The following is a 113259-nucleotide window of genomic DNA, read 5'->3' on the forward strand; positions in this document are numbered from 1 at the left end:
GCCGAGGGTTCTCACCCTCCCTCTTCGAGATGAGCTGATAATTCTTCCCCAAAGCAAAAAACCGACCATCAGGTCGGTTTTTTAAAATTTGGCGGTGAGGGAGGGATGATTCACCACTGCGTGGCTCACCCCTTCGGGGCGGCCTGCGGCCGTTCATCGCAGCAAGCTGCTCTGCTCGAACCCGGCGAGGGTTCTCACCCTCCCTCTTCGAGATGAGCTGATAATTCTTCCCCAAAGCAAAAAACCGACCATCAGGTCGGTTCTTTAAATTTGGCGGTGAGGGAGGGATTCGAACCCTCGATACGTTGCCGTATACACACTTTCCAGGCGTGCTCCTTCAGCCACTCGGACACCTCACCAAATTTTGGTCTGTTGTTTAACGTGCTCAGCCAGCACGTCGTTCGTTGCGCCGTTGCGCTGGAACGGGGCGTAATTTAGGGGAAAGGGCTGCCGGGGTCAACCACTTTTCCCCTTATTTTTCATAATCTTTATCGAATGCCTATCCCTTGAACAGAATGCCGGTTTTTTAATCCTGTTCAGGGCTTGTCGAGGATGATCAGGCTGTCCGGCAGCTCGTTCTGGTCCCGGGTGGCGGGGAAGGCGTCGGTCAGAATGGCGCTGGTCCGCTCGATGCACTCGAGGAAACCCTGTTCCACCTCCTTGTTGCGCACCCGGCGGGTGAAGTCATCGATGATCTCCTGCCACTGGGCGTTATCGATGTGCTGGGCGATGCCGTCATCCACCAGGATCTCCACGTAGTGCTCGGCCACCGAGACGAAGATCAGCACCCCGAGCCGATCCCGGGTGCGGTGCAGCCCTTGCTCGACAAACTGCAGGCGTGCCATCAGGGCTGCCCTGTGCTGGCGCACCTGTTTCGGGATCAGGTACATCTTGATAGGGGTCCAGTGGAACAGGATGCTCAACACCAGCCAGACCGACCACTGCACCAGCAGGATCTCGTACCAGCCGAGCCAGAAGCCGAGCTCGAACACCAGCAGGGGTGTCAGCATGGCCAGCAGGGCCGCCCACAGGGTGGGGATGTAGCGATAGCCGTCGCTGGCGGGGGCCAGCACGGTCACCAGCTCGGCATCGGTTGCCTGTTCCGCCTGTTTGACCCTGGCCTGCAACGTGTGAAAGAACTGTTTCGAAATCATGTGTCGTCTCTTAATCCCTGTTACCAACCACCGGAAGCGCCGCCGCCACCAAAACTGCCGCCCCCTCCGCTGAAACCACCGCCACCACCAAAGCCGCCGCCGGAGCGACCGGCACCGAAGCCACCGGCGAGGTAAGCTGCACGACGCCGGCCACCTCGACCACCGCCGCCGCCACCGCCACGCAGGTTGTGCAGCACGATCATCACAATCACCATCAGGATGAACAGCCAGGGGCCGCCCAGCTTGTCCTTGCTGGCGTTGTCTACCGGTTTGTACTCGCCCGCCAGCGCCTGCATGATCGCCTGGCTGCCAGCCACCACCCCGGCCACCATGTCGCCGCGCTTGAACGCGGGCAGGATCCGGGTCTGGATGATGTTGGCGGCGATGGCGTCGGGCAGGGCCCCTTCCAGTCCGTAGCCCACTTCGATGCGCACCTTGCGCTCATCCTGGGCGATCAAGAGCAGTACGCCGTTGTCTTTGCCTTTCTGACCGATCCCCCAGTGGCGGCCGAGCTGATAGCCGTACTCTTCGATGGTATCACCCGCCAGCGTGTCGATGGAGACCACCACCAGCTGGATACCGCTGCGCTTCTCGAACGCCGCCAGCTGCTGGGTGAGCTGGTGGGCCTGCTTGCGGGACATCAGGTTGGCCTCGTCCACCACCCGTCCGCTCAGGGCGGGGAAGGTGGGGGCGGCGGACACCACCGCCGTCCACAACAGCAGGCAGGGCAGCAGGGCACGGATCACGTGGTTCATTGGAAGCTGACCTTGGGCGCCTCATCGGCACCGGGCTTGGCGCTGAACGTGGGTTTGGCCTCCAGATCCGAGTAGAGCAGCTTGGACCAGATGACACCCGGGAAGGTGCGGATCTCGGTATTGAATTGGCGTACCGCCTCTATGTAATCGCGCCGGGCCACCGAGATGCGGTTCTCGGTGCCTTCCAGCTGGGCCTGCAGGGTGAGGAACTGCTGATCGGCCTTGAGCTCGGGATAGCGTTCGACCACCACCATCAAGCGGGAGAGGGCGCCGGAGAGCTGGTTCTGGGCCGCTTCAAACTCCTTGAGCTGGGCAGGATCGCTCACCTGCAGGCTGCCGACCCGGGCTCTGGCATCGGTCACCGCCTTGAGGGTCTCCTGCTCGTGGCTGGCGTAGCCCTTGACGGTGGCCACCAGATTGGGGACCAGATCGGCGCGGCGCTGATACTGGTTCTCGACCTGGCCCCAGCTCGCCTTGACCTGCTCATCCAGGGTGGGAATGTTGTTCATGCCGCAACCGGTCAGGCCCAGCAGCAGCGTCAGGGTCAACAGGGCGCGGGTTGCCCGTTGCCAGAGTGAAGTGCCCATCTTGTTGTTCTCCATTGATATTTTTTACAGATAACGGTTCACCATACCAGCTTGTGGTCAACCGCCACAACGGGCGGGCAGCCTGGGTTTGTGATAAGCCATCGAAACCTTGGGCAACTGCGGCTTGTCCTTGAGCCAGGAGGCCAGCTCGGCACCGCAGCCGTTGCCGGGCGGGATCGGGGCCTGGGGTTGGCAATCCGGGCTGTCGGCCGGGCAGCGCAGGCGCACATGAAAGTGGCTGAAGTGGCCGACCCAGGGACGCAGCTTGCCGACCCAGGGCTCATCGGCCGCCCGTTTGCATACCTCGGCCTTGAGCACAGGGTTGATGAAGATGCGGGCCACCTCGGGCTTGCTGGCCGCCAGGCGCAGCAGATTGAGCTGCTGAGGGCCGAAGCGTCCGGGCAGTACCCGGTAGCTGGGTTCGTCGATCAGCGCCCACTCCTTGGGGGCATCCTGCTCCCAGCGAGAGATGGGCTGGTTGGCCATGCGAAACCAGATGTCGGCATCGAGGCCGGTCTGATGGCTGCGATGGCCGGAGGTGAACGGGCCGCCGCGGGCCATGGCGAGATCGGCAATGTAGAGATCCGGCATGCCGGCCATGCGGGTCTGGTTAGCCAGGGTGGTGAGGTAGGCGATGAGTTCGGGGTGGCCGTAGTAGCGCAGTCGTTTGGTGCGGATCACCTGATAGCCGGGGCCGCTCAGCGGCAGCGCCACTCCATTTTTGAGGCAGCCGGCGGCGTAGCCGCCAATGGCCTCGGCCTGGCGGGGGTGAGGTTCGGCAAGAAAGGCACTGGCCATGAAGAGCAGGGTGGTGGCAAGCATGAGACTCCCGACAAGCGTGCAAATGGACTCAGATGGAGGGAATCATATCAAGAGTGCGGCGAAGCCGTCATCCAGCTGGCGGCACGGGTTGCATCCTGCGGGGCGGCTCGCGCACAATGCGCGACAAAAATGGCGCGCCCAAGCGTCTATGGACAAGGAGAGATGAATGAAGGTCAGTGAGCTGGTGAACAAAACGGGGCTGGTCTGGCTGATGCCCCCCGCCCGCCGTTTCTATCCGGTGATGGCGGTTTTGCTGCTGGCGAGCCTGCTCACCGTGCTGGCCGCCATCGGTCTGGGTTACCCACAGATGGGGCTGCTGCCCTGGGTCGGGCTGGTGTTCGGCGGTATCGTGCTGCTGATGATGGTGCTGCCTCGCAGTTGGCAGCGCTGGCGGCTGGCGGAGCTGGCCTGGGACGAGACCCACCTCTATCTGCTCAATGGCAGCAACGATCAGGCGCTGGCGCTGCCCAGGGCAGCATTGGTCGGGGTCGAGCGGGATCGCAAGGTGGGCCACGATGGTCAGTGGCTGGCCTTCAGCCTGGATCTGGCGCTCGATGAAGAGCAACTGGCCGCCGCCATCGCGCTGATGGGGCTCGGCCGCGAGGGAACCCACGCCGTGGCACCCGGTATCTATCGTTTCGGCTTTAAGCGGGCCTGGCATGGCCGGCGTACGCTGCAGGGGCTGCTGGACGCCCTGCTCCCCATATGAGCTGACTATTTTCTCGACAATCCTTGCCAAAGCTCAGATACTGCCAGTGACTCGAATTGATCTTGTCCGCTCTGTTCGCCCAACAGATCAATGAGTTGAGTAAACGGAGCGGGGAAGTGCCCGGACACGACGTCCCGGCAGGTCCGGCATGGGGGGTGTGCCCTTACCTTTGTGTTGGTGATTGGATAGAGAAGGCACCTTGAATCGAGAGTGGATGGCATGAAGATTTACGTAGGTAATCTGTCGTACCGGATGACGGCCGACGAACTGAAAAGCGTGTTCAGCCAATTTGGGCAGGTAGACAAGGTCGATATCATCATCGATCGCGATACCGGTCAGTCCAAGGGGTTTGGCTTCATTGAAATGCCTGTCAATGGCGAGGCCGAAAAAGCCATCGCCGGTTTGCATGGCACCGAGATTGGTGGCCGTACCATTACGGTCAACCAGGCCAAACCGAAGACAGATGCACCACGTGGTCGCCCCCAGCGTCATCGCTGAGCTGCCTCGATAACGCAAAACGGCATGGGTTTCCCCATGCCGTTTTTGTTTGCGCCTCTGGCCGGTTCGTCAGGGCACGTCGTAGCCGAGCGCCGCCTTGCGGATGCGGAACCACTGCTGACGGCTGAGGACTATGGACTGGGAGGCCACGGCGGCGGCGATCCGCTCCCGCTTGCCGGAGCCTATCAGCGGCAGTGGCTGGCTTGGCAGCATCATGACCCAGGCATAGACCACCTGCTCGATCTGCTCGGCGCCCACCTCATGGCGGATCTGCTCGAGCTCGGCGCGCAGCGGGGCATATTCGGGGGCCTGGAACAGGCGTCCCCCCCCGAGGCAGGACCAGGCCATCGGCTTGATGCGCAGCTGCTGGCACTGATCCAGGGTGCCGTCCAGGGTGGTGCTCTGATTGAGCGGCGAGATCTCCAGCTGGTTGGTCACCAGCGGGAAGGGCAGGCGTGACTGCAGCAGCTCGAACTGACGGGCAGTGAAGTTGGAGACGCCGGCATGCTTGATCTTGCCCGCCTGCTTGAGGGTGATGAAGGCGTCGGCCACCTCGTCGGCATCCATCAGGGGATCCGGGCGGTGGATCAGCAGCAGATCCAGGTGATCGGTGCCGAGCTTTTGCAGAGAGGCCTCGGCGCTGGCGATGATGTGCGCCTTGCCGGTGTTGTAGTGATTCAGCGCGTGCTCCGGCTTGGCGGTGAGGGCGATGCCGCACTTGCTGACGATCTCCATCCGGTTGCGCAGGGAGGGGTCAAGGCGCAGCGCCTCGCCGAAGGCCTGCTCGCACTGGTAGCCGCCATAGATGTCGGCGTGATCGATGGTGGTGACCCCCAGATCCAGGTGGTACTTCATCAGATCCAGCAGGGCGCTCGGGGAGAGCTGCCACTCCATCAGGCGCCAGTAGCCCATGATGAGACGGGAGAAGGTCGGGCCTTCGGGGTGGAGGGGGAGGCGAGATACGGACATGGAGGCTCCTTGGCTCATAAGGGTAAAAAGATGCTGCCCGCATCTTGGTCTCTTCTGGTTGGCAAGGCAATAATGCGGCTTTTGTTAATTCGAACTTTGGTTCTGAGGGAGAGGAAATGGACGGTTTTGCCGAACGCTTGCAGAGCTTGATCGGAACGGGCAGCGTCAGCGCCTTTGCCCGCAAGGTGGGGTTGAGCGAGGCTCTGATCCGTAAATATCTGAAGGGTGCTGAACCCGGGCTTGGCAAGGCGAACCAGATAGCCATGGCCGCCAACTGCTCGCTGGAGTGGCTCGCCACCGGCTGTGGCTACCTCTATCGGCAGGCGGAGGTGGTGGATCGGGAAGCGCTGGAGGCGGCCGGCAGCCTGTTGCAAGAACAGAAACCCGGATTGTCGCTGCCGGAAGCAGACGCACAGGTGATCCTGCTCGCCTATTACCAGTTCTTGCGCAGCCACAAGCAGGCTGACGGGTTTCTCGATCTGGCGCGGGCCCGCGAATTTGGCAGGCACCTGCATGAGGCATAAGCCCGGATGGGGATGGCCCGGCTACGGACAGGGATTATTCTGATACCCTCTAAACAGATGAGGGCAGCGGGGAGAGGGCGATGGGCTATCTGATCTTAGGCAGCGGCGGCTTGGGCACGGCACTGGCACATGAGTTGTCCGCTCGCGGCGAGGAGCTGGTGCTGGCTGGCCGGCAACTGCCAAAAGGGGTGGATCCCGCCTGTTATTTTCCGTTGCAGGAGGTGGACGCACTCTCCTTCGATGCCCTGTTCACCCTCTATGACACGACTGCGTTGCCGAGCGTGGTGATCAATACCATAGGTCTGCTGCACGACATCAACTTCATGCCGGAGCGGCGAGTGGAGGAGGTCAACCCCAGGTGGCTGTGCGACAGCCTGCTGGCCAATGCCTGGCCGCATCTGGCTCTGGCCGCCTGCCTGAGCCGGCGCATGACGCCGGACACCCAGCTCTGGCTCTGCACTCTCTCCGATCTGGCCGGCAGCCTCGGCGCCAACGAGACGGGCAGCCGTTACAGCTACCGGATGAGCAAGGCGGCGCTCAACATGGGGGCGAAAACGCTGGCCCACGAGTGGCGCGAACGTTTTCCCACCGCCGGGGTGATCACCGTCCATCCCGGGCTGATGGATACCCCCATGAATCAACCCTTCCTGCATGAGCTGGCGACCGAGACCCTGCAGGATCCGGCGCTGGTGGCGCCGCGTCTGCTTGATCTTCTCAACCAGCTGTCGCCGGCCCAGTCCGGCAGCTTCCTCGACCTGCAGGGCCAGCCGCTGCCCTGGTAAGCCGTCACCGGCTTCACATTCCGGAAACGGCCCGCTTGCCAAGCCAGCCATGGCTGGCTAACGTCATGCTCCAGCTTCAGGAGGGATGTCATGCGCTATATCGATTTACGAAGTGATACGGTCACCCAGCCCACGGATGCCATGCGCCAGAGCATGCTGCATGCCGAGGTGGGGGATGATGTCTACGGGGAAGATCCCGGCGTCAATGCACTGGAGGCCCGCGGGGCCGAGCTGCTGGGCAAGGAGGCCGCGCTGTTTGTTCCCTCCGGCACCATGTCCAACCTGCTGGCGGTGATGAGCCATTGTCAGCGCGGGGAGGGGGCCATCGTGGGTCAAGGGGCCCACATCTATCGTTATGAAGCCCAGGGGAGCGCCGTGCTGGGCTCGGTCGCACTGCAGGCGGTGCCCATGCAGGCTGACGGTTCGCTGGCGGTGGCCGATGTGGCCGCGGCTATCGCCCCTGACGATGCCCATTTTGTGCAGACCCGGCTGGTCTGCCTCGAAAACACCCACAATGGCAAGGTGCTGCCACTTCACTACCTGCAGGCGATGCGCGAGTTCGTTGACGAACGTGGGCTACAGCTGCATCTGGACGGGGCGCGTCTGTTCAACGCCGCCGTGGCGAGCGGTCACGGGGTACACGAACTGGCCGCTCCCTTTGACAGCATCTCCATCTGCCTCTCCAAGGGGCTGGGGGCACCGGTGGGGTCGCTGCTGGTGGGCTCTCGCGCCTTGATCGCCCGCGCCAGACGGCTGCGCAAGATGCTGGGGGGCGGCATGCGACAGGCGGGGATCCTGGCCCAGGCTGGTCTGTTTGCCCTCGAACAGCACGTCACCCGCCTGGCGGACGATCACCGCCGGGCCAGACGTCTGGCCGAGGGGTTGGCTGCCTTGCCCGGCATCACCCTGGACCTGGCCCAGGTGCAGACCAACATGGTCTTCCTGCAGCTGGCAAAAGAGCAGAGCGGCCCCCTGCTTGCCTTCATGAAGGAGCGGGGGATCCTCTTCTCCGGTTACGGCGAGATGCGGCTGGTGACCCATCTGCAGATCACCGATGACGACATCGACGAGGTGATCGACGCCTTCACCGAGTACCTCGGGGCCCGCTGAGCGCCTCACCACAAAACAGGGCGCCAAGGCGCCCTGTTTTCATTGTGCTGCAAAGTGTCTTCATGCCTGGCGCTGGCCGCTCATCAGCATGGCCTCGTCGGTGGCGTCGTAGATCATCACGGCGATGTGGGTTACCTGACCGCCGAAGTCGGCCAGCGGCACCAGGGTCAGGTTCTGGAACATGTGGGGCGCTGAGCCCGTGATGGGGCGGTAGTTGGAGAAGCGCAGCAGATAGGGTTTCTGCTCCCAGGTGCTGAAGGCGCGGTTGTTGAGCTTGAACACCATGTTGGCTTTGCGTTCGAACCAGGCGCGATCCACGTCGGGGAAGAGGTCGAACAGCACGCCATCGCGCACCTCACCGGCCAGCCGGCCGCTGTGGCTCTCCATGAAGCCGTTCCACACCTGCACCCTGTACTCCTTGTCGAGCACGACCAGCCCCACGTCCAGGTTCTGGACTATGTTCATCAGCCAATGAAATTCACGGATTTCCATGGTCACTCCTAGAGCATGTGCATGATTTTGTTGTTCATGGTGGCGATGGAATCTTCGGTAAACAGCAGCAGCAGATCGCACTGCACCGCATGATCCTGGACCCGGTAGTTGATCTCGATGGCCAGCGTGCGGCGCCAGCGACTCTTGTTAGTGTTGATGAGCTCGTTGATGGGTCTGTGCTGGCCGAGCACCACGGGGTGACCCTGACTGAAGGGGGTATCGAGCTGGCTGGCGTAGCCGCGCAGGAAGGCGCCGATCAGCACGTTGGCGGTGTCCATCAAGAGCTCCAGCTCGGCGTTGCGATCGAGTGTGCCCTGATGGTTCATCAGCCGGGCCAGATCCTTGAAGCTGGAGTCGTGAAACAGGAGCAGCGCCTCGCCGGCGATGCCCGCGCCGATGAAGCCCTGGCAGACGGCGGAGAGGGTGTCCGAGTCGGCGGCGGCCGAGAGGGCCATGTGCAGTTCGGATACCTCCAGCACGTTGACGTTGGGGATGGGCAGCACCACGAAGGCGTTGAGCAGGCGGGCCAGCAGGTCGGCGGCCTGACCCATGGAGACATTGGCGAGCTCCTGATAGGCATCGCGTACTTCGGGGCTGATCTTGATGCCGGTATCGACGCTGCCGGCATCGACCATCGCCTGAGCTGCGGGGCTGGCGGCTTCCGGTACGGCGCTACCCTTGGCCTGCCACAGATCATGCTGCTTCAACAGGGCGCTGAGAGTCTCCGGGGCGGCCGGTTTCTTGATGAAGTCGAGCGCCCCCAGTCCCATCACCCGCTGATAGGCTTCCGGCTGGATGTCGCCGGAGACCACGATCACCTTGTTGCGCAGCCCTTCGCGCTTGAGAGTCTCCAGTACGCCGTAGCCGTCCATCTCCGGCATGGTCAGATCCAGAAAGATCAGATCCCCATGCCCCATCAGGACCTGCTCTATCCCTTCCAGCCCGTTGGCGGCGTAGTGGAGCGTCACGTCCCAGTCTGCGGGGAGGGCGCGGGCCAGCTGTTTACGGGCGAATCCTGAGTCATCACATATCAATACATTCATAGTGTTAGGCCGGCCTGGTCAACGAGGATTGCTATAAGTGTGGCCCGCCAACGGTCAGATGCAATGAGACAGGCTGTTCGCCGGTGAAAATTGGTTGTCCCACTGCAGGCTCCGGTAGCGCGCTGAGTATTTTTCAACAAAATCAGCGAACATCTTAACACGCAACGGGGCAAACTGAGGTTGGCAACGCAACATGTAGAAGGGGCGGTTGCCGGTTTTCCAGTCGGGCAGCACCGCGACCAGCTGCTCATCCTGCAGGAAGGGGTGCACGTAGTGGAGCGGGGCGTTGACGATCCCCAGGTGCCGTCTGGCCGCGCGAACGGCGGCCTGGGTCTGGTTGACGGTGAGCCTGGCGGCCCGCTTGATCTGCACCGTTTGCTCCTCCCGGTCGGTCAGTTGCCAGTGCTGATGGGGCCAGCAGTAGATGAGCGCATGCTCCTCCAGCTGGCCCGGATGGGAGGGGGTGCCCATCTTCTCCAGATAGAGGGGGGAGGCAAACAGGCCGTATTCGATGTGACCTAGGCAGAGCGCATTGGGCAGGGACTGGGGGAGCTCACCGTTGAAAAACACCAGATCCCGGTCGTTGTCGAACAGGTGTTGATGATCGTTGGTCTGGGTTATGTCGAACTGCACCTCGGGGTAGCGCAGGCCAAAGTCCGCCAGCATGTCGACCAGGATGGTGTTGGAGAGGGCGATGGGGGCCGCCAGGCGGATCACGCCGTTGAGGTCGGCCTCTTTGCCCTGGATCTCGCCAGTGGCCTGCTCGATTTCACCGAGCGGGGTGCACAGGCGCTCGTAGTAGCGCAGTCCTTCATCGGTCAGGCGGAGTTTGCGGGTGGATCTGTGTAGCAAGGAGCAGCCGAGCTGCTCTTCCAGCTGAGAAATACGTCGACTGATGGTGCCGGTGGGCATGCCCAGTGCGGCGGCCGCGTGGGAGAAGCCTCCCTCTTGTACCACCTTGACGAACAGATAGAACTCTTCGATGTACTTCATAAGCGGTGTTCTGGGTGTAACAAGGCAGTGACCTTAAGAAGTGCGGCCAGCCTTGGCAAGCTCAATTCGGCGTTTAATTGATCTGGATTAGATTCGACTCCCGCTGATACTGGTGCAAAAGTCGGACAAATTCGGCCGGATCCCGGTCCAGGCTGTTGTCCGGCACCAGCAGATCGTAGCCGAGCAGATCACGCAGCCGGGTCATGCGGTTGGCCAGCATGGCGATCACCCCCTCATAGCGTTGACCGGAGGGGGAGCGAAAGTGACTCTCTTCCAGCAAGCCTTCCCCCTGAAAGGGGTCGCCGCAGCCCCCGCCGATGCATTCGGGTTGCTCACTGCGCAGTGCCTGCAACAGGACGCCGCGCTGCTCGGTCAGCAGGCGCACTGCCAATCTGGGTGTGATCAATGTCAAAAAATCGTCGTAATCTTTGATCTTCAAACCTATGTAGGGCAGGGGGACCAGATCCCAGCCCAGATGAATGCGTGGCTGGTCGATTCGCTGAATATTTCTCCATTTCAGGATCCAACCGCCGTATTTGTGGTGATATTGCAGACAATCGTGACAGAGCGACAGGCTGAAATGGGGCTCGACCAGCTTCAATGAGCCGATAAAGATCATCATCAGACCCGCCAACAGGCCGGAGACCGGGGGGATTAGTGGTTGTTCACCGAGTAAAAAAAGTATAAAAATCATAGCAATGCTTACTATGATGCCCAACAATACCAACGTGAGTCCGTTTTTCCTGACCATGGGTTTCACATGTAGCGTTTTCATATGAAGTCAGCCCCTTGCGCATGCTTGTTTCCATTATGGGCTGGATCCGATTTTGTACCAGCATCGGTTGCCCGGGAGGGCTCTCCGCCGCTGGGTTTCCCAGTGATCACATACCATGAATCACCATATTAGATGAATACGCTAGACGAACGGTTATTGAACGGGATGGATGTGTTGCATACCCCAATCTGGGTGTATGACATCCGGCATCACCATATCTATTGGGCCAATCGCGCCGCTTTGAATGTGTGGGAGGCCAGCTCGCTGGACGAACTGCAGTCGCGCGATTTCTCGGCCGACATGGCACAGGCCATCGATCTGCTGTTGCAGCGCTACCTCGGGGACTTTCAGCAGGGGCGCAGCTACAGCGAGTGGTGGACCCTCTCCCCAAAGGGGGTAAAGAAACAGGTTTATTTGCGCCTCTCCGGTATCCAGCTGGCGGGGCGGCTGATGATGATGACCGAGGCGGTCATCGATGCCGACACCCTCTATCAGGAGTCCTCCCTCGCCACCGGCGATACCCTGGCCTGCCTGTTTGACAACCTGGGCCGGCTCGAGAGCGGCAATCACCACTTCGAGATGTGCTTCGGCGATGAGGTACATCACCTCTCCCAGCTCTTCTCCGGCAATGACGACGCCTTCTATCAGAAGCTCTCCCGGCTCGATGAAGTGGTGGCCGAGGGGGAGTGCCGCACCCTCAAGGGGATGCGCTGGTTTCAGTACCAGTTTCGTCACATCCAGCAGGGGGCCCAGATCCTGCTCACCATGCGCGACATCACCGACCGCAAGCTGGAGGAGCTGGAGCATCGCCACCTGGCCTGGCACGACTCGCTGACCGGCCTGCTCAATCGCTATGGCTTGATGAAGTCGCTGGAAGCCTATTGCGGGCTGGGCGGGCGCTTCGCCCTGGTGTTCATGGACCTGGACAACTTCAAGCTGGTCAACGACAACTACGGCCACAAGGCCGGTGACCGGCTGCTGGAGCGGGTCGCCGGCCGGCTCAAGCAGATCTGTCCGCGCGATGTGGAGCTGGCCCGGCTCGGTGGCGACGAATTTACCGCGCTGGTGCCGCTCAGCCACTCCAGCGATCGGGCGCAGGAGGTGGCCGACCTCATGCTTTCCCAGATGACCAAGCCGTTGCAGCTGAGCGGGGTGCCCGAGGTGACCATAGGTGGCAGCATCGGCATCGCCATCTATCCGGATGATGCGGACGATGGCGACAACCTCATCACCCGCGCCGACATGGCCATGTATCAGGCCAAGCAGATGGGGCGGCTGCGCTGGCAGCGTTTCACCCCCAGCATGCAGCAGACCCTGCATCGCAAGCTGACCCTGAAGCAGTTCCTGGCCAAGGCCATCGGGCGGGGGGAGCTCAGCCTCTGCTACCAGCCCCAGGTGGATGTGGCAAAAGGCAGGTTGCTCGGGTATGAGGCGCTGCTGCGCTGGCACAATCCCGTATTGGGCCATGTCTCGCCGGTGGAATTCATCCCGCTGGCGGAAGAGATGGGGCTCATCCGCGAGATAGGCGGCTGGGTGTTGTCGACGGCGCTGGCCCAGATGGCCCACTGGCAGAAGGAGTGGCGGGTGAGCGTGCCGGTGTCGGTCAATCTATCCGGCTTTCAGCTCTCGTCCTCCCTGCCGGAGCTGGTGGCCCAGCAGCTCAAGGAGTTTGGCGTCGATGCCGGCCTGCTCACGCTGGAGTTGACCGAGACGGTATTGATGCTGGACATGAAGGGGTGCATCGAGATCCTCGATGGCCTGAGCGAGCAAGGGATCAAGATTGCCATCGACGATTTCGGTACCGGCTACTCGTCGCTGGCCTATCTCAACCGGCTTCCCATCGACACCATCAAGCTGGATCGCTCCTTCGTGGTGGGGCTCAACCTGCCGGTGATCCGGGCCACCGTCGCCATGGCCACCAGCCTGGGCCTTGGCATCATGGCCGAAGGGGTGGAAGACGAACACGAACTTGCCGCCCTGCGCACCCAGGGCTGCCACGTGTTTCAGGGATTCTTGTTCAGCAAGCCGATGTCGGTGGCGCAGGTGGAAGAGAGCGGCTTCGTGGTCAGCTGCAAGGCGGGCAACTATCCGCTGGCAGGTTAGCCGGTATGCGTGCTGTGACGCGAGCGCGGGGGGCCTTGGGCCCCCCGCTGTTTTTGGGTAGAGTGTGGGCTTCTTCATATGGAGGCAACATGAACCCGACTCTCGACCTTATTCTTGCCCATCGCTCCATTCGTCAATTTACTGCCGAGCCCATCAGCGAGGCCCAGCTTGACCAGATCCTGAGTGCGGCTCAGGCCGCCTCCAGCTCCAGCTTTCTGCAGGCCAACAGCATCATCCGGGTGACCGACAAGGCCCTGCGCAGCCAGCTTGCCGAACTGGCGGGGCATCAAGCCTATGTAGCCCAGGCGGCCGAGTTCCTGCTCTTTTGCGCCGATTATCATCGCCACTGCGAGGTGGTACCGGATGCCCAGACCGGCTTTGTCGAGCAGTTGCTGATCGGCGCCATCGACGGCGCTCTGATGGCCCAGAATGCCCTGCTGGCAGCCCAATCCATGGGGCTTGGCGGTGTCTACATCGGCGGGATCCGCAACAACCCGGCTGCGGTGAGCGAGGCGGTGGGTCTGCCGCATCAGGTGATCCCGCTGTTCGGCCTCTGTCTCGGCCATCCGGCTCAGGCGCCTGAGCAAAAACCCCGCTTGCCCCGCGCTCTGGTGGTGCATGAAAATCGTTATCAGGCCGAACTGGATCGGGAGCTGCTTGCCAGCTATGACCGGCAGATCGAGGCTTATTACCAGTCTCGCAGCAGCAACAACAAGCAGCAGAGCTGGAGCGGCCAGATCCGGGGCATTCTTGGCAAGGAGGCGCGGCCCTTCATGCAGGATTTCCTGCGATCCCGGGGCTTCAGCCTCAAGTAATGAGCCCGATGGGCGATACTAAGGGGTAATGGCGGTGTCGCCAGCGCCGCGTGATCCCGGTTTTCCCCCGTTTTTACGGCCACCTTGCGGCACAAATCGGGGGCAAGCCTTGCGGTGCGGACTACCTTAACTAGGTAAGCTGTTGTAGGATCACGCAATTGAATTGGGACAGGAGTTTGGACTTCCTATGATTTTAACCTTGGTATTGCTGTCTATTGGCGCACTCCTGTTTCTGGTCATCGCCTATAACGTGATGCAGCAATATAAGCAGAAGGCTGAGGCCGACAAGCGTCACGCCATCGCCCGCTACAAGTCGGTGGTGGATGAAACCGAAGAGATGCTGCTCAACGTCAACCTGGTGCCCTTCTCCAAGAACATAGTGCTGCTGTTGCAGCACCGGATCCTCGATGCCTATCGCGCCATCGCCCTGGTGATGCCCAATGCCCAGATCAAGCAGCGCATTGTCGACGTGCAGACCCAGATCAAGAACGTGCAGGAGAACTACAGCAGCCAGGATGAGGGGCATTTCAAGACCCCCGAATCGGATCGTCAGGCCATCCAGATGTTGCAGCTGGTCAAGAAGATGCGGGCCGTGCTGCGGGTCGAACACAACAAGGGCAAGATAGATCCGCAGGGCTTTGCCCAGGAGGATCGCCGCCTCGAGCTGATGCAGCTCAAGGTCAACATCGCCAACCTGGTGAAGCGAGCCATGGATGCCCAGATCCAGGGGCAATACGGCACCTGTCGCCAGCTCTACACCAAGGGGCTCTCTGCCCTTGCCAGCGTCGCGGATAAAGATCCCTACCTGATGGCGCGGGAAGAGGACATGCGCCAGGGGCTGGCCGGACTCGACGCCCATCTCCAAGAGCACAGCGAAAAAGAGCTGCAAAACATCAAGGACAAAGAGGCGGACGAACTGGACGTCTTGTTCCAACCCAAGAAGAAATGGTGATCATGCCACATCCACTCGATACCACACTGGGGCCGATGGCCCCATTTGTTTGCCAGCTGTTGACCGAGCTGGACGCACTTGCCATTCATCCCGCCGCCATCGAGGTCGACCACCTCTGCTATCGGGCCGCCACCCTGGTGGAGTACCAGACCCTGAAGGGGCTGCTGGCAACCCATGGCGACCTGCTGGTGGAGGGGATGATCGGCGGACGGCCCATCGCCACCTACCGCCTGCATCAACCTGTGCCCCATGCCCACGGCAGCGTGCCCTGCATCGAGCTGGCGGCGCCCAAACCCGGTCGCAGCCATCAGGCCGGGCTGGAACATATCGAGCTGGTGGTGCCTTCGCTGGACGCCTTGCTGACGGCCCATCCCGAGGTGGCCTTCAAGACCGGCAACCTGAATGATGAACGCAATCCCGACGTGGCGGTGATGCTGGCCTCTGGGCAGATCAAATTCCATCTGCGCACCTTGGCCGAGGTGATTGAAGAAGAGCTGGTGAGCGGCGCCGTGGTGCCGGTGCCTGCCGGCTACTACGACCAGGCTTGATGAGACGGGGCCGCTTGACTGGCCCCGTCTGGTATCAGGAATGGTGTCAGGGATGACAGATGCGGGGGCGGGCGGGGCGTCCCTTCAAATGGCCGAGCCAGAGGCTCAATCCCGCCGTGATGACCAGTACCAGCTCGATGCCGAGCACCAATCCCCCGAGTCCTCCCTGCTCCCAGAAGGGGTGAAGATAAAGCCCCCCCAGACTGGCCCCCAGATAGTAACCCACCAGATAGAGCGATGAGGCGAGCGCCCGGTTGTGCTCCACGTGCTGGCCGACCCAGGCGCTGGCACAGGCGTGGGCCAGAAAAAAGCCGAAACTCGAGATGAGCAGACCGGACAGGATGGCCCCGAGCGAGCCGCACAGCAGCAGGGCACTGCCGAGTGCCATCAGCGTTATGCCGACCAGCAGCAGACGCTGTGCCCCCCAGCGATGGGCGCAGCGCCCGCTGAGGGAGGAGGCCACCGTCCCCGACAGATAGGTCAGAAACAACATGCCGAGCCACTGGGTCGGCAAGGAGAAGGGGGGGCTGGCCAGCAGGAAGGTGAGGTAGCTGTATTGGTTCAGAAACACCATGAAGTTGAGGCCGCCGATGAGGTAGGCCCCCACCAGCAGCGGATTGCCGAGGTGGCTGGTGATGGCCTGGCGAAACTGGCCCGGCTTGGCGATGACGGGCACGAAGCGGGTCTGGGCCGGCAGCAGCCAGATGACGAGGGGCAGCAGCGCCAGGCTGATGAGGCCGATACCGAGAAAGGTGTGCTGCCAGTCGCCAAACCAGCCGGCCAGCAGACCGCCGACCACCCGGCCGGCGATGCCCCCCAGCGAGTTGGCGGCGATGTAGACCCCGACGGCGGAGAGCAGGGCCCGCTTGCTGAACTCTTCCCCCATGTAGGCGATGGCGGTGGCGGGCAGCCCCGCCAGCAGCACACCCTGCAGGATACGCAGCAGCAGCAGCTGTTCAAACTGGCTGACCAGGCTGATGAGCAAGGAGAGCAGGATGGCACCGGCCAGGCTCCACAACATGATCCGGCGCCGACCGAAGCGATCCGCCAGCCGGGCGCAGACGAGCAGAGAAACGGCGAGCCCTGCGGTGCAGCCGGCCAGAGCCCAGCTGGCCGACAGCGAGCTGACGGAAAACACCTCGGCCAGCAGCGGCAGCAGGGGGTGGGTTTGATAGAGATTGAGAAACACCAGGAAGGAGCCCAGGCTGAGGGCCAGGGTGGCGCGGATCCATTCACGACTACCGACTTCGATCATATGCAATTGTCCTGACAGCTTTGTTGCAGGTTAGTGCGCGCCAGAACATAAATATAATATATTTAAGTTATCCATCTAATAAACCAAATTGATATGGACCTCAAACAGCTCACCTATCTGCTGGCGGTGCGGGATGCCGGCTCCTTTACCAAGGCTGCCAACGGGTTGCACGTGGCACAGCCCGCCATCAGCATGGCCATCGCCAAGCTGGAGCAGCAGCTCGAGCTGCGCCTGTTCGACCGTCAGGATCGCAACGTGCGGCTCACCCCGGAAGGGGAGGTGCTCTGCCGCCATGCCGAGCGCCTGCTGCGCCAGATGCACCAGGCCGAGGCCGAGATGGCCGAGCTCAAGGGGCTGGAGCGCGGAGAGGTGCGCATCGGCATCCCCTACATGATGGGCTCCTATTACTTCCCACCGATCCTGATGGCCTTCAAGCACCGCTACCCCGGCCTCAAGATCCGGGTGGAGGAGGCGGGTACCCGCGAGCTGTTGAGCCGGATGGTGGACGGTTCGCTGGATCTCGCCATCCTCATCACCAGCGATCTGCCGCCGGCGCTGGAAGGGGCCCAGCTGCTGCGTGAAGAGATGTTGATGGTGGTGGGGGAGGAGCATCCGCTGCGTCAGGCCCGGAGTGTGTCGTTGAGCGAGTTCTTCAGCCAGGAGCTGGCGATGTTTCGCCGTGGCTTCTATCACCGCGAGCACATGGAAGCGCTGGCTCAGGGGCTGGGCTGCGAGCCCGACATCGCCTTTGAGAGCAACCTCATCCCGCTGCTCAAGGCGGTGGTGAAGCAGGGCTTTGCGGTGACCACCTTCTTGCGGATGGCGCTGGACGAAGAGCCGGCCCTGACCGGGATCCCGTTCGCGCCCCCGATCTTTCTCGATCTCTGTGTGGCGTGGCGGCGGGGGGATCCGCTCTCCATGGCCAACCGGGCCTTGCGGGATTTTCTGCTGGCGCAGGCACAGCCATAAATGGCCAAGAAGGAAAGGCTATCAGTCAAAAGTTTGTTAGTATTAGTTCAAGTCGCCTTTAGAGCCTAACATCATGAAACTCCAACAATTGCGTTATATCGTTGAGGTTGCCAACCACAGACTGAACGTGTCGGCAACGGCAGAGAGTCTCTACACCTCTCAGCCAGGGATCAGCAAGCAGGTGCGCATGCTGGAAGATGAGCTGGGGATCCAGATTTTCGAGCGCAGCGGCAAACACCTGACCCAGATCACCCCGGCTGGACGGGACGTGATCAAGATTGCCAACGAGATCCTGGGCAAGGTGGAGAGCATCAAGTCGGTGGCGAGTCAGCACACTCACCCCGAACAGGGCACGCTCCATATCGCGACGACCCACACCCAGGCCCGTTATGCACTGCCTGACGTGATAAAAGGCTTCATCAAGCGCTTTCCCAAGGTCTCCCTGCACATGCATCAGGGCACGCCGACCCAGATCAGCGAAGCCGTGGTCAAGGGACAGGCGGACTTTGCCATCGCCACCGAGGCGCTGCACCTGTACGAAGATCTGATCATGCTGCCCTGCTATCACTGGAATCGCAGCGTGATCGTCCCCAAGGGCCACCCGCTGACCCAGGTCGGCAAGTTGTCGATTGCCGACATCGCCCGCTTCCCGCTGGTGACCTATGTGTTCGGCTTTACCGGCCGCTCCGAGCTCGACACAGCCTTCAACCGGGCCGGTTTCGAGCCCAACATCGTCTTCACCGCCACCGATGCCGACGTGATCAAGACCTATGTCCGGTTGGGGGTGGGGATCGGCGTGATGGCGACCATGGCGCTGGATCCCCAGGTCGATACCGATCTGGTGGCCCTCGATGCCAGCCACCTGTTTGCCCACAGCACCACCAAGATCGGCTTTCGCAAGGGCTCCTTCCTGCGCACCTACATGTATGACTTCATGACCCGCTTTGCCCCCCATCTGACCCGGGACGTGGTGGAGCGGGCCATCGCGCTGCGCTCCAGCGACGACGTGGATGCCATGTTTGCCGATATTGAGCTGCCCATCCGCTAGCGCTGCGGCGATACGAGAGCAACAAAAAACGCCTCCCGATGGGAGGCGTTTTTCATGGCAACAAGCGGCGAGGAGGGATTACTTCTTGAACATGTGATCCAGCTTGCTGGCCTTGGTCGAGAGGTAGAACTCGTTGTGGGGATTGCGCCCTTCCTGCAGGGGTACCCGCTCCGCCACCGGAATGCCGAAGGATTCCATCGCCTTCATCTTGCGCGGGTTGTTGGTCATCAGCTTGAGGGATTTCACCTCCAGCTGCTTGAGCATGTCGGCGCAGATGGTGTAGTCGCGCATGTCGGCGGCAAAGCCGAGCGCCACGTTGGCTTCAACGGTGTCAGCGCCCTGATCCTGCAAATGATAGGCCCGGATCTTGTTGAGCAGGCCGATGCCGCGTCCTTCCTGACGCACGTACAGCAAGACGCCACGGCCCGCCTTGGCGATGTTTTCCAGTGCGGCTTGCAGCTGGAAGCCGCAGTCGCAACGCAGACTGAACAGGGCATCGCCGGTCAGGCATTCGGAGTGAATTCGGCCCAGCACCGGCTCATCACCCGTGATATCGCCCATCACCAGCGCGGCGTGATCCTTGCCGGTGCCGGTTTCCTGAAAGCCGACCAGCGTGAAGGTGCCCCAGGGGGTTGGCAACTTGGATTTGGCCACGAGGGTAACGCTGCTCATAGGTTGCTCCTTACTACAGCTGCTTAAAAAAGGGCGGCCAGTTTAGCGCGCCTTGTCCGGAACAACCATAAGAACAAAACCTTGCACTGTTTAATGGCTTGCCCCGTTGTACACAAAGAGGACAGTTGCGACCGGTTTTGCGCAATTGTGTGTGCTGGCGACTGCCAGGCTCGGCACATTTGGGTATAATCGGCGCCCATTACCCCATCCCTTCCGGGATGTGTGCAACAAGTGTGCAGGAGAGACGTTATGCCGCAGATGGCCCCCGTGATGACAATTGATGGCCCAAGTGGTGCCGGCAAGGGCACCCTGTGCCAGTTGCTGGCTGAAAAACTGGGTTGGCACCTGCTCGACTCCGGCGCCATCTACCGGGTGCTGGCCCTGGCGGCCTTGCATCACGATGTCGAGCTCGATTCAGAAGCCGCGCTGGTTCCCCTGGCAGCCAATCTGGACGTGCAGTTCCAAGTCGATGCCGAGCAGGTGAAGGTCGTGCTGGAAGGGGAGGATGTTTCCCGTACCATTCGTACCGAGGAAGTGGGCAATGCCGCGAGCAAGATTGCCGCCTTCCCGCGGGTGCGCGAAGCTTTGCTGCGCCGTCAGCGCGCTTTTCGCCAGGCCCCCGGCCTCATCGCCGACGGTCGCGACATGGGCACAGTGGTTTTCCCCGAGGCGGAAGTGAAGATTTTCCTCGACGCCAGCGCCGAAGAACGGGCGGCTCGCCGCTATAAGCAGTTGCAAGATAAGGGCTTTGATGTTAACTTTGAGCGTCTTTTAACCGAGATTCGGGAGCGTGACGATCGCGACAGAAATCGCGCCGTTGCTCCCCTGAAACCGGCAGAAGATGCTCTCGTGGTGGATTCAACCGCCATGTCCATAGACGAAGTGCTGGCAACGGTGCTCGCCTATGCGGAGCAACAACTCGGCGATGCCAGCGCAAGCTGACATCCGGTCGTCTGCACCATGGATGGCGCAGATTATTTAAAACAACCCCGCTTGTGCTGGATGACAAGTGGATGTTTCATTTGTGACATAAACAATGATCGAATCTTTTGCTCAACTCTTTGAAGAGTCCCTGAATGCCGTTGAAACCCGTCAAGGTTCCATCGTCAAGGGTACTGTCGTTGCTATCGAAAATGGTTTCGTACTGGTTGACGCCGGTCTGAAATCCGAGTCCGCTATCCCGGCTGAAGAATTCAAGAACGCCATGGGCGAGCTGGAAATCAACGTAGGCGACTCCGTTGACGTGGCTCTGGACTCTATCGAAGATGGTTTCGGCGAAACCAAGCTGTCCCGCGAAAAAGCCAAGCGCCACGAAGCCTGGCTGCAGCTTGAAAAAGCTTACGAAGAGCAAGCTACCGTTATCGGTATCATCAACGGCAAGGTCAAGGGTGGTTTCACCGTTGAACTGAACGGCATCCGTGCCTTCCTGCCGGGTTCTCTGGTTGACGTGCGTCCGATCCGTGACACCGCTCACCTGGAAAACAAAGAACTCGAGTTCAAAGTCATCAAGCTGGACCAGAAGCGCAACAACGTTGTTGTTTCCCGTCGTGCCGTGATCGAGACCGAGAACACCTCCGAGCGCGAAAGCCTGCTGGCTAACCTGCAAGAAGGTCAAGAAGTTAAGGGTATCGTCAAGAACCTGACCGACTACGGTGCATTCGTAGATCTGGGCGGTGTTGACGGCCTGCTGCACATCACCGACATGGCGTGGAAGCGCGTTAAGCATCCTTCCGAAATTGTCAACGTTGGCGACGAGATCGCAGTCAAGGTTCTGAAGTTCGACCGCGAGCGTACCCGTGTATCCCTGGGTCTGAAGCAGCTGGGCGAAGATCCCTGGGTTGCTATCGCCAAGCGTTACCCGGAGACCACCCGTCTGTCTGGCCGCGTGACCAACCTGACCGACTACGGCTGCTTCGTTGAAATCGAAGAAGGCGTTGAAGGCCTGGTACACGTATCCGAGATGGATTGGACCAACAAGAACATCCACCCGTCCAAGGTTGTTAACGTTGGCGACGTGGTTGACGTGATGGTTCTGGACATCGACGAAGAGCGTCGTCGTATCTCCCTGGGTCTGAAGCAGTGCAAATCCAACCCGTGGCAGCTGTTTGCCGAAACTCACGCCAAGGGCGACCGTGTTTCCGGTAAGATCAAGTCCATCACTGACTTCGGTATCTTCATCGGTCTGGACGGCGGTATCGACGGCCTGGTTCACCTGTCTGACATCTCCTGGAACAACCAGGGTGAAGAAGCAGTTCGTGAATTCAAGAAAGGCGACGAAATCGAAGCCGTTGTTCTGCAAGTTGACCCGGAGCGTGAGCGCATCTCCCTGGGCGTCAAGCAGATCGAAGAAGACCCGTTCAATAAGTACCTGTCTGACAACAAGAAAGGTGCTATTGTGAAGGGTAAGGTCACCGAGGTTGATGCCAAGGGTGCCGTGATCGAACTGGCTGACGGCGTAGAAGGCTACCTGCGTGCCTCCGACGCTGCTCGTGACCGCGTAGAAGACGCCACTCTGGTGCTGTCTGTTGGTGACGAAGTTGAAGCTAAATTCATGGGCGTTGATCGCAAGAACCGCACCGTGAGCCTGTCTGTCCGCGCCAAGGACGAGGCTGACGAGCGTGTTGCCATCGACAACCTGAACCAACAAGAAGAAGTTGTGTTCAGCAATGCCATGGCTGAAGCGTTCAAAGCCGCCAAGGGTGAATAATCCTTGATGCAAGAAAAGGGCGGCGTGTCACGCCGCCCTTTTTTATCTTGGCGTAATGAATATTGCATGTGATCGGGGAAGGAGATTTAACGTTATGACCAAATCAGATCTCATCGAACAATTGGCTACCAGCCGCATGCATATGCCGGCCAAAGATGTCGAAGCCGCCATCAAGGAGATCCTTGAGCAAATGGCGTCGACTTTGCAAAACGGCGACCGGATTGAAATCCGCGGATTTGGAAGTTTTTCACTGCACTATCGTGCACCCCGTGTGGGGCGCAACCCCAAGACCGGGGACAAGGTTGAATTGACCGGGAAATATGTTCCGCATTTCAAGCCCGGCAAAGAGTTACGCGAGCGCGTGAACATCATCGAATAATGCAGAAAATGGCATACCTGGGTATGCCTTTTTTGTTTTTACGGTTTCTATTGTGGCAATTGTCCGGTTTTGCCAAGTCTTTTCCCATTCGCTCTAGAGTCTGCCGGTGATTTTAAGGATAATCAGCCTCTCATTAGCTACTGACAGGGAGCTCCTATGAAGCGTATCTTGGCCCTCATTCCACTGGTGCTGGTGTTTATCCTGACGCTGGCCATCGGTTCGCAAAATGGCCAGCTGGTGCAGTTCAATTATCTGATTGCCCAAGGAGAGTTCTCGCTCTCCATGTTGCTGGGATTCTTCTTTGGTGGTGGCTTCCTGCTGGGCTGGCTGGTTTTCGGTCTGCTGTTCTTGCGCCTCAAGATGCAAAACCGCACCCTCAATCGCACCATGCGCCGTCAATCCCGTGAATTGGAGCTGGCCCGAACGGCTGCCAAGGAATAATGTCCCTCGATGCTTGAACTGCTTTTCCTGCTGTTGCCCATTGCCGCCGGCTACGGCTGGTATATGGGGCGCAGGAGTGTTCGCCAGGACACCCAGAAACAGAGTAACCAGTTTTCCCGCCAGTACGTGGCGGGTCTCAATTATTTGCTGTCCGACGAATCCGACAAGGCGGTGGATCTCTTTATCCAGCTGCTGGAAGTGGACAGCGAGACCATCGAAACCCACCTCTCCCTCGGCAACCTGTTCCGTCAACGGGGTGAGGTAGACCGGGCCATCAAGATCCACCAGAACCTCATCACCCGCCAGCTTACCATGGAGCAGCGTCAGCTCGCCCTGCAGGAGCTGGCACGGGACTTCCTGGCCGCCGGCCTGCTCGATCGGGCCGAGAAGCTGTGGCTCGAGCTCACCGAGGACGGGGAGTATGAGGAGACGGCGCTGGCCCAGTTGCAGCTCATCTACCAGCAGTTGCGTGATTGGGACAAGGCGATCGCGGTGAGCGAGCGGTTGCAAAAATTCCAGGGCAAGAAGCTGGCTCCCACCATCGCCCATTACCAGTGCGAGCTGGCCGACATGGCCCTGCGCGAAGAGAATCGCAAGCAGGCCCAGCTGCGTTTTCGCAAGGCCCTGACCGCTGATGGCAACTGTGTGCGTGCCTCGCTCGGCCTCGGCTGGCTGGCCAAGGGGGAGGGCGATCCGCGCCAGGCGGCTCGCGAGTTTGAGCGGGTGCTGACCCAGGACATCGATTTCGCGAGCGAAGTGCTTGAACCCCTGTGCGAGAGCCTGGAGCTGTGCGGCGAGGAGGCGCGTATCCCCGAGCTGCTCGGCCAAGCCCAGGAGGCGCGGGCTGGCTTCCCGGTCACCTTGCGGCTGGCCGATTATGTGGAGCGCCACAACGGGCGTGAGGCAGCTTCCGAGCTGGTGCTGCGCCAGCTGCGGCGCACGCCGTCGCTACGCGGCTTCCAGCACCTGATGGCGCTGCAGTTGCGTGGTGCTGAAGAGGGGCAGGCCAAGGAGAGCCTGACCATGCTCAAGGCGCTGGTCGACGAGCAGATCAAGATCAAATCCACCCACAAGTGCCGGCAGTGCGGGTTTGCCACCCACTCCCTGTTCTGGCAGTGCCCCTCCTGCCGCCAGTGGGGAGCCATCAAACCGATCCGCGGTCTGGACGGGGAGTAAGAGCCACAACAATGTCATCAACCAGGCCCCTGTGGCCTGGTTTTTTCAGGCCGGGCCGGACTCGCTCCGGACGGCGCATAACCATCGATAGGAAGTGAGATGCTAGATCCCAAAGTACTGGTTGCGCTCGATTATCAGCACGAGGCCGATGCCTTCGCCTTCATTGAACGTATCTCCCCGGCCCAGTGCCGTCTCAAGGTAGGCAAGGAGATGTTTACCCTGTTTGGCCCCCAGTTCGTGCGTCAGCTGGTTGCCAAGGGGTTCGATGTCTTTCTGGATCTGAAGTTTCACGACATTCCCAACACAGTCGCCAAAGCGGTCGCCGCCAGTGCCGAACTCGGCGTCTGGATGGTGAACGTGCACGCCAGCGGTGGCGAGCGGATGATGCGGGCCGCCAAGGAGGCGCTGCTGCCTTATGGCGACAAGGCGCCGCTGCTCATCGGGGTGACCGTGCTGACCAGCATGGAGCAGTCCGACATGGCGCCGCTGGGTCTTGATGTGACGCCGGCCGAGCAGGTGATCCGGTTGGCCAAATTGACCAAAGACGCGGGGCTGGACGGGGTGGTCTGCTCCGCCAACGAAGCGCACGAGCTCAAGGCGCTGCTCGGTGACGAGTTCAAACTGGTGACGCCGGGGATCCGCCCCACCGGTTCGGCTGCCGGGGATCAGCGCCGGGTCATGACGCCGCTGGCGGCGGTGGAGGCGGGTGCCGACTATCTGGTGATTGGCCGCCCCATCACCCAGGCGGCCGATCCTGCCGCCATGCTGGCCGGCATCAACGCGGAGCTGGCGGGTCGCTGATAAAGAGAATGCCGGCCCGATGGGGTCGGCATTGCATCCGGTGCTGGCTCACTCCTTGACGGCGTGGGGGCGCAAGGTGACCGGCAGCAGGCCGAGCAACAGGCCGGCGCCCGAGCCAATCAGATGTGATTCAATGTGTACCCTGGCCCCGATGAGGGCGGACACCGGACTTTCCCCCGCACTGTAGAAATCCACCCCAAGCTTGATCGCTACCCCTGCCAGCATCAACCAGCCGGAGTGACGGCGATAGCGGATATCCTGCAGCGCGCCCCACACGAACAGGCCGTGCAACGCTCCCGACAGCCCCATGTACCACTGGGTCTGCGGACACCACCACCAGATGCCGAGCCCGACGGCGCTCCCCAGCAACAGCAGCAGCAGCGGCAGGCGACAGCCTGTCAGGTATTCGCGAAACAGGCTGTAGAGCACGCACAGCCCGCTCAGGTTGAGCAACAGGTGCCACAGATTGGTGTGGGCCAGATTGCCTGTTATGATGCGCCACCCTTCACCCTGGGCTATCAGGGTGCGATCGAAGGAGAGCTGGTGATTCGGCACGGTGAAAAAGAGCAGCAAACTGGCGAGTGAAAGCGTGATGACCCAGAGCAATCCTGATTTTTCTGACAACATGAAACAGTCCGACGACAACAAGAGTCGATACTGTACACGTTGCACCAGAGCCCTCAAAGCCTGTCTGTGCGATTATATTCGGCCGGTTTCACCCCATGCGCCCCTGCACATCCTGCAGCATCCGGGGGAGGTGGGTCATCCCAAGGGGACTGCCGTCCTCTTGGCCGCCTCGCTGGCGCAGGCCCGTCTGCATGTGGGTGAACAGGTGGCCGATCTCCCCGAGCTGGCGGCCTTGTTGGCCGATCCCGCGCTGCAGTGTTATCTGCTGTGGCCGGATGAGGAGGCCATCACCCTTGCCGAGGTGCGAGAACGGGAGACGGCCGAGCCGGCTCGCCGAGTCTGTTTTCTGCTGCTCGATGGCACCTGGCGCAAGGCCTACCGGATGCTGCACAGCAACCCCGAGTTGCAGCAGTTGCCGCGAATTGGGCTGGATGCCGTCGCGGGACAGTACTCCATTCGCAAGAAGCCGTTTCCAGAGGCGCTGTCGACCCTGGAAGCGGGCTACCATCTGTTGTCCCAGTGGGAGGGCGCACCGGATCGCTTCGCCCCGCTGATGACTCTTTTTACCCATTTGAACCGGCAGTGGCATGATTTTGCCCAGGGCCGACGCAGTTGAACTGCCCAGAGGAGTGACATACGTGAAAAAAGCCGTCGTGGTATTCAGTGGTGGTCAGGACAGTACCACCTGCCTGGTCCAGGCCTTGTCCCGTTATGACGAGGTGCACGCCATCACCTTCGATTATGGCCAGCGCCATAGTGAAGAGATCGAGACGGCGCGCCGTCTGGCCAGCCGGCTCGGCATCGCCGCCCACAAGGTGATGGACGTGACCATGCTGGGGGAGCTTGCCATCTCGGCCCTGACCCGGGACGAGATCCCGGTGAGCTTCGAGCTGCAGGAGAACGGCCTGCCCAATACCTTCGTGCCGGGCCGCAACATCCTGTTTTTGACCCTGGCCGCCATCTACGCCTATCAGGTGGGTGCCGAGGCGGTGATCACCGGGGTGTGTGAGACGGATTTCTCCGGTTACCCCGATTGCCGCGACGAGTTCGTCAAGGCGCTCAATCAGGCCGTCTCGCTGGGGCTGGATCGCGGCATTCGTTTCGAGACGCCGCTGATGTGGCTCGACAAGGCCGAGACCTGGGCACTGGCGGATCACTACGGCCACCTCGATACCGTGCGCCAGCAAACGCTCACCTGCTACAACGGCATTGCCGGCGATGGTTGCGGCGCCTGTCCGGCCTGCGATTTGCGCAGCCGCGGCCTGCAGCAGTACCTGGCCGACAAGGCGGGCGTGATGGCGCGTCTGCACCAAAAAACCGGGCTCGGTGAGAAAAGCGGATGCTGAGCCTGCGTCTCGGCCATGCTTGGGGTATAATCCGCGACTTTTGCAACCAGCCGTGACCAAGATGCACTACCCAATCAACGAGATATTCCAGACCATCCAGGGGGAGGGGGTCTTCACCGGCCTGCCCGCCATTTTCGTTCGCCTGCAGGGTTGCCCGGTGGGATGCCCCTGGTGCGATACCCGTCATACCTGGGTGGTCGATCCTGCTCGTGAAGTGGGCGTGCAGGCGGTGCTCGACTGCTCCAACGAATCCGATGGCTGGAGCAAGATGAGCACGGAGCAGATCCTGGCCAGCTTCCAGCAACTTGGCTATCAGGCGCGTCACGTGGTGATCACCGGAGGCGAACCCTGCCTCTATGACCTCCAGGAGCTCTCTACCACCCTCATTGCGGCAGGCTATCAGGTGCAGATTGAAACCAGTGGTACCAGCGAGATCAAGACCCATGAGCAGACCTGGGTCACCGTATCCCCCAAGATCAATATGAAGGGTGGGTTGCCGGTGCTGGTCTCGGCCCTCGAGCGAGCCAACGAGATCAAGCATCCGGTGGCCACCGAGCGCCACGTGGAGGAGCTGGATGCGCTGCTGGCCACCGCTCGTCTGCGCGACGACGTGGTGATTGCACTGCAACCCATCAGCCAGAAACCCAGGGCGACCCAGCTGGCCATGGCAACCTGCATTGCCCGCAATTGGCGGCTCTCCATCCAGACCCACAAATATCTGGATATCGATTGAAATGGAGTGGTTGTCCGACGAGCGGGTCTTGCTGTCGCTGGCCAACAAGATGCCGTACGGCAAATATCGGGGGCGCCGCATCATCGATATTCCGGAGCCTTATCTGGTGTGGCTGGCCCGTACCGGTTTCCCGGCCGGATCACTTGGTCAAACGCTGGCGCTTGCCTATGAAATCAAGCTCAACGGGCTGGAATCCATGATTGTTCCCATTATTAACAGGATGTCGGTATGAGGATATATACGAGGCAGGGCGACAAGGGCATGACTCGGCTGGCCGATGGTGTGCAACTGGCCAAAGACGATATGCGGGTGGAAACCTATGGCTATATCGATGAATTAAATTCTCATATAGGTCTTCTTATTGCCGAGGTGCCCTCAGCGGAAACCGGATTATTGGCAGACCTGTTATTGCTGCAACAGGAATTGTTCGATCTTGGCGGGGAGCTGGCATTTTCCAGTGACGCTCAGGAGGCAGCCATCTGGCAGGTGAATAACGAGTGGACCCTGCGGCTGGAACAACAGATCGATGCCTACAGCGCCAATTTACCGCTGCTGCGCAATTTCATTCTGCCCAGCGGCTCCCGGGCGGCGGCGCAAGCCCATGTGGTGCGCACCCTGACCCGGCGCTGCGAGCGTCTGCTGCTGACTTTGGGCCGCAGCGAGCAGCTCAACCCGGCCATTCTGCCCTACATGAACCGGCTGAGTGACTGGTTCTTCACCATTGCCCGCTACCTGCTGGCCTGTACCGCGACGCCCGAAGTGCTCTGGGTCAAGGCGGCAGAGCGGGGCTGACGGCAGGCCGCAGGCAATAAAAAACCTCGCAAGGCGAGGTTTTTTATTGGGCCAATGCTGTTTTATCAGATGGCAAAGTCTTCGACGGATTTACCTTCGGCGACCGCCTTGGCAATCACGGACGGCATGCGACCCTGACCGGTCCAGGTTTTTTCCACGCCGTTGTCCATATAGCGATATTTGGCCGGACGAGGGGCACGTTTGCTCTTGGTCGCCTTGGCCGGTTCGGCTGCGACTGTGCCAACCAGTTCAGCAGGATCAATACCGGCGGCTTTCAGCATTTCGGCATATTCATTAATTTTGCGCTGATGTTCTTCACGAGCCTGACGCTCGGCGGCTTCATCCTGCTGGCGTTCGCCGACAATCGCGGAGAGCTTTTCCAAGCCTTCTTCCAATTGTTCCAGCGTCAGCTCACGGCAAGCGGCGCGCAGGCTACGGATATTCAGCAGTACTTTCAAAAATTCGTTCATAGTGTTCACCACGCGAGCAAAAGAGTGAATTAAATAAAAATAGTTATTTTGGCTAATTTATACGGCCGTTCGGGATTAAGTCAAGCGAGTCGAATTAATAAATTCATGCCTGGAATTAAGTAATGCAATTGAATTCAGGCCCGATTCAGCAATATTGGCCAGTGGCATACTCGACTGAGTTCCAAGTAGGTGAAAATAGCGACAAAATCATAATGTTTGCACCATTTGACTACCTCTTTGCCCTTTTGATCTTGCTTGTTTGGGGATTTAATCAAAAAACTTGCTATAACGTGTCGGCACGATAAAATGTGCCTCGAATACCTTTAAGTAGAGGCGCGCTGCCTATGACTACTTGTGCGGAGGGTGATGCCGATGATGCACAAGGAAAGGAGTCAGCGCCGAAGTGGCCAGGCCATCATACCGGGCTGCTGGTTCTGCATCTAATAGGTGCAGGACTGCCATAGTCATCCACTATGGAGCGCTACCTGAAGGGGCTGAGGAGTATTACCTCCCCATGGGTTTTGTTTCTTTATCCTCTCGGTAGATCTCCACCTGCTGTCTTTAGGTGCAAAGAGATCATGGACATCGTTCACTACGCCGACTCCGGTTGGTCAATCATTCCCCCTCTGCTGGCCGTCGCACTGGCGATCCTCACCCGCCGTGTGCTGCTGTCGCTTGGCGTCGGTATCGTTACCGGCAGCCTGCTGCTGAACCAGTTTTCCCCCCTCGATTCCCTGCATTACATGTTGAACACAGTGCTCAAGATCTTCTGGGTCGACGGAGCGCTCAACCGTGACAACATCAATATGCTGCTGTTCATGCTGCTGCTGGGTGGCCTTATCAGCCTGATGAGTGTCTCCGGTGCGACCCGGGCGTTTGCCGAGTGGGCCGCCAAGCGTGCCAGGACCCGCAAGGGGGCCAAGGCGCTCACCGGCATGATGGTGTTTGCCTTCTTCATCGATGACTTCTTCCACAGCCTGTCGGTAGGGGCCATCTGCCGTCCGGTCACCGATCGGTTCCAGATCTCCCGCGCCAAGCTGGCCTACTTGCTGGACTCCACCGCGGCGCCGGTCTGCGTGCTGATGCCCATCTCCTCCTGGGGGGCTTACATCATCGCCCTGGTGGGCGGCATCATGACGGCTCACGGCATCACCGGGCAGAGCCCCATCTCCGCCTTCGTCGAGATGATCCCGATGAACCTCTATGCGGTGTTCACCCTCATCATGGTGCTGGTGGTGATCGCGTTTCAGCTCGATATCGGTCCGATGCGCCAGCACGAGCAGTGGGCGCTGGAAGGCAAGCTGTGGGATGAGTCCAAAGGCCGCCCCATCGGTCTGGACATGGAGAGCCCGGAGGAGAGCAACGGGGGCATGATCGATATGGTGCTGCCGATCCTGACCCTGACCGCGGCCACCGTCTACTTCATGATCGACTCCGGCGCCACCGTGCTGGCCGCCAATGGCGAGCCGTTCAGCGTCCTTGGCTCGTTCGAGAATACCAACGTGGGTTCCTCCCTGGTCTACGGTGCCCTGTGCAGTCTGGTGGTCTCCATCGGTCTGGCCATGCGTCTGAAGCTCGGTGCCAAGAACTGGCTCAAGGCCGCGCCGCAAGGGGTGATGGCCATGCTGCCGGCCATCAACATCCTGCTGTTTGCCTGGACCATTGGTGCCGTGGTACGCGATGTGGAGACCGGCAAGTACCTGGCCTCCCTGGCCAACGGCAATCTGCCGGTGGAAGTGCTGCCGGCCGTGGTGTTCGTGCTCTCCTGCGCCATGGCGTTTGCCACCGGCACCAGCTGGGGCACCTTCGGCATCATGCTGCCGCTGGCGGGTGACATGGCGGCGGCCAGCGATGCGGCCCTGATGTTGCCGATGCTGGCCGCCGTGCTGGCGGGGTCGGTGTTCGGGGATCACAGCTCGCCCATCTCCAGCACCAGTATTCTGTCGGCTACCGGTGCCGGTTGCCATCACATCGATCACGTGATGACCCAGCTGCCCTATGCCCTGGCCATCGCCTTTGGCGCCGCCCTCGGTTATCTGGTTATGGGACTGATGCACTCTGTGCTGGCGGGCTTCAGCGTCAGCGCCCTCTGGTTCGTCATCTTCTCCAGCTACCATTTGCGCAAGGCAAGGTCCCAGGCGGACCTGGCTGTTGCTTAAAACGTACAAGGGGCCGCAAGGCCCCTTGGTTTTGTTGGGGGCTTTGGTTAGCATGCGCCCCATAAATTCAGTTTCGGAACAGTATCATGGCTTCACTGCACTACAAGTTTGCCACCATGAATTCAGGCAAATCGACCCAGCTCATTCAGGCGCACTTCAACTATCTGGAGCGGGGCATGCATCCCTTGGCCATGACACCCGCCATCGACGACCGCTTCGGGGTCGGGGTGATCAGTGCCCGGGTGGGGCTGGAGCTGAAAGTCGAAGTGTTCAGAGAGCGCTGTGATCTGTTCGAGATGGTGAAAGCCCGTCATGCCGAGAAGCGTATCGATGTGTTTATCGTCGATGAGGCCCAGTTCCTGACCAGGGAGCAGGTCTATCAGCTGGCCCGTATCGTCGACGAGCAGGACATTCCGGTGATCGCCTACGGCCTCAAGACCGATTTTCGCGGCGAGCTGTTTCCCGGCTCCTATCACCTGCTCTGCCTGGCCGACAAATTCGAGGAGCTGAAAAGCATCTGCTGGTGCGGCAACAAGGCGCACATGAACTCCCGGGTCAATGAAGCAGGCCAGGTGATGCGAGATGGCGAGCAGGTGGAGATCGGCGGCAACGATCGCTATGTCTCCCTGTGCCGCAAGCACTACCTGGAAGGGCGGGCTTTCAAATAACCCGCGGCTGATGGGGATAACATGAACAAGCAAGGCGCCAATCTGGCGCCTTGCTTGTTTCTAAGGGGTCAATCTATCTCGATATCGACCGGGGCAATGATGGGATCGGCCACCGGCAGGCGGTGGAACAGCTGGCGAAAGTGCTGCTGCACCCGGCCAATATCCACCAGCGACATGCCGGAGGCGAAGCCGAACCAGACGTAGAGGCCGGTGAGATCGCGAAACATGGGGGGCAGATAACGGGGTGCACTGATGAGCCCCTCCAGGTAGTGTTGATAGAGCACCGGGATGTCGTCCAGGGTCACCTTGCCGACAAACAGCATGGGCAGGATCTCGGGGACTCCCTCCAGCACGGCGCTGCGGATGAAGTTGACCGTCTCCACATAACCTTTCACATAGGAGAGATCCTTGGTGAAGCAGGCGCCTCCCTCGACCATGCCGCCGCGAAAGACCCGCTGGGTGATCTTGTAGGCATCGTGCTCGCTGGCACCCTGATCGACGAAATGGCGGAACACCTCGATGAAGTCGGCGCCGCGCTCCGCCATGTCGATGGCCATCACCCGATCCGAGATGCGCTTGGCCCTGTCCGGAAAGGAGCTGAAGGTGAGTGTCTCTATCAGTACCGCCAGCCCCTCCTGGCAGGCGGTGATGCGCGGCGAGCCGGCACTGAGCCAGGTGGCATAGGGTTGCTGGCGCCCGTTGAGGGTGGTGCCCACGTGTACCCAGCCCTCGTGGACCTCCAGCACCTGCAGATCCAGCTCGGAGAAGCGGGCGTGGGAGTTGAGCTTGATGTAATCGCCGCCGGCCGCGGCATCTGAGACGATGCCATCGCTCAGCTTGACCTGCACTGTGCCGTCACTGAAGTAGTTCGACAGCTTGCTCTGCAACCTGGCCACCGCCGCTTCCCCCTCGAACTCCTTGGGGTAGGGGCGCACCAGGTGGCGGGCGCCGGGCAGGGAGAAGATGTCGCACAGCCTGGCCCCCAGCTCCTTGAGGGTCTTGCGATCGCCGCGCAGGTGATCGCCGGCCGAGCCGTAGAGCAGCCGGCTGTAGCGCAGAAAGTCCGGTTGCCCGCGCTGGCGCAGCATCTCGATGACCACCATGTATTGATCCACCGTCTCCTGCAGGATGCGGCCAAGCTCATCCTGGGGACCGAGCCGGCGCCGGATCCTGTCCCGCAGCTCCTTGAGCTCCAGGTACTTGTTGCGGGGATCGAAGCCGAGGGGAAGGCCATCATAGAAGGCCTTGTCGACGGCCGGCAGCGTGCGCCCTCCGCTGGCCAGAAAGTCGGCCTGCAGGTGACGGGGCCACTTGATGGCATCCAGAATGCGGATGGGCTTTTGCAGGATCAAGAGTTCATCCGAGAGGGATTTCAGATGCAGACGGTACTTTTCTTGGATGGTCATTTAGCCCCCTGTGGGGCGAGTGTGGCGCTGGAATGGGCTGAGTATATGCAGGCTGCTTGCCAAAAAGAAGCGAGGGCCGTGCTTATCCGGCCAGTGCGCTTTTGGTTGCCGGAAAATTGGTTTAGACTGCGCCCCTTGATCCCAATTGTGTCGTGGAAATGATGAATATCCCCAGCTCCGAAATGATAATGCGTTGGTTGCAGCAGGCTCGTATCGAGCACTATGTCTGTGATCAGTGCCATGGTATCCACATCGTCTCCCTGCAGTCCGTCGAGGGCATCCAGGAGAGCCGGATCTTCGTTGAAGAGGAAGGGGTGCTGTTTTCATCCGAGCTGGAGGTGCGTCCCTCCGCCTTGCTGCCGCTGGTGGCCGAGCTGGGTCGCCTCAACATGCAGTACCCGTCGCTCAAAGTGTTCCTCGACATCATCGATGACAACCTGCCGCGGCTGGTGGTGGGGCATACCGTCTTTACCAAGGCGGGGCTCAGCGTCGAGCAGTTCCTGCTGTTTGTGGAAAGCACCATAGCCGCGACCCATGAAGTTGTCTCCGAATGCGAGCGGTTGGGCTTCCTGAATCTGCCGGAAATCCAGGTTGCGCCGGAGTCTGTGCACTGATTTGTGCGTTAAATGTGCGAACGGTTCGTCTGATGCAAAAAGCCGTTGACGCCGGCGGGGCTTTCCCCTAAATTACGCCCCGTTCCAGCGCAACAGCGCAGCGAACATCGTGCTGGCTGAGCACGTTAAACAACAGACCAAAATTTGGTGAGGTGACCGAGAGGCTGCCCACCGACGAAGTCGGCAAGATGCACGCGCAGCGTGCTCCGAAAGCCACTTCAAGAAGTAAAAATTTGGTGAGGTGTCCGAGTGGCTGAAGGAGCACGCCTGGAAAGTGTGTATACGGCAACGTATCGAGGGTTCGAATCCCTCCCTCACCGCCAAATTTTAAAGAACCGACCTGATGGTCGGTTTTTTTGCTTTGGGGAAGAATTATCAGCTCATGTCGAAGAGGGAGGGTGAGAACCCTCGTCGGGTTCGAGCAGAGCAGCTTGCTGCGATGAACGGCCGCAGGCCGCCCGGAAGGGGTGAGCCATGCAGTGGCGAATCATCCCTCACGGCCAAATAAAACAAAAGGCCCCGTCGCAAGACGGGGCCTTTTGTTTTATCCGGTGACGGGCGGCTCGGTTCGGGCCCTGGTTCGACAGGTGGGCAGGATAGCCCGCCTGGACGGCCAGAGGCCGCCCGCAGGGCGAGCGTCAGGGATGGCGCGAGTCAATCCCGACCCATCCTCAGATGTTAAAACCGATCCGATGGTCGGTTTTTTGTTTTGCGTGATAGCTTGTCGCCTCCCGCTGTCTTCACAGTTTCTCCATCATCCATAACCAGGTTGTATCGACGGGCAGCCGGCCCCCGATGTTTCCTATTGTCAACGTACAGCTCAGTTGCCATCACCCCCGTGCGGATCATCAGGTTGAAATAAGTTCTGACTTGCGCAATGCATTGCGGGATTTTTAGTTTCTTATTCTGTATGTGCAACTTTGTCTGGATGAATATATTGAATGCGCAACTTGTTGCGTTATTGCGATGATGGCTTGATTGGTAATTGATTCAACCTATTGTTTTAAAACAATAAAATGAACTGGCATGGTCACTGCTAACGGATTCGGTCGAGTGTCATTACCGTTCAACCAATCAGGAGCAATTCCATGCCAACTCCATGTTACATCAGCATCGAAGGTAAAACTCAGGGCAACATCACCGCCGGTGCCTTCACTTCCGATTCCGTCGGCAACATCTTCGTGCAGGGCCACGAAGACGAGATGCTGGTACAAGAGTTCCAGCACGTCGTCACCGTACCGACCGATCCGCAATCCGGTCAGCCTGCTGGTCAGCGTGTCCACAAGCCGTTCAAATTCACCGTTGCGCTGAACAAGGCCGTGCCGCTGATGTACAACGCGCTGGCTTCCGGCGAGATGCTGCCGAAAGTGACCCTGAAGTGGTACCGCACCTCCGTCGAGGGCAAGCAGGAGCACTTCTTCTCTACCGTGCTGACCGACGCCACCATCGTCGACATCGACTGCCAGATGCCACACTGCCAGGATCCGGCGAAGTCTGACTTCACCCAGCTGATCCAGGTCTCCATGGCCTATCGCAAGATCGATTGGGAGCACACCGTTGCCGGTACCTCCGGTGCGGACGACTGGCGCGCGCCGATCGAAGCGTAATTCTCAGTCAAAGGGCACTGCTTGCGGTGCCCTTTTGCCGTTTCTGGCATTTCCCGCTCCGTTTCAATACACGCGTTTTTTCTTTTGCCCGTTTGCCTGAGGTGAGGGGGCACAAGAAAAAATCCGAGTTTACGTCTTGCCGCACGCCGTCAAGGGCGTGCGGTAGCCATGGTGTCAGAAAAACCGGGGCGAAGGCGGATCTCTCACACGGCTTGAAGTGCCCCGCCTGATGGGGCTGCACGATATCTCAGGGGCGAGCAACGATGGCAGACAGCACAGGATTACAATTTACCGTCAAGGTGGGGGCTCTGCCCGAAAACACCTTCGTGGTGGCCGAGTTTGCGCTTGATGAAGCGCTCAACCGGCCGTTCAACCTGCGCCTGGAGCTGGCAAGCGCCCAGCCCGACATCGACTTTGGCGCCGTGCTGGACCAGCCATGCGAGCTGCTGGTGTGGTACAACGGCGAGCTGCAGCGCCGGGTATGCGGGGTGGTCAGTGACTTTGCGCAAGGAGACAGCGGTTTTCGCCGTACCCGCTATCAGCTCATGGTACAGCCGGCGCTGTGGCGTCTGTCGCTTCGCCAGAACTCCCGCATCTTTCAGGCACAGAAACCCGATGAAATTCTCAGTATCCTCTTGCAAGAACACGGCATCACCGATTACGCCTTTGCGCTCAAGAACGAGCACGCCAAGCGGGAATACTGTGTCCAGTACCGGGAGAGCGACCTCGATTTCGTGAACCGCCTCGCCGCTGAAGAGGGGATGTTCTACTTCCACGAGTTTGAAGCGGGCAAACACCGCATCGTGTTTGCCGATGACGCAGCCGCCCTGACCGCTGGTCCCGAGCTCTTCTTCAACCTCGGCAACCGTTCCCTCGAGCAGGGCCCCTATGTGCGGCAGTTCCACTACCGGGAGGCGGTACGCCCCTCGGATGTGGAGCTCAAAGATTACAGCTTCAAGACCCCGGCTTATGGCCTCTCCCACAAGAAAGTGGGGGCTGAGCTGACTCACCAGCGCGATACCTATCAGCACTTCGACTACCCGGGTCGCTACAAGCAGGATGGCAGCGGCAAGGCCTTTGCCCAGCACCGCTTGGATGCGCTGCGCAACGATGCGGTGGCGGGCCAGGCTAAGTCCAACTGCGCGGCCTTGCAGCCGGGGCAGAGCTTCTCGCTGACCGAACACCCCAACGGCAGCCTCAACACCGACTGGCAAATCGTGCGTATCCAGCATACCGGCTTGCAGCCGCAGGCGCTGGAAGAGGAGGGGGGCAGCGGCCCGACTGTCTACCACAACGAATTCGGGGTGGTGAAAGCCAGCACCACTTGGCGGGCGCGTATCGGCAGCCCGGAGGCCCCCCACAAACCCATTGTGGATGGCCCGCAAATCGCCATGGTGGTGGGGCCCGATGGGGAGGAGATTTACTGCGACGAGCATGGCCGGGTGAAACTGCAATTCCCGTGGGACCGCTACGGCAGTTCCAACGACCAGAGCTCCTGCTGGGTGCGGGTGAGCCAGGGCTGGGCCGGCGGCCAGTACGGCATGATGGCCATCCCGCGCATCGGCCACGAGGTCATCGTCTCATTCCTGGAGGGGGACCCGGACCAGCCCATCGTGACGGGTCGCACCTATCACGCCACCAACCGCCCGCCCTACGAGCTGCCTGCCAACAAGACCCGCACCGTGCTGCGCACCGAGACCCACCAGGGTGAGGGCTTTAACGAGCTGCGTTTTGAAGACCAGGCCGGACAGGAAGAGATTTACATCCACGGTCAGAAAGATCTGAACGTGCTTATCGAGAACGACGCGGCCTGGCATATCAAGCACGACCAGCACACCGATATCGACAACGAGCGGGTGACTCGTATCAGAAAGGTGCCGGGTGAGCAGGGGGCTCCGCCCAGTCTTGGCAACGATCATCTGACCGTTGAAGGAGAGAAGCGGGATCATATCAAGGCTGACTATTCGCTGACGGTGGATGCCTCCATGCACCAAAAACTGGGTGATAGCTGGCTAACCCAGGCGGGGCAAGAGGTGCACGTCAAGGCCGGTGCCAAGGTGGTGCTGGAAGCCGGCTCTGAAATTACCGTCAAGGTCGGCGGCTGCTTTATCAAGGTCGATGGCGGTGGTGTGACCCTGGTGGGGCCCACCATCAAGATGAACTCGGGTGGCAATGCAGGCTCTGGATCCGGTTGGGCTGGCAAGGTACCCAAGAGTATTGAGGGTATGTTGGATAGCCCTCACACGCGCTGGATGAAGTTCTATCACCTCGACTCCGAGCTGATGCCGCTGGCGGGCACTCCCTACAAGGCCGTATTGAGCGATGGGTCGGTGCGGGAAGGCACGCTGGATGGTGATGGCATGGCGCTGCTCGAGGATGTGCCTGCTGGCACCGCTTCAGTGACCTATGACCTGCAGGACAATTTTGTCGATCTGCCCCGTGAATCCATCTCGGCCCTCACCGGCCATCTCGACAGTCTGAGCGACGAGGGCTGATATGTTCGGTAACGATCTGTTTGAGCAGCTCTATGACCACCTGGATCAGGCTGTTTCCGGTGGGGCTGCCTATGTCAAACAAAGTGCTGAGGCCGTCAAAAAAGGGATTGCCTCCAGCCTGCAGTGGATCTGGGAGGCCCTGCAGGGGGATTTCAACCCCAATCAAAGCGCAGGACAGATCGCCGCCAATGCGGTGCTGGGTCTAATTCCCGTAGTTGACCAGGTGCTGGATTGTCGCGATCTGATTGCCAATGCCCGGGATATTTCCCGTGATCCCAAGCAGCCGGATAAGTGGGTTTTCTTAAGCTTTACCCTGATAGGGCTGATCCCGTCGCTGGGTTCAGCCCTCAAGGGGGTGTTGAAAATCATCTTCCTGTTTGTCCGCAAGGCGGGTGGGGATGCCACCAAGGCGATCAGACCTGCAATGGCGCCCGTGCTGACGTTTCTCAGTGATCCCAAGGTCAAGAAAGTGCTGGGTATCTCGCGCCTCGACAAAGTGCTAAAAGAATTTGCCGGTCAGATCCGTGGGTTGAGGGGACAGATTGCGGTCAGTGTGTTGCTGGGTTATCTGAACGATGCCGTCAAGTCGCTGACCAGCTTGATCGGCAAGATAAAGGGATTGGCTCCTGCTTCAGTCAGGATCTGGCTTGAGCAATCCCAGCGTCTGGTGTTGCAGATGCAGTCACAGGCGGGTCAGATGCTGCCTGTCGCCATGGGGCCCGTGCTCAAGTCCCTCGATGAGATAGCCGCTGGGTTGGAGAAAGAGGCGGTCAAGCATGCCCCTGGTTACAAGGCCATGCCCGGTGGTACCGTTATCCACCCGCTGCCGGATGATGTGGTCAAAGTGGAGCTCAAGATCCTGAGCCGCTCGAAGAAAGGGATTTATGGCGAGATCATCAGCGACAATTGGATGGCAAATCACAAGTTCGAGAACCTGTTGCCAGAACATCGCCGGGTACGTAGCCTGAATGACAAGCCCAGAGGGCGGGGCATCGATGGTATCTACAAGAACACCAATCCTCCGCCTCCCTACGTGGTGACCGAGACCAAGTTTCGGACGGCAGGGGGGGAGTATATCGATGGGGATGGCACCAAGAGCACCCAGTTGTTGTCGATGACCAAGGGGTCGGGCAAGCAGATGAGCAATTTGTGGATAGAAAGGCGATTACCGGATGAAATAGCAGATAAAAAGCTATTGGCGGATATCAGAAAACAAAAATATGAATCTTGGTTGATGATCGTCGATGAGTCTGGTGAGGTGATTCAGATCACCAAGTTGAATAAGAATGCCGATGCTATCGGTACTATCCCGGTCAAGTAGGAGTAGAGAATGAGTTCGTTTATTGAGCAGCGTCGAGATCCACTATTATCTGAGGATTTCTTCTTGGTTCAGCTAGAAGACTACAAAGAATCGCTCTATTTTGACCAGGAGTGGTGGAGTTGGATAAATGATCCTCACCATGAACGCTGGAGTGACCCAGCAGGATTGCCTACTCGCTCTGGTGCCAGTGCGGGCATGTTTATGGATAATCTTGAACATCTGATCTTGCTTTATTCTGGCGGAGTCTCTCATGAAGAGGTTATTGCTCAGCTAGGCATCGTCACTAAAGAGTTTTTACGCCATAAAAAAGAGTTTCCAGATGAACAGTTTTATTACTGGGAGCAAGATGCTTATCAATATCTGCTCTGGATGCTCTCATTAAGCATCCTCTATGGCCAGGATGAGATATTGCCCGAGTTGGTGCGTTATATCAGTAAGAATCCGGAAGGGGACGACGACCCGTTGTGGAGCGTACTGTTGGCCCGCCTGGGTTATCCTGGCTTCCCTCGAGGTCCAGAATCCTATATTCCAGAGGTGTACCGCCCGCTATTTGATGCCATCAAGGGAGATGGTGTGAATCCCACCAAGGTTGAGCGTCAGGCGAGCATCAAGCAATATCTCAAAGGATGGTACAAGGGGTGTAAAGAGTGCTATTGGCACGACAGGCACAAGGCAAAGCATGCCATCTACTTTGGCTATTGGGCTTTTGAAGCGGCGCTGGTCACCCTGCTTTATGAGCTGGATGACAGCAGCTATCGAGACATGCGCTATTACCCCAAGGATCTGGTCGATTATGCCAGAGCCAATGGTATTGCAGAGAAATGGCAGGCATTGCGAGTAGCCCAACATCCTATTGCCATGCCGGGTTCCGTGGTGGAGCAGGATGGCAACTGGCGCTGCAACCTGACCGATGAGCAGTGGCAGCTTCGCAAAGGGCAGAGCTTACCTTCCCAAACCCATGTCAACAAGGATGACATGTTGTTCTGGGTACAGGAGTAGTCCGCAGTGTATCGATCATGCATTGTCTGCGTGATCGATACATCGCGAACCGAACATCGTTTTGGTGCTGCCGTGGTATTGCTTGGCCCCTTTGGCTCTGTATGAAAAAATCGGGAAAGAAAGGTGAAGGCGATAAAAAAACTATTTCTGCTCCTATCCGTCATTATCTTGTCACCCCTGTTGATTCCCATGGTCTATGTCGAAAGACGAAGAAAGAAATGGCTCCTATCAATTTTACTATCTCCTCTGCCTGAAGAGATCAGAGTCGGCAGATTGAACGCGCTGATGAATACCCATACCGATGAGCTACAGGGTGGCATTGTGTCAGCACTTGTTGAATTCAACTCTGATGAGCATTGGGTGTGTCTCAATATTGACTGGCGAGACGTCGAGGAAGTTGAGTTGCAGGGCAACGCATTGGCGGATATTCATGGCTTGAAGGAGCACTTCATTTGCGCCGAACCGGGTGAGGATACATCGGTTTGGCGCCTGTTGGTGCTTTATGACTTATGGCTGCAAGCGCGAGAATATGAAGTCGTGCTTTGGGATATAGATGCAGATCAATATACAGGGTTTATTTGTCGAACGGATGTTCTCGATAAACTGTTAAACGAGGGGCGCAAGCTGGGTCTGCATCTGGTCAAGCTGGACCATGTGAACGAACAATAGCGCCTTGTATCAACCGAAAAAGCCCTATACCGGTATTTATTGAAACAGAGCCAACGTGAAATAGTAAATACAGAAAGTAGTTAGAAAATGTCATGTATGCAGTTCTCCCTCCCATCTTAATTAGTCGCAGATATCAATGATGACATACCGCACATTATGCTTGGTGCTGGCGAGCCATTGGCTGGCCGCTTGTACAACCACGACGTCACAGACGGAATCCGAACTCTTGCAAGCCGCACAACAAGGGCAGGGCAAGGCCCAATATGAATTGGCCAATCGTTTGGTGGCCAAGCCCGATTACCCGCAGGCGATGCGCTGGATGAAGCAGGCCGCCGATCAAGTCGGTCCGTTGGCGGCTGATGCCGGACTGCGGGGAAAGGCAGCCCTGCAAGTAGGGAGTTGGTATCAGGCAGGGTTGGGGGAACCAAAGAACCCTATGCTGGCCACGCAATGGTGGCAAAAATCAGCCAAGTTGGGCAATGCCGAAGCCAGCTATCAGTTGGGTCAGGATTGCCGGCAACGGCACAAGGACAAGCTGGTCAGTGAGTGCCTCGACTGGTTCGAGCAGGCAGCCAAGCGCGATCATGCGAATGCCCAGTTGGTTCTGGGGCAGTGGTATGCAGGTCAGGCTGGGGCCGATGAAGATGCCGTCAAGTGGCTGGAGAAGGCCGCGGAGCAGGGTAATCGCGATGCTCAATATCAGCTTGGTGCTCGCTATGAGCAAGGGAAAGGGGTGAGCAAGCGCTCCGATCTTGCTTTGCACTGGTATGAGAAAGCAGCCGCGCAGCAACAGCCGGATGCCTTGTTGGTGCTGGCCCGCAAGGCGCCTTCTGAAGAGGCATTCAGCCTTTATCTGCGAGCCGCCAATGCGGGCTCTGCACCGGCCCAGTTGTGGCTGGGGCAGGCCTATCTGGTCGGCAAACAGGTTCACCAGGATCTTGCACTTGGCCGCTATTGGCTGGAGCTGGCGGCAGGAAGTGGCTCCCATGAGGCCGAATATCAATTGAGCTTGCAGCAGAGTGGTGCCGCAGAACGAGAGTATTGGTTGACGCGTGCCGCAGAAGGGGGATTCAGTCAGGCTCAGTTTGCATTGGCTCAATGGCAGCAAGAGCAAGGGGACCTGGTGACCGCTCGCCACTATTTTGCACTGGCGGCAGCACAGGGCAATGTCAATGCGCGTTACGCCTATGGCGAGATGCTGCGGCTCGGGTTGGGTGGCAAGGAAGACTACCCGCAAGCACTCAAACAGTATCGGCTGGCGGCCAATGCCCGACACCGATTGGCCCAATATCGCATGGGGATCATGCGTGAACAGGGGTTGGGAGCTCCACGCAATAGAGTGCATTCTTATGCATGGTATCTGTTGGCGGCAACCGAGGGTAATCAAGAGTCAGCCAAAGCGCGTGATGAGCTGGAGAAAGGCATGACGGAAAAAGAGAAAAGTGTCGGACAGAAATTGGCGCAGCATTGGTTCTTGCAGCAATCTAGTCAGAATTATCATCAGCCTGGCTGATCAAATGTATTATTTTTTAGAGGGTTAGCGTTTTTCATGTGAGGTTGATACAACAGAACTCTTATTAACTTATTCATCTGTTAGTTGCGTAGATGAAAACAACCTTTATCATGTTTTCATGTATGAATAATTCTTTTCTTCTTTCTTGCGTCATAACCTGGCGCATTACTATCTTGACTCAATCAGTCAATAATTGACGCATAACAGCTGGAGTTTGGCGTGATGGGGTATGATAACAGTTGAAAGTTATAAGTTTGTTTTTTGTTAATATATCAATCCTCACCTTTCAAGATTTAAGTGATTACAATTAACCTATTGTTTTTGTTGGTTTTTTGTTTTTGTAATTTCTTTTTCACGGATATTTCATTGACGGTAGCTCATCTATAAATATACCATTAATTATAAATGGCATTTAAGCCAATATGACCTCTAACGATAGAGTAGAGGCACTTCGGGTTGTTATGAATAAACAAGTGGGTATTGTGCTTTTGATAATTAGAGCTGTTGCTCTTTTTGGTCGAACGCATATCTGTTGGCCAGTGGATTGGTCTCTTGCCAACCGGCAATAGCGTCAACTGTCATTTTTGACAGTTGTTGGCTAAACCACCGGCTATAAGCTTTTGGGTCTGGATAGACCCACAACTTGGTATTTAGAGCATGGGAAAAAATATTGATGGGGCCACTGTTGCACCCAAGGAACGTATTAATATCAAATATGTACCGTCGACCGGAGGTCAACAGGGAGAAGTAGAACTTCCCTTGACCATGATGGTGGTCGGCAACATGAAGGGGCGCACCGAAGACACCCCCATCGAGGAGCGTCAGACCGTCTCCATCGACAAGAATAATTTCTCTTCCGTCATGAAAGAATCTGCACTGGAACTGAATTTTTCCGTTCCCAATCGCCTGGAGGAAAACAGCCAGGACGAGTTGCCGGTTTCGATCAAGATCCAGTCTCTGGAAGACTTCACCCCTGACAGCGTGGCCCAGCAGGTGCCCGAGCTGCGCAAGCTGCTGGAGCTGCGTGAGGCCCTGGTTGCCTTGAAGGGGCCGCTCGGCAATATCCCCGCCTTCCGCAATCGTTTGCAGGAGCTGTTGTCCAGTGATGAAGCGCGTGAGCAACTGCTCAAAGAGCTGGATTTGATTAAACCTGCCGAGTGATCGCCGGGTTGGATTGATTGACGAGAAAAGGAAAAAACATGTCTTTGGTCGAAGAACAGGTTCAAGCGGGGGCGAGTGCCGCCTCCTCGTCCTTGCTGGACGAAATCATGGCGCAGGCTCGCATCACCCCGGTGGATGAGGGTTACAGTGTCGCCAAGCAGGGGGTAGCTGCCCTGATCGCCAACATCCTGGATAGCGGCACTGCCAGCAGTCCGGTCAACAAGGCCTTGGTGGACAGCATGATTGTCGAGCTCGACAAGAAGCTCGGCAAGCAGATGGACGTGATCCTGCATGCCAAGGAGCTGCAGGAGATGGAGTCCTCCTGGCGCTCCCTCAAGCTTTTGGTGGATCGCACCGATTTTCGCGAGAACATCAAGATCCAGGTGCTGCATGCCACCAAGGAAGAGCTGCTGGAAGATTTCGAGTTTTCACCCGAAATCACCCAGTCCGGTCTCTACAAACATGTTTATTCCAGCGGATATGGCCAGTTTGGTGGTCAGCCGGTGGGGGCCGTGATCGGTGATTACGCCTTCACCCACAGCTCTCCCGACATCAAGCTGATGCAGTATGTCAGCGCGGTAGGGGCCATGTCCCATGCCCCCTTCATCTCTTCCGTCGCACCCGCTTTCTTCGGGGTCGACAGCTTTACCGATCTGCCCTCCATCAAGGATCTCAAGTCAGTCTTCGAAGGTCCGGCCTACACCAAGTGGCGTGCGTTGCGTGAATCGGAAGATGCCCGCTATCTGGGACTGACCGCACCGCGCTTCCTGGCGCGTCTGCCCTACGATCCGACCGAGAACCCCATCAAGGGCTTCAACTATCAGGAAGATATCAGCTCGGATCACGACCACTATCTGTGGGGCAACACCGCCTATCTGATGGGCACCTCCCTGACCGACAGTTTCGCCAAGTATCGCTGGTGCCCGAACATCATAGGCCCGCAGAGTGGTGGTGCCATCCACGATCTGCCGGTACACGTATATGAAGCCATGGGTCAGCTGCAGGCGAAGATCCCGACCGAGGTGCTCATCACCGATCGTCGTGAATACGAGTTGTCGGAAGAGGGCTTCATCACCCTGACCATGCGCAAAGACAGCGACAACGCCGCCTTCTTCTCCGCCAACTCGGTGCAAAAACCCAAGGTATTCCCGAATACCAAGGAAGGCCGGGAGGCGGAAACCAACTACAAGCTGGGTACCCAGCTGCCCTACATGTTCATCATCAACCGCCTGGCGCACTACATCAAAGTGCTGCAGCGCGAGCAGATCGGCTCCTGGAAGGAGCGTCAGGATCTGGAGCGTGAGCTGAACAGCTGGATCCGGCAGTTTGTTGCAGACCAGGAAAACCCGCCGGCAGAGGTGCGCAGTCGCCGCCCGCTGCGTGCCGCCCAGATCAAGGTGCTGGACGTGGAAGGGGAGCCGGGCTGGTATCAGGTGGCCATGTCGGTGCGCCCGCACTTCAAGTACATGGGGGCGAGCTTCGAGCTCTCTCTGGTAGGTCGTCTGGACAAGGAATAAGGCCCGATGCCGCATCTCTCTTCCTGGGATAGAGGAAATGCGGCCAGTCTGTTTGATCGCATCAGGGGGGAGGGGCTTGGCTCCTCCCCCCGTACGGAGTCTGAGGAACTGATCGCGTCTGTTAAACGGCAGCTCGAACAGGTACTCAACACCCGTCCCGGCAATTGTCGCAGCGCACCTGACCTCGGGGTCATCGATTTCAACGATGCCACCCAGGGCAGTGCCGACATCAAGGGGCGGATCCGGGAGGCGATCCGGCAATGCATCCGTCGTTATGAACCGCGGATCGTGCATGTGGATGTCCGTTCACCCGACCATCAGGCGAGTCCGCTTGAGATGTCGTTTCAGGTGACGGCCCACGTGCGGCTGGAGCATATCGAGCAAGTTACCTCGTTCAACGTCCATATGGACAGTCATCGTCACTACCGCATGGTCTGATCAATGTCGCTGGAACATTACTTCAGGGATGAACTGGCATTTTTGCGCCTGCAAGGGCGCGAATTTGCAGATAGCCATCCCGAGCTCACCCGCTTTCTGTCGGAGCAAAATAGCGATCCGGACGTGGAGCGCCTGCTGGAGGGATTCGCCTTCCTCACGGGCAACCTGCGCGCCAAGATTGAGGATGAGTTTCCCGAGCTGACCCACGGTCTGCTCAACATGCTCTGGCCCAACTACCTGCGTCCCGTGCCCAGCATGACCATCATGCAGTTTTCGGTCATTCCGGGGGCCATCGCCCAGCCGGCGCTGGTCAGGCAAGGCTGCCAGCTCGACAGCCTGCCCATGGACGAGGTGACCTGCCATTTCCAGACCTGTCACGATACCTGGGTCTATCCGGCCGATATCCGTCATATTGCCGCCCAGAGCGGCAACGATCTCTCCACCATCTCGCTGGATATCGCCCTGCATGCCCCTCTGCCGCTTTGCGAGTTGCAGCTGGACAAGCTGCGCTTCTTCCTCGGTGGCGACAGCTACACCGCCTATGAGCTCTACTTCTGGCTCTCCAACCAGCTCTCCCATATCGAGCTCGAGATCGACGGCAAGCGCTTTCGTCAGGAGGCCAAGGCCCTCAAACCGGTCGGCTTCGAGCGCGGTGATGCGCTCTTGCCCTATCCGAACAACGTCTATTCCGGCTACCGGATCCTGCAGGAGTATTTCTGCTTCCCGGAAAGCTTCCTCTTCTTCGAACTCGCCGGTGGCGACTGGCCCAAACAGCCGTTGCCGGTGAGCGAATTCAAGGTGCACTTCTGCTTCGACCGGCCGCTGCCGGCGGAGCTCAAGATCCGACCCGACTCCTTCATGCTCAACTGCGTGCCGGCCATCAACCTGTTCCAGCACGACAGCGAGCCGGTCAACCTCAATGGCCGCCAGGCGGAGTACCCCCTCAAGGCGAGCTATCGCCACGCCGACAGCTTCGAGATCTTCTCGGTGGATCAGGTGGAAGGCTGGGTCGAGGGGAACCTCGGTCGCTCCCGCGGCACGCCGCGCATCTATCAGCCGTTCGAGAGCTTCCAGCACCAGATTGAGCGGGCCAAGCAGCGGCTGGCGCTCTACTACCGGGTGCGGGTCAAGGAGGCGGTGAGTGGGGATGGTTTCGAGCACAGTCTCTCGTTCGTGCGCGGGGATGAAACCACCACGGTCGAACTGGATGAATCCATCTCGGTGACGCTCACCTGCACCAACCGCTCCCGCGCCGCCCGCCTCAAGGTGGGCAGCGTCTGCGTACCGACCGGCAGTTCGCCCTCGTTTGCCACCTTCCGCAACCTGATCCGACCGACCCGGCCGTTGCGCCCGGCGCTGGACGGCAGTCTGCACTGGACGCTGATCTCCAACCTCTCCCTCAACTATGTCTCCTTGTTGCGCCGCGATGCCCTGGTGCAGGTGCTGCGCACCTACGATTTTCCGGCGCTGCACGACAAGCAGGCAGAGCAGGCCTCGCGCAAGCGGCTGGCGGGGATCGAGGAGATCGAGACCAAGCCGGTGGACCGGCTGGTGCGCGGCATGCCGGTGCGGGGGCTCAAGTCGGTGCTCTCCATCCGCCAGTCCGCCTTTGGCAGCGAAGGGGAGCTCTATCTGTTCAGCACCGTGCTGGCCCACTTCTTCTCGCTGTATGCCAGCGTCAACGCCTTCCACCTGCTTGAGGTGGTCAATCTCGACAACAAGGAGCGCTATCAGTGGCCAGTCCAGATCGGTCAGCACTCCCTGATGTGACGTCCGGCAAGGACGCGCCCCGCTTCAACTTCTTCCAGCTGGTTGAGCTGCTCAACCGGCTGGATGGTGCCGATCAGGAGCGAGGGCTCGACTACCTGCCCGGTGACGAGAGCATCCGCTTCAAGGCGACCGCCTCCCTGGGGTTCCCTACCAGCGACGTGTTGCAGATTGGCCGGGACGGACAGGGCCGCCACGAGCTGGAGGTGGCCTTTCTCGGCCTGCACGGCAGCCAGTCGCCGATGCCCGGCTATTACCTCGATTCGCTGGCGTGGGAGTACGCCCAGGGGGAGCAGAAGCTCGGCCTGTTCCTGGACTTCTTCCATCACCGTCTGCTGACCCTGCTGCACCGGATCTGGCGCAAGTATCGCTACCACGTCCGGTTTCAGGACAACGGCGAGGATGGTTTCTCCCGCCTGATGTTCGCCCTGGTGGGGCTTGGCAACGAGGCGGTCTGCCAGAGCCTGCCGGTCAACCGGGCCAAGATGCTCTCCTATGCGGGCATGCTGGCCAGCCCCAGCCGCTCCCCCGAGGTGGTGGCTGGTCTGGTGGCCCACTGTTTCGATCTGGCGGACGTGGAGGTGAGCGCCTGGCAGTGGCGCAAGGTGCCTATTCATCAGGATCAGCAGAACCGCCTCGGCGGGGCTGGCTCCACCCTGGGGGATGACTTTGTCATCGGCGACAAGGTGAACGACTGTGCCGGCAAGTTCTTGTTGAAGATCAACAACCTGAGTTTTGGCCAGTTTCTCGGGTTTCTGCCGAACGGGGAGCACTTCCATGCCCTGGTTACCTTCGTCTCCTTCATCCTGCGCGATCAGCTGGCCTGGGATCTGCGGCTGGGTTTCGGCCAGGAGCAGGCGAGGGGACTGAGACTCGGTGAAGAGCAGAGTGCCCGTCTGGGGTGGAGTACCTTTCTCGGCCAGCCGCCGAGCGATCCGTTCGTGACCATTTGTGTGCAGGAATAAGCGCAGAAATACGCTGCGCAGAACATTTAAGTACAGAGATCAGTGCAGGAGTAACCGTGGGCGATTTTAACCAGCAACTTTCCCTGGTGGTGCTCAACAGCGAACAGCTCGACGGCAGCCAGCAGGTGCAGTACCGCTTCGACGAGATGGGGGGGACCCTGGGCGCCTCCGAGCAGGATGACTGGCTGCTGCGGGACAGGTTGGGGGCCGTGCTGCCCGCCCACGCCCGCATCGAGCTCAACGACGGTCGCTTCTGCCTGTGCGATCTGAGCGGCCAGACCTATATCAATGGCGCCACCTCACCCATCGGGCGGGCCCGCAAAGTGCATCTGGAGCAGGGGGACGAGCTCATCGTCGGCCCGTTCCGGCTGCGTGCCTACCTGGGGGCCATCACCCCGGAGCAGAGCCTGCAGCAGGTGCTGGGCAATCGTGCCACCGAGCAGCTCGACGAGTGGCTGACCGGTGATGAGCCAGCAGCCCGGGCCGATGATCCGCGCACCCTGGCGGCCGATCCCCTGCTGGCACTGCAACAGGAGCGCCGGACCCCCAATTCGTTGATGGATGGCTTGCCAACAGCTGGCGTGCCGACGGATGGCCCGCTGGCGGATAGTCGCCTGCAGGCTTCACCGCGTTCACAGCCGGATGTGGACGTTTCCCCCCTTGCCCCCTTTTCTGCTGTCGAGAACACCATGAACCAAGAATTTCTGGATATGCCCAGCATCGAGAACCACCCCGATTATCAGCTGTCGCTGGACGGCGTCGATCACGTGGCCCTGACTCCGCTGATGCGCGGCCTGGGTCAGCCCTTGCAACTGCAGGACACCCAGCAGGCCCACGACATGCTCGAAGAGATGGGCAAGACGGTGCGGGCCATGGTGGAGGGGTTGCTGCAGCTGCAAACCGAACAGGCGGCGCTGGCGGACAAGCACCTGCGCCCCATCGAGGACAACCCGCTGCGCCTGGGCCTTGACTATGACGAGACCCTGGCGGTGCTGTTTGCCGAGCAGAAGAGCCCGGTCCACCTGAGTGCGCCGGCGGCGGTGGCCGAGAGCCTGCACAATGTGCGCATCCACCACGTGGCAAACCAGCAGGCCATCGGTGCGGCGCTGGACAGCATTCTGCAAGCCTTCTCGCCCGAGGCGCTGATCGGCCGGTTCGAACAATACCGCCGCAGCGGTGCGCCGGGCATGGCCGATGAAGGCTGGGCCTGGAACATGTACCAGCACTACTACCGCGAGCTCACCTCCGCCCGCCAGCAGGGGTTCGACAAGCTGTTCCACCAGGTGTATGCCCAGGCCTATGACCAGGCCGTTCGTCAGCAACAGGGACTGATTTGATGATACGTGCGCTGATGCTGGGGGCGGTTCTGCTGGCCCTGGCTGGCTGTACCACCATGGGCAAGATGGCTGACGTCGCCATGAACCCGGATATCCAGGTGGGCAGCAATGACAGTCAACCCTCCACCCTGGGGCTGAGCCTGCTGGCGGAGCCTGACGTCAACCCCAACGAGAGCGGGGAGGCGGCGCCCATCGAGTTTCAGGTGGTGCTGTTGGCCGAGGATTCCAAGCTGCTTGCCACCGACTACGACCAGGTGACGGCAGATGTCGAGAAGGCCCTTGGCAAGAACTACCTGGATCATCAGGACTACACCCTGTTGCCGGGCCAGTTCAAATACCTGCCCCCCGTCAAGCTCGACGAGAAGACCCGTTACATCGGCGTGATCGCACGCTACGCCGACCCGGACAGCGCCGAGTGGCGCAAGGTCATCAAGATCAAGAGCAAGGGCGCGGCTTATCAAATCCTGGTGCACCTGCGCCTGGATGAAGTGGAACTGCAAAAAGAAGAAGAATAACCATGTCGAGTCGAAATCGGGTTATCTGGCGTGAGGGGCTCTTCATCAAGCCCCAGCACTTCCAGCAACAACAAAGGCATTCGGACTACGCACTGCACGCTCGCCTGAGCGCGCTGTCCGACTATTTCTACGGCTTGCAGTCGCTCGCCATCAACGAGGATTACCTGGGCTTTGGTCGCATTGCCCTGGTCGGGGCCACCGGCATCCTGCCGGACGGAACCGTGTTCAACATCCCCAACGACGACATGCTGCCGACCCCGCTGGAGATCACCGATGCCTCGGTGGCCAACCAGAAGGTCTATCTGGCGCTGCCGCTCTCGGTAAGCGGCGTCAACGAGGTGGGGCAGGGCGGCCAGGTGGCTACCCGGCTGCAGGCCCATCGCCACGACGTGCGCGATCTGCACAGCGAAGGGGGGGACGTGGTCTCCCTCGAAGTGGGGCGGGTCAGCCTGCGGCTGATGCTGGAGCGTGAAGATCGCAGCGCCTACGCGTCGCTCGCCATCGCCCGCATTCTGGACAAGCGTCCGGACGGCGGTCTGGTGCTGGATCCCAACTTCATGCCCTGCAGTATCAGCGTCTCCGCCATCCCGACCCTCAAGCGTTTCCTCGGCGAGTCGGCCGGCCTCGTGGCCGAGCGGGCCCGCAGCCTCTCCCAGCGCATCGCGGCGCCCGGTCAGCAAGGGGTGGCCGACGTGGCCGAGTTCATGATGCTGCAGCTGCTGAACCGGGCCCAGCCCCAGCTCTCCCATCTGGCGCGCCTGGGCACCCTGCACCCGGAGCGGTTGCACGAATCACTGGTGCAGCTGTGTGGTGAGCTGATGACCTTTACCGACGAATCCCGCCTGCCGCCGGAGTTTCCCGCCTATCGCCACGACGATCAGCAGGTGAGCTTCGAGCCGGTGATGCTGGCCCTGCGCCAGGCGCTCAGCACCGTGCTGTCGCCGCGCGCCGTCTCCATCCAGCTGCGCAAGCACCAGTACGGCATCATGGTGGCCATGGTGAACGAGAGCGAGCTGATGAAAAGCGCCGACTTCGTGCTGGCGGTGCGTGCCCGCATGCCGCAAGAACAGCTGCGCAAGCAGTTGCTGCAGCAGACCAAGGTGGCCTCCAGCGACAAGATCCGCGAGCTCATCAGCCTGCAATTGCCCGGCATTCCGCTGCTGCCGCTGCCGGTGGCGCCGCGCCAGCTGCCCTATCATGCCGGTTACAGCTACTTCCAGCTCGACCGGCAGAGCCCGGCCTGGCAGATGCTGGCGGTCAGCAACACCCTCGCCTTCCACATCGCCGGCGACTTCCCCGAGCTCGACATGCAGCTCTGGGCCATTCGCAGCCAGTGATCGCACCAAGGAATAAGCAGAGATGACCACGGACATTATCAAGAACGAGCAACTCAGCGACCTGCTGTTTGATCACGCCGAGCAGCTGGACATGGATTCGGACTACTGGTTCCGCCTGCGCGGCCAGAGCATCAACCCGATGATCGACGCGGTGACCCCCTTGCTGGGGCTGGTGCAGCGGGTGCGCCTGCTGTCGCGCTATGACCAGGTGCCCGAGCTCTACCAGCGGGTGGTGACCGAGATCCAGGCCATCGAACAGGAGCTGATGGCCCAGGGTTACGAGAACGGGGTGGCGCTGTCGTTTCGTTACATCCTCTGCACCTTCATCGACGAGGCTGTGATGGGACGCGACTGGGGCAGCCAGAGCGAATGGTCCCAGCACTCCCTGCTGGCCCGCTTCCACAACGAGACCTGGGGCGGCGAGAAAGTGTTCGTGCTGCTGGCTCGTCTGCAGGAAGACCCGGTGCGCTACCGCGACATCCTGGAGTTCATCTACCTGTGCCTGTGCCTCGGTTTCGAGGGGCGCTACAAGGTGATGAGCCAGGGGCGGGAAGAGTTCGAACGCATCGTGCGCCAGCTGCACAAACAGTTGGCCCCCGAGGCCGGTGGCGAGGCGCCCAGCGTGTTTCACCTCGATCTGGGCCAGCAGGCCTCCCGCTATCAGCTGCGCAAGCAGGTTTCCCTGCGCAGCCTGTTCATGGGCGGGGTGTTGATCCTGGCGCTGATCTTCGGCCTCTATCACCATCAACTCAATAACCAGACCCAGGACGTTCTGCGTCAACTGGGCGAATTATTAAAATAAAATACTTAAGGAGAGCACGCCTTGATTCGTATAGAGCTACCGGTACTGGTGGAAAGACTCAACCCCATCTGCCGTCATATGCTGGAGGAGGCCGCGGCCCTCTGTGTCAATCACCAGGGAGCCGAGATCCGCATCGAACACCTGCTGCTCAAGATGCTGGAGACCCCGCTGAGCGACGTGCGCCAGATCCTGAAGGTGGCCGAGGTCGACGTTGAAGAGCTGAAGGCCCTGCTGCAACCCTCTCCGGCTGACAATGGTTATGGCCAGGGTTATCCCTCCTTTTCACCCATGTTGGTGGAGTGGCTGCAAGACAGCTGGCTGCTCGCCTCCGCCGAGCTGCAACACGCCCAGCTGCGCAGCGGCGTCATGCTGCTGGTGCTGCTGATGACCCCGCAGCGCTATCTGCCGGGCTCGGTGACCCGCCTGCTTGCCAAGGTCAATCGCGAGCTGCTGCGCCAGCAGTTCGACGAGTGGGTCAAGGAGTCCGCCGAGACGCAAGTGACCACGACCCCCGGCGGCAAGACGGCCCAGGCCGCCCTGCCGGCCGATGCCAGCCTGCTGGCCCGCTTCACCGTCAATGTGACCGAACAGGCCCGCCAGGGCAGCCTGGACCCCGTGCTCTGCCGGGATCATGAAATCGACCTGATGATCGACATCCTCTCCCGTCGTCGCAAGAACAACCCCATCGTCGTGGGGGAGGCCGGTGTCGGCAAGAGCGCCCTCATCGAGGGGCTGGCCCTGCGCATGGTGGCGGGTCAGGTGCCCGAGAAGCTGCGCGGGGTCGAGCTGATGACGCTGGATCTCGGCGCCATGCAGGCCGGCGCCTCGGTCAAGGGGGAGTTCGAGAAACGCTTCAAGGGGGTGATGCAGGAGGTCAAGGACGCCGTGCAGCCGGTAATCCTCTTCATCGACGAGGCGCACACCCTGATCGGGGCCGGCAACCAGGCCGGCGGGCTGGATGTCTCCAACCTCATCAAGCCGGCGCTGGCTCGTGGCGAGCTGCGCACCATCGCCGCCACCACCTGGGGCGAATACAAGAAATACGTGGAAAAAGACGCGGCCCTGTCGCGCCGCTTCCAGCTGGTGAAGGTCGGTGAGCCCGATGCCGACGAGGCCACCGTGATCCTGCGCGGCCTGCGCAGCATCTACGAGAAGGCCCACGGGGTGCTGATCGACGAGGAGGCGCTGCAGGCCGCCGCCCAGCTCTCCGCCCGCTACATCTCCGGCCGTCAGTTGCCGGACAAGGCGATCGACGTGCTCGACACCGCCTGTGCCCGGGTGGCCATCAACCTCACCACGCCGCCGCGCGCGGTCAGCCACCTGCAAAACGCGCTGCGCCAGCGCGAGCTGGAGATCCGCCAGCTGGAGCGCCAGAGCCTGATCGGTCTTGGTGACAACGCAGATCGCCTGGCCGAACTGCAGGGGGCCCAGCAGGCTTGCCGCGAAGAACTGGCCGAGCAGGAGGCCCGCTGGCAGCAGCAGCAGGGGCTGGTGCACCAGATAGTCGAGCTGCGCGCGGCGCTGCTGGCCGATCAGCAGGATGAGATGCTGGCCAGAGAGGCGCTGGATCTCGCCGATGCGCCGCTCGATCCGCAGGCCGCTGCCGAGCAGCTGGCCACCCTCGAGCGCGAGCTGGCCGAGCTGCAGCAAGGAGAAGTGCTGGTCTCCGCTCACGTCGACAAGACCCAGATTGCTGCCGTCATCGCCGAGTGGACCGGGGTACCCCTCAATCGCATCTCGCAAGGGGAGCTGGACGTGGTGACCCGGCTGCCCGAGTACCTCGGCGAGCTCATCAAGGGGCAGGATGTGGCGGTGGCCCACCTTCACAAGCATCTGCTGACCGCCCGCGCCGATCTGCGCCGTCCCGGCCGGCCGCTCGGTGCCTTCCTGCTGGTGGGGCCGAGCGGGGTCGGCAAGACCGAGACCGTGCTGCAGATTGCCGAGCTGATGTTCGGTGGCCGCCAGTATCTGACCACCATCAACATGTCCGAGTATCAGGAGAAGCACACCGTTTCCCGTCTCATCGGTTCGCCGCCCGGCTACGTCGGTTTCGGCGAGGGGGGCGTGCTGACCGAGGCCATTCGCCAGAAGCCCTATTCCGTGGTGCTGCTGGACGAGGTGGAGAAGGCCCACCCGGACGTGCTCAACCTCTTCTATCAGGCGTTTGACAAGGGCGAGCTGGCGGATGGGGAAGGGCGCATCATCGACTGCAAGAACGTGGTCTTCTTCCTCACCTCCAACCTCGGTTTCCAGACCATAGTCGATCACGTCGAGCAGCCCGACGTGCTGCTGGATGCCCTCTATCCGGAGCTCGCCGCCTTCTTCAAGCCGGCGCTGCTGGCAAGGATGGAGGTGATCCCCTACCTGCCGCTCGGTCACGACACGCTAGTGCAGATCGTCGGCGGCAAGCTCAACCGGCTGGTCAAGCTGCTCAAGGAGCGTTTCGGTGCCGAAGTGGTGCTGGACGATGAGGTGGCCGAGGAGATCCTGCTGCGGGCCAATCGCAGCGAGAATGGCGCCCGCATGCTGGAATCCGTCATCGATGGGGCCCTGCTGCCGCCAGTCTCCCTGCAACTGCTGCAGCGCCTCTCGGCCGGTGAACCCATCAAGCGCGTCCACTTTTCCGTGGCCGATCACCAGTTCGTGGCCGAGGTGGGGGCTTGAGTATGGAGCAAGCCCTCGCATTTGCCCTGGCCCTCACCGCCCAGCGCGATGAGCCGCATCTGTGCCACTGGTGGAGCTCGACCCTTCATGCCAGCTTCCAGCCCAAGGGGCTGCTGCTCGGCATGCTGGATGTGAGCGGCCGTCAGCTCGAATGCAAAGGCTGGGTCAGGGGGAAGGAAGTGACGCTGGGGCTGGCGGTGGACGATTTTTCCCATCCGCTGGCCTATGTGCTGCACAAGGCTCAGTCCCGCACCTGGGACTCCCTCTACGGCGGTGCCCGCATCGAGCACGCCGGTTTTCGCGCACTGCTGGCCGACCTTGGCCAGCAGTGCGGCTTGCACGCCTATCCGCTGCTGGATGGAAACGGCAAGCCGTTTGCCGTGCTGGCCCTGATGGATGAAGGGGAGGTGCTGCGGGCCTGGGCCGACGGCCCCGAGCTGGCCCAGCTCTCCCAGGTCTTTTGCAATCAGCTCACCCTCATTCGCGATCTCGGTCGCAGTCGGCGGGATCAGGGGGTACTGCGTGACTCCCTGCGTCAGATGAAGGGAGAGGGGGAGCGGCTGCGCCAGCACGAGAAGCTGCTCGGCGATCAGTTGGTCGGCCAGTCGGCGGTGATCCGCGGGCTGCGCGAGCAGATAAACCAGGCTGGCCAGCACAAGCTGACCGTGCTGATCCAGGGTGAGACTGGCAGCGGCAAGGAGGTGGTGGCACGGCTGGTGCACCAGTGCTCCGATCGCGCCAACAAGCCCTTTGTCGCCATCAACTGCGCCGCCATCCCGGAGAACCTCATTGAGAGCGAGCTGTTTGGCTACCAGAAGGGGGCCTTCTCCGGCGCCCTTGCCAACAAGACCGGGCTGGTGGCCCAGGCCAACGGCGGTACCCTGTTTCTGGACGAGGTGGGCGACATGCCCGCCGCCATGCAGGCCAAGCTGCTGCGGGTGCTGGAAACCCGCAGTTACCGGCCGCTTGGGGCCGAGCAGGAATATCACTCCGATTTTCGCCTCATCGCCGCCACCCATCAGCCGCTCACCCGTCATGTGGAGGAGGGACGGTTTCGGGCCGACCTCTACCACCGCCTCTGCCAGTGCCTGCTGCTGATCGCCCCCCTGCGCGAGCATATCGAGGATGTGCCGCTGCTCTGCCAGCACTTCATGGCCCAGTTTGCCGCCCAGGATGGCAAGACGCTCGCCGGCTTGCAGCGCAAGTTCTTGAAACAGCTGCAGACCTATGACTTTCCCGGCAACGTGCGCGAGCTGCGCAACCTGCTGGAGGTGGCCTGTGCCCATACCCGCTCCGGGGAGGAGGTGGGGCTGGAGGCGTTGCCGCCAGAGCTGCGCGAGCGGGTCTGCGTCGAGTTGCCCGGCTACATGGACGACTACAACCACATCCGCGATCTGCGCCGGGCCATGCAGCAGTACGAGGCCTCCGTCATCGAGGCGCGCCTGCGCCACTTCCACGGCAACCGGATGCTGGTGGCCGAGAGTCTCAACATTCCCAAGCGCACCCTGGATCACAAGTGCCAGAAACTGGAGGTGAACTGATGAGCGTCATCGCCCTATTGCCTCTGCTGCTGGCCACCAGTGCGGCCGAGGCTCCGCTGGACATGGCGCGCTGGCAGGCCTGCCGGCAGGAGCCCTCGCCGCTGGTGCGACTCGCCTGCTACGACGCCATCGGCAATGGCGCGGCCAGTGCCACCGAAGGGGACTCCCCAAAATCGGCGGCCTGGCAGGCCATCTGGGCTCAGGAGCAGGCCCGCACGCCAGCGAGTGCCCCTTTCTTGTTGCAAAGCGATGAGGCGCGCGGCAGTGAAACACTGACCCGTCCGGCGCTGCGCGGGGCGACGCTCTCCATCGGCTGCGTCGACAGCATCACCCATATCCGGCTGCGGCTGGATCAGCCCTGGAGCGGCGAGAAGGTGCTGGTCGAGCTGGATGGTCAGCCGAGTGCCGGTTCCCAGAGCTGGTTTATTCGCGATCAGGGTCTGTTGCTGGAATATGGCCGCGGTCTGCCCGCCATCGAAGAGCTCAAACGCTGGCTGGGCCATCGCGAGCTGCAGGTGCGGGCCAACAACGGTGCCCTTCTGCGGGTCGACTTGAGCGGCCTGAAAGAGGCGCTGGCACCGCTGCGTCAGCAGTGCCGCTGGTAGGAGGGGCGATGAGCTATCAACACCCCTGGTGTGCACGCCTGCTCACCAGCCTGCCGGATGAACAGATCAGAGGCGCCGTGCTGGCCGACGAGCCGCGCTGGGACTATGTGGAGACCGAGCTGGTCAAGCTGGGCTCCCTCGCTCACAGCCAGGTCGATCTCAATGCGGTGGCCGAGGCCTGCCTCGGCTTGCTGGAGAGCCGCACCAAGGATATGCGGGTGCTGGCCCAGTTGCTGCGCTGTCTGCAGCACCCAGCCAAGGCGACCCCGCTGGGGGCGGCGATCAGCCTGCTGGAGGCCTGGATCCAGGCCTACTGGCTGTTGGCCTGGCCCGGCAATGCCAGCCAGAAACAGCGGCTGATGGTGCAGATCGTCAAGCGCTTCGAAGGGGCACTGCCGCGCATTTGCGAGAGCGCTTCGGCAGCCGAGCTGGCCCAGTTGCTGGCCCAGGCCGAGCAGCTGGAGCAGGTCTGGCTGGCGCAGTGTCCCGACAAGGGAGAGCTGCTCGACCCGTTGGTGATGGGGCTGAAGCGGGCCCAGCGCCAGCAGGTGGCACAGGCGCAGGCTGATGCTGCTGGGCAGCCTCAGAGCAGCAGCGCGGCGGCAACGGGCAACCCGGCATCGGCTGGGCCGAGTGCCAGCGGCGCCATGCTGCTCAGCGGCGGTGGCGGCAGTGCCGGCATCGATGTCGACAGCTCCAACGATCGCGCCTGGCGCCAGACCCAGCTCAAGGTGGCGGAGCTCCTGATCGAGCGCCAGCCGGAGGCGGCAGTGGGCTATCGGCTGCGCCGTCATGCCGTCTGGGCCGGGATCACGGCGGTTCCCATGAGCGGGGCGGGCAATAAAACCCCGCTGGCGCCCATGTCGGCGGACATGGTGGACGAGTACCGCGCCGCCATGAACGCCCCTGATCAGGGGCTCTGGCAGCGCATCGAGCAGAGTCTGACCCTGGCGCCCTACTGGTTCGAGGGGCACAGGCTCTCGGCAGAGGTGGCCCAGAAGCTTGGCTTTGGGGCGGTTGCCCAAGCGATCGCCGAGGAGCTCGGGACTTTTCTGCAGCGCCTGCCGGCCCTGCGGGAGCTCGCCTTCAGCGACGGCTCGCCGTTTCTCTCCCCCGAGTGCAGCCGCTGGCTGCAACCGGCCAAGGGCGGCAGTGCCGGCAGTGGCGAAGCTGGGCTGGCCGAGGAGGTGGCCCAGCGCCACGGCGAGCAGGGGGTTGCAGCGGCGCTCGCCCTGCTCGATGAGCGGATTGCGCAGTTGAAAGAGCCAAGAGATCGCTTCCACGCCTTGCTGGTGCAGGCGGAGCTGTTGGCGCAGGAAGGCATGGAGGCGCTTGCGCGCCAGCACTATCAACACTTGTGGCAAGAGGCCAGTCGCCTCGGGTTGTCGCACTGGGAGCCCGGGCTGGTCAACCGCCTGGAGAGCCTGGCGGCGCCGTTGTCGAAATGAGTGCCGAAATGAGTCATTGAGTCGGAGTTGGATCACATTTTATGTTCAAAACCATTTTTACTTTTCTGCGGCAACAGCTGCCGAAATTGAAGCCCTCCTGGCCCCTGCTCGGTGCAGTGCTCTGGGTGCTGGCTCTCATCCTGGTGTGGTGGCTGGGGCCTCGTCTCGAGGTGCGCGGCGCCAAGCCGTTCGAGCCGCTGTGGGGGCGGGTGGTGTTCACCCTGCTCTGGCTCTGGCTGCTGCTGGGGGTAGTCTCCTGGCGGGTGTGGCGCAAGATGCAGCAGCTCAAGGCCGAGCGTCAGCACGAACAGGGGCTGGAGCAGGATCCGATCAAGGGGCTCATCGACAGGCAGGCGCTGTTCCTCGATCGCTGGCTGCAGGCGCTGAATACCCATCTGGGCAAGGGGGCGCTCTACGCCATGCCCTGGTATCTGGTGCTGGGCCTGCCCGGCAGCGGCAAGAGCAGCCTGATCCACCGCGCCAACCCGGCCAACAAGCTCAACCCGAGACTCGATACCGAACTGCGCGACGTGGCACAGGATCAGCTGGTGGATTGCTGGCTGGGGGAACAGGCAGTGATGCTGGATCCCGCCGGGGTGCTGCTCTCCCAAAGCGAAGCCGAACTGGATCCGCAGGCCCGCAAGCATGAGCGGCTCTGGCTGCACCTGCTTGGCTGGCTCAATGAACACCGCCGTCGCCAGCCCCTCAACGGCCTGGTGCTGACCGTGGATCTGGCCTGGCTCTCCCACGCCAGCGTGGCCGAGCGCAAGGCCTATGCCCAGCTGATGCGCTCGCGCCTGCAGGAGGTGTCGGCCACCATGAATACCCGGTTGCCGCTCTATGTCACCTTCACCAAGCTCGATCTGCTGCGCGGCTTTGACGTGATCTACCAGCAGCTCGACAAGGAGGCCCGCGAGGCCGTGCTGGGGGTGACCTTTAAGCCGGGCGCCGACTGGCAGAAGGATCTGGCCCTGTTCTGGGATCAGTGGGTGGACAACCTCAACCAGAATCTGCCCGAGCTGATGCTGAGCCGGCTCGATGCCGCCCAGCGCAACGCGCTGTTCTCGTTCGTGCGCCAGCTGGCGGGCCTCAAGGATTACGTGACCAGCCTGCTGGCCGAGACTCTGGCCATCGAGGAGAGCAAGCCACTGTTGGTGCGCGGGGTCTATGTCAGCTCCGTCTATCAGCAAGGGGTGCCGTTCGATGCGTTTGCCCAGGCGGCCTCCCGCCGCTACAACCTGCCAGAGCCCATCCACTCGGCCCTGCGCGGGGAGTCCAACACCTATTTCGTGCGCCAGCTGTTCTCCTCCATCATCTTCCCAGAGGCCCATCTGGCCGGCGAAAACCGGCTGCACACCCTCTATCGCCGGCGCCGCATGGCCATCGGCCTCAGCTGCCTGTCGCTCTTCTCGGCAGCCCTCATCGGTGGCTGGCACTACTTCTATCGGGTCAACGAGGAGGCGGGCCGCAACGTATTGACCAAGGCCCAGGCCTTCATGGAGACCAACGAGGTGGCTGATGCCCACGCCTTCGGGGTGAGCCAGCTGCCGCGCCTCAACCTCATTCGCGAGGCGACCCTCTCCTTTGGCAACTACCGTGAGCGGATGCCGCTGGTGGCGGACCTCGGCCTCTATCAGGGGGACGAGATTGGTCCCTATGTGGAGGGTTCCTACCTGCAACTGTTGAGCCTGCGCTTCCTGCCGGCCCAGATGCAGGGGTTGCTTGAGGATCTCAACCAGGCACCTGCGGGGAGCGAGGAGAAGCTCGCCATCCTGCGGGTGATGCGTATGCTGGACGATGCGTCTGGTCGCAACAAGGAGCTGGTGGCGCAGTACATGGCGAGCCGCTGGCAGAAGGCCTTCCCGGGGCAGGGGGCGGTGCAGGAGCAACTGATGGGGCACCTGGACTATGCCCTCGATCACACCAACTGGTATGGCGCCAGGGTTGAGCGGGATCAGGCCGCCATCACCGCCTTCGTGCCCTTCAAGGAGCCGGTTTACGGTGCCCAGCGCGAGCTCGGCAAGCTGCCCATGTATCAGCGGGTCTACCAGAATCTGGTGGTGAAGGCCGGTGATGTATTGCCGCCGGATCTCAACGTGCGTGACGAGGTGGGCCCCACCTTCGACACCGTGTTTGCCCTGCGCAGCGACAACGCCGGCCAGGTACCGCGGCTGCTGACCTGGCCCGGTTTCAACGACTTCTTCCTCAAGCAAGACAAGGCGCTCATCGATCTCACCGCGATGGATGCCTGGGTGCTGGGCCAGCGCAAGCTGAGCCAGTTGAGCGAGGCGGATCGCAAGGAGATCACCCGTCAGGTCAATGACCGTTACGTCACCGATTACGTCAACCAGTGGCAGAAACTGCTGACCAATCTGGATGTGCAAACCCTGGAGAGCCCTGAGCAGGCGCTGGATGTGCTTGCCGCCATCACCGGCAACGATCAGCCGTTCCAGCGGGTACTGGCCTCGCTGGATGACAACACCCGCATTCGCAAGATCTCCGATGTGGAAGGGGACCCGGCCCAGGCCATCAGCGCCCGCATCGGTCGCCCCTTTATGGCCACTAATGGAGTATTGGCTGGACGTGGTGAGCAGGGGCCGCTCATTCAGGAGGTCAACCAGAAGCTGGTGGAGCTGCAGCACTACCTGGAGCTCATCGTCAACGCTACCGAGCCGGGTCAGTCCGCCTTGAAAGCGGTGCAGCTGCGCATGACCAACAAGTACGCCGATCCGGTGTTCGCCCTGCAGCAGTATGCCCGCAGCCTGCCGGCCCCGCTCGATCGCTGGGTGGGTCAGCTCTCCGAGCAGAGCTCGCGGCTGGTGATCGACCTTGCCATGTCCTCCCTCAACCAGGAGTGGCAGGACAAGGTACTGGCCCCCTTCAACAGTCAGCTGGCCGGTCGTTATCCGTTTGACCCGAGCTCGAACAAGGATGTGCCCCTCTCCGAGATGGAGCGCTTCTTCGCACCCAACGGGACGCTGGACAGCTTCTATCAGGTCAACCTCAAACCCATGGTGGAGAGCGGCCTGATGGAAGGGGAGTTCAGCTCGCCCATCCAGGCCGAACTGGTCAAGCAGCTGGACCGTGCTGCCCGCATCCGTCAGATCTTCTTCAGCCAGCAGGGCAACCTGGAGGTGCAGTTCGCCCTCGAGCCCATCGAGCTCACCGCCAACAAGCGGCGCAGCGTGCTGAACCTGGATGGCCAACTGCTGGAATACGCCCATGGCCGCCGTACCAAGATCCCGCTGGTGTGGCCCAACACCATGCGTGACGGGGCCGAGAGCAAGATAACCCTGGTGCCGGCTGCCCGCGAGCGCTCACCGCGCAGTGAAGGCTTCGTCGGCCCCTGGGCCATGTTCCGCCTGATGGACAAGGGGGAGCTGACCCAGGTCAATGACGCCACCTTCGATGTGCGCTTCCCGGTGGATCAGGGGGCCATGACCTATCGCGTCTACACCGACAGCGCGCAAAACCCCTTCACCGGCGGCCTGTTCAGCCAGTTCAGACTGCCCGAATCCCTCTATTGATCGCGTCGGGGGCACGCTGTGCCCCCTTCCTGCGTTGGAAGTTCATATGTCACAGAATCAACAAGGTCAGCAGGCCCTGAAAGTGGGGCGCGACCCCAGGATGTTGCCGGAGTATGAGGCGCTGCGGGCCGAGATCAACAAGCTCAGCCACGCTTCGCGCCCCGAAGTGGACTGGCAGCGGATCCATCAGCTCGCCAGCCTTATTTTCGAAAAACACGGGGTGGATCTGCAGACCGCCATCTACTTCACTCTGGCCCGTTCGCGCCTGCAGGGGCTCAGCGGTTTTACCGAAGGGTGCGAGTTTCTCGCCAACCTCATCGTCACCCAGTGGGAGAGCTTCTGGCCGCCGGTGCATCAGGAGCGGGCCCGCATCGAGATGCTCGACTGGTTCATCGCCCGCATCAGCGACGTCATTCGCCAGTACCAGATCAGCCACGAGGACAAGCGGCTGATCTATCGCTGCGAGCGGGCGCTGCAGCTCATCAGCGAGAAGCTGCACAACGCGGATCTGAGCCGCATTCCCCGGGTCGAGAATCTGGTGCACTTCATCGAGGGGTATACCCACCTGTTCGATGAGACCGAGATCGTCATCGTCTCCGACGAGCCGGGCCTCAAGGAGGATCTGCAGATCCCGCCCATGGTGTTCTTCAAGTCCGACATGGAGAGTGAGCACGGCGGCACGGTCTCGGCATCGACCCCGCACCTGCCCCAGGGCAGCATTCTGGTGGGGCGAGAGAAGGGGCAGGTCAAGCCCACCGTGCTGAAGATTGAGCAGCACCGCCGGCAGCGTCCCGCCTGGTTCTGGTTTGGCTGTGGCCTGCTCAGCTGCGCCCTGCCAGTGATGGGGTGGCTCGGCTGGCAGCAACATCAGCAGGAGAAAACCGTGGCGGCCCAGCGCCTGGTACAGCCGGCCGCCGAGCTGCCCCGAGCCCTCAGCTACGACGACATTCGCCAGGCGCGCATCGTGCTGGGGGAGCAGACTCTGCAGAACATGGAGAGCGATCTGGTAGCCCGCTACCAGAACCAGTTGACCCGGCTCGAGCAGACGTCGCCGCTCTACTGGTATCGCTACGGTGAGGGACTGCGGAACTCGTTACAGATGCTCTATCCCGACTCGCTGGCGGTCAAGGCGCTGGACAAGCAGTGGCAGACGCAGCTTGGCAGCCAGCAGGGGGATGTCATCAGCGTGCCCACCTATCTGGATGCCCGCGCCGGGGTGGATGCGCTGCTTGATCAGCTGCTGGAGCTGGAGCGCCAGCGCAAGACGGTGACCATCTCCTACCTCAAATCCCAGCTCTACGAAGTGCAGAAGAACCTGATGCAGAACATCCCGTTCAGTCTGCGCCTGGATGAACTGGAGGCGAGAAAAGCCTCTCAGGAGCCCATCACGGCAGCCGAGCTCAAGAGCCTGGAAAATGATCTGAAAGCGCTCAACATCCGCCTCTATCAGCTGCAACAGGGCGCTTCTGGTAGCTGAAAATGCTGGTCTGAGCAAAGAGTTGCGCAAGGTATGGTGAATTTGACTGGCAAGGCAAGGTTTGCCGGAAAACTTGCCCTGTCTTGCGCAATGGATTGCAGCAGATTTGTCAGACTCAACGAGCTTGAATCGTAATTGACTGATTTTTAATGTGATTATGGGTGACCTTGCCATGGCATGGAGGCTGCTGGGTCGCCGCTTCAACTGTCTCTGCACCAGGCTGCGCTTGCACCATGGTTGCCCCACGGAGAATCCAGATGTGTCCTTCTATTGCATTGCTCGGTGACATCGGCACCGACCACGAGGGTTTCCACCCATCCCCCGTGATTGCCGCCAGCCCCGATGTATTCCTCGATGGCAAGCCGGTGGCCCGCCAGGGTGATCCGCTGGCCCCCCACGACAAACCCAACAATCCACCCCATCCGCGCAGCATCTCGGGCGGGGTCGGCTCTGTGCTGGTCAACGGCAAGCCCATCGCCGTGACCGGTACCGCCGTCGGCTGCGGCGGCGTGGTGATTGGTTCGGGCAGCGGACAGGCAGGTTAAGGAGCGCTTCATGGCAGACAGCACAGGATTACAATTTACCGTCAAGGTGGGGGCCCTGCCTGAGAGCACCTTCGTGGTGGCCGAGTTTGCGCTTGATGAAGCGCTGAACCGGCCGTTCAACCTGCGCCTGGAGCTGGCGAGTGCCCAGCCCGACATCGACTTTGGCGCCGTTCTGGACCAGCCGTGCGAGCTGCTGGTGTGGTACAATGGCGAGCTGCAGCGCCGGGTGTGCGGGGTGGTGAGTGACTTCGCGCAAGGGGACAGCGGCTTTCGCCGCACCCGCTATCAGCTGCTGGTGCAGTCGGCCCTGTGGCGGCTGTCACTTCGCCAGAACTCCCGAATCTTTCAGGCGCAAAAGCCCGATGAAATCCTCAGCATCCTGTTGCAAGAGCACGGCATCACCGACTATGCCTTTGCCCTGAAAAACGAGCATACCAAGCGGGAATATTGCGTTCAGTATCGGGAAACCGACCTCGATTTCGTGAACCGCCTCGCCGCCGAAGAGGGGATGTTTTACTTCCACGAATTCGAGCAGGGCAAGCACCGTATCGTGTTTGCCGATGACGCAGCCGCCCTGACTGCCGGCCCAGAGCTCTTCTTCAACCTCGGCAACCGTTCGCCGGAACAGGGCCCTTATGTCCGTCAGTTCCACTACCGGGAGGCGGTACGACCCTCGGATGTGGAGCTCAAAGACTACAGCTTCAAGACCCCGGCTTATGGCCTCTCCCACAAGAAGGTGGGGGTGGAGCTTGCGCACCAGCGCGACACCTACCAGCACTTCGACTATCCGGGTCGCTACAAAGAGGACCCGAGCGGCAAGGCGTTTGCCCAGCACCGCTTGGATGCGCTGCGCAACGATGCAGTGGCGGGCCAGGCTAAGTCCAACTGCGCGGCCTTGCAGCCGGGGCAGAGCTTCTCACTCACCGAACACCCCAATAGCAGCCTCAACACCGACTGGCAAATCGTGCGCATCCAGCACACCGGTTTGCAGCCACAGGCGCTGGAAGAGGAGGGTGGGAGCGGCCCCACCGTCTACCACAACGAATTTGGCGTGGTGAAAGCGAGTACCACCTGGCGGGCGCGCATCGGCAGCCCGGAGGCCCCTCACAAGCCCATGGTGGATGGCCCGCAAATTGCCATGGTGGTGGGCCCCGACGGTGAGGAGATTTACTGCGACGAGCACGGCCGGGTGAAGCTGCAGTTCCCGTGGGACAGATATGGTAGCTCCAATGACCAGAGCTCCTGCTGGGTGCGAGTCTCCCAGGGCTGGGCCGGCGGTCAGTATGGCATGATGGCCATCCCGCGCATCGGCCACGAGGTTATCGTGAGTTTCCTTGAAGGGGACCCGGACCAGCCCATCGTGACGGGTCGAACTTACCACGCCACCAACCGCCCGCCGTATGAGTTACCGGCCAACAAGACCCGCACCGTGCTGCGTACCGAGACCCACCAGGGTGAGGGTTTCAACGAACTGCGCTTTGAAGACCAGGCGGGGCAGGAAGAGATTTATATCCACGGTCAGAAAGACCTGAACGTGTTGATAGAGAACGACGCGGCTTGGCATATCAAGCACGACCAGCACACCGATATCGACAATGAGCGGGTGACCCGCATCAAGGCCAATGACCACCTGACGGTGGAGGGGGAGAAGCGCGACCAGATAAAAGCCGACTACTCGCTGACGGTGGATGCCAGCCTGCACCAGAAGCTGGGGCAATCCCTGCTGGTGGAAGCCGGTCAGGAAGTGCATATCAAGGTGGGCGACAAGCTGGTGCTGGAGGCGGGTTCTGAAATAACCCTCAAGGGAGGCGGCAGCTTTGTGAAAGTGGATCCTAGCGGCATCAAGCTGGTCGGCCCCGCCATCAAACTCAATGCCGGCGGCAGCGCAGGTTCAGGCTCTGGCTGGGGGGGGAAGGCTCCCGTGGTGCCCAAGGGAGTAGAAGTGGTCAAGGCTCCCGAACTGGTCGAACTGGTCAAGACCATCCCCACCGAGAAGGCGATGGAGGCGCTCTTGAAAGAAGAGAAAACTCTGGCAAAAGTCAGTTTTTCAGGGCGATAGAGTTAAAATGTTTTTTCAAATTAATCATTGGAATTTTTAAGTTTGGAGATTCTATGAAAATCCCACAGCTTTTTAAGCTAGTTATCCTTCTCTTCATGTCATCCCAATGTATTGCAGAGTCCTGTCCTGCTGACAGTTTTGATGGTTTTTCTCGAATTTTTATTAATGAAATCGAAGTTCAAACTAGATACACAGCAAAACCTGTTGATATTGTTTTTTATCAAGAGCTGGATGGTGACATTAAAGAGGTAAATGAATCTCGTTTTTTTAAGTTGTCAGATTTTCCTGTTGTGAGTAGTAAAGGCGCTGATGGCGATAGAGAGATTAAAATTGACAAGGATAACTTAGAGGCTGTTATCAAGGGGCGTGATTCGGGTTATCAAGTGTCGTTGTCTTTTTCCAAAAAAGACAAGTGTTGGTATCTCGTAAAAATAACTGATCATTCTATGTAGGTGGAGGTATATATGTCTTTTGATATCGCCATGAATTTGATACTTCCTCCTCGCGATGGGAAAAAACCACATATTACAGCCCCTTTTGGTGAAAAGAGGGCATCAGGACCGCATAAAGGCGTTGATTTCAATTATATAGGTGGGCAGACAGGGATTAATATGCAACATCCCGCGGCCTTTTCACCGATTGATGGTAAAGTTTCATATTCAGGTGGCTCATTTGGCACAGTAAAAATACTGGATAATAAAGGTTTTAGTCATGAAATTCTCCACTTGCTATCACAAGATGTAACTGAGGGCGAGCCTGTTAAAGCTGGAGTTACCCAGATTGGAAGAATGGGCGGTAGAGGACCGCAAAAAGAAAACCAATATGCAATGCATATTCATTATCAGATAAAAGATTCCTCCGGAAAAATTGTCAACCCTCAAGAGTGGTGGGTTAATAAAAACGCCGCTATTAGTAAGCTCATAGATATTATACCTCCCACATCTCCTTGCTTACCTATTACCCAGGCGGATGGGAAGGAGTTTAAAGATGCCAAGTCATTAGCGTCTCTTTTAGGAAATGAGGCTAACTATCTATTGGGTCTTAACACTTGGCATGGCGGTATTCATATTAGTGATAAGAAAGCTCCTTGGGTAAAAAATATCCATCCAGTTAGATGTATTGCCGATGGTGAGGTGGTTGCCTTTCGAATGATGCCTGATTATTTGGTTAGCAAATATAAAGGGCAAGAGTATCGCTATTCCAATTCTTTTTGCTTGGTTCGTCACAAGTTCAAGCAAGATAAACCAGCTGACGGAGCTAAGGATACCACACCAAGGGATAATACTTCTGATAAGGGGACGAAGGAAGAAGATGGAGGTTTCACTTATTACACTCTGTATATGCATTTATGCCCTTGGGATAAATGGCCGAAAAACAGCCGCTATCGGTTAAAAAAGGGATGGCGGGTGCGTCATAGTGTACCGAATCATGATTACCAACTTCCCGCACTAACCTTGAAAGCGGGAGAGGAATTCGAACTTGTCGAAGGTGTTACTGCACAACGTGGTTATGTAACAGGTCAAGGGGAGTTCGAATTTGCTCGTATCAAGGTGCTGAGTAACGGTGCTAGTAGCAAAGAAGTATTAGCCACAAAAGGAATTGATAACCTTTGGATGGCACAAGACCCGAGTGCGATAGAAAAAATAGGCAACATTGTTAGGCCTATGTGGGTATATGACAAAATAGAAGCTCGTGTGAAAGAAGATATGGTTGGTCGTGCCGATCCCAAAGCTCAAAAAGGGAAAACAGGACATTATGTGGCTGGTGATAGTGTTTTTAGTGTCCCAGCCGGAAGTCTGATCAGCTTTGATGCACATAGATGCGAGTGGCAGGAAGTTCGTGGTAGAGCGCGACGTATGGCCCGTTGTGTCGTACAGCCTCTTGGTCGTTTTGTTTGGTTATGTGTGGAAGAAGAGAATATTGAGATTAAGGACCAGGAGCCGACTCACTTGGGCGAGCTGTATGAATTGCCAACCCCGGTACCAATTCGTGCTGGCGAAACCATTGGCTATCTTGGTTTGTACGAAGCACCAACTTCTACCGAAGGGGGAATGTCTAGCAAGCATATGGTCCACATAGAGTTATTTAGTGACGATCCACGAGCAGAGGCAGTAGTTAGTAGTAAAGAGTGGAAGGATAAAGGCTTCACGCTGATTGATGGCTCTGATAGTGATGGAGCCTTGGATCCGGCTAAGATCCCCCCATTTTTCCTGAACCTGTATCGTCATGCTTCAGATGATAAAGAGTTGAAAGATAATGATCTTACAGTTAAAAAGTTGGAGAATGCTGTCGATAGCATAGAGAACTATGATCGAGTTAAAGGGATGGTGGTGAAGCATAGCAGCGAGTGGTGGGTTCCGGCATCAAAAGTGATGATGGAGCGATTTAAAAGTATTTTTTGTAAAGTCACTGCTCTCCCGCCTTTAATTGAACATGAGGTTAAACGGGTGGAGGAATTAGGGTGGATGGATAATCTTGGTAAAGTTAAGATTGCTGGGCCTAATGTATGGCATTTTCATCCATTTTCGCTATTGATGAACATTTCATTATCTTCGGAGGCTGAGTTGAGAATTAGAGCCTTTATGAGAATGATTAGAATGTGTGAAGGGACTGATACCGACAGTGGTTATGAAAGACTGTTTGGCGGCCAATCTTTTATAAAAGACTACAATAGAACATTTAATGATCATCCACAAATTAAAATAACGCGTAAGAATAAAAAAACAAATGTTGAATATATATCGTCGGCAGCTGGCGCCTATCAAGTTATGGGCTATACATGGAATGACCCATCGACTGAATTTTGGCGCAAGAAATATAAAATAAAAGATTTTTCACCAATATATCAGGATCTGCTTTGTGTAGTTTTCTTGAAAGAAAAAGTTCGTGGAAATGCACTGTCCATGATAGTAAATAATAAAATAAAGGAAGCTATTGAAGATAGTTGCAGTTATGAATGGGCGAGCCTTCCTCCTGGTCGACATGGTCAACCGATTAAAAAAATTGATGAATGCTTGAGTTCCTACGAAAAATTTCTTTCTGAAGAACGTTTAGGAAAAACAAGTCTTTTTATAAAGCCAGGCTTTTTGGAGTTATTTAATGATGTTCAGTAGAATCGTATTTATGTTGCTAGCGGTATCTTCTAGTACGGCTAACGCTAACATTGGAACATATGTTGGTTATTGGTCTGTTAATTGTGGTGGATTCGGAGGCAATATAATAGTATCTGATGGGGGAGGGGTAAGAGTTAATGTAAATGACAATAATCTGTTAATTTCTGCAAGATTAAAGGAGTTAAAAAATGGTTCTTCGGAATTGTTTTTTGTTGACGTGTTGGAGTCACGAAATGAAAAAATAAACTGGTCATCTATCTCTCTAGAGAAACCGATTGCTAAACTATCTGTGAATGGTAAATCTCTTGTTGTTAATTGGTATGGATTTTTTGATAAAAAGAAAAAGTTGTACATTTGGAATAAGCAGCCTGATTTTATTTTAGAAAATAATGGTGACGAAACTGCCATGATGAGAAAGTGTATTTTTGATTGAGCATCTTAAATAAAAATAATCGCGAAGTTGTCACATGTTTACTATATAAATAGTATCATAGTAAGGTATTATTCTAAAGCTGACGTTTTGTTTTTATATTTTGGGACGTTTCTTCTTTAATATTAATTCACCAGAGTGATTTAAAGTACTGACAAGATAATTCTAACATTATTTCAATCAGCTTATTTGTTTAGTGTTGTAACGACTCAGCTGTACAGATCTAGTTATCACCTGACACCGGCCTAAAACCGGTGTCTTGTTTACGTTACTTTAGTATGCTCTTCTGTCATCATCAATTTCAGAACCTTCTTGAATATGCGCTAGAAAGGGCTGTTTTTTCATTATTCTGCCCTAGTGTGGGGCGCTGGTTGTGCAGAGTTCGAAATAGCTGTCTAGGTGGTATAGACCCGCGCCTCGTGAGCCACGAAGAACGGTAGTACCGTTTCGTTGAGCGCATGGGCCGAGGTCAATGTCAGCTTGCTGGTGGTGTAGCGCGGTGGTTGAAGCAGTCCAACACGGTTTGTGGATACACTTTGCCTACTCCCTTGAGCATGCGAATGAAGAAGGTGTCGGCCGTCCGTCACCAGTTCCTCGAGGCAGTGTGGTGCTTTTGAAGCTACGGCTGAAGTGTTCGAACAGGTGAATATGTTCACCATTGAGCTAAAGCGCCCGTACCGACACGGATGCCTTAAAGACATTTTGCAGGCAACCATCAGGACGCAATAAGAGAGGGTTGTTTCTACTGGATTTAAATAGATAAGATTGAATGTTTTCTGAAAGGGATAATGGGGTGGCTGATGGGGCTCGAACCCACGACAACCGGAATCACAATCCGGGACTCTACCAACTGAGCTACAGCCACCACTGAAGATAACCATCAATGCTTGCATCGGGGAGATGCATATCATCAATGGCGCGCCCTGCAGGATTCGAACCTGCGACCCACGGCTTAGAAGGCCGTTGCTCTATCCGACTGAGCTAAGGGCGCATTGCCTCGACAAGCCTGGCGGCATGTCGAAAAACCTGGTCGGTGATAAAGGATTCGAACCTTTGACCCTCTGGTCCCAAACCAGATGCGCTACCGGGCTGCGCTAATCACCGAAAATCTCGTCTCCAGCATAGCGACAGCGGCTGTACTGGGCAACGGGCCGGCATCATACCCAAGCGGGAAAGCCAGCGTCAACGAATTTTTCCACCAATGAATTCAAATGCCTACTTATTGCCCTCCATGCGAGAGCCGCTAACACCCGTGGCAAAAAAATGCGACAATGCGCGGCAGTTGAACACATGGTGAGTGAAGAACGATGTCTGCCAAAATCATTGATGGAAAACAGGTTGCGCAAACGATTCGCAATCAGGTCGCAGCGCAAGTCCAACAGCGGTTGGCACAAGGAAAACGGGCGCCGGGTCTGGCGGTGATCCTGGTCGGGGTAGATCCTGCCTCTCAGGTCTATGTCGGCAGCAAGCGGCGTGCCTGTGAAGAGGTGGGCTTTATCTCCCGCTCTTACGATCTGGATGCGACGGCAAGCCAGGAAGAGTTGTTGGCACTGATCGATAAGCTGAATGAAGACGCAGACGTTGACGGTATTCTGGTGCAGCTCCCCTTGCCGGCTCACTGCGATACGACTCAGGTATTGGAGCGTATTCGCCCCGACAAGGATGTGGATGGTTTCCACCCCTACAACGTGGGTCGGCTGGCACAGCGAATTCCGGCACTGCGCCCCTGCACGCCCAAAGGTATCATGACGCTGATTGAAACGACCGGGGTCAAGACACACGGCTTGCATGCGGTGGTGGTCGGTGCGTCCAACATCGTTGGCCGGCCGATGACGCTGGAGCTGCTGTTGGCCGGTTGTACTACTACCACCTGCCACCGTTTCACCCAGGATCTGGAAGAGCAAGTTCGCCGTGCCGACCTGCTGGTGGTCGCCGTTGGCAAACCCAATTTCATCCCGGGTGAGTGGGTCAAGCCGGGGGCACTGGTGATCGACGTGGGTATCAATCGGTTGGCGGATGGCTCTTTGGTCGGTGACGTGGAGTTTGAGACTGCCCGCAACCACGCATCCTTCATCACGCCCGTACCGGGTGGGGTGGGCCCCATGACGGTCGCCAGCCTGATGGAAAACACCCTGAGCGCCTGTCAGGACTATCACGACAACGCAAAATGATCTTTGCCTGACCTGTCAGGAGAATTCGCTTCTCCTCTGGCTCGCAGCAATAAAAAAACCGGCAAGCCGCAAGGTTACCGGTTTTTTTATTTATCCAGTTCGACTCTTACATGTTCTGTGCTTCGTTTGGCACAATGACAGAGGCATGATTGCCTTTCGGCCCCTGCTGCAGTTCGAAGTTGACTGCTTGACCTGCTTTCAACGTCTTGTAGCCTTCCATTTGTATCGTGGAGTAGTGGGCGAAAATATCTTCGCCACCTCCTTCCGGACAGATAAACCCAAATCCTTTTGCGTTGTTAAACCACTTGACTGTTCCGGTTGCCATACATCTACATCCTTTTATTGATTACCTTGAAGTCGTTGAGTAACCTGCGCCAGCCCTTTATAACTAGTAACATAGCCCATAGCAGACGGGCGCCGATTAGCAAGTAACCAATCTAGTCTAACTTTTGAGCGAGTCAAGGAGTTGTTAACAACTGATGTGATCTGGTTAACAAGTCTATTGACCAATCTTGTGTTAGGCGGTAGTAATCTAGAGGTACCAAAGCGCGACTATGAGCAAGCAGAAAGAACTCTTTGCTAATGAAGAGATTGCAGAGGCAGAGAAAACCAAGCTGCAACCGCCACCCATGTACAAGGTCGTCCTGAACAACGACGACTACACACCGATGGAGTTCGTGGTGGAGGTGCTGCAAAAGTTCTTTGGTATGGATTTGGACAAGGCCACTCAGGTGATGCTGAGCGTGCATTATAGTGGTAAGGGAGTCTGTGGCACATTCACCGCCGAGATTGCCGAAACCAAAGTGGTCCAGGTCAACACCTATGCACGTAACAACGAACATCCACTGCTCTGTACCATGGAAAAGGCTTGAATCTGATGACTTGATGGCGATGACGACACCACATTGTTGCTGTACTAGGGGAGGTGCCTATGTTGAATAAAGATCTAGAAAAGACGCTGAACGAGGCTTTCAAACTGGCCCGTGACGAGCGCCACGAATTCATGACCGTCGAGCACCTGTTGTTAGCCCTGCTGGATAACAGCTCAGCCAATGAGGCGCTGAGTTCTTGTGGTGCTGACGTGGAGCAGATGCGCAAAGAGATCAGCGCATTCATCAGTCAAACAACCCCGCTTATTCCCCGTGATGATGAAGACCGCGAGACCCAGCCCACACTGGGCTTCCAGCGCGTGCTGCAACGCGCCGTGTTCCACGTTCAGTCCTCCGGCAACACCGAGGTCAGTGGAGCCAACGTGCTGGTTGCCATCTTCAGTGAGCAGGAATCCCAGGCCGCCTACTTCCTGAAAAAAGCCGAGATCAGCCGGCTGGATGTGGTCAACTTCCTCTCCCATGGAGTACGCAAAGACAGCAAACCGGACAACAGCAGCAACAATGTCGAGTCTGACGACGAGGTCTCTGCTGCCCAGATTGAGAGCTTTGCCACCAACCTCAATCAGCTGGTACTGGAAGGGCGTATCGATCCCCTCATCGGGCGCGATCAGGAGCTCAACCGTACCATTCAGGTGCTCTGCCGCCGTCGCAAGAACAACCCCTTGCTGGTGGGCGAAGCCGGCGTGGGCAAGACAGCCATCGCGGAAGGGCTGGCCTACCGTATCGTCAAGGGCGATGTACCCGAGGTGATTGCGGGCAGTACAATCTACTCCCTGGATATGGGGTCGCTGCTGGCAGGGACCAAATATCGCGGTGACTTCGAGAAGCGCCTCAAGGTACTGCTCAAGCAGATCGAGCGCCAGGAAGGGGCGATCCTCTTCATCGACGAGATCCACACCATCATAGGGGCGGGGGCTGCCTCCGGTGGTCAGCTGGATGCGGCCAACCTCATCAAGCCGCTGCTCTCCAATGGCTTGCTGCGTTGCGTCGGCTCTACCACCTACCAGGAATACTCCCAGATCTTTGAAAAAGACCGCGCCCTGGCGCGTCGCTTCCAGAAGATCGACATCGTCGAGCCCAGCGTGGATGACACCACGCGCATCCTGATGGGCCTCAAGAGCCGCTATGAGGCTCACCACGGGGTACGTTACACCGTCAAGGCCATCCGTGCCGCGGTAGAGCTCTCCGCCAAGTACATCAATGACCGCCATCTACCGGACAAGGCGATCGACGTGATCGACGAGGCCGGGGCGGGTCAACGCTTGCTGCCGGTGAGCAAGCGCAAGAAAGTGATCAATGTGCAGGAGATCGAAACCATCGTCGCCAAGATTGCCCGCATCCCGGAGAAATCAGTCTCCTCTTCCGACAAGGAAGTGCTGAAGAATCTGGAGCGCAATCTCAAGATGGTGGTCTTTGGCCAGGACAAGGCCATCGAGGTGCTGACAGACTCCATTCGCCTCTCCCGCTCGGGGTTGGGCAACGAGCGTCGCCCAGTGGGCTGTTTCCTGTTTGCCGGCCCGACCGGGGTAGGCAAGACCGAGGTCACCCAGCAGCTCGGCAAGGCGCTTGGCGTCGAGGTGCTGCGCTTTGATATGTCCGAGTACATGGAGCGCCACACCGTCTCTCGTCTGATCGGGGCGCCCCCCGGTTATGTGGGATTTGAGCAGGGGGGTCTGCTGACCGACTCTGTCCTCAAGCATCCGCACTCAGTGGTACTGCTGGACGAGATCGAAAAAGCGCATCCGGACGTGTTCAACCTGCTGCTGCAGGTGATGGACAACGGCACCCTGACTGACAACAACGGGCGCAAGGCGGATTTTCGCAATGTGATCCTGGTGATGACCACCAACGCAGGGGTGCAGGAGACCCAGCGCAAGTCCATCGGCTTCCAGCAGCAGGATATGAGCCACGATGCCATGGCGGTGATCAACAAGACGTTCAGTCCGGAGTTTCGCAACCGGCTTGATCACATCATCTGGTTCAACCATCTGGACATGCAGATCATCCATCAGGTGGTCGACAAGTTCATCGTCGAGTTGCAGGTTCAGCTGGATGCGAAAGGGGTATCCCTTGAAGTGTCCGAGGGTGTCCGCCACTGGCTGGCCGAGAAAGGGTATGACAGGGCCATGGGGGCAAGACCCATGGGGCGGGTCATCCAGGAACACCTCAAGAAACCCCTGGCCAACGAGATCCTGTTCGGGGCGCTGGTCGATGGGGGGGTTGTGAAGGTTGAGTTGATAAACGACAGCCTCAGCTTTGACTATCAGGTCAATGTTGAAGCCGTTTCCCACTAAGCATTGAACGGTCGAAAGACCACAAAAAACCCCAACCGAAAGGTTGGGGTTTTTTGCTGAATTCCTGGCTTAGCGAGAGCGGAAAACAATACGTCCCTTGGAGAGATCGTACGGAGTCAGAGCTACCGTTACTTTGTCTCCAGTCAGGATACGGATGTAGTTTTTGCGCATCTTGCCGGAAATATGAGCGATAACCACGTGACCATTTTCCAGTTCCACACGGAACATGGTATTGGGCAGGGTTTCGAGAATAGTGCCCTGCATCTCAATACTGTCTTCTTTAGCCATTGAATCCTCTTGATAAGCCACAACAAAAATCCGCTGGATCATGCCGGATTTAAGGCTATGTGTAAAGTTTACTCGGGCTTGCTGTCGATATTTTTCCATTCTCCCTGTATCAGACGCTCATGAGGCAGGTACTGGCTCTTGTAATTCATCTTGCGGCACTCCTCCACCAGGTAGCCCAGATACAGCCAGCTGCGGCCGGTACGCCTGGCCAGTTCCAACTGGCTCAGAATGGCAAAGGTACCGAGTGAGCGATCGGCATGGGCCGGGTCGAAGAAGGTGTACATGGCGCTGAGGGAATGGGGCAGCAGATCCGTAGTAGCAACCCCGATCAGCCGATTATCCTTGCGCATTTCCAGATAGAGGGGCGGCATCCAGTCACAGTGCAGGAAGCCCTTGTACTGGGTGCGGCTGGGGGGGTACATGCTGCCGTCATGGTGGCGTTCGCGAATGTAGCGCTCATAGAGCTGATAGTATTCGGGCTTGTCATCGTAGCTCAGCACCAGCTCGATATCCCGGTTGAGCTGGCGGATCCGCTTCTGGCTGCGGCTGGGCACGAACCGTTCGCTGTGGATGCGCAGTGACTGGCAGGCATTGCAGGCCGGGCAGTGGGGGCGATAGATGTCGTTGCCACTGCGGCGGAAGCCGGCCGTCAGCAGGCGCTCGTAACCGCTGGCGTTGAGCAGGCTGTGATCCATCAATACCAGCAGCTGTTCCTGTTCATGACCCAGATAGCTGCATTGATGCTTGGGGGTCAGTCCTACCTTGAGGATCACTTCTTCGGTCATAGTGTCATGCTCCCCGCCTGCCAGCAGCCGGCCGCCAGTGGTTGCCGACTCAGCTGGGTCAGCGTCGTCAGGAATTTGCTTCTCGGCCACTCCTCTATTCCCATGGTGGCCAGAAAGTCGTTCTGCATCTGGCAATCGATCAGGGCCCCGTCATGCCGGGCAAAGTGCTGGCAGAGGGCTACCATGGCCAGCTTGGCGCCGTTGTCGATGCGACTGAACATGGACTCGCCACAGAACACCCGGCCGAGGGAGAGGCCGTAGAGGCCGGCCTGCAGCTGACCATCCTGCCAGATCTCGATGGAGTGGGCATGGCCAAGGCGGTGCAGCTGTCGATAGGCGTCGATCATGGGGGTGCTTATCCAAGTTCCACTGGCACTGCGACGGGGGGCGGCGCAGGCCGCTATCACCTCATTAAAGGCGCGATCGATGGAAATATCGAATGGGGTACGGCGGATAAATTTGCGCAGGCTGCGGCCGATGTGCAGTTGCGCCGGCTGCACTACGCCTCTGGGGTCGGGTGACCACCACAGCAGCGGCTGGTGGGGTTCGTTCCACGGGAAGATCCCCTTGTGGTAAGCTGCCAGCAAACGGGCGGGGGAGAGATCGCCACCGATCGCCAGCAGGCCGTTGGGTTCATCCAGGGCGTGCTCGGGGTCGGGAAACCAGCACAGCTCATCATCCAATTGGGTAAGATAGCGAGACATAAGGCAACGAGGTTCATAGATGAAGGCCATTATCCTGATAGTATCCAGCTTGTTCTGCTTTGTCACTGCGCCCGCCTGGGCCCAGGTCTACGAGCGCAATACCGCTAGGCCCGTGAATCAGGTGGTGTTTGGCCAGGTTGAAACGGTGCGTAACATCACCCAGCGTCAGATCCTGGAATCCGAGCGTTCAGGCTGGAAAACCCTGGGCGGCGCAGTGCTGGGTGGTCTGCTTGGCAACCAGTTCGGTGGTGGTCACGGTCGGGAAATCGCCACCGCTGTCGGGGCCCTGGCGGGCGCCGCTGCGGCGCAGCAGTATCAATCCGGCGGCACAGTGGTGGAGAACAAGCTGGTGGAACTGCTCATTCGCAACGAACAGAACGGGCTGGTCAACGTCATTCAGGATTACGATCCGGCCATGGTATTCATGAACGGTGACAAGGTGCGCATCCTCTATTTCGACGATGGCGTGCGGGTCGACAAGACCTACTGAGCAGGGCTGTGGCATGACGGGGAGGTAACAGGAGGGGAACCCGGCGTGTGCCCGGGGAGGGGCTGCGGTCGGGCGGTACTACACGACGAGCATCCGGGATGGTGCGATCAGGCCGCTGAGCCTTGAGACACTATCTTGTCACGACCGGTGTTCTTGGCCTGATAGAGCAGGCGATCCGCTTCGCTCAATGCCTCGTCCATGGAGACGCGCCCGACCTGGATCACCCCGAAACTGGCGCGAACGAACAGCGGCGTTTCCCGTGACAGCGGTTGCTGGCGCATCTGCTGGCGCAACCCTTCCAGCCGCTTGAGCAGCACGGGCACGGTGCAGTGAGGCACCATCAGGGCAAACTCCTCGCCGCCAAAGCGGGCGATCATGGCATCGGGGAAGAACTGGGTGAGCAGACGGGTGAGGTGACACAACAGCTGATCGCCGATGGCGTGACCCCAGTGATCGTTGACCTGCTTGAAGTGATCTACATCGAGCACGCACAGTGCAAGCGGCGTCTCCTGGCGCTGGTGTTCCTCGAACCATTTTTGACCCTCGTTGAACCAGTAGCGCCGGTTGTAGAGCCCGGTCAGGTAGTCACGATTGGCCGACTCCTGGATGCTGTTGAACTGTTCCAGCGCCTCCAGATTGTGGCTGACCCGGCACTGCAGCTCTTCCGGCTCGAACGGCTGGTTGAGGAAGTCGTTGGCACCCTGTTTGAGGTAGCGGGCGGAGAGGCCGCGTTTGTCCGACACCGAGATCCCGATGATGGCGAGCTGCTGCTTGCTGTAGCGCTCGCGCAACATACGTACCAGGCTGATCCCGTCAATTTCTGGCATATAGTAGTCGACCAGCACCAGCCGGATGGCCGGGTTCTGTTCGAGCTGGGCCAGCGCTTCACGGGCATGGCTCGCCTCGTGCACCTGCAGCAGTTGCTTGCGCAGCTGGGCCATGGTGCGGTGGCGGGAGGTACGGGAATCATCGACCACCAGTACTTCGATACGCTGGTTGAGGTAGAGGCGATGGACCAGGCTGACGGCATACTGCAGGGAGTGACGTGAATCTTTCATCACGTAATCGAGCACCCCGGCCTCAAGCCAGGCTTCCCGTTTATCCTCGCTGATGTCGGCGGTGAGGATCACCACCGGCAGGCCGCGCTCCAGCAATACCTTGACCGCTTCTCCGCTGGGGGCATCCGGCAAGGTGAGATCCACCAGAGCAACCACATACTCTTCTCCCCGACAGTGTCGGGCCCCTTCCAGGGTTTCGAACGCATCGATTTCCAGCCCGGTTTGCTGGGCAATGGCCTGGATCAGCATGCGACGAATAGTCAGACTATCCTCGACAATCAATATTTTCTGTTTCATCCGGCTCCTTAAAGCAAAAAGGCATGCCTTGCGGCATGCCTTTTATATCCCTTGTGCTTATTGCGCGTCCAGATAACGCTCTGCATCGAGGGCGGCCATACAGCCGGTACCGGCGGAGGTGATGGCCTGACGGTAGGTGTGGTCAGCCACGTCACCGGCGGCAAAAACCCCTTCGATGCTGGTCTGGGTGGCAAAGCCGTCCAGGCCGCCACGCACCTTAAGATAGCCGTTCTGCATCTCCAGCTGGCCGTCGAAGATCTGGGTGTTGGGCTGGTGACCGATGGCGATGAATACCCCCATCAGCGGCAGATCCTGGGTGGTATCGTTCTGGGTGTTGCGCAGGCGTACACCGGTCACCCCCATGTCGTCACCCAGCACTTCGTCCAGGGTCTGGTGGGTGTGCAGCACGATGTTGCCGCTGGCAACCTTGTCGTGCAGGCGCTTGATCAGGATCTTCTCGGCGCGGAACTCGTCGCGGCGATGGATCAGGTGCACCTTCTTGGCGATGTTTGCCAGATAGAGTGCCTCTTCCACAGCGGTGTTGCCGCCGCCGACCACGGCCACTTCTTGGTTGCGATAGAAGAAGCCGTCACAGGTGGCGCAGGCGGAGACGCCGCGGCCCTTGAAGGCCTCTTCGGAAGGCAGGCCCAGGTACTTGGCGGAGGCGCCGGTCGCGATGATCAGCGCATCACAGGTGTATTCGCCGTTGTCGCCCTTGAGGCGGAACGGACGCTGGGTCAGCTCCACTTCATTGATGTGATCGAACAGGATGCGGGTATCGAACTTCTCCGCATGCTCTTTCATGCGCTCCATCAGGGCCGGACCGGTCAGACCCTCGGGGTCACCGGGCCAGTTCTCCACTTCGGTGGTGGTAGTCAGCTGACCGCCTTGCTGCATGCCGGTGATGAGCAGCGGATTGAGGTTGGCACGGGCGGCGTAGACAGCCGCGGTGTAACCAGCCGGGCCGGAGCCCAGGATCAGCAGTTTGCTATGAGTGACTTGGCTCATGATGTGATTTCCGAGACGTGATGAGTTTGCGCGATTGTAGGTAATTCGTGATATGGGGTCAAAGGCCAGTGCGTCGATTGCATCAATCGGCCTCAAGGCCCTTCATGAAGGGGAAGCGTTCTCTTATCACGGGTTGTCCTTGGCTGTCGTCATGGGCCCGGGCGAGCAATGCCTGGTGGCCCCACGGCCGACAACCAGGGGAGCGGTGCTCGAGCGTATTGATTGCCGGCACAAGTGAACCAGACCCCGCTCACATGGAGACAAGCTCGCCAGGATTGACAGCTTCTGGCGCAGTGGGGCCCGCCGTGGGTGGGGCAATTTGGCTTCGATGGGGCTCACCAAGAGGCCCGGTTGTCAGCGAGGGTCGCTTCGGCGGCGCTGCTTGGGGGAGGGGCCTGGGCTCTCTTGCCGAAGAAACGCCCTCGTTATGGCACGTCGGATGCTAAACACGCTGGGGCGGTGAGGTGCATATCTATAGAAAGGAGGGAAACACGAGAGGGCGGCAGCCGGCTTGGCGGCCTTTGCTGATCGTTGTGGTGACTCGGCCCTGGCGAAAAGTTCGGCGATGCAGGACAAAATAGCAGCAGTGGCAGCGTGATAATCTGGATTGGCAAACTCATTGCCGCTTCCTGCGCCGCTTTGGGCGAAAACGGTATGGTTTCGTGCTGTTAGTTAACGTACACTGGCCAGAACCATGCCTAAGCGGTATTCATGGTTTTTTATTTCTTCAGGTACACCGATAATCATGCTATCCCTCGACTATCGACTGGTGTTTTGTGTTGCGCTCATTTTCAGCAACATTTGCGCCTAGCATATTCAGGTATTGACAGGATTTGTGACCATAATTATAAAATGACTGGTGATTCTTACCAAAAAATAGCCAAAGGATGGAATAAATGATGGAAGCTAAGAGTCGGCTAAAGGATTTGGACAGGATTGACCGCAACATTCTGAATGAGCTGCAAAAGGATGGCAGAATTTCGAACGTTGAGTTGTCCAAACGTGTTGGCCTGAGTCCCACACCGTGTCTGGAACGGGTTCGTCGCCTTGAGCGACAAGGGTATATCGAAGGATATGCCGCCATTCTGAACCCTCATTATCTGGATGCGTCTCTGCTGGTATTCGTGGAAATCACCCTCAATCGCGGTGCCCCGGATGTATTTGAACAGTTCAACAAGGCTGTTCAGGTGCTCGAAGAGATCCAGGAGTGCCATCTGGTCTCCGGCGATTTCGACTATCTGCTCAAGACCCGAGTCAGCGACATGTCGGCCTACCGCCGCCTGCTGGGGGAAACCCTGCTACGTCTGCCCGGCGTCAACGACACCCGCACCTACGTGGTGATGGAAGAGGTCAAACAGAGCAGTCGGCTGGTGATCAGCACCCGTTGAGTTGGGTTATGCTGTGGCTTGCCAGCCTTGCGACAAGTCACGACATTCAGAAACGAGCGGCCGGTCCGCTCGTTTCTTCTTATCGTGCCGGTTGTGAATACGGTCGGCACATCGGGCACTGGCTGACAACCGGTGGGCTTTTCAGGGATACTAGGCCCCCTTATCCCCCTGCATTACATGTTTTCAGAAAGGAGCCGGAGTTTGGCCGATAAAAAGCTGTTTACTCCTTTATCAGGTACACAACGGATCTTCGAAGCCGTCTTGATCGCCATCACCCTGATGGCTGCCTATCTCTTGCTTGCCCTGTTGTCCTACCACCCCGCCGATCCCGGTTGGTCCCAGACCTCCTGGCAAGGGGAGGTTAAGAACCTCGCCGGCAGCGCGGGGGCCTGGCTCGCCGATATCACCATGTTTACCTTCGGGGCTTTCTCCTACCTGGTGCCCCCCCTGGTTGTGCTGCTTGGCTGGAGCCTGTTCTGGCGCCCGAGCCGCCTGCTCGATGTGGACTACCTCACCCTGTCGGTGCGCATCGTCGGTTTCATCCTGACCGTGCTCGGCATGTCCGCCATCGCCAGCATGAACTTCAATGATCTGCAGAATTTCTCCGCCGGCGGTCTGGTGGGGGACGTTATCTCCTCCGCCGTGGTGCCGCTGTTTGGTGGCGTCGGGGCCAACCTGCTGCTGCTCTGCTTCGTGGCCACCGGCATCACCCTGTTTACCGGCTGGTCCTGGCTCACCATCGTCGAGCGGATCGGTGCCGCCTGCACCGGCTCGGTCAGCGCCGTTTATCACTTTCCTGCCACCCTGGGCCGCTGGCTCACCGGTGGCTGGCGCCAGCCCCGTTACGAGGGGCCGGATCCCCTGTTGGAAGGGGGCGTGGGTGCCATCGAGCTGGGTGACGACGAGGAGGATGAGCCGCACACCGGCTGGACCCGTCGTCCCAAGGAGAAGGCGGCTGCCAAGGGCCAGAAGGCCAAGTCCGAGGAGTGGCTGCCCGAGCTCGACGAGGATACCTTCCAGTTCGATCCGCAATTTGACGACGACGATGATGACGCGCCTGCGCCGGTTACCCGCACCAAGCGGGCCGCCGCGGCCGGCGCCCGTCGTCAGCCCGCGCTGGTGACGGCCGATGACGAGGACGATGATCTCGACTTGCCCTGGGCCGAAGGGGATGAGGAGGCGCCGGCACCGGCAGCCCCAACTCCTGGCAAGCCCAAGCGCCGCCTGCAACCAGGGCTGCCCCCCTTGCCGAGCATCGAGCTGCTGGACCGTCCGCCCGCCAAGACCCAGATGATGAGCAAGGACGAGCTGGAGCGTATGGGCCGGCTGGTGGAGGCGAAACTCGCCGACTACAACGTGCAGGCCAAGGTGGTGGGCGTCTATCCGGGCCCCGTCATCACCCGCTTCGAGTTGGATCTGGCACCCGGCATGAAGGCGAGCAAGATCACCAACCTCTCCCGCGACTTGGCCCGTTCTCTGTCGGCCAGCAGCGTGCGGGTGGTGGAGGTGATCCCGGGCAAGACTTATGTGGGGATCGAGCTGCCCAACCGGGTGCGTCAGACCGTCTACCTGCGCGAGACCCTCGACTGCGAGGCGTTCTCGGGCAGCCGTAACCCGCTCACCATGGGCCTGGGTCAGGACATCGCCGGCGAACCCGTGGTGGTGAACCTCGCCAAGATGCCCCACCTGCTGGTGGCCGGTACCACAGGTTCCGGCAAGTCGGTGGGGGTGAACACCATGATCATCTCCATGCTCTACAAGTCGACGCCGGACGATCTGCGCTTCATCATGATCGACCCCAAGATGCTGGAGCTGTCGGTCTACGAAGGGATCCCCCATCTGCTGACCGAGGTGGTGACCGACATGAAGGACGCCGCCAACGCCCTGCGCTGGTGCGTGGGCGAGATGGAGCGTCGCTACAAGCTGATGTCGGCGGTCGGGGTGCGCAACCTCAAGGGCTACAACGACAAGGTGCTGGCAGCCATCGAGGAGGGCGACCCTCTGCTGGATCCGCTGTGGCGTCCGGGCGACTCCATGGATCAGATGCCGCCTGAGCTGGAAAAACTGCCCCATATCGTGGTGGTGGTGGACGAGTTTGCCGACATGATGATGATCGTCGGCAAGAAGGTGGAGGAGCTCATCGCCCGTATCGCCCAGAAGGCGCGGGCGGCCGGTATTCACCTCATTCTCGCGACCCAGCGTCCGTCGGTGGATGTCATTACCGGTCTTATCAAGGCCAACATCCCGACCCGTATCTCGTTCCAGGTGTCGAGCAAGATCGACTCCCGTACCATCATCGACCAGGGCGGTGCAGAATCCCTGCTCGGCATGGGCGACATGCTCTACATGCCGGCCGGTACCTCCAACCCGACCCGGGTGCACGGTGCCTTCGTCGATGACCACGAGGTACACAAGGTGGTGGCGGACTGGAAACTACGCGGCGAGCCGAACTACATCGAGGAGATCCTCTCCGGTGAGTCGGGCGGCGAGGGCGGCAGCGGCGAATATGGCGGTGGTGACGACGAAGAGCTCGACCCCCTGTTCGACGAGGCGGTGGCCTTCGTGGTGGAGTCGCGCCGCGGTTCCACCTCCAGCGTGCAGCGCAAGTTCAAGATTGGTTACAACCGGGCGGCCCGTCTCATCGAGCAGATGGAAAACCAGGGCATCGTCAGCGCCCCGGGCGGCAATGGTCAGCGCGACGTGCTGGCCCCGCCGCCGGTGCGGGACTAAGGCTCACCCCTCTATCATCCTGGCCATGCCCTCTGCGGGCGTGGCCTTTTATCGAGATAGCCGTTATGAAAAGCGTGATGAAAAAACAACTGTTGATGGGCACAGTGCTGCTGGTGGCCAGCAGCCAGGCGTGGGCCGATGCGGCCAGCGATCTCAAGCAGAAACTGGCGGGGGTGAGCCTCTTCTCCGCCAAGTTTGCCCAGGTGGTCTATGACAGCAAGGGCAAGGAGCTGCAGCGTGCTGGCGGTACCCTGCTGGTGCAGCGTCCCAACCGTTTCAACTGGCATACCACCACGCCGGACGAGAGCCTGATCGTGGCCGATGGCAAGGATGTCTGGATCTACGATCCCTTCGTCGAGCAGGTCACTGCCCTCAAGATGAAGGATGCGGTGCTCAACACCCCCTTCGTGCTGATCGCCGGCAACGACGATGCGCTCTGGAAGAACTACGATGTGACCCAGCAGGGGGATGTCTACACAGTCACCAGCCGCAACCAGGACGAGTTGATCGCCTCCTTTCGCATCACCTTCGACCGTCAGAACAACATCAACCGCTTCGACGTGAAAGAGGCCCAGGGGCAGTGGAGCGAGTTCACCCTGAGCAACTTCAACCGCAAGCCGGCGCTCAAGGGCAACGAATTTGTTTTCAAGACGCCTGCGGGGGTCGCACTGGACGATCAGCGCTGATGCGCAAGCAGGCGCTGGCTTTATTGGCAGGCCGCCCGGCAACGGCGGCCTGCACCCTTCCTGACGGTCAATGCAGATGAGCAATTTATCGCTGGATTTCTCGTCGGACTTTCGTCCGCTGGCGGCCCGGATGCGGCCGCAAACCCTCGAGCAGTACATAGGTCAGCAACATATCCTCGGGCCCGACAAACCGCTGCGCAAGGCGATCCTGGCGGGCCACTGCCACTCCATGATCCTGTGGGGCCCTCCTGGCACCGGCAAGACCACGCTGGCTGAACTGGTTGCTCACTACTGCCAGGCCGAGGTGGAGCGGCTCTCGGCGGTGACCTCCGGCATCAAGGAGATCCGAGCCGCCATCGACAAGGCCAAGGAGAACAGCTGGCGCGGGGTGCGCACCATCCTCTTCGTGGACGAGGTGCACCGCTTCAACAAGAGCCAGCAGGATGTGTTCCTGCCCCACATCGAAGACGGCACCATCACCTTCATCGGCGCCACCACCGAGAACCCCTCGTTCGAACTGAACAACGCGCTGCTCTCCCGGGCCCGGGTCTATCTGCTCAAACGGCTGGAGGAGCTGGATATCCTCGCCATGATCGATCAGGCGATGCAGGACCCCCGTGGCCTCAACGACCCGAGCCTCGCCTTCGCCCCCGGGGTGAAGGAGGCGCTGGCGAAAGCCGTGGATGGGGACGGGCGCAAGTCCCTCAACTATCTGGAGCTGTTGGCCGACATGGCCGAAACCGACAGTACCGGGGCGCGGGTGATCGACAGCACATTGCTCGCCGCCGTGGTGGGGGAGCACGTGGCCCGTTTCGACAAGGGCGGCGATCACTTCTACGACCTCATCTCGGCGGTGCACAAGTCCATTCGCGGCTCGGCACCGGATGCGGCGCTCTATTGGTATGCCCGCATGGTGAGCGCCGGTTGCGATCCGCTCTATATTGCGCGCCGGCTGCTGGCGATAGCCTCGGAAGACGTGGGCAACGCCGATCCCCGTGCCATGCAGGTGGCGCTCTCGGCCTGGGATTGCTTCCATCGCATCGGCCCGGCGGAAGGGGAGCGGGCCATCGCCCAGGCGATCGTCTATCTCGCCTGCGCCCCCAAGAGCAATGCGGTCTATACCGCCTGGAAGGCGGCGCTTCATGATGCCAAAAACCTGCCGGACTTCGAGGTGCCGCCGCACCTGCGCAACGCGCCGACCAGGCTGATGAGCGAGCTGGGTTACGGCGCTGAGTATCGCTATGCCCACGACGAGCCGGGCGCCTATGCCGCCGGCGAGCAGTACTTCCCTCCTGAGCTGGCTGGCAAGCAGTACTATCAGCCCACCGATCGCGGCCTTGAGAAGCAGATCGGCCAGAAGCTCGACTACCTGCACGAACTGGACAAGCAGAGCCCGCGCCAGCGGGAGAAATAATCGGCCGGGGCAGGGGAGTGACCGCGCCTCTGCCTGACCAATTCGGGCCGATTGCACGTTAATTGGTCAGCCGATTTGATCCAGGTCGTCATCCCCCGGAAAACAGGGCAAAACGGGCGCAATAGTCCCTGTTCGGGCGGGGGGGCGGTCTGATACACTGCCCCTCTGACCCCGCTTGTCTTGGCCTGGTGCCATCTTCTTGATTTCGAAGGCTTGCTCTTGTTGGCCCGATGCAAAAAGACGACAGGGGTGTGCCAACCGATGTTAACTTCCGGATCTGTTTCCCAGCCCGTCATGATGACTCAGGCCCAGATCCCATTTTAAAAAAGTAGGTAAACCATGCTGGATCCCAAATATCTGCGCAGCGACATCGACGATGCCGCCGCTCGTCTGGCGACACGTGGCTACGCTCTGGACGTAGCGGCTGTCAATGCTCTGGAAGAGAAACGCAAGGATCTGCAGTCCCGTACCCAGGAGCTGCAGGCCGAGCGCAACGCCCGCTCCAAATCCATCGGTGAGGCTGCCCGTCGCGGCGAAGATGTTGCCCCGCTCAAGGCCATCGTTTCCAAGATCAACGAAGAGCTCGAGACCAGCAAGGTCGAGCTGGATGCCCTGCTGGCCGAGCTGAAGACCATCGCTGACGCCATCCCCAACCTGCCGAGCGACACCACGCCGGTCGGTCGTGACGAGAACGACAACGTGGAAGTGCGTCGCTGGGGTACCCCGCGCGAGTTCAGTTTCCAGGTGCGCGATCACATCGATCTGGGTGAAGCGGCCAAGGGCGTTGATTTCAAGAACGGCGTCAAACTCTCCGGTTCCCGTTTCGTGGTGATGAAGGGCCAGATTGCCCGCCTGCACCGCGCTCTGGCCCAGTTCATGCTGGACCTGCACACCCTGCAACACGGTTACACCGAGTGCTACGTGCCCTACCTGGTCAACCCGGACAGCCTGTACGGCACCGGTCAGCTGCCCAAGTTCTCTCAGGATCTCTTCAATACCGGCATCGAAGGGGAAGGGGAAGAAGAGGGCAAGGTACGCAAGTTCTCCCTGATCCCGACCTCCGAAGTGCCGCTCACCAACATGGCCCGCGACGAAATCTTCGACGAGCAGGAACTGCCCATCAAGATGACCGCCCACAGCCCCTGCTTCCGCTCCGAAGCGGGCTCCTACGGCCGTGACACCCGCGGTCTCATCCGCATGCACCAGTTCGACAAGGTCGAGATGGTACAGCTGGTGCACCCGGAAAAATCCTGGGACGCGCTGGAAGAGATGGTCGGCCATGCCGAGAAGGTACTGCAACTGCTGGAGCTGCCGTATCGCGTGATGGCACTCTCCACCGGTGACATGGGCTTCTGCGCTGCCAAGACCTATGATCTGGAAGTGTGGCTGCCGGCCCAGAACACCTATCGCGAGATCTCCTCCGTCTCCAACTGCACCGACTTCCAGGCACGCCGCATGCAGGCTCGCGTGCGCATCGATGGCAAGCCGCAGCTGCTGCACACCCTGAACGGCTCCGGCCTCGCGGTGGGTCGCACCCTGGTGGCGGTGCTGGAGAACTACCAGCAGGAAGATGGCCGCATCGCCATCCCGGCTGCGCTGCAATCCTACATGGGCGGCCTGACCCACATCGGGTAAGCGCTCATTGCAGACGACAACGCCATGGCATGCCATGGCGTTGTGCATTCTGGCGCCGGTCAACCGTTTTAATCGTGAATAAATCTGCGTTGCCGGCGCCTCTTTGAACATGTAACACAATTTTATCAAGCATTGCGCAATCGTTTTTGTTAGACTGCGCCGCAATTTCGCAGGACATCTTTTTCTATGGTCTGGATTGATTACGCCATCATCGGCATCGTCGGTTTCTCTGCTCTCATCAGCCTGGTGCGCGGCTTCGTCAAGGAGGCCATGTCTCTCGTCACCTGGTTCGTCGCCTTCTTCATCGCCAGCCATTTCTATCCCGATCTCGCCGTCTATTTCACCTCGTTCAGCGATCCCCTGGTGCGCAACGGCCTGGCCATCGCCGCCCTGTTCGTGGCGACCCTGATCCTGGGCAGCGTGGTCAACTACGTGGTGGGCCTGCTGGTAGACAAGACGGGGCTGTCCGGTACCGACCGGGTGCTCGGCATCTGTTTTGGCGCAATTCGCGGGGTACTGATCGTCAGTGCCCTGCTTTTTTTCATGGATACCTTCACCAGCCTCTCCCAGAGCGACTGGTGGGTGGCATCCAAGCTGGTGCCCGAGTTCAAGCCGGTCATCCAGTGGTTCTTCGGGTTCATGCTGAACTCATCGAGTTTTCTTAAACAGGTATAGTGACTTCGAGGTAGCAAAGACATGTGTGGTATTGTCGGTATAGTTGGCACCACCCCCGTCAATCAGGCCCTCTACGACGCCTTGACGGTGTTGCAGCACAGGGGACAGGATGCCGCCGGGATCGTGACCATTGACAGTGGAAACTTCCGGCAACGCAAGGCCAACGGCCTGGTGAAGGACGTGTTTGAAGTGCGTCACATGCAGCGCCTGAAAGGGCATATCGGCATAGGACATGTCAGATATCCCACCGCAGGCAGCTCCAGTGCCGCTGAAGCCCAGCCTTTTTACGTGAACTCTCCCTATGGCATGGTGCTGGCCCACAACGGCAACCTCACCAACGCCAAGGAGCTCAAGGAGCAGCAGTTCAAGGTGGCCCGCCGCCACATCAACACCACCTCGGATTCCGAAGTGCTGCTGAACGTGCTGGCCCACGAGCTGGATCGCTGCGACAAGATGGCCCTGCAACCGGAGGACATCTTCGCTGCGGTGCGCAAGGTGCATCAGCAGATCCGCGGCGCCTATGCGGTGGTCTCTCTGGTGATTGGCCACGGTCTCATCGGCTTTCGCGATCCCAACGGCATTCGCCCGCTGATCCTGGGTCGCCGGGTCGACGAGCAGGGGCAGGTGGAGTACATGCTCGCCTCCGAGAGCGTGGCGCTCGATGCCATCGGTTTCGAGACGGTGCGCGACATCGCCCCGGGTGAAGCCATCTACATCACCGAGCAGGGCCAGCTCTTCTCCGAGCAGTGTGCGGAGAACCCGCAGATGAGCTCCTGCATTTTCGAATATGTCTACTTCGCTCGCCCTGATTCGTGCATCGACAAGGTGTCGGTCTATGCTGCCCGCCTCAACATGGGTCGCAAGCTGGGTCAGAAGATCGCCCGCGAGTGGGAAGATCTCGACGTGGACGTGGTCATCCCCATCCCCGAGACCTCCTGCGACGTGGCGCTGGAAATCGCCCACACCCTGGATCTGCCGTACCGTCAGGGCTTCGTGAAGAACCGCTACATCGGCCGTACCTTCATCATGCCGGGCCAGACTCAGCGCAAGAAGTCGGTGCGCCGCAAGCTCAATGCCATCAGCTCCGAGTTCAAGGGCAAGAAGGTGTTGCTGGTGGACGACTCAATCGTGCGCGGGACCACTTCCGAGCAGATCATCCAGATGGCCCGTGAAGCGGGGGCCGCCAAGGTCTACTTCGCCTCGGCGGCACCGGAAATTCGCTTCCCCAACGTCTACGGCATTGACATGCCCACCGCCAACGAGCTGATCGCCCACGGCCGGGAAGTGGAAGAGGTGTGCAAGCTCATTGGTGCCGATGGCCTCATCTTCCAGGATCTGGAAGATCTGGAAGCGGCGGTGCGGGAGATCAACCCCGAGCTGCGTCACTTCGAGACCTCGGTATTCAACGGCCACTACGTCACTTCCGACGTGGATCAATCCTACCTCGACCACCTCAACGCCATGCGCAGCGATGACAACAAGGCGGTGCGCGAGTGGCAGGAAGGCACCAGCAACCTGGAAATTTTTAACGAAGGCAGTTAAACGTTTTCCACGCTGAGGTGTTGCAACGAGATGGGGGCCAAGGCCCCCATTGTTGTTTCCGCTTGCCGAAAAGGGCCCTGCATCTGCTTGAAAAAGCAGCGTTTGTAGCCGCAGCTATGGGCAGTGGCGGCGGGATCCGCTAGCATGGGCCGCCGCCGTATCAACCCGACCAGACGAGAGTTCAGATGGATGACCTGCTAGCCCCCGTGCGCCAGTTTTTGCACTGCGAGACCCCGGATGCGTGGATCGAGATGGCGCGGGATCCCGCCCAGCTGCCGACCCTGCTCATCGATCACGCCAACTGCGAAAACAAGGCTGCGCTCACCGCCCACAGCCTGGTGCGCCGCTACTGCCTGCCCAAGGGCAAGCGACATCTGCTGCCCAAGCTGGCGTTCTATCGGGAGCTGGACGCCATTCCGGAGAAGGCCGAGATCCTCGGCAAGCGGACCATGGGAGAGACCGATCGCACCGTGTTCGAGGAGCTCTCTCGCAATCCGCTGCTGTTTCCCATGGTGCGGCTCATTCAGGAGGAGCTGCACCACTTCGAGCAGGTGCTGGAGCTGATGGCCGCCCGCGACATCCCCTACGGCCCGGTGACCGCCTCCCGCTATGCGCGCAACCTGATGCAGCACGTGCGCACCCACGAGCCCGCCACCATAGTCGACAAGCTGATCATCGGCGCCTACATAGAGGCGCGCTCCTGCGAGCGTTTTGCCAAGCTGGCACCCCATCTGGACGAGGAGCTGGGTCGCTTCTACGTCTCCCTGCTGCGCTCAGAGGCGCGCCACTATCAGGATTATCTGGCGCTGGCCGAGCAATATGCGGGGGAGGACATCAGCGAGCGGGTGGCCTTCTTCGGCCAACTGGAGGCGGAGCTGATCCGCTCGCCGGATCCGCAGTTCAGGTTCCATAGCGGTCTTCCTGTCAGATCTGACAGTTGTTGACGCGAAGGGGGCTGCCTACCATTGCAGCGTTCCTACTACGAGCGACGCATTTACTTTTGAGCGCAATTCCCGGCCCCTGAGCCGGGATTTTTTTGTCTCATTTTCGGGGCAGCGGAAACAGCGGGGAAGGGCCGGTGGCAGGCCGCCGGGCAGGGCTCAGCGGCGGTATTCGTTGTCGTAGTTCTGGATGAGGCGGCGGGTCACCTCGTGCTGGGGATCGGCGAACACCTTGAGGGTCTTGCCGCGCTCCACCACCCGCCCTTCGTGCATCACCAGCACCTCGTCGCTGATGTGGCTCACCACCCCCAGATCGTTGGCCACCAGCACATAGCTGAGCCCCATGGTCTCCTGCATCTCCAGCAGCAGGTTGATGATCTGGGAGCGCACCGAGATATCCAGGGTGGAGAGCGCCTCGTCGGCCACGACTATCTTGGGGTTGAGGATCAGCGCCCGCGCCAGCGCCACCCGCTGCTGCTGGCCGGCGGAGAGCATCTGCGGGTAGAAGAGGGCGTGATCTGCCAGCATGCCCACCATGCGCAGGGTCTGTATCACCTTGTCGCGGCGCTCCTCCTCGGTCATCTCGGTGTTGAGGCGCAGCGGCGTCTCCAGGATCTGGCCGACCCGGATCTTGCGATTGAGGGATGAGTTGGGGTCCTGGAAGATCATCCGCAGCAGCTTGCAGCGGGTCTGATAGTCGCCGTGGATCATCGGCTGCCCCTCGATGGCGATCTCGCCACCGCTCGGCTCTATCATGCCCGCCAGAATGCGGGCCAGGGTGCTCTTGCCGGAGCCGGCCTCGCCGACGATGGCCAGGGTCTGGCCCACCTCGAGATCAAAGGAGAGCGGCTTGATGGCTTCCACCGCCCGGCGTCGAAACAGGCCGGTGCGGTTCTGATAGGTCTTGCACAGGCCTCGGACCTGCAGCAGAGAGGGTTCGATCACTGTCCTGACTCCTTGGTGACAGGGCTCGCTGTCACGCACTGATACGAAATTGACGTCACTTCTTGGGCTCTTCCATGTTCAGCGGGAAGTGGCAGCTGAACTGGTGCCCCTTGATCTTGCTCATCAGCGGCGTCTGCACGCACTGCTTCTGGGCGTAGGGGCAGCGGGGGCCGAGCCGGCAACCGATGGGCAGGTGCTGCAGCGGCGGAATGACGCCGGGCAGGGTCTCGAGGCGCGACTTGTGGCGCACCAGCTTGTCAAAGTCGGGGATCGACTTGAGCAGCGCATCGGTGTAGGGGTGGTGCGGGGTCTCAAGGATCTGCTCCCGGGTGCCCACCTCCACCATCTGGCCGCAATACATCACGTTGATGGTGTCGGTCAGGTTGGCGATGGCGGCGATGTCGTTGCTGATGATGAGGATGGTGGTGTTGCCCAGCTTGTTCATCTTGTCCAGCAGCCGCAGGATCTGCGAATGGGTGGTGGACTCCATGGCGCTGGTGGGCTCGTCCGCCACCAGCAGGCGCGGCTGGTTGGCGATGGCCATGGCGATCATCACCTTCTGGCACATGCCGTCCGACAGCTCGTGAGGGTAGGCCCGCATCACCTTGCGGTGATCCTTGACGCCGACCCGGTGCAGCAAGGCGATGGCCTTCTTCTTGCGCCACTGGAAGCGCTGCCAGAACTGCCCCTCGAACGAGTCGGTGGGGATCGCCTCTTCCAGCTGGGTACCGATCTCCTCGGAGGGGTCGAGACAGCTGATGGGGTCCTGGAAGATCATGGCGATCTCGCGGCCCATGATGCGGCGCCGCTCGCGGGGGGCCATGGTCAGCAGGTCCATGTCGTTGAAGCGCATCCGGTCGGCGCGTACCGTCCAGTTGTCCTTCTGGATGCCGACGATCACCTTGGCCACCAGGCTCTTGCCGGAGCCGGATTCCCCCACCAGGCCGCGGATCTCCCCCTCGGCCAGGGTCAGGCTCACCTTGTCCACCGCCTTGACCTTGCCCTGCGGGGTGTCGATCTCGATGGTGAGGTTGCGTATGTCGAGCAGCGGCATTAGTCATTCCCCTCTTTGAGTGCTTCGCGAATGCCCTCGCCAACCAGCGATGGGTTGACCTGCACGCCGTACAGGAATTGGCGGGGGACAAGGGTGAGCATGCCTATCTTGGGCACAGAGCATTGCATCAGTCGTTCCCCTCTTTGAGTGCTTCGCGAATGCCTTCACCAACCAGGTTGGTGACCAGCACGCTGAACAGGATGGCCATGCCCGGCAGGGTCACGGTCCAGGGGGCGAGATAGATGAGATCGCTGGAGTCCGCCAGCATGGCGCCCCACTCAGGTTGCGGTGACTGGGCGCCGAGGCCGAGAAAGCCCACCGCCGAAATGTCGAGGATGGCCGCCGACAGGGTGCGGGTGGTCTGGGCCACCAGGGTCTCGACGATGTTCGGCAAAATGGCGAGGCGCATGATGCGCAAGGGGGGCGAGCCGTCGAGCCGGCTGGCGATGATGTACTCCTTCTGCATCTCGGTGTGGACCGCGTTGTAGGTGGCCCGGATGAAGGGCGGGATCAGCGCCAGGGTGATGGCGATCAGGGTATTGAACAGACCCGGCCCCAGGATGGCCACCATGATGATGGCCAGCAGCAGGGAGGGGATGGAGAGCAGGGTATCGAGCAGGTGGTGCAGCACGCTCGACTTGAGCCCCTTGCTCATGCCGCCGAGGATGCCGATGGCGGTGCCCACCACCATGGCAATCACCACCACCAGCAGGGCGTTGCCAAAGGTGAGCCGCGCGCCCACCACCAGCCGGGAGAGGATGTCGCGGCCCAGATCGTCGGTGCCGAGGAAGTAGTCGATGTTGCCGCTGTTGGCCCAGGAGGGGGCCAGCAGCAGGCGGGAGCTGTGCTGCTCGTCGATGCCGTAGGGCACCACCAGCGGGCCGAGCAGGGTGATCAGCAGCAGGATCACGAAGCACCAGAGCCCTGCCATCGCCAGCGGATTGCGGCGATAGGAGGCCCAGGTCTGCTCCAGCGGCGAGAGGATCTTGAGCTCGGGGTAGAGGCTAGTCTTGTCTTGCATAGGATTCCTGGCTCCGGGTCATGCCATGAGCACGTTCAGTCTTGTTTTGCATAGAGTTCTTTGCGCCGCGCCGGGTAGATGATGGTGGTGAGCAGCTCGGTGCTGACGCTGATGAAGATGACGAAGCTGGCCACCACCAGGGTGGCGCCGCGGATGGCGGCGTAGTCCTGCAGGGCGATGCTGTTGATGAGCCAGCGGCCGATGCCGTGCCACTCGAACACCACCTCGGTGATCATGGCGGAGGTGAGCACGCTGCCCAGCTGCAGGCCCAGCAGTGGCAGCACCGGCGGCAGGGCGTTCTTGAGACCGTGGCGCCAGACGATCTGGCGACGGGAGAGGCCGCGGCTGGCCGCCGCCTTGATGTAGTTCTGCTTCATCACGTCGATGAGGGAGCTGCGCACGTGGCGGATCACCTCGGTGGTGGGCACCACCGCCAGCACCAGCGAGGGCAGGATCAGGTGGCGCAGGGCGTCGTGCAGGGCGGCCTGGCGCCAGGGCTCGTGGCTCATCAAGACGTCGATGAGGGCGATGCCGGTGATGGAGGGCACGTCATAGAGCAGGCTTATCTGGCCCGAGGCGGGCAGCCAGCCCAGCTCCAGCGAGAAGAACATCACCACCAGCAGCGCCAGCCAGAACACCGGCACCGCGTAACCGATGAGGCCGGCGGTCATGATGGTGAGATCTAGCGGCTTGCCCTGGGAGAGGGCCGCCAGGGTGCCGAGCGGGATGCCCACCAGCAGCGAGATGGCGAAGGCCGCCCCGCAGAGGATCAGGGTGGCGGGGAAATAGTGGCGGATCTCGTCCAGCACCGGCAGGCCGGAGACGCTGGAGAGCCCCAGATCCCCGTCCAGAATGCGACGCAGGAAGTCGGGGTAGCCGCTCCAGAAGCTGGCTTGCTGGCCGATGAGGCGCACGTCCAGCAGGTAAGCGACGAAGGTCAGCGCCAGCAGGGTGATGAGCAGCAGATTGATGCGACGCAGGATATAGAGAAACATGCTTACTCCCGATAGGCCTGGTTGAAGACGGTGCCGCCAAAGGGCATCAGGGAGAGCCCCTCAATGTCGCTGCGGCTGACCTGGGTACGCAGGGCATGGGCCAGCGGAATGAGCGGCATCTGTTCGTTGAGCAGGGTCTGGGCGTAATAGTAGTTGCGCAGCCGAAACGCCAGCTGGGGCGTGGTCACCGCGTCGTCCAGCAGCTGATCAAACGCCGGGCTGCACCAGCGGCTGTAGTTGTTGCCGCGCTCGACGGCGGCGCAGCTCAGCAGCTGGCGAAAGAAGTTGTCCGGGTCTGCGTTGTCGGCGATCCAGCCGCTGAGCAGACTGTCGTACTGACCCTGGGCGAGGCGGGCCTCGATGACCGGCCACTCCTGCTGCACGATTTTGAGCTTGATGCCGATCTTGGCCAGATCGCTTCGCATCAGCTGGGCGGTCTTGAGGGCATCCGGGTTGTAGGCGCGCGAGCCCGGCTGCACCAGCACCTGCATCTCGAAGCCTTGCGCCAGTCCCGCCTCCTTGAGCAGCTGGCGCGCCCTCTTGAGATCCGGCTGGCGCATCGGCAGGGAGGGGTTGTAACCCCAGGAGAGCGGCGGCAGCAGGCTGTTGGCGGGCTGGCCCGTCTCGAAATAGACCGCCTGCAGCAGGTTGTCGATATTGATGGCGCTGGCGATGGCCTGGCGCACCTGCACCTTGTTGAACGGTGCCTTGCGGGTGTTGAGGGCGAGGAAGGCGACGTTCATGCCGGACTGCACCGCCAAGCTGAGGTCGGGATCCTTGTCGATCACCGACAGCTGGCTGGCGGAGGGGGTACTCATCACGTCGCACTCGCCGGTCAGCAGCTTGGCCAGCCGTTTGGAGGATTTGGGAGTGATGTCGTAGATGAGCTGCTCAATCTTGGCCTCGCCGCCCCAGTAACCGGGGTGGCGCAGGTAGCGCACGTATTCGTTGTGGCGATACTCCTTGAAGCTGAACGGCCCTGTGCCCACCGGGCGGCTGTCGATGAGCCCCGGGGTGCCGGCCTTTTGCAACTGCTCGGCATACTCGGCGGAGAGTACGATGGCGTAGTCGCTGGCCAGGGTGGCGAGGAAGGAGGCATCCGGCCGGTTGAGCTCGAACACGACGTTATCGGCCCCCTTCCGGTAGACCCGCTTGATCAGCTGATCCAGCCCCAGACTGTAGAAGTAGGGGTACTCGCCGCCGGACACTTCGTGATAGGGGTGCAGCTTGTCGAGCAGCCGCTGCCAGGTGAACACCACGTCGTCGGCGTTGAGGGGGCGGGAGGGGTTGAACCAGGGCGTGTGGTGAAAGGTCACCCCCTGGCGCAGGGTCAGGGTATAGGAGAGGCCATCCTCGCTCACCTGCCAGCGGGTGGCGAGCCCGCCTTCGAGCGCCAGGGTGTTGGGGTTCACCTCCAGCAGGCGGTCATAGAGCGGGCGCGAGCTGGCATCCAGGGTCACCCCCGAGTTGGAGACCTGGGGATTGAAGGTCTGGGGCGAGCCTTCCGCACAATAGATGAGTCCCGTTCTGGACGCGTCATCCTGTTTGTGACAACCGGTGAGCAGCACCAGCACACCAAGCAGCAGGGGTTTGAGCATTCTCATTGTCGAACCATGTTTTTATACGAAGTTGCCGGCGATGGGGCCGGCAAGGGGGGGAAGCCGCTCTGGCACGGGCTGCCCGGGTTATTAATCCGCATCGTTGTCACTGTCCAGCAGCTGGTATTTGCGCAGCATTCCGCGGAACTGGTGATAGCTCAGGGCCAGCAGTTGGGCGGCTTTGCGCTGATTATACTGGGATTGCTGCAACGCTTGCTTGAGTAAATTAATCTCGTAGCCCGCCACCGCCTGTTTGAGGTCCAGCGGCAGGGTGGCAGTGGCCGCAACGGGCGCCGGTTGCGCCTCGCTTGGCTGCGCCGCGGCGGTGTCGGTGCGAGCCAAGGGTCGCCAGGGGGAATCGAACGGATTGAGCACCAGATCGGCCAGCGGCAACTGGGGGTTGCCCTGGCGGTAGATGCTGCGCTCCACCACGTTTTTCAGCTCCCGCACGTTGCCTGGCCAGGGGTAGTCCAGCAGCAGCTGGGTCGCCTTGCGCGAGAAGCCGGCAAACAGCGGATAGCCGAGCTCCCGGGTCATGCCGTGGGCAAAGTGTTCCGCCAGCATCAGAATATCGTCGCGCCGCTCCCGCAGGGGGGGCAGGGTGATGACGTCGAAGGCGAGCCGGTCGAGCAGGTCGTGGCGAAATTGCCCCTTGTCGGCCAGCGCCGGCAGATCCTCGTTGGTGGCGCACACCAGCCGCACATCCACCTTGAGCGCCTTGGCGCCGCCCACCCGTTCAAACTCGCCGTATTCGATGACCCGCAGCAGTTTCTCCTGCACCCGGGCGCTGGTGGTGGCCAGCTCGTCAAGGAAGAGGGTGCCGCCATCGGCCCGCTCGAAGCGGCCCTGGTGACGTTTGGCGGCGCCGGTGAAGGAGCCCGCCTCGTGGCCGAACAGCTCGGTCTCCAGCAGGCTCTCGCTCAGGGTGGCGCAGTTGACGGTGACAAAGCTTTGATCCCAGCGCGCCGAGAGATAATGTAGGCGGTGGGCGATCAGCTCCTTGCCGGTACCCCGTTCGCCGATGATCAGCACGGGCTTGCGCAGCGGCGCCAGGCGGGAGGCCTGCTCAATGATCTCGAGAAATGCGTTGGATTCCCCCAACAGGCTTTCCGTGGCCGTGGTCATAGTCATCCCCGTGAGTCGGTGAAAGCTGGTCAATCTTACCAAAAGTTGGTGATTCTAATCATTACTTGTGTGGTGCCTCTTGAAATGTGATCGAGCAGCCCCATATAAATCAACAAGTTAAATTCTGTTCCAGATTGGCACACAAGTTGCCATTGTCAATGGAGAAACAACGTATGCCAACCACAGGAGTACAATCATGAGTATTTTTTCCCGCCTGGCCGACATCATCAATTCCAACCTGACGGCCCTGCTCGACAAGGCAGAAGATCCCCAGAAGATGGTGCGCCTGATCATCCAGGAGATGGAAGACGAACTGGTGAAGGAGCGCTCCAACCTGGCCCGCTTCCTCGCCAACCAGAAAGAGATCGGCCGCCAGGTCGCCCGCCATCAGGAGCGGGTCGCCGAGTGGCAGGGCAAGGCCGAGCTGGCCCTGAGCAAGGAGCGGGAAGACCTGGCCCGCGCGGCGCTCATCGAGAAGAAGAAGCAGGCCGAGCTGGCCGACTCCCTGTTGCGTGAGCAACAGGCGGTGGACAGCGGCATCGAGAAGCTGGGGGAGGAGATCCGTCAGCTGGAAGCCAAGCTGGAAGATGCCCGTGCCCGCCAGAAGGCGATGGCCATTCGCACCGAAGCGGCCAGCAGCCGTCTCAACGTACAGAGCCAGGTTGCCCGTGGCGACAGCCAGGCGGTGGTGAGCAAGTTCGAGCGCATGGAGCGCCGCATCGACGAGATGGAGGCCCGCGCCGATCTGGGGCAGTCCGACAAGGCGCTGGCCCAACAGTTTGCCGAGCTGGAAGCCGACGATCAAATAAGCAAAGAGCTGGAAGCCATGCGCCAGAAGCTGGGCCAGAGCGACACCACGCCGAAACAGGGAGAGTAACAGATGGAAGATCTGCTGGGTGTGTTGATGGTTCCCATGGTGGTCTTCATGGTAGTGGTGGCCCCCATCTGGCTGGTGCTGCACTACCGTGCCAAGGGGCGCATTGGCGCCGGTCTTGCCGATGGCGAGCGTGAACAGCTGCAGGGTTTGCTGGTGCGTGCCGAGAAGATGCAGGAGCGGGTCGGTGCCCTGGAGTCGATTCTGGATGCGGAAGTCCCGGGTTGGAGGAACAAGGTATGAGCAGCATCAGTCGTGAAGGTCGCAACCTGTACCGGGATCCCCAGCGCGGCAAGATAGCCGGGGTCTGTGCCGGTCTGGCAGAGTACTTCGGGGTGGAGACCTGGATCGTGCGGTTGCTGGCCATCAGTGGCCTCATCTTCGCCGGTTTCATCACCTTCACCGCCTACGTCGCCGCCTGGTTTCTGCTCGACAAGAAGCCGGTCACCCTTTATGCCCAGGAGGATGCCGACTTTGCCGAGGTGCGGATGAAGGCGCGCAGCTGGCAGGCAGGCGTCACGCCTCATCAGGCCCTTGCCCGCATCGGCCAGGAGCTGGATGCGCTGGAGCCCAGGGTGCAGCGCATTGAGAAGCTGGTGACCTCCAAGGAGTTCACCCTGCAGCGGGAGTTTCGCAACTTGTAAGGCCTGAGCGGTACGATGGCCCCGCCGACCTGGACTTGCCTCTGATGGCAGGGGAGGCGGGCGGGGATCATGACGAGGGTGGTGCTGCCTGCCACCCGCTTCGTCGGGCAGCTACGGGAGAACAGAACAAGCCTTGATACTCAATAAACTGGAACAGCAATTCAATCGCCTGCAGCACAAGGCAAGCGACGTGGTGAACCGGGTCCGGGATCGCCACATCCGGCTGGCAGTCACCGGCCTCTCTCGCAGCGGCAAGACCGCCTTCATCACGGCGCTGGTCAACCAGCTGGAACACGCGGCCATCGACGGCCGGCTGCCCCTGTGGGATGCCCTGCGCCAGGGGCGCATCCTCGGCGCTCGCCGGGTGCCCCAGCAAAATGCCCACATTCCCACCTTTGCCTACGAGCGCGGCCTCGACGCCCTGTTTGGCGATCCGCCGGCCTGGCCCGAGCCGACCCGCGGGGTGGCCGAGGTGCGCCTGGAAATCCGCTATCGCACCCGTCATCCGCTGCGCAAGCACCTGGGGGAGATCTCCACCCTCTACGTGGATCTGGTGGATTACCCCGGGGAGTGGCTGCTCGACTTGCCGCTGCTGGAGATGAGCTACGAGCAGTGGAGCGAGCAGGTGCGCGAGCAGCTGCGCCGCCCCGAGCTGCAGACCCTGGCCGCCGGCTGGCTGGCACCCGCATGGCAGGCGGAGCAGGGCTTCGAGGAGCGGCCGGTGGCCCAGCTCGCCGAGCGCTACACCGATTATCTGCACGCCTGCAAGCGTGAGCTGGGGCTGCACCTGATCCAGCCCGGTCGCTTCGTGCTGCCGGGGGAGTATGCCGGTGCCCCCATGCTGCAGTTTGTGCCCTGGGTGTGGGAGATGCCTGCCGGCGAGCCCGCCGAGGGGACTCTCTACGCCACCCTCAAACAGCGCTTCGAGCAGTACAAGCAGCATCTGGTGCAGGGTTTTTATGAGCAGCACTTCGCCGGTTTCGATCGCCAGATCGTGCTGGTGGACTGTCTGCAGCCCCTCAACGCCGGGGCGGCCAGCTTTGGCGACATGCAGCAAGCCATCGCCCGCATCATGGAGAGCTTTGCCTACGGCAAGAGCAACTGGTGGCGGCGGCTCTTCTCGCCGCGCATCGACAAGCTGTTGTTCGTGGCGAGCAAGGCCGATCACGTCACCCCGGAGCAGCACGGCCCCATGGTCTCCCTGCTGCAGCACCTGGTGCGCAGCGGCCGCGGCCAGGCCCGTTTTGAGGGGATTGCCACCGAGTGTCTGGCGCTGGCCGCCATCAAGGCGACCGAGGTGGGCAAGGGGGTGGCCGATGGCCGCGAGTTCCCCGCCATCCGTGGCACCAGCCTGAGCGGTGAGCCGCTCTTGCTGTTTCCGGGCGAGGTGCCATCCCATATCCCGCCTGCGCAGTGGTGGAACAATCAAGGCTTTGATTTTCAGGCTTTTCGCCCGCTGCCCATGAGCGCCCATCAGGCGCTGCCCCATATCCGGCTCGATGCGGCGCTGGAGTTTCTGCTCGGGGATCACCTCGAATAAGGGCGTGCGGCCCGGGTTTGTTGCCTGCGCCGCACCCAGAAGACGGTTTTCAGGAGAAGCGATGAACGATCAGACAAAAGCGCAGCCGCCGCTGCAAGGCAAGGTGATCCTGGAGCCCACCTTGACGACAGCTGACGACCAGCGAGCGCCGGCACCCGCCCAGCGACTGGAGGAGGCGAGCTTCGAGCGCCTCGATGAGCTGGAAGAGCTCACCGAGGTGGAGAGCGCCCTCGTCATCAAGCCGCGCCGCCGTCATCGGCTGCTGGCCTGGGGGCTGGGGGCGGTCGGCCTGCTCTCTCTGGGCCAGTACGGCGCCTTTCTCTACGAGCAGTTTCTCACCACCCCGCTCTGGGGCGGCGCCTGGCTGGCGGCTTCGGCGCTGGTGGCGGCGGGCACCGCCGGGGTGGTGGGACGTGAGTGGCTGCGCCTGCGCGCCCTCAAGCGGCGTCAGGATGTGCGCTCGCGGGCCGAGGATCTGCTGGCTCATCAGGGGGTCGGCCAGGGGCAGGGGTTTTGCGAAGGGCTGGCCGAGCGCAGCGGCGACAAGGGGCGCGAGGGGTATCAAACCTGGCTGGCCCAGCTCGACGAGAGCCACAACGATCGGGAGGTGTTGACCCTCTACAGCCAGCTGGTGCTCGGCGAGCGCGACAAGTTGGCCCAGGCGCGGGTGGCCAAATGGTCGGGGGAGGCCGCCGTGCTGGTGGCCCTGAGCCCGCTCGCCACCGTCGACATGATGCTGATGCTGTGGCGCAACCTGCGGATGATCGAGGACATCGCCGACGTCTACGCCATCGAGCTCGGCTACTGGAGCCGCATTCGCCTCATCCGTCAGGTGTTTCGCAACATGCTCTACGCCGGTGCCACCGAGCTGGTGACCGAGGTGGGGATGGATTTGCTGGGGGCCGAGCTCACCGCCAAGCTCTCCGCCCGTGCCGCGCAAGGGGTGGGGGCCGGGCTGCTCACCGCCCGGCTCGGCCTGCGCACCATAGAGGCGTGCCGCCCGTTGCCCTGGTGCGCGGACGAGAAGCCGAGACTGGGAGAGCTGAGAAAGCGGCTGATCGGTCAGCTGGCGGGCTACCTCAACAAGGGGTGAGCACCAGGCCAAGGGCTCGATTGTGGTTGTCACAAATTATTTACAATTGTCCGCAGCAGCCGACCCCAGGGTCGGCTGCTTTTTTGGGGGGCAAACCGTTACAGTGATCTCATCGCGCAATGGCGCCACACCGCCCGGATGGCGGGTTGCAACCCAGAGGATGGAGTCACCCATGGCAAGTCTCTACACCGCCCACCAGCCGGACGAAGCGGGCACGATCCACTACTCGGACGAGGAGCACGGCACCTGGCAGATCCTGATCGCACGCCAGCTGGCGGCGCTCGAAGGCAAGGCCTGTGACGAGTACCAGGCCGGGCTGGCGCGGCTCGACCTGCCCCGGGATCGGATCCCCCAGCTGGCCCAGATCAACGCCGTGTTGCAACCGGCCACCGGCTGGTCGGTGGCGGCGGTGCCGGCCCTCATCTCCTTTGACCGCTTCTTTGCCCTGCTGGCCAACCGCCAGTTTCCGGTGGCCACCTTCATCCGCCGCCGGGACGAGCTCGACTACCTGCAGGAGCCCGACATCTTTCACGAGATTTTCGGCCACTGCGCCATGCTGACCAACCCCGCTTTCGCCCACTTCACCCATGTCTATGGCCAGCTCGGCCAGCGGGCCGGCAAGGAGGAGCGGGTCTTTCTGGCGCGGCTCTACTGGTTCACGGTGGAGTTTGGCCTGCTGGCCACGGCGAAGGGGCTTCGCATCTACGGTGGCGGTATTCTCTCCTCCATCGGCGAGACCGCCTATGCCCTCGGCTGCCAGCCGGTACTGCAACCCTTTGACCCCATCGAGGTGCTGCGCACCCCGTATCGCATCGACATCATGCAGCCCACTTATTTCGTGCTGCCCGAGCTTGATGAGCTCTATCGTCTGGCGGAGCAGGACATCATGGCCATGGTGGCCGAGGCGCGCCGCCTGGGGCTGCGCCCCCCCCGTTTTACACCGGCCGGCGGCAAGCAGGCGAGTTGAACCGCCCGCCAGTGTTGATCACCCCTTTTCATCGATACACAAGGAGAGTCCCATGTCCGAATTGGCCAGCCAGCAGTGTGAAGCGTGCCGCGCCGATGCCCCCAAGGTGAGCGAGCAGGAGCTGAGCGAACTGATGCGCCTCATCCCCGACTGGCAGCCGCTGGTGGTAAAAGGTGAGCTGCAGCTGCGGCGCGAATTCACCTTCCGCAATTTCAAGGAGGCGCTCGCCTTCACCAACCGGCTGGGTGAACTGGCGGAGGCGGAGTTTCATCATCCCGCCATCCTCACCGAGTGGGGCAAGGTGACCGTCAGCTGGTGGACCCACAAGATAGGCGGCTTGCACCGCAACGACTTCATCATGGCGGCGCGCACGGATGAGCTGCTGAAGTGAAGAGGCCATTCCTAATCGACAAATTGCTCAAATAAACGCCTGTAGATGACGCGGGCCTGCCCGGTGAAAACGGGGCGGGCCCGCATTTTTATGGGCTGGCGCTCGCACTGGCGGGATCGAGTCTGTATTATCCGGTCATTCATAGAGTTAGCTAGGAAGTGTGTCCCGAATGCGTCTTGAAGTCAGCTGTGAAGACCGCCTGGGCCTGACCCGGGAACTGCTCGACCGCCTGGTGGAGCACAACATCGATCTGCGCGGCATCGAAATCGATACCTCAGGCATCATCTATCTCAACTTTCCCGAGCTGGAGTTTCGTGATTTCCAGCACCTGATGCCGGAGATCCGCCGTATTCCCGGCGTCTATGACGTCAAGACCATCCCCTACATGCCCTCCGAGCGGGAGCACCACGAGATTGAGGCGCTGCTCAAGGCGCTGCCGGATCTGGTCTTCTCCCTCGATGCCAAGGGCAAGGTGACCCAGGCCAACCAGTCCGCCCTCACCACCCTGGCCCTGCCGGTGGAGGAGGTGCGCGGCGCGGCGCTCGGCTCCCTGGTCAAGGGCTTCTCCTTCAGCCGCTGGCTGGAGGCGAGCGAGATCCGCCCGCAGACCTGCAAGCTCAGCATCGGCGGCGAGGAGTATCTGGCGGATCTGATGCCGCTGTTCGTGGCCGAGGAGAAGGGCAAGCAGGCCCTGGCCGGCGCCGTGGTGGTGCTCAAGTCCGCCCGCCGGGTCGGCATGCACTTCAGCGCGCTCCACGCGGTGGAAGTGGGGGGCTTTGAGCACCTGCAGGCCGAGAGCCAGAAGATGAAACAGGTGCTGGCCCAGGCGAGCAAGCTGGCGATGCAGGATGCGCCGCTGCTGATCGTCGGCGAGACCGGCACCGGCAAGGAGTTGCTGGCCCGCGCCTGCCACGGTGCCAGTCTGCGCTCCAGCCATCCCTTCATGGCGCTCAACTGCGCGGCCATGCCGGACAACGTGGCCGAGAGCGAGCTGTTCGGTTACGCCCCCGGCGCCTTTGGCAACAACACTGAGGGCAAGCGCGGGGTACTGGAGCTGGCGAGCGGTGGCACCCTGATGCTGGACGAAATCGGCGACATGTCGCCCCATCTGCAGACCAAGTTCCTGCGGGTGTTGCAAGACGGTGTGTTCCGCCGGGTCGGCGACGAGCAGGAGGTGAAGGTCAATGTGCGCTTCATCTGCACTACCCAGAAGCAGCTGCTGGATCTGGTGCACGAGGGCAAGTTCCGGGAAGATCTCTACTACCGCCTCAACGTGCTGAGTCTGGCGCTGCCGCCGCTGCGCGAGCGCAAGGCGGACATCATGGCGCTGGCCCAGCAGTTCGTCTCCCGTTTTGCCAGCGAACTGCAGCGTCCGCGCCCGCGCTTTACCCGCAACATGGCCGAGTACCTGACCGCCTATCGCTGGCCCGGCAACGTGCGCCAGCTGCGCAACTGCCTCTATCGCGCCATGACCTTGCTGGAAGGGGACGAGATCGGCCCTGAGCACGTGGACTTGCCGGTGGCGGCCGACGCCATGCCGCTCATCGACGAGTGGTTCGAAGGGGGGCTGGACGAGGCGGTGAAACGCTTCGAGAGCCGGCTGCTGGAGCGGCTCTACCCGGCGTTCCCCTCCACCCGTCAGCTGGCCAAACGGCTGGGGGTGTCGCACACCGCCATCGCCAACAAACTGCGGGAATACGGGATCAGCAAGAAGTAACCCCATGAATGTAACTTATCGCAGGGCTCACGCCGGGGTGGGCCCTCTTCATTATTGTGACGCCAGCCCGGTCAGCCCCTTGCTCTGCGGGCTGCGCCTTGTCATGCTGCTGACAAGTTCCATACTATCTCCTGCCGGCTCACCCCCTTCGGGCCTGTGCCCTGTGTGGTTGCTGAGGCGGGTGTAAGCGCAGGCATGATGCACACTTTTTCACTGTTCAGGATCCTGGTCTGGCTGGCGCCCCTGTTTTGCTCGCTGGCCCTCTCCGGCGAGTCGCCCCCGCTCACCGCGGCCGAGCTGCGGTCCGAGCAGGTACGCCAGACCGTGCTCGACATTCTCAGCTATACCCGCTGGCCGAATGAACCGAGCGAGCTGCGCCTGTGCGTGGCGGCACCGACGGAATACGCCACCGCGCTCTTTTCCATCAAGCAGCAGGCCAACGGCCGACCGGTCAGCGTCCATCGCTACGAAATCGATGACGAGGCGATCGGCCCCCAGTGCGACGTGCTCTATCTGGGGGTGCTCTCCTCCGAGCGGCGCTTGCCGCTGTTTGAACGGCTGCGTGGCTACCCCATCCTCAGTATCAGCGAATCCAGCTCCGAGTGCGTGGCCGACGCCGTCTTCTGCCTGCAGATCGGCAAGGAGCGGATCCGGTTCAGGGTCAATCTGGATGCCCTGGCCAGGAGCGGAGTGCGGGTGCATCCGGCGGTGCTCAAACTGGCCAAGGCCGATGAGGGGGGGGCATGATAGGTCTGTTCCGCCCCCCTTCCCAGCGCCTCACCTTGCGACAGAGTCTGGGACGCACCCACCTGGTGACGTCCCTGACCGCGGTCTGCATGGCCGGTCTGCTGCTGACCGGCATCGCCCTGCTGGCGCTGCGGCTCTATGCGGATCACAATCTGGAGCTGGTCGCCCGCGCCATCGGCTATACCAGCGAAGCGGCCGTGGTGTTCCACGACGAGGAGGCGGCCCGGGAGGCGCTGGAGGCCATCCTCACGCACGAAGACGTGGCGCAGGCCAGCATCTATCTGCCGAGCGGCCAGCTGCTGGCGAGCTGGAGCCGGGCCATGAGCACCCCCTGGTCCGGCCTTGAGCAGTATCTGGCGCGGATCATCCTGCCGGGGCCGGTGGATCAGCCCATGATGCGGGGGGGCATGGAGATCGCCCACATCCACCTGGTGGGGCACGGCCAGTATCTGTTGTTGTTCCTGCTGCAAACCCTGCTGGCCATGCTGCTCTGCCTGGTGCTCAGCACCCTGGGGGCCCTCTATGTGGCGCACCGGATGCAACACTCCCTCACGGCGCCGCTCAAGGAGCTGGCCCAGGTGGCCCACAGCGTGAGCCGCCAGCGGATCCTCGCCATGCGGGTGCCGGAAGCCAACATCGCCGAGCTGCACGAGCTGGGTCAGGATTTCAACTCCCTGCTCGACGAACTGGAGGCCTGGCAGGCCCACCAGCGGCGGGAGAATGCCAGCCTGTTGCACCAGGCCACCCACGATGCCTTGACCGGCTTGCCCAATCGTGCTCTGTTTGAGGCTCGTCTGGATCAGGCGGTCACCACGGGCCGGCTGCATGACGAGCGCTTCGCGCTGCTCTACCTCGATTGTGATCGCTTCAAGCAGATCAACGACACCCTGGGCCATGCCGCCGGGGATGACGTGCTGATCGCGCTGGCCAGACGGGTACAACATCAGCTGCGGCCGATGGATCTGGTATGCCGTCTGGGGGGCGACGAGTTTGCCATCCTGCTCACCCCCCTCTCCCTGGTGGAGGAGGTGGAGGATGTGGTTGCCCGCATCCAGCAGGCCATGGCGGACCCCGTGGTACTGGGGGACGGCAGCCAGCTGGTGGCGGCCGTCAGCATTGGCGTCGCGCTGTATCCGGATCAGGGGCAGAGTGCCGCCGATCTGCTGCAGCAGGCGGACCATGCCATGTACCAAGCCAAACGGCTGCGTCGGGAGCTTGCACTCCATGAGCAGCTGGAATTTGATGTCTCTGCTGAGGAAAAATAACAATGAAGATCCATGTCCTGATGAAAACCGGCTTGATCGGTTTGCTGCTGAGCGTGCTGATGGGCTGCCAGAGTGCTCCCCACGGCCTCACGGCAGAGCAGATCGCCGTACTCAAGGAGCAAGGCTTTCGCCTGACCGACGAGGGTTGGACTCTGGACTTCTCCAACCGTGTGCTGTTTGCCAACAACGCGGATGCCCTGACCCCCAAGACGCGCGTCGTGGTGGAAAAACTGGGGACGACTCTGCTGGAAGTGGGCTTGAACCGGGCGCGGATCGATGGTCATACCGACTCCAACGGGGCGGCGGACTATAACGATCAGCTCTCCTACAAGCGGGCACAGTCGGTGGCCGACGTGCTGGTTTCGGTCGGCATGCCGCAGGCCAACCTGGACATCCGGGGCCGTGGCGAGCGCGATCCGATCGCCGACAACAAGACGGCTGCCGGTCGGGCCGAAAACCGCCGCGTGGCGATTGTCATCAGCAATGAATGACACGGTTGTGTAGATACAAAAAGAGCGCCATCAGGCGCTCTTTTTTGTGGCTCGCCGTTATTGCTGCTTGAACTTCTCGCGGTCGTGGTGACTGCGCAGGCGGATGTTGATCATCTCCACCGTCAGCGAGAAGGCCATGGCGAAGTAGATGTAGCCCTTCGGAATGTGCAGGTCCATCCCCTCGGCCATCAGCGCAAAGCCCACCAGGGTGAGGAAGGAGAGGGCCAGCATCTTGATGGTGGGGTGGTTGTCGACGAAGTCGCCGATGGCCTTGGCGGCGAACATCATGATGAAGACGGCGATCATGATGGCCAGCACCATGACCGGCACGTGATCCGCCATGCCCACCGCCGTGATGACCGAATCCAGGCTGAAGACGATGTCGAGGATGGCGATCTGGATCAGGGTGCTGATGAAGCCGGAGGCGGCCGTGCTCACGCTCTCGGGCTCGGCGGCCCCCTCCAGGGTGGCGTGGATCTCGTGGGCACTCTTGCCGATGAGGAACAGGCCTCCCAGCAACAGGATGAGATCGCGGCCCGAGATGGCCTCGCCCAGCACGGTGAACAGCGGCTCGGTGAGGCGCATCACCCAGGCGAGCGATAGCAGCAGCAGGATGCGGGTGCCCATGGCAAGCGCCAGCCCCAGGATCCGCGCCTTCTGGCGCTGGGCTTCTGGCAGACGGCCGACCAGGATGGAGATGAAGATGATATTGTCGATGCCGAGCACGATCTCGAGCAGGGTCAGGGTGGCGAGCGCGACCCAGGCAGAGGGGTCCAGAACCCATTCCAGCATGATGAAACCTTGGTTGAACTTTGGTTGAGGGTTGAAACCGCGCATTCTAGCAGGGGGTTATGGCTTGTCCCAGTGGCTGGAAAAGATAAAAATGGCGACCATCCAACGGGAGGGACATATGTTTCGTTTAGGACTCATCATCAATCCGGTCGCCGGCATCGGCGGCGCGGTCGGTCTCAAGGGCAGTGACGGCATGGTGGCCGAGGCGCTGGCCCGTGGTGCCGTGCCCAAGGCTTGCGAGCGGGCTCGTCAGGCGCTGCTGCCACTGTGTGAACTGGCGGAGCGCTTCGAGCTGCTGACGGTGGCGGGGGAGATGGGGGCCGGGCTTGCCGGCGAGCTCGGTCTGCCCTGTCGCATCGTCTACCAGCCCGCCACTGTGCCCACCACGGCGGCCGATACCCGCGCGGCGGCGCTGGCGCTGCGCGAGGCCGGCGTCGATCTGCTGCTGTTTGCCGGCGGTGACGGCACGGCGCGGGACATCTGTGCGGCGGTGGGGGAGTCATGCCATGTGCTGGGCATTCCGGCTGGCTGCAAGATCCACTCCGGGGTGTACGGGGTGACCCCCGCCGCCAGCGGCCGGGTGGCGGCCAGGATGATCGCAGGCGAACTGCTGAGTCTGGTGGATGCCGAGGTGATGGACATCGACGAGGAGGCGTTTCGCGCCGGCAAGGTGCGCGCCCGCCACTATGGCCAGCTGCAGGTGCCCGGCGATCTGCGCTACGTGCAGGCGGTCAAGCAGGGGGGACGGGAGTCCGAAGAGCTGGTGCTGGCGGACATCGCCGCCGGTGTGGTCGAACAGATGGAGCCCGATACCCTCTATCTGATGGGCTCCGGCAGCACGGTGGCGGCCTGCATGGCGGAGCTGGGTCTGGAAAATACCCTGCTCGGTGTGGATCTGGTGGAAAATGGCCGGCTTATCGGGCAGGATCTCTGCGCCGCCGAGATCCTGACCCGGATCCGCGGTCGTCGCTGCCGGCTGATCATCACCCTGATCGGCGGTCAGGGACATCTGTTCGGGCGCGGAAATCAGCAACTGAGTCCAGAGGTGATCCGGGCCGTCGGGCGGGACCAGATCCAGGTCCTGGCCACCAAAGCCAAGCTGGCAGCCCTCGATGGCCGTCCGCTGCTGGTGGATACCGATGATCCGGCGCTGAACCGGTCGTTAAGTGGTTATCTGCGGATCACCACGGGATACAAGGATCAGGTCATCTACCCGGTGGCCAACCCGGAATAGGACATCAAGGATGCGGCTGGCCTGGCGCCAGAGAGCCGCGATCAACCGGATCGCGGTTCCACTCCCCCGAATTATTTTGCCGGCAATCCCGGAAAATGAGGCTGCGTTAAATGACGATTCATGAATTTGAGCACAAGTTGTTGGGACTGATAGACAGCATGGTGGCCACGGCGACCGATGACGAGCTGTTTGCCGGGGGCTACCTGCGCGGCCACATCTCGCTGGCGGTGGCGCGGGCCGAGCTGGAAGGCAAGACCCTGGTGCGGGATGTAAAGAGCTATGTGCTGCGCAGCCTGAACGAGGCCATTTTGCAGGGTGAACTCTCGGAAGAGGATGAGAAGCTGGTGCAGGCGATGTGGATTCGTTTGCAACAACAGGCAGAAGCTTGATCGGTTACACAGTTCAAACAGAGGTTTAAGTTTATTCTTCCCTGAGGTTAGTGAAAGGTTAATAATAAGTTTCGCCTTTTGTTTCAGGGATTAAACTATGGCTTCCTCCTCGCGTATTGCCAATAAACTGCCGCTCGAAATGCTCTATCACTGGGAGCGGCAGTCTCCTGACAGAGTCTATCTGCGTCAAACCATCAACCGAGAATACGTGGACTTCACCTGGGGCGAAGTGGCCGACGAGGCCCGCCGCATGGTGACGGCACTGCGTCAACTGGGGCTGGTGGCCGGCGACAAGGTGGCACTGCTTTCCAAGAACTGCGCCCAGTGGTTCATCGCCGATCTCGCCATGCAGATGGGGCAGTACGTGAGCGTGCCCATCTACCCCACCGCCAACGTCGATACCATCGAATACGTGCTGCGCCACAGCGAGGCCAAGGCCATTTTCGTCGGCAAGCTCGATGACTGGAAAAGCCAGGAGGCGGGGGTGCCCGCCGATCTGCTGCGCATTGCCTTTCCCTATGACACTATGCCGGCGGCCCACCAGTGGGACGAACTGCTGGATCGCCACGAACCGATCCCGGACAGCCCGGTGCAGGCGCCGGACGCCCTGCTGAGCCTGGTCTACACCTCCGGCAGCACCGGCAAGCCGAAAGGGGCCATGCTGAGCGTCGAACGTTACGCCTGGTCGTGCGAGAAGTTGGTGGAGACGGTGGGCCTGACCCAGTCCGACCGCGGTTTTTCCTATCTGCCGCTCGCCCACATCACAGAGCGGGTCTACATCTACGGCGGCAGCCTCTACGGCGGCGCCACCATCGCCTTTCCCGAGTCCCTCGATACCTTCATCGAGGACGTCAAACGCTGCCGTCCCACCGTGTTCATCTCGGTGCCGCGGCTGTGGGCCATGTTCCGCATCAAGATCCTCGAGAAGCTGCCTCAGCAGAAGCTGGCGCTGCTGCTCAAGATCCCCTTCGTCTCGGGCCTCATCAAGCGCAAGCTGCAAAAGGGGCTGGGGCTGGATCAGGCGCGGGTACTTGGCTGCGGCTCGGCGCCGGTGTCGCCGGCCCTGCTTGAGTGGTACCTGAGCATCGGCCTTCAGGTGACCGAAGCCTGGGGCATGACCGAAAACCACGCCTACTCCACCATCAACTACCCGTTTAGGGCCGACAAGATAGGCACGGTCGGCAAGGCAGGGATCGGGGTCAACATCAAGATCTCAGACGAGGGGGAGATCCTCTGTCGCTGCGAGGGCATGATGCTGGGCTACTACAAGGATCCCGAGCATAGCCGCGAGGCCATCGATGAAGAGGGCTGGCTGCACACCGGCGACATGGGCAAGCTGGATCGGGAGGGCTACCTCACCATCACCGGCCGCATGAAGGACGTGTTCAAGACCGCCAAGGGCAAGTATGTGGCGCCGGTGCCCATCGAAGGGCTGCTGGGCCAGGAGCCCATCATCGAGCAGCTGTGCGTGATCGGCTACGGCATGCCGCAGCCGGTGGCGCTGGTACAGCTGGCTGAACACGCCATGAAGGGGGATCGCAATCAGGTCAATGCCCAGCTGGAGGCGGCCCGCAACCGGGTCAACGAGCAGCTGGAGTCCCATGCCAAGATTCGCGGCATCCTGGTGGTGAAGAGCCCCTGGAACATCGAGAACGGGGTGCTGACGCCCACCATGAAGATCCGCCGCCACCTGCTGGAGCAGAAGTACGCGAACCTGGGTGACGCCTGGTCCTCTTCCCAGAGCATCGTCTGGGAGTCCTGACGGGGGATCAGCTGATCACCACAAAACAACAAGGGGAGCCACTGGCTCCCCTTGTTGTTTCAGGCCATGGCCGATCAGACCGCCTGATACTCCAGTTCGACCGAACCGAGCGCCTTGAGGGTGGCGCGGGCGGAGTCCTGCTGGCTGATCTGGCCATCCTTGCTCTCCAGCAGCACGGCGCGGCGGATGGTGGCGAGATCCTCGCCGCCCAGCACCGCATGGGCGCAGGCCATCTGCATCGGCGGCAGGCTGGGGTTGAAGGCGGCGTTTTCGGCGTAGCGGCCGCAGAAGATGCGACCGTCGGCGAACTGCAGTGCCACTGCGGCATAACCCTGGCTGTAGGGGGCGTAGCTCTGGCGGGCGGCGGCCAGCGCGGCCTGCCACAGCGGATCATCGCTCTCAAGCTGGAGCTCGTCGTGGGACTGCGGGCTCATCAGGGCGTCCGTGATGTCCAGATCCGCCGGGCCGAACGAGTGGGGCAGAAAGGATTGCAGCGCGCTCAAGTCGTCCGGCAGGGAGACCTTGAGGGTCTTGGCGGTGCTCAGCTCGTTCATGAACTGGCGGCAGTGACCGCAGGGGGTGTAGTTGACGGTGATCTCGGAGATGCCGGTCTCGCCGCCCAGCCAGGCGTTGGAAATGGCGGATTGCTCGGCATGCACCGAGTGGAACAGTCCCTGGCCGGCGAACTCCATGTTGGCGCCGAAATACCAGTTGCCACTCAGGCCGCAGGCGATGGCGCCGACGAAGAACTTGGAGATGGGGGCCACCGAGCAGGCGGCGGCCAGTGGCAGCAGGGCCAGGCGCAGGGCGCGATCGTCAAGACCGGTAGCGGCTTTCAGGGTCGCGACCTGATCGGCGGTGAAGCGGGCCTGGAAATCATCGCCCAGCATGGGCAGCAGGGCTGCTTTGAGCGGAGCGGACAGGGTATCGAGTGGCTTGGCAAAACGGGGATGCATAGTGTGTCCTCAAAGGCCAATTGGGGGGCCATTGTAGGGAGCAAGCTCGGCTAAATGTGTGAGCGTGCTCACGCCCTGACGGGCAAACGGAGGGGGATGTTAATGGAAACGTTTGTCTTGTGCAAATTGTGCGGCAGGTCGCACATCGGCGGGCCCGCAGGCCCGCCGCAGCGGAAAAGGGTGCGCTTCAGCTCAACCAGTGGTAAATGGCAAACAGCAGGGGCGCCACGGCGGCGGTGAGGATGCCGCATACCACCATGGCCAGCGAGGCAAAGGCGCCCTGGGTGATGCCCTGCTCGGCGGAGGTGGCGGTGCCGATGGCGTGGGCGCAGGCGCCCATGGCCAGCCCCTGGGCTTCGGGGTCGGTGACCCGCATCAGCCTGAGCAGGGGGAAGCCGACCAGGGCGCCGACGATCCCGACCACCACCACCACGGCGGCGGCGATGGCGGGAATGCCGCCCAGCGACTGACTGACGCTCATGGCGAGCGGGGTGGTGATGGATTTGGTGGCGAGCGAGGCCAGCAGTGCCGGATTGGCCCCCATAAAATGACCGATAACCAGGGTAGTGCAGACCGAGATCAGGACCGAGCTCAGGGTACAGATCAGGATGGGTTTGAGCCTGGCCTGGATCTGGCGGGCCTGTTGATAGAGGGGCAGCGCCAGCGCCACCACCGCCGGCTCCAGCAGGGCCGTGATGGGGCGGGTGCCGCTCTCGTACTGCTCCAGCGGCAGATCGAACCAGAGCAGCAGGCCGATGATGACGGCGGTGGGCACCAGCACCGGGTTGATGATGGGCCAGGGCAGCTTGCGATAGAGGGCCCGGGTGGCGAAATAGAGCGCCAGGGTCAAGGGAATGGCCAGCCAGAAGATCATCTGTTCATCCTCTGGTAGAGACGGCCGACGGTGCCGAGGATCA

Annotated in this window: 107 protein-coding genes, 5 tRNA genes, 2 other RNA genes, 1 pseudogene and 1 riboswitch (1 of these 116 running past the window's edge); of the genes and pseudogenes, 79 read left to right on the plus strand and 36 right to left on the minus strand. The window is 60.3% G+C overall.

What is annotated here, in order from left to right; translation table 11 throughout:
• Positions 1-89: 89 nt before the first annotated feature.
• From PG897_RS02280 to mepA, 6 genes are all read right to left on the minus strand, one after another.
• Positions 90-218: non-coding RNA, RtT sRNA (locus tag PG897_RS02280), on the minus strand.
• Between the two features lie 53 nt (positions 219-271).
• Positions 272-359, minus strand: a tRNA-Ser gene (locus PG897_RS02285).
• 177 nt (positions 360-536) lie between these two features.
• Positions 537-1154 carry a TPM domain-containing protein gene (locus tag PG897_RS02290; RefSeq protein WP_010634269.1) on the minus strand — a complete coding sequence of 206 codons (618 nt, stop codon included), beginning with the start codon at positions 1152-1154 and terminating at the stop codon, positions 537-539.
• Positions 1155-1174: 20 nt separating this feature from the next.
• Complete coding sequence (locus tag PG897_RS02295) at positions 1175-1909, minus strand: TPM domain-containing protein (RefSeq protein WP_024943458.1); 735 nt, start codon at positions 1907-1909, stop codon at positions 1175-1177.
• Positions 1906-2511, minus strand: coding sequence for a LemA family protein (locus PG897_RS02300; protein ID WP_017784544.1), 606 nt, complete (start codon positions 2509-2511; stop codon positions 1906-1908). Before PG897_RS02300 ends, PG897_RS02295 begins: the two co-directional genes overlap by 4 nt.
• A gap of 42 nt (positions 2512-2553) precedes the next feature.
• Positions 2554-3318 (minus strand): penicillin-insensitive murein endopeptidase, encoded by a 765-nt coding sequence (gene mepA, locus PG897_RS02305; protein ID WP_010634266.1) that lies wholly within the window; start codon positions 3316-3318, stop codon positions 2554-2556.
• Positions 3319-3484: 166 nt separating this feature from the next.
• On the opposite strand from mepA, the gene PG897_RS02310 reads away from it, so the two are divergent.
• The gene (locus PG897_RS02310) at positions 3485-4027 is read left to right on the plus strand and encodes a hypothetical protein (protein WP_024943459.1); all 543 of its coding nucleotides are present in this window, start codon (positions 3485-3487) and stop codon (positions 4025-4027) included.
• Positions 4028-4246: 219 nt separating this feature from the next.
• On the plus strand, positions 4247-4525 hold the full coding sequence (locus PG897_RS02315) for an RNA recognition motif domain-containing protein (protein ID WP_026141388.1): 279 nt from the start codon (positions 4247-4249) through the stop codon (positions 4523-4525).
• 69 nt (positions 4526-4594) lie between these two features.
• Here PG897_RS02315 and PG897_RS02320 read toward each other — a convergent pair whose 3' ends face one another.
• Positions 4595-5494 carry an aldo/keto reductase gene (locus tag PG897_RS02320; RefSeq protein WP_005299866.1) on the minus strand — a complete coding sequence of 300 codons (900 nt, stop codon included), beginning with the start codon at positions 5492-5494 and terminating at the stop codon, positions 4595-4597.
• A gap of 116 nt (positions 5495-5610) precedes the next feature.
• Here PG897_RS02320 and PG897_RS02325 point away from each other — a divergent pair, with 116 nt between their 5' ends.
• From PG897_RS02325 to ltaE, 3 genes are all read left to right on the plus strand, one after another.
• Positions 5611-6018: a helix-turn-helix domain-containing protein gene (locus PG897_RS02325; RefSeq protein WP_010634263.1), complete on the plus strand. Its 408-nt coding sequence runs from the start codon at positions 5611-5613 to the stop codon at positions 6016-6018.
• An 80-nt stretch (positions 6019-6098) separates the two neighbouring features.
• Positions 6099-6800: a short-chain dehydrogenase gene (locus tag PG897_RS02330; RefSeq protein WP_024943461.1), complete on the plus strand. Its 702-nt coding sequence runs from the start codon at positions 6099-6101 to the stop codon at positions 6798-6800.
• A gap of 90 nt (positions 6801-6890) precedes the next feature.
• Positions 6891-7910, plus strand: a complete 1020-nt coding sequence (gene ltaE / locus PG897_RS02335; protein ID WP_024943462.1) for a low-specificity L-threonine aldolase — start codon at positions 6891-6893, stop codon at positions 7908-7910.
• 60 nt (positions 7911-7970) lie between these two features.
• Here the strand turns inward: ltaE and PG897_RS02340 are convergent, their stop codons facing one another.
• From PG897_RS02340 to PG897_RS02355, 4 genes are all read right to left on the minus strand, one after another.
• On the minus strand, positions 7971-8402 hold the full coding sequence (locus PG897_RS02340) for a PAS domain-containing protein (RefSeq protein ID WP_005299876.1): 432 nt from the start codon (positions 8400-8402) through the stop codon (positions 7971-7973).
• Positions 8403-8410: 8 nt separating this feature from the next.
• Positions 8411-9445 (minus strand): response regulator, encoded by a 1035-nt coding sequence (locus tag PG897_RS02345; protein WP_024943463.1) that lies wholly within the window; start codon positions 9443-9445, stop codon positions 8411-8413.
• 54 nt (positions 9446-9499) lie between these two features.
• A complete protein-coding gene (locus tag PG897_RS02350; protein WP_024943464.1) occupies positions 9500-10438 on the minus strand; it encodes a LysR family transcriptional regulator in 939 nt (312 codons plus the stop codon).
• Positions 10439-10511: 73 nt separating this feature from the next.
• Entirely contained in the window at positions 10512-11213 is a 702-nt protein-coding gene (locus PG897_RS02355; RefSeq protein ID WP_005299887.1) for a DUF2982 domain-containing protein, read from the minus strand.
• A gap of 165 nt (positions 11214-11378) precedes the next feature.
• Here PG897_RS02355 and PG897_RS02360 point away from each other — a divergent pair, with 165 nt between their 5' ends.
• The 4 genes from PG897_RS02360 (at position 11379) to PG897_RS02375 (ending at position 15631) form a co-directional block, all read left to right on the plus strand.
• Complete coding sequence (locus PG897_RS02360) at positions 11379-13316, plus strand: putative bifunctional diguanylate cyclase/phosphodiesterase (RefSeq protein WP_010634259.1); 1938 nt, start codon at positions 11379-11381, stop codon at positions 13314-13316.
• A gap of 89 nt (positions 13317-13405) precedes the next feature.
• On the plus strand, positions 13406-14131 hold the full coding sequence (gene nfsA / locus PG897_RS02365) for an oxygen-insensitive NADPH nitroreductase (RefSeq protein ID WP_005299892.1): 726 nt from the start codon (positions 13406-13408) through the stop codon (positions 14129-14131).
• A 187-nt stretch (positions 14132-14318) separates the two neighbouring features.
• The gene (locus PG897_RS02370; protein ID WP_005299895.1) at positions 14319-15083 is read left to right on the plus strand and encodes a hypothetical protein; all 765 of its coding nucleotides are present in this window, start codon (positions 14319-14321) and stop codon (positions 15081-15083) included.
• The gene (locus tag PG897_RS02375) at positions 15077-15631 is read left to right on the plus strand and encodes a VOC family protein (RefSeq protein ID WP_181969415.1); all 555 of its coding nucleotides are present in this window, start codon (positions 15077-15079) and stop codon (positions 15629-15631) included. The genes PG897_RS02370 and PG897_RS02375 overlap by 7 nt, the downstream gene beginning before the upstream one ends.
• Before the next feature lie 46 nt (positions 15632-15677).
• Here PG897_RS02375 and PG897_RS02380 read toward each other — a convergent pair whose 3' ends face one another.
• Entirely contained in the window at positions 15678-16886 is a 1209-nt protein-coding gene (locus PG897_RS02380) for an MFS transporter (RefSeq protein WP_117404241.1), read from the minus strand.
• Positions 16887-16979: 93 nt separating this feature from the next.
• On the opposite strand from PG897_RS02380, the gene PG897_RS02385 reads away from it, so the two are divergent.
• Both PG897_RS02385 and cysB read left to right on the plus strand, forming a co-directional pair.
• A complete protein-coding gene (locus tag PG897_RS02385) occupies positions 16980-17855 on the plus strand; it encodes a LysR family transcriptional regulator (RefSeq protein WP_010634255.1) in 876 nt (291 codons plus the stop codon).
• Between the two features lie 73 nt (positions 17856-17928).
• A complete protein-coding gene (gene cysB / locus PG897_RS02390) occupies positions 17929-18903 on the plus strand; it encodes an HTH-type transcriptional regulator CysB (protein ID WP_010634254.1) in 975 nt (324 codons plus the stop codon).
• A gap of 78 nt (positions 18904-18981) precedes the next feature.
• Here cysB and ribA read toward each other — a convergent pair whose 3' ends face one another.
• Positions 18982-19575 carry a GTP cyclohydrolase II gene (ribA, locus tag PG897_RS02395; protein ID WP_005299914.1) on the minus strand — a complete coding sequence of 198 codons (594 nt, stop codon included), beginning with the start codon at positions 19573-19575 and terminating at the stop codon, positions 18982-18984.
• 249 nt (positions 19576-19824) lie between these two features.
• Here ribA and cmk point away from each other — a divergent pair, with 249 nt between their 5' ends.
• From cmk to pyrF, 6 genes are all read left to right on the plus strand, one after another.
• Positions 19825-20517 (plus strand): (d)CMP kinase, encoded by a 693-nt coding sequence (gene cmk / locus PG897_RS02400; RefSeq protein ID WP_010634252.1) that lies wholly within the window; start codon positions 19825-19827, stop codon positions 20515-20517.
• Positions 20518-20611: 94 nt separating this feature from the next.
• On the plus strand, positions 20612-22282 hold the full coding sequence (gene rpsA / locus PG897_RS02405) for a 30S ribosomal protein S1 (RefSeq protein WP_005299919.1): 1671 nt from the start codon (positions 20612-20614) through the stop codon (positions 22280-22282).
• Positions 22283-22376: 94 nt separating this feature from the next.
• Entirely contained in the window at positions 22377-22661 is a 285-nt protein-coding gene (gene ihfB, locus PG897_RS02410; RefSeq protein ID WP_270828728.1) for an integration host factor subunit beta, read from the plus strand.
• A gap of 156 nt (positions 22662-22817) precedes the next feature.
• Complete coding sequence (locus tag PG897_RS02415) at positions 22818-23102, plus strand: LapA family protein (RefSeq protein ID WP_005299936.1); 285 nt, start codon at positions 22818-22820, stop codon at positions 23100-23102.
• 9 nt (positions 23103-23111) lie between these two features.
• A complete protein-coding gene (lapB, locus tag PG897_RS02420) occupies positions 23112-24278 on the plus strand; it encodes a lipopolysaccharide assembly protein LapB (RefSeq protein ID WP_201882968.1) in 1167 nt (388 codons plus the stop codon).
• Between the two features lie 99 nt (positions 24279-24377).
• Positions 24378-25079 carry an orotidine-5'-phosphate decarboxylase gene (pyrF, locus tag PG897_RS02425; protein ID WP_017785432.1) on the plus strand — a complete coding sequence of 234 codons (702 nt, stop codon included), beginning with the start codon at positions 24378-24380 and terminating at the stop codon, positions 25077-25079.
• Between the two features lie 48 nt (positions 25080-25127).
• On the opposite strand, the gene rrtA is transcribed toward pyrF, so the two are convergent.
• Positions 25128-25706, minus strand: a complete 579-nt coding sequence (gene rrtA / locus PG897_RS02430; protein ID WP_172442662.1) for a rhombosortase — start codon at positions 25704-25706, stop codon at positions 25128-25130.
• Between rrtA and PG897_RS02435 the strand changes: the two genes are divergently transcribed.
• The 5 genes from PG897_RS02435 (at position 25636) to PG897_RS02455 (ending at position 28577) form a co-directional block, all read left to right on the plus strand.
• The gene (locus tag PG897_RS02435; protein ID WP_024942541.1) at positions 25636-26322 is read left to right on the plus strand and encodes a tRNA-uridine aminocarboxypropyltransferase; all 687 of its coding nucleotides are present in this window, start codon (positions 25636-25638) and stop codon (positions 26320-26322) included. The genes rrtA and PG897_RS02435 overlap by 71 nt on opposite strands.
• A gap of 22 nt (positions 26323-26344) precedes the next feature.
• Positions 26345-27052, plus strand: coding sequence for a 7-cyano-7-deazaguanine synthase QueC (gene queC / locus PG897_RS02440; protein ID WP_024942540.1), 708 nt, complete (start codon positions 26345-26347; stop codon positions 27050-27052).
• A 61-nt stretch (positions 27053-27113) separates the two neighbouring features.
• On the plus strand, positions 27114-27785 hold the full coding sequence (gene queE, locus PG897_RS02445) for a 7-carboxy-7-deazaguanine synthase QueE (protein ID WP_024942539.1): 672 nt from the start codon (positions 27114-27116) through the stop codon (positions 27783-27785).
• 1 nt (position 27786) lies between these two features.
• Entirely contained in the window at positions 27787-28017 is a 231-nt protein-coding gene (locus PG897_RS02450) for a DUF3820 family protein (RefSeq protein WP_005299948.1), read from the plus strand.
• Positions 28014-28577, plus strand: coding sequence for a cob(I)yrinic acid a,c-diamide adenosyltransferase (locus tag PG897_RS02455; RefSeq protein WP_017780004.1), 564 nt, complete (start codon positions 28014-28016; stop codon positions 28575-28577). The genes PG897_RS02450 and PG897_RS02455 overlap by 4 nt, the downstream gene beginning before the upstream one ends.
• Before the next feature lie 65 nt (positions 28578-28642).
• Here PG897_RS02455 and PG897_RS02460 read toward each other — a convergent pair whose 3' ends face one another.
• The gene (locus PG897_RS02460; protein WP_005299952.1) at positions 28643-29047 is read right to left on the minus strand and encodes an H-NS family histone-like protein; all 405 of its coding nucleotides are present in this window, start codon (positions 29045-29047) and stop codon (positions 28643-28645) included.
• Between the two features lie 320 nt (positions 29048-29367).
• Positions 29368-29539: riboswitch (Lysine riboswitch) on the plus strand.
• Positions 29540-29625: 86 nt separating this feature from the next.
• Here PG897_RS02460 and PG897_RS02465 point away from each other — a divergent pair.
• Both PG897_RS02465 and PG897_RS02470 read left to right on the plus strand, forming a co-directional pair.
• Positions 29626-31206 carry a Na+/H+ antiporter NhaC family protein gene (locus PG897_RS02465; RefSeq protein WP_024942538.1) on the plus strand — a complete coding sequence of 527 codons (1581 nt, stop codon included), beginning with the start codon at positions 29626-29628 and terminating at the stop codon, positions 31204-31206.
• A gap of 86 nt (positions 31207-31292) precedes the next feature.
• A complete protein-coding gene (locus PG897_RS02470) occupies positions 31293-31874 on the plus strand; it encodes a thymidine kinase (protein WP_005299956.1) in 582 nt (193 codons plus the stop codon).
• A 68-nt stretch (positions 31875-31942) separates the two neighbouring features.
• On the opposite strand, the gene PG897_RS02475 is transcribed toward PG897_RS02470, so the two are convergent.
• Positions 31943-33280, minus strand: a complete 1338-nt coding sequence (locus PG897_RS02475; RefSeq protein ID WP_024942537.1) for a flavohemoglobin expression-modulating QEGLA motif protein — start codon at positions 33278-33280, stop codon at positions 31943-31945.
• A 158-nt stretch (positions 33281-33438) separates the two neighbouring features.
• Between PG897_RS02475 and PG897_RS02480 the strand changes: the two genes are divergently transcribed.
• The 29 genes from PG897_RS02480 (at position 33439) to PG897_RS02620 (ending at position 69749) form a co-directional block, all read left to right on the plus strand.
• On the plus strand, positions 33439-33894 hold the full coding sequence (locus tag PG897_RS02480) for a YbjN domain-containing protein (RefSeq protein WP_005299960.1): 456 nt from the start codon (positions 33439-33441) through the stop codon (positions 33892-33894).
• A 235-nt stretch (positions 33895-34129) separates the two neighbouring features.
• Positions 34130-34217, plus strand: a tRNA-Ser gene (locus PG897_RS02485).
• Positions 34218-34272: 55 nt separating this feature from the next.
• Positions 34273-34401: non-coding RNA, RtT sRNA (locus PG897_RS02490), on the plus strand.
• A 581-nt stretch (positions 34402-34982) separates the two neighbouring features.
• Positions 34983-35501, plus strand: a complete 519-nt coding sequence (gene hcp1, locus PG897_RS02495; RefSeq protein ID WP_010634242.1) for a type VI secretion system effector Hcp1 — start codon at positions 34983-34985, stop codon at positions 35499-35501.
• Positions 35502-35764: 263 nt separating this feature from the next.
• The gene (vgrG, locus tag PG897_RS02500) at positions 35765-37996 is read left to right on the plus strand and encodes a type VI secretion system effector VgrG (RefSeq protein WP_201885049.1); all 2232 of its coding nucleotides are present in this window, start codon (positions 35765-35767) and stop codon (positions 37994-37996) included.
• A 1-nt stretch (position 37997) separates the two neighbouring features.
• Complete coding sequence (locus tag PG897_RS02505) at positions 37998-39317, plus strand: type VI secretion system polymorphic nuclease effector (protein ID WP_201885048.1); 1320 nt, start codon at positions 37998-38000, stop codon at positions 39315-39317.
• A 9-nt stretch (positions 39318-39326) separates the two neighbouring features.
• Complete coding sequence (locus PG897_RS02510; protein WP_117404253.1) at positions 39327-40316, plus strand: PoNi-like cognate immunity protein; 990 nt, start codon at positions 39327-39329, stop codon at positions 40314-40316.
• A gap of 123 nt (positions 40317-40439) precedes the next feature.
• A complete protein-coding gene (locus PG897_RS02515) occupies positions 40440-40985 on the plus strand; it encodes a DUF6630 family protein (protein WP_117404255.1) in 546 nt (181 codons plus the stop codon).
• A 136-nt stretch (positions 40986-41121) separates the two neighbouring features.
• The gene (locus tag PG897_RS02520) at positions 41122-42498 is read left to right on the plus strand and encodes a tetratricopeptide repeat protein (protein ID WP_201885047.1); all 1377 of its coding nucleotides are present in this window, start codon (positions 41122-41124) and stop codon (positions 42496-42498) included.
• Positions 42499-43155: 657 nt separating this feature from the next.
• Entirely contained in the window at positions 43156-43659 is a 504-nt protein-coding gene (tssB, locus tag PG897_RS02525) for a type VI secretion system contractile sheath small subunit (protein WP_017764287.1), read from the plus strand.
• Positions 43660-43697: 38 nt separating this feature from the next.
• Entirely contained in the window at positions 43698-45176 is a 1479-nt protein-coding gene (gene tssC, locus PG897_RS02530) for a type VI secretion system contractile sheath large subunit (RefSeq protein ID WP_017764288.1), read from the plus strand.
• 6 nt (positions 45177-45182) lie between these two features.
• Entirely contained in the window at positions 45183-45614 is a 432-nt protein-coding gene (gene tssE, locus PG897_RS02535; protein ID WP_010634233.1) for a type VI secretion system baseplate subunit TssE, read from the plus strand.
• A gap of 3 nt (positions 45615-45617) precedes the next feature.
• Positions 45618-47384 (plus strand): type VI secretion system baseplate subunit TssF, encoded by a 1767-nt coding sequence (tssF, locus tag PG897_RS02540; RefSeq protein WP_010634232.1) that lies wholly within the window; start codon positions 45618-45620, stop codon positions 47382-47384.
• Complete coding sequence (gene tssG / locus PG897_RS02545; protein WP_201885046.1) at positions 47348-48346, plus strand: type VI secretion system baseplate subunit TssG; 999 nt, start codon at positions 47348-47350, stop codon at positions 48344-48346. Before tssF ends, tssG begins: the two co-directional genes overlap by 37 nt.
• Before the next feature lie 56 nt (positions 48347-48402).
• Positions 48403-49683, plus strand: a complete 1281-nt coding sequence (gene tagH / locus PG897_RS02550; RefSeq protein ID WP_270828729.1) for a type VI secretion system-associated FHA domain protein TagH — start codon at positions 48403-48405, stop codon at positions 49681-49683.
• Positions 49683-50198 (plus strand): type VI secretion system lipoprotein TssJ, encoded by a 516-nt coding sequence (gene tssJ / locus PG897_RS02555; protein ID WP_065017899.1) that lies wholly within the window; start codon positions 49683-49685, stop codon positions 50196-50198. Before tagH ends, tssJ begins: the two co-directional genes overlap by 1 nt.
• 2 nt (positions 50199-50200) lie before the next feature.
• On the plus strand, positions 50201-51535 hold the full coding sequence (gene tssK, locus PG897_RS02560) for a type VI secretion system baseplate subunit TssK (protein WP_017764290.1): 1335 nt from the start codon (positions 50201-50203) through the stop codon (positions 51533-51535).
• Between the two features lie 22 nt (positions 51536-51557).
• The gene (gene icmH, locus PG897_RS02565) at positions 51558-52337 is read left to right on the plus strand and encodes a type IVB secretion system protein IcmH/DotU (protein ID WP_201885044.1); all 780 of its coding nucleotides are present in this window, start codon (positions 51558-51560) and stop codon (positions 52335-52337) included.
• 21 nt (positions 52338-52358) lie between these two features.
• Complete coding sequence (gene tssH / locus PG897_RS02570; RefSeq protein ID WP_201885043.1) at positions 52359-55001, plus strand: type VI secretion system ATPase TssH; 2643 nt, start codon at positions 52359-52361, stop codon at positions 54999-55001.
• A 2-nt stretch (positions 55002-55003) separates the two neighbouring features.
• The gene (gene vasH / locus PG897_RS02575; RefSeq protein ID WP_201885042.1) at positions 55004-56542 is read left to right on the plus strand and encodes a sigma-54-dependent transcriptional regulator VasH; all 1539 of its coding nucleotides are present in this window, start codon (positions 55004-55006) and stop codon (positions 56540-56542) included.
• Complete coding sequence (gene vasI / locus PG897_RS02580; protein WP_201885041.1) at positions 56542-57147, plus strand: type VI secretion system-associated protein VasI; 606 nt, start codon at positions 56542-56544, stop codon at positions 57145-57147. Before vasH ends, vasI begins: the two co-directional genes overlap by 1 nt.
• An 8-nt stretch (positions 57148-57155) precedes the next feature.
• Positions 57156-58595 (plus strand): type VI secretion system protein TssA, encoded by a 1440-nt coding sequence (tssA, locus tag PG897_RS02585; protein WP_201885040.1) that lies wholly within the window; start codon positions 57156-57158, stop codon positions 58593-58595.
• Positions 58596-58636: 41 nt separating this feature from the next.
• Positions 58637-62122, plus strand: coding sequence for a type VI secretion system membrane subunit TssM (gene tssM / locus PG897_RS02590; RefSeq protein WP_201889292.1), 3486 nt, complete (start codon positions 58637-58639; stop codon positions 62120-62122).
• A 46-nt stretch (positions 62123-62168) separates the two neighbouring features.
• Complete coding sequence (locus PG897_RS02595) at positions 62169-63599, plus strand: VasL domain-containing protein (RefSeq protein WP_201885038.1); 1431 nt, start codon at positions 62169-62171, stop codon at positions 63597-63599.
• Between the two features lie 257 nt (positions 63600-63856).
• Entirely contained in the window at positions 63857-64144 is a 288-nt protein-coding gene (locus PG897_RS02600; RefSeq protein ID WP_005300007.1) for a type VI secretion system PAAR protein, read from the plus strand.
• A gap of 10 nt (positions 64145-64154) precedes the next feature.
• Positions 64155-66203, plus strand: coding sequence for a type VI secretion system Vgr family protein (gene tssI, locus PG897_RS02605; RefSeq protein ID WP_216989296.1), 2049 nt, complete (start codon positions 64155-64157; stop codon positions 66201-66203).
• A gap of 53 nt (positions 66204-66256) precedes the next feature.
• A complete protein-coding gene (locus PG897_RS02610) occupies positions 66257-66655 on the plus strand; it encodes a hypothetical protein (protein ID WP_155292464.1) in 399 nt (132 codons plus the stop codon).
• Positions 66656-66667: 12 nt separating this feature from the next.
• Positions 66668-69316 (plus strand): peptidoglycan DD-metalloendopeptidase family protein, encoded by a 2649-nt coding sequence (locus PG897_RS02615; protein WP_270828730.1) that lies wholly within the window; start codon positions 66668-66670, stop codon positions 69314-69316.
• Positions 69303-69749 carry a hypothetical protein gene (locus PG897_RS02620; RefSeq protein ID WP_143248372.1) on the plus strand — a complete coding sequence of 149 codons (447 nt, stop codon included), beginning with the start codon at positions 69303-69305 and terminating at the stop codon, positions 69747-69749. Before PG897_RS02615 ends, PG897_RS02620 begins: the two co-directional genes overlap by 14 nt.
• A gap of 398 nt (positions 69750-70147) precedes the next feature.
• On the opposite strand, the pseudogene PG897_RS22575 reads toward PG897_RS02620, so the two are convergent.
• From PG897_RS22575 to PG897_RS02635, 4 genes and pseudogenes are all read right to left on the minus strand, one after another.
• Positions 70148-70409: pseudogene (locus PG897_RS22575) on the minus strand (IS481 family transposase); the annotation flags it as partial.
• Between the two features lie 126 nt (positions 70410-70535).
• Positions 70536-70611 (minus strand) — tRNA-His (locus PG897_RS02625).
• 49 nt (positions 70612-70660) lie between these two features.
• Positions 70661-70737: transfer RNA gene (locus PG897_RS02630), tRNA-Arg, on the minus strand.
• Positions 70738-70773: 36 nt separating this feature from the next.
• Positions 70774-70850, minus strand: a tRNA-Pro gene (locus PG897_RS02635).
• Positions 70851-71053: 203 nt separating this feature from the next.
• Here PG897_RS02635 and folD point away from each other — a divergent pair.
• Positions 71054-71917, plus strand: a complete 864-nt coding sequence (gene folD / locus PG897_RS02640; RefSeq protein ID WP_005300012.1) for a bifunctional methylenetetrahydrofolate dehydrogenase/methenyltetrahydrofolate cyclohydrolase FolD — start codon at positions 71054-71056, stop codon at positions 71915-71917.
• Positions 71918-72023: 106 nt separating this feature from the next.
• Here the strand turns inward: folD and cspD are convergent, their stop codons facing one another.
• Positions 72024-72242: a cold shock-like protein CspD gene (cspD, locus tag PG897_RS02645; RefSeq protein WP_005300025.1), complete on the minus strand. Its 219-nt coding sequence runs from the start codon at positions 72240-72242 to the stop codon at positions 72024-72026.
• Positions 72243-72471: 229 nt separating this feature from the next.
• On the opposite strand from cspD, the gene clpS reads away from it, so the two are divergent.
• Together clpS and clpA are read left to right on the plus strand one after the other, a co-directional pair.
• On the plus strand, positions 72472-72789 hold the full coding sequence (gene clpS / locus PG897_RS02650) for an ATP-dependent Clp protease adapter ClpS (RefSeq protein WP_005300028.1): 318 nt from the start codon (positions 72472-72474) through the stop codon (positions 72787-72789).
• Positions 72790-72848: 59 nt separating this feature from the next.
• Positions 72849-75101: an ATP-dependent Clp protease ATP-binding subunit ClpA gene (gene clpA / locus PG897_RS02655; RefSeq protein ID WP_010634216.1), complete on the plus strand. Its 2253-nt coding sequence runs from the start codon at positions 72849-72851 to the stop codon at positions 75099-75101.
• Between the two features lie 69 nt (positions 75102-75170).
• Here clpA and infA read toward each other — a convergent pair whose 3' ends face one another.
• From infA to aat, 3 genes are all read right to left on the minus strand, one after another.
• On the minus strand, positions 75171-75389 hold the full coding sequence (gene infA, locus PG897_RS02660) for a translation initiation factor IF-1 (protein ID WP_005300033.1): 219 nt from the start codon (positions 75387-75389) through the stop codon (positions 75171-75173).
• A 68-nt stretch (positions 75390-75457) separates the two neighbouring features.
• Complete coding sequence (locus PG897_RS02665) at positions 75458-76174, minus strand: arginyltransferase (protein ID WP_005300035.1); 717 nt, start codon at positions 76172-76174, stop codon at positions 75458-75460.
• The gene (gene aat / locus PG897_RS02670; RefSeq protein WP_017779997.1) at positions 76171-76878 is read right to left on the minus strand and encodes a leucyl/phenylalanyl-tRNA--protein transferase; all 708 of its coding nucleotides are present in this window, start codon (positions 76876-76878) and stop codon (positions 76171-76173) included. Before aat ends, PG897_RS02665 begins: the two co-directional genes overlap by 4 nt.
• Before the next feature lie 19 nt (positions 76879-76897).
• Between aat and PG897_RS02675 the strand changes: the two genes are divergently transcribed.
• Entirely contained in the window at positions 76898-77368 is a 471-nt protein-coding gene (locus PG897_RS02675) for a glycine zipper 2TM domain-containing protein (RefSeq protein ID WP_005300039.1), read from the plus strand.
• 107 nt (positions 77369-77475) lie between these two features.
• On the opposite strand, the gene PG897_RS02680 is transcribed toward PG897_RS02675, so the two are convergent.
• Together PG897_RS02680 and trxB are read right to left on the minus strand one after the other, a co-directional pair.
• The gene (locus PG897_RS02680; RefSeq protein WP_024941339.1) at positions 77476-78723 is read right to left on the minus strand and encodes a diguanylate cyclase; all 1248 of its coding nucleotides are present in this window, start codon (positions 78721-78723) and stop codon (positions 77476-77478) included.
• A 57-nt stretch (positions 78724-78780) separates the two neighbouring features.
• On the minus strand, positions 78781-79731 hold the full coding sequence (gene trxB / locus PG897_RS02685; protein WP_024941340.1) for a thioredoxin-disulfide reductase: 951 nt from the start codon (positions 79729-79731) through the stop codon (positions 78781-78783).
• 896 nt (positions 79732-80627) lie between these two features.
• Here trxB and lrp point away from each other — a divergent pair.
• From lrp to miaE, 8 genes are all read left to right on the plus strand, one after another.
• Complete coding sequence (lrp, locus tag PG897_RS02690; RefSeq protein ID WP_005300047.1) at positions 80628-81119, plus strand: leucine-responsive transcriptional regulator Lrp; 492 nt, start codon at positions 80628-80630, stop codon at positions 81117-81119.
• Between the two features lie 201 nt (positions 81120-81320).
• Positions 81321-83849 (plus strand): DNA translocase FtsK, encoded by a 2529-nt coding sequence (locus PG897_RS02695; RefSeq protein ID WP_201880806.1) that lies wholly within the window; start codon positions 81321-81323, stop codon positions 83847-83849.
• Positions 83850-83926: 77 nt separating this feature from the next.
• Positions 83927-84535, plus strand: coding sequence for an outer membrane lipoprotein chaperone LolA (lolA, locus tag PG897_RS02700; RefSeq protein ID WP_041203754.1), 609 nt, complete (start codon positions 83927-83929; stop codon positions 84533-84535).
• 70 nt (positions 84536-84605) lie between these two features.
• The gene (locus tag PG897_RS02705; RefSeq protein ID WP_041204618.1) at positions 84606-85949 is read left to right on the plus strand and encodes a replication-associated recombination protein A; all 1344 of its coding nucleotides are present in this window, start codon (positions 84606-84608) and stop codon (positions 85947-85949) included.
• 339 nt (positions 85950-86288) lie between these two features.
• Complete coding sequence (serS, locus tag PG897_RS02710; protein ID WP_010634209.1) at positions 86289-87584, plus strand: serine--tRNA ligase; 1296 nt, start codon at positions 86289-86291, stop codon at positions 87582-87584.
• A 186-nt stretch (positions 87585-87770) separates the two neighbouring features.
• Positions 87771-88259, plus strand: a complete 489-nt coding sequence (locus PG897_RS02715) for a CvpA family protein (RefSeq protein WP_005300057.1) — start codon at positions 87771-87773, stop codon at positions 88257-88259.
• A gap of 21 nt (positions 88260-88280) precedes the next feature.
• Positions 88281-89801 (plus strand): amidophosphoribosyltransferase, encoded by a 1521-nt coding sequence (purF, locus tag PG897_RS02720; RefSeq protein ID WP_005300060.1) that lies wholly within the window; start codon positions 88281-88283, stop codon positions 89799-89801.
• A 185-nt stretch (positions 89802-89986) separates the two neighbouring features.
• On the plus strand, positions 89987-90745 hold the full coding sequence (gene miaE / locus PG897_RS02725) for a tRNA isopentenyl-2-thiomethyl-A-37 hydroxylase MiaE (RefSeq protein WP_024941343.1): 759 nt from the start codon (positions 89987-89989) through the stop codon (positions 90743-90745).
• 156 nt (positions 90746-90901) lie between these two features.
• Here miaE and PG897_RS02730 read toward each other — a convergent pair whose 3' ends face one another.
• From PG897_RS02730 to pspF, 6 genes are all read right to left on the minus strand, one after another.
• On the minus strand, positions 90902-91687 hold the full coding sequence (locus tag PG897_RS02730) for a peptide ABC transporter ATP-binding protein (protein WP_005300064.1): 786 nt from the start codon (positions 91685-91687) through the stop codon (positions 90902-90904).
• Positions 91688-91742: 55 nt separating this feature from the next.
• Positions 91743-92741, minus strand: coding sequence for a peptide ABC transporter ATP-binding protein (locus PG897_RS02735; RefSeq protein WP_005300065.1), 999 nt, complete (start codon positions 92739-92741; stop codon positions 91743-91745).
• Between the two features lie 127 nt (positions 92742-92868).
• On the minus strand, positions 92869-93762 hold the full coding sequence (locus PG897_RS02740; RefSeq protein ID WP_005300069.1) for an ABC transporter permease subunit: 894 nt from the start codon (positions 93760-93762) through the stop codon (positions 92869-92871).
• A 35-nt stretch (positions 93763-93797) separates the two neighbouring features.
• Complete coding sequence (locus tag PG897_RS02745) at positions 93798-94757, minus strand: ABC transporter permease (protein WP_005300071.1); 960 nt, start codon at positions 94755-94757, stop codon at positions 93798-93800.
• 2 nt (positions 94758-94759) lie between these two features.
• Positions 94760-96355, minus strand: coding sequence for an ABC transporter substrate-binding protein SapA (gene sapA, locus PG897_RS02750; RefSeq protein ID WP_017779987.1), 1596 nt, complete (start codon positions 96353-96355; stop codon positions 94760-94762).
• A gap of 90 nt (positions 96356-96445) precedes the next feature.
• Complete coding sequence (pspF, locus tag PG897_RS02755) at positions 96446-97480, minus strand: phage shock protein operon transcriptional activator (protein WP_024941344.1); 1035 nt, start codon at positions 97478-97480, stop codon at positions 96446-96448.
• A 196-nt stretch (positions 97481-97676) separates the two neighbouring features.
• On the opposite strand from pspF, the gene pspA reads away from it, so the two are divergent.
• From pspA to PG897_RS02810, 11 genes are all read left to right on the plus strand, one after another.
• A complete protein-coding gene (gene pspA / locus PG897_RS02760; protein ID WP_005300077.1) occupies positions 97677-98357 on the plus strand; it encodes a phage shock protein PspA in 681 nt (226 codons plus the stop codon).
• Between the two features lie 3 nt (positions 98358-98360).
• Complete coding sequence (gene pspB, locus PG897_RS02765; protein WP_005300084.1) at positions 98361-98597, plus strand: envelope stress response membrane protein PspB; 237 nt, start codon at positions 98361-98363, stop codon at positions 98595-98597.
• The gene (gene pspC / locus PG897_RS02770; protein ID WP_024941345.1) at positions 98594-98998 is read left to right on the plus strand and encodes an envelope stress response membrane protein PspC; all 405 of its coding nucleotides are present in this window, start codon (positions 98594-98596) and stop codon (positions 98996-98998) included. Before pspB ends, pspC begins: the two co-directional genes overlap by 4 nt.
• A gap of 133 nt (positions 98999-99131) precedes the next feature.
• Positions 99132-100538, plus strand: coding sequence for a YcjX family protein (locus PG897_RS02775; RefSeq protein WP_024941346.1), 1407 nt, complete (start codon positions 99132-99134; stop codon positions 100536-100538).
• A 61-nt stretch (positions 100539-100599) separates the two neighbouring features.
• Positions 100600-101631, plus strand: coding sequence for a YcjF family protein (locus tag PG897_RS02780; RefSeq protein WP_024941347.1), 1032 nt, complete (start codon positions 100600-100602; stop codon positions 101629-101631).
• 172 nt (positions 101632-101803) lie between these two features.
• Positions 101804-102598: a phenylalanine 4-monooxygenase gene (phhA, locus tag PG897_RS02785; protein WP_024941348.1), complete on the plus strand. Its 795-nt coding sequence runs from the start codon at positions 101804-101806 to the stop codon at positions 102596-102598.
• Between the two features lie 52 nt (positions 102599-102650).
• Positions 102651-102989 (plus strand): 4a-hydroxytetrahydrobiopterin dehydratase, encoded by a 339-nt coding sequence (locus PG897_RS02790; protein WP_005300093.1) that lies wholly within the window; start codon positions 102651-102653, stop codon positions 102987-102989.
• A gap of 169 nt (positions 102990-103158) precedes the next feature.
• The gene (gene tyrR, locus PG897_RS02795) at positions 103159-104706 is read left to right on the plus strand and encodes a transcriptional regulator TyrR (protein WP_010634201.1); all 1548 of its coding nucleotides are present in this window, start codon (positions 103159-103161) and stop codon (positions 104704-104706) included.
• 195 nt (positions 104707-104901) lie between these two features.
• Positions 104902-105453 carry a YfiR family protein gene (locus tag PG897_RS02800; RefSeq protein ID WP_010634200.1) on the plus strand — a complete coding sequence of 184 codons (552 nt, stop codon included), beginning with the start codon at positions 104902-104904 and terminating at the stop codon, positions 105451-105453.
• The gene (locus tag PG897_RS02805; protein WP_005300100.1) at positions 105450-106718 is read left to right on the plus strand and encodes a diguanylate cyclase domain-containing protein; all 1269 of its coding nucleotides are present in this window, start codon (positions 105450-105452) and stop codon (positions 106716-106718) included. The genes PG897_RS02800 and PG897_RS02805 overlap by 4 nt, the downstream gene beginning before the upstream one ends.
• A gap of 2 nt (positions 106719-106720) precedes the next feature.
• A complete protein-coding gene (locus PG897_RS02810; RefSeq protein ID WP_005300102.1) occupies positions 106721-107209 on the plus strand; it encodes an OmpA family protein in 489 nt (162 codons plus the stop codon).
• Positions 107210-107266: 57 nt separating this feature from the next.
• Here the strand turns inward: PG897_RS02810 and PG897_RS02815 are convergent, their stop codons facing one another.
• On the minus strand, positions 107267-108001 hold the full coding sequence (locus PG897_RS02815; protein ID WP_010634198.1) for a TerC family protein: 735 nt from the start codon (positions 107999-108001) through the stop codon (positions 107267-107269).
• A 118-nt stretch (positions 108002-108119) separates the two neighbouring features.
• Between PG897_RS02815 and PG897_RS02820 the strand changes: the two genes are divergently transcribed.
• The 3 genes from PG897_RS02820 to PG897_RS02830 all read left to right on the plus strand — a co-directional run bounded on the left by PG897_RS02820 (position 108120) and on the right by PG897_RS02830 (position 111386).
• Complete coding sequence (locus PG897_RS02820; RefSeq protein ID WP_024941349.1) at positions 108120-109235, plus strand: ATP-NAD kinase family protein; 1116 nt, start codon at positions 108120-108122, stop codon at positions 109233-109235.
• Between the two features lie 110 nt (positions 109236-109345).
• Positions 109346-109624: a YfcL family protein gene (locus tag PG897_RS02825; RefSeq protein WP_005300108.1), complete on the plus strand. Its 279-nt coding sequence runs from the start codon at positions 109346-109348 to the stop codon at positions 109622-109624.
• Between the two features lie 97 nt (positions 109625-109721).
• Positions 109722-111386 (plus strand): AMP-binding protein, encoded by a 1665-nt coding sequence (locus PG897_RS02830; protein ID WP_010634196.1) that lies wholly within the window; start codon positions 109722-109724, stop codon positions 111384-111386.
• A gap of 74 nt (positions 111387-111460) precedes the next feature.
• Here PG897_RS02830 and cdd read toward each other — a convergent pair whose 3' ends face one another.
• The 3 genes from cdd to PG897_RS02845 form a co-directional block, all read right to left on the minus strand.
• Positions 111461-112342, minus strand: a complete 882-nt coding sequence (gene cdd / locus PG897_RS02835) for a cytidine deaminase (protein ID WP_017779977.1) — start codon at positions 112340-112342, stop codon at positions 111461-111463.
• A 187-nt stretch (positions 112343-112529) separates the two neighbouring features.
• Complete coding sequence (locus PG897_RS02840; protein ID WP_024941350.1) at positions 112530-113216, minus strand: LrgB family protein; 687 nt, start codon at positions 113214-113216, stop codon at positions 112530-112532.
• Positions 113213-113259: the end of a CidA/LrgA family protein gene (locus tag PG897_RS02845; RefSeq protein ID WP_017785392.1), read on the minus strand. It continues 310 nt past the right edge of the window; the window shows 47 of its 357 coding nt (coding positions 311-357); its start codon lies off the right edge, out of view — the gene reads right to left on this strand; it ends in the stop codon at positions 113213-113215. Before PG897_RS02845 ends, PG897_RS02840 begins: the two co-directional genes overlap by 4 nt.

Source organism: Aeromonas sp. QDB20 (assembly GCF_027707805.1).
In the GTDB taxonomy this organism is placed as follows: domain Bacteria; phylum Pseudomonadota; class Gammaproteobacteria; order Enterobacterales; family Aeromonadaceae; genus Aeromonas; species Aeromonas dhakensis.

Bases quoted from the DNA above. Each gene is read 5' to 3' on its own strand.
- PG897_RS02290 (WP_010634269.1), bottom strand. From the start codon at position 1,154: ATGATTTCGAAACAGTTCTTTCACACGTTGCAGGCCAGGGTCAAACAG.
- PG897_RS02295 (WP_024943458.1), bottom strand. From the start codon at position 1,909: ATGAACCACGTGATCCGTGCCCTGCTGCCCTGCCTGCTGTTGTGGACG.
- PG897_RS02300 (WP_017784544.1), bottom strand. From the start codon at position 2,511: ATGGAGAACAACAAGATGGGCACTTCACTCTGGCAACGGGCAACCCGC.
- mepA (WP_010634266.1), bottom strand. From the start codon at position 3,318: ATGCTTGCCACCACCCTGCTCTTCATGGCCAGTGCCTTTCTTGCCGAA.
- PG897_RS02310 (WP_024943459.1), top strand. From the start codon at position 3,485: ATGAAGGTCAGTGAGCTGGTGAACAAAACGGGGCTGGTCTGGCTGATG.
- PG897_RS02315 (WP_026141388.1), top strand. From the start codon at position 4,247: ATGAAGATTTACGTAGGTAATCTGTCGTACCGGATGACGGCCGACGAA.
- PG897_RS02320 (WP_005299866.1), bottom strand. From the start codon at position 5,494: ATGTCCGTATCTCGCCTCCCCCTCCACCCCGAAGGCCCGACCTTCTCC.
- PG897_RS02325 (WP_010634263.1), top strand. From the start codon at position 5,611: ATGGACGGTTTTGCCGAACGCTTGCAGAGCTTGATCGGAACGGGCAGC.
- PG897_RS02330 (WP_024943461.1), top strand. From the start codon at position 6,099: ATGGGCTATCTGATCTTAGGCAGCGGCGGCTTGGGCACGGCACTGGCA.
- ltaE (WP_024943462.1), top strand. From the start codon at position 6,891: ATGCGCTATATCGATTTACGAAGTGATACGGTCACCCAGCCCACGGAT.
- PG897_RS02340 (WP_005299876.1), bottom strand. From the start codon at position 8,402: ATGGAAATCCGTGAATTTCATTGGCTGATGAACATAGTCCAGAACCTG.
- PG897_RS02345 (WP_024943463.1), bottom strand. From the start codon at position 9,445: ATGAATGTATTGATATGTGATGACTCAGGATTCGCCCGTAAACAGCTG.
- PG897_RS02350 (WP_024943464.1), bottom strand. From the start codon at position 10,438: ATGAAGTACATCGAAGAGTTCTATCTGTTCGTCAAGGTGGTACAAGAG.
- PG897_RS02355 (WP_005299887.1), bottom strand. From the start codon at position 11,213: ATGAAAACGCTACATGTGAAACCCATGGTCAGGAAAAACGGACTCACG.
- PG897_RS02360 (WP_010634259.1), top strand. From the start codon at position 11,379: ATGGATGTGTTGCATACCCCAATCTGGGTGTATGACATCCGGCATCAC.
- nfsA (WP_005299892.1), top strand. From the start codon at position 13,406: ATGAACCCGACTCTCGACCTTATTCTTGCCCATCGCTCCATTCGTCAA.
- PG897_RS02370 (WP_005299895.1), top strand. From the start codon at position 14,319: ATGATTTTAACCTTGGTATTGCTGTCTATTGGCGCACTCCTGTTTCTG.
- PG897_RS02375 (WP_181969415.1), top strand. From the start codon at position 15,077: ATGGTGATCATGCCACATCCACTCGATACCACACTGGGGCCGATGGCC.
- PG897_RS02380 (WP_117404241.1), bottom strand. From the start codon at position 16,886: ATGATCGAAGTCGGTAGTCGTGAATGGATCCGCGCCACCCTGGCCCTC.
- PG897_RS02385 (WP_010634255.1), top strand. From the start codon at position 16,980: ATGGACCTCAAACAGCTCACCTATCTGCTGGCGGTGCGGGATGCCGGC.
- cysB (WP_010634254.1), top strand. From the start codon at position 17,929: ATGAAACTCCAACAATTGCGTTATATCGTTGAGGTTGCCAACCACAGA.
- ribA (WP_005299914.1), bottom strand. From the start codon at position 19,575: ATGAGCAGCGTTACCCTCGTGGCCAAATCCAAGTTGCCAACCCCCTGG.
- cmk (WP_010634252.1), top strand. From the start codon at position 19,825: ATGCCGCAGATGGCCCCCGTGATGACAATTGATGGCCCAAGTGGTGCC.
- rpsA (WP_005299919.1), top strand. From the start codon at position 20,612: ATGATCGAATCTTTTGCTCAACTCTTTGAAGAGTCCCTGAATGCCGTT.
- ihfB (WP_270828728.1), top strand. From the start codon at position 22,377: ATGACCAAATCAGATCTCATCGAACAATTGGCTACCAGCCGCATGCAT.
- PG897_RS02415 (WP_005299936.1), top strand. From the start codon at position 22,818: ATGAAGCGTATCTTGGCCCTCATTCCACTGGTGCTGGTGTTTATCCTG.
- lapB (WP_201882968.1), top strand. From the start codon at position 23,112: ATGCTTGAACTGCTTTTCCTGCTGTTGCCCATTGCCGCCGGCTACGGC.
- pyrF (WP_017785432.1), top strand. From the start codon at position 24,378: ATGCTAGATCCCAAAGTACTGGTTGCGCTCGATTATCAGCACGAGGCC.
- rrtA (WP_172442662.1), bottom strand. From the start codon at position 25,706: ATGTTGTCAGAAAAATCAGGATTGCTCTGGGTCATCACGCTTTCACTC.
- queE (WP_024942539.1), top strand. From the start codon at position 27,114: ATGCACTACCCAATCAACGAGATATTCCAGACCATCCAGGGGGAGGGG.
- PG897_RS02450 (WP_005299948.1), top strand. From the start codon at position 27,787: ATGGAGTGGTTGTCCGACGAGCGGGTCTTGCTGTCGCTGGCCAACAAG.
- PG897_RS02455 (WP_017780004.1), top strand. From the start codon at position 28,014: ATGAGGATATATACGAGGCAGGGCGACAAGGGCATGACTCGGCTGGCC.
- PG897_RS02460 (WP_005299952.1), bottom strand. From the start codon at position 29,047: ATGAACGAATTTTTGAAAGTACTGCTGAATATCCGTAGCCTGCGCGCC.
- PG897_RS02465 (WP_024942538.1), top strand. From the start codon at position 29,626: ATGGACATCGTTCACTACGCCGACTCCGGTTGGTCAATCATTCCCCCT.
- PG897_RS02470 (WP_005299956.1), top strand. From the start codon at position 31,293: ATGGCTTCACTGCACTACAAGTTTGCCACCATGAATTCAGGCAAATCG.
- PG897_RS02475 (WP_024942537.1), bottom strand. From the start codon at position 33,280: ATGACCATCCAAGAAAAGTACCGTCTGCATCTGAAATCCCTCTCGGAT.
- PG897_RS02480 (WP_005299960.1), top strand. From the start codon at position 33,439: ATGATGAATATCCCCAGCTCCGAAATGATAATGCGTTGGTTGCAGCAG.
- hcp1 (WP_010634242.1), top strand. From the start codon at position 34,983: ATGCCAACTCCATGTTACATCAGCATCGAAGGTAAAACTCAGGGCAAC.
- vgrG (WP_201885049.1), top strand. From the start codon at position 35,765: ATGGCAGACAGCACAGGATTACAATTTACCGTCAAGGTGGGGGCTCTG.
- PG897_RS02505 (WP_201885048.1), top strand. From the start codon at position 37,998: ATGTTCGGTAACGATCTGTTTGAGCAGCTCTATGACCACCTGGATCAG.
- PG897_RS02510 (WP_117404253.1), top strand. From the start codon at position 39,327: ATGAGTTCGTTTATTGAGCAGCGTCGAGATCCACTATTATCTGAGGAT.
- PG897_RS02520 (WP_201885047.1), top strand. From the start codon at position 41,122: ATGATGACATACCGCACATTATGCTTGGTGCTGGCGAGCCATTGGCTG.
- tssB (WP_017764287.1), top strand. From the start codon at position 43,156: ATGGGAAAAAATATTGATGGGGCCACTGTTGCACCCAAGGAACGTATT.
- tssC (WP_017764288.1), top strand. From the start codon at position 43,698: ATGTCTTTGGTCGAAGAACAGGTTCAAGCGGGGGCGAGTGCCGCCTCC.
- tssE (WP_010634233.1), top strand. From the start codon at position 45,183: ATGCCGCATCTCTCTTCCTGGGATAGAGGAAATGCGGCCAGTCTGTTT.
- tssF (WP_010634232.1), top strand. From the start codon at position 45,618: ATGTCGCTGGAACATTACTTCAGGGATGAACTGGCATTTTTGCGCCTG.
- tssJ (WP_065017899.1), top strand. From the start codon at position 49,683: ATGATACGTGCGCTGATGCTGGGGGCGGTTCTGCTGGCCCTGGCTGGC.
- tssK (WP_017764290.1), top strand. From the start codon at position 50,201: ATGTCGAGTCGAAATCGGGTTATCTGGCGTGAGGGGCTCTTCATCAAG.
- icmH (WP_201885044.1), top strand. From the start codon at position 51,558: ATGACCACGGACATTATCAAGAACGAGCAACTCAGCGACCTGCTGTTT.
- vasH (WP_201885042.1), top strand. From the start codon at position 55,004: ATGGAGCAAGCCCTCGCATTTGCCCTGGCCCTCACCGCCCAGCGCGAT.
- vasI (WP_201885041.1), top strand. From the start codon at position 56,542: ATGAGCGTCATCGCCCTATTGCCTCTGCTGCTGGCCACCAGTGCGGCC.
- tssA (WP_201885040.1), top strand. From the start codon at position 57,156: ATGAGCTATCAACACCCCTGGTGTGCACGCCTGCTCACCAGCCTGCCG.
- tssM (WP_201889292.1), top strand. From the start codon at position 58,637: ATGTTCAAAACCATTTTTACTTTTCTGCGGCAACAGCTGCCGAAATTG.
- PG897_RS02595 (WP_201885038.1), top strand. From the start codon at position 62,169: ATGTCACAGAATCAACAAGGTCAGCAGGCCCTGAAAGTGGGGCGCGAC.
- PG897_RS02600 (WP_005300007.1), top strand. From the start codon at position 63,857: ATGTGTCCTTCTATTGCATTGCTCGGTGACATCGGCACCGACCACGAG.
- tssI (WP_216989296.1), top strand. From the start codon at position 64,155: ATGGCAGACAGCACAGGATTACAATTTACCGTCAAGGTGGGGGCCCTG.
- PG897_RS02610 (WP_155292464.1), top strand. From the start codon at position 66,257: ATGAAAATCCCACAGCTTTTTAAGCTAGTTATCCTTCTCTTCATGTCA.
- PG897_RS02615 (WP_270828730.1), top strand. From the start codon at position 66,668: ATGTCTTTTGATATCGCCATGAATTTGATACTTCCTCCTCGCGATGGG.
- PG897_RS02620 (WP_143248372.1), top strand. From the start codon at position 69,303: ATGATGTTCAGTAGAATCGTATTTATGTTGCTAGCGGTATCTTCTAGT.
- folD (WP_005300012.1), top strand. From the start codon at position 71,054: ATGTCTGCCAAAATCATTGATGGAAAACAGGTTGCGCAAACGATTCGC.
- cspD (WP_005300025.1), bottom strand. From the start codon at position 72,242: ATGGCAACCGGAACAGTCAAGTGGTTTAACAACGCAAAAGGATTTGGG.
- clpS (WP_005300028.1), top strand. From the start codon at position 72,472: ATGAGCAAGCAGAAAGAACTCTTTGCTAATGAAGAGATTGCAGAGGCA.
- clpA (WP_010634216.1), top strand. From the start codon at position 72,849: ATGTTGAATAAAGATCTAGAAAAGACGCTGAACGAGGCTTTCAAACTG.
- infA (WP_005300033.1), bottom strand. From the start codon at position 75,389: ATGGCTAAAGAAGACAGTATTGAGATGCAGGGCACTATTCTCGAAACC.
- PG897_RS02665 (WP_005300035.1), bottom strand. From the start codon at position 76,174: ATGACCGAAGAAGTGATCCTCAAGGTAGGACTGACCCCCAAGCATCAA.
- aat (WP_017779997.1), bottom strand. From the start codon at position 76,878: ATGTCTCGCTATCTTACCCAATTGGATGATGAGCTGTGCTGGTTTCCC.
- PG897_RS02675 (WP_005300039.1), top strand. From the start codon at position 76,898: ATGAAGGCCATTATCCTGATAGTATCCAGCTTGTTCTGCTTTGTCACT.
- PG897_RS02680 (WP_024941339.1), bottom strand. From the start codon at position 78,723: ATGAAACAGAAAATATTGATTGTCGAGGATAGTCTGACTATTCGTCGC.
- trxB (WP_024941340.1), bottom strand. From the start codon at position 79,731: ATGAGCCAAGTCACTCATAGCAAACTGCTGATCCTGGGCTCCGGCCCG.
- lrp (WP_005300047.1), top strand. From the start codon at position 80,628: ATGATGGAAGCTAAGAGTCGGCTAAAGGATTTGGACAGGATTGACCGC.
- lolA (WP_041203754.1), top strand. From the start codon at position 83,927: ATGAAAAAACAACTGTTGATGGGCACAGTGCTGCTGGTGGCCAGCAGC.
- PG897_RS02705 (WP_041204618.1), top strand. From the start codon at position 84,606: ATGCAGATGAGCAATTTATCGCTGGATTTCTCGTCGGACTTTCGTCCG.
- serS (WP_010634209.1), top strand. From the start codon at position 86,289: ATGCTGGATCCCAAATATCTGCGCAGCGACATCGACGATGCCGCCGCT.
- PG897_RS02715 (WP_005300057.1), top strand. From the start codon at position 87,771: ATGGTCTGGATTGATTACGCCATCATCGGCATCGTCGGTTTCTCTGCT.
- purF (WP_005300060.1), top strand. From the start codon at position 88,281: ATGTGTGGTATTGTCGGTATAGTTGGCACCACCCCCGTCAATCAGGCC.
- miaE (WP_024941343.1), top strand. From the start codon at position 89,987: ATGGATGACCTGCTAGCCCCCGTGCGCCAGTTTTTGCACTGCGAGACC.
- PG897_RS02735 (WP_005300065.1), bottom strand. From the start codon at position 92,741: ATGCCGCTGCTCGACATACGCAACCTCACCATCGAGATCGACACCCCG.
- PG897_RS02740 (WP_005300069.1), bottom strand. From the start codon at position 93,762: ATGCAAGACAAGACTAGCCTCTACCCCGAGCTCAAGATCCTCTCGCCG.
- PG897_RS02745 (WP_005300071.1), bottom strand. From the start codon at position 94,757: ATGTTTCTCTATATCCTGCGTCGCATCAATCTGCTGCTCATCACCCTG.
- sapA (WP_017779987.1), bottom strand. From the start codon at position 96,355: ATGCTCAAACCCCTGCTGCTTGGTGTGCTGGTGCTGCTCACCGGTTGT.
- pspF (WP_024941344.1), bottom strand. From the start codon at position 97,480: ATGACCACGGCCACGGAAAGCCTGTTGGGGGAATCCAACGCATTTCTC.
- pspA (WP_005300077.1), top strand. From the start codon at position 97,677: ATGAGTATTTTTTCCCGCCTGGCCGACATCATCAATTCCAACCTGACG.
- pspB (WP_005300084.1), top strand. From the start codon at position 98,361: ATGGAAGATCTGCTGGGTGTGTTGATGGTTCCCATGGTGGTCTTCATG.
- pspC (WP_024941345.1), top strand. From the start codon at position 98,594: ATGAGCAGCATCAGTCGTGAAGGTCGCAACCTGTACCGGGATCCCCAG.
- PG897_RS02780 (WP_024941347.1), top strand. From the start codon at position 100,600: ATGAACGATCAGACAAAAGCGCAGCCGCCGCTGCAAGGCAAGGTGATC.
- phhA (WP_024941348.1), top strand. From the start codon at position 101,804: ATGGCAAGTCTCTACACCGCCCACCAGCCGGACGAAGCGGGCACGATC.
- PG897_RS02790 (WP_005300093.1), top strand. From the start codon at position 102,651: ATGTCCGAATTGGCCAGCCAGCAGTGTGAAGCGTGCCGCGCCGATGCC.
- tyrR (WP_010634201.1), top strand. From the start codon at position 103,159: ATGCGTCTTGAAGTCAGCTGTGAAGACCGCCTGGGCCTGACCCGGGAA.
- PG897_RS02800 (WP_010634200.1), top strand. From the start codon at position 104,902: ATGATGCACACTTTTTCACTGTTCAGGATCCTGGTCTGGCTGGCGCCC.
- PG897_RS02805 (WP_005300100.1), top strand. From the start codon at position 105,450: ATGATAGGTCTGTTCCGCCCCCCTTCCCAGCGCCTCACCTTGCGACAG.
- PG897_RS02810 (WP_005300102.1), top strand. From the start codon at position 106,721: ATGAAGATCCATGTCCTGATGAAAACCGGCTTGATCGGTTTGCTGCTG.
- PG897_RS02815 (WP_010634198.1), bottom strand. From the start codon at position 108,001: ATGCTGGAATGGGTTCTGGACCCCTCTGCCTGGGTCGCGCTCGCCACC.
- PG897_RS02820 (WP_024941349.1), top strand. From the start codon at position 108,120: ATGTTTCGTTTAGGACTCATCATCAATCCGGTCGCCGGCATCGGCGGC.
- PG897_RS02825 (WP_005300108.1), top strand. From the start codon at position 109,346: ATGACGATTCATGAATTTGAGCACAAGTTGTTGGGACTGATAGACAGC.
- PG897_RS02830 (WP_010634196.1), top strand. From the start codon at position 109,722: ATGGCTTCCTCCTCGCGTATTGCCAATAAACTGCCGCTCGAAATGCTC.
- cdd (WP_017779977.1), bottom strand. From the start codon at position 112,342: ATGCATCCCCGTTTTGCCAAGCCACTCGATACCCTGTCCGCTCCGCTC.
- PG897_RS02840 (WP_024941350.1), bottom strand. From the start codon at position 113,216: ATGATCTTCTGGCTGGCCATTCCCTTGACCCTGGCGCTCTATTTCGCC.